This window comes from Microbacterium sp. Z10_103, assembly GCF_058310455.1.
In genome coordinates this window covers 3,150,200-3,261,900 of record NZ_JBZEGK010000001.1, presented here as the reverse complement: position 1 = coordinate 3,261,900, position 111,701 = coordinate 3,150,200, and the positions used below count along the sequence as shown (strand labels likewise).

The window sequence follows — 111,701 nt, the reverse complement described above, 5'->3', positions numbered from 1 at the left end:
GGGATGCGGCCACGGCGGGATTCATCGCCGCTGTCGCGGAGGGCGCCGACCTGGAGGCGGCGCTGGCCTGGGCGGCCGTCGCCGGCGCCGCAGCGGTCCTGCATCCGGTCGCGGGCGAGATCGACCTCGACCATCTTCCCGACCTGAGTGCGAGCGTGGGACTCCCGCCGCTCGCTCTGCTTCCTCGTCCGACCTCGGAACGGAGGGTTCCATGAGCGCCCGGACCGCCACCGACCTCGTCGCCGACGCCCGCGGCAGCGGCACAGGGATCGGCGCCTTCAATGTCGTGCTCCTGGAGCATGCGGAGGCCATCGCCGCCGGCGCGGAGCAGGCCGGCATGCCCGTGATCTTCCAGATCAGCCAGAACTGCGTCGCGTACCACGGTTCGCTGGCGCCGCTGGCGCTGGCCACCCTCAGCATCGCGCGCTCACTGTCGGTACCCGCCCTCGTTCACCTCGACCACGCCGACGATGCGGAACTGGTGCGCGAAGCCGTGGGCCTCGGCATCCAGAGCGTCATGTTCGACGCGTCGACCCTGCCGTACGAGGACAACGTCGCGGCCACCCGCGACGTGACCCGCTTCTGCCACGACCACGGCGTGCTCGTCGAAGCCGAGCTGGGCGAGGTCGGGGGCAAGGATGGCGTGCACGCTCCCGGTGTGCGCACCGATCCCGAAGACGCGGCTCGTTTCGTCGCTGCCACCGGGGTGGACTGGCTGGCCGTCGCCGTCGGCACTTCCCACGCGATGACCTCGCGCGAGGCTGCCGTCGACACCGCCCTGATCGAACGGACGGCGCGCTCGGTGCCGGTCCCGCTCGTCCTCCACGGGTCGTCGGGGCTCTCGGACGACGAGCTCCTCGGAGCCGTTCGGTCGGGCATGACGAAGATCAACATCTCCACGCACCTCAACGTCCTGTTCACCGACGCGGCACGGTCGGCCCTCGGCGCTGCGCCCGATCTCGTCGATCCACGCGCCTACATCGCCCCGGGGCGGGCGGCGGTGGCCTCGGAGATCGCCCGCATCCTGCAGCTCCTGGGCGCGGCATGACTGACGCGGCGGCGCTCCTGGGCCTGCCTCCCCTCCTCAGGCCGGCCGACGCCGGCGTCGTCGAGGAGTTCCGCAGGCTCATCGCGGCGGCACCTCCGCTGCCGGAGGCCATGGGCCTCCCGCAGATGCGAAGCGACGACATCCTCGGCGCGCTCGTCGCGGTGGTTCCCGATGCCCTCGCCCGCCACCGCCGGGAAGGGATCCCCGAGCGCATGACGCTCGCGAGCCTGCTCGACGTCGGCCGCAAGCACGCGCTGTACGGCGCGGACCGGGTTCTGCCCTGGCTCTTCAGCATCCTGCGGGGAGACGTCGTCGAGGTCGGCCGTCTCCAGATCGAGCGCACCGAGACCGAGCACGGGTTCGCACTCCACGTGCCGGAGACGGGGCCGCTCCTGCCGGGCGCCGTCGACGCGTCGCTGAAGGCGGCAGCCGAGCTCACCGGCGCGAGCCGATTCTGCTGCACCAGCTGGCTCCTGGATCCGGTCCTGCGGACGGAGCTCCCCGGCAGCAACATCGCCGCCTTCGCGAAGCGGTTCGACCTGGTCGCCGCGACCGCGCCCGCGCTCTCTGCCAGCGAGGCCGTCTGCAAGTTCGTCTTCCGTCGGCCGCTCCGGGATGTCCTCGATCCGGCCCTTGTCGTCCCGCGGTCGCGGCTGGAGGTCGTCGTCGCGTCGCGGCTCCGCGCCGGCGGCGGATGGACCGAGCCCACCGGAACCATCCCGGCCTGATTTTCCGCGCCCCGCGTCACCCGCCTCCAGCCCGGCGCCGGAGCGCGCGGCCCCCACGAGAAACGACATTCCGGCTGAGAAACCACGCGCTGCGTCGTTTTTCGTCCGGAACGTCGTTTCTCGGCGAGCGGGCGCGTCGGCCGGCGCGCAGGGACGCGCTTGACAAATACGCCGCGCGGCTCCATGGTTAGTTACTGAAGTAAGTAACCAAGCAACGGAGGGCACGTGATCGAAGAAGGCAGAGCGCTCTTCCTCCAGATCGCGGAGAGCGTCGAAGACTCCATCATCGATGGCAGCCTGCCCGAAGAGGGCCAGGCGCCGTCGACCAACGAGCTCGCCGCCTTCTACCGCATCAACCCCGCCACCGCCGGCAAAGGAGTGAACATGCTCGTCGACAAGGGCGTGCTGTACAAACGACGCGGCATCGGGATGTTCGTGGCGCCCGGCGCGCGCGACCTCCTGCTCGCCGAACGCCGCACCGCATTCGCCGACCGCTTCGTCGAGCCGCTGCTCCTCGAAGCGCGCAAGCTCGGGCTCGGACCCGATGACCTCACCGCTCTCATCCGCGACCGCGCCGCCGGTTCCGCGGACACCTCTAGTGAAAGGACAGCGTCATGACCGCCGTGATCGAGGTGAGCAACCTCACCAAGCGCTATCGCGACACCGTCGCCGTCAACGACGTGAGCTTCTCCATCGAGAAGGACAAGATCTACGGCTTGCTGGGCCGCAACGGCGCGGGCAAGACGACGGTCATGTCGATCCTGACCGCGCAGAACTTCGCCACCTCCGGCGACGTGCGCGTCTTCGGGGAGCATCCCTACGAGAATGCGCGCGTGCTGTCGCGCATGTGCTTCGTGCGTGAGGGTCAGAAGTACCCCGACGACGCGGTGCCGCGCCACGCCTTCCGCACCGCCCGCCTCTTCTTCCCGAACTGGGACCAAGACTTCGCCGAGCAGCTGATCGACGAGTTCCAGCTCCCGATGAAGACGCGCATCAAGAAGCTCTCCCGCGGGCAGCTGTCGGCCGTGGGCGTCATCATCGGGCTCGCCGCCCGCGCCGAAGTAACGTTCTTCGACGAGCCCTACTTGGGCCTGGACGCCGTCGCGCGCCAGATCTTCTACGACCGGCTCCTCGAGGACTACACCGAGCACCCGCGCACCGTGGTGCTTTCCAGCCACCTCATCGACGAGGTCTCCAATCTCATCGAGAAGGTCATCGTGATCGATCGCGGACGCATCGTCATGGACGACGACACGGATGCCGTGCGCGATCGCGCCGCCAACATCGTCGGCGACACCGCCGCGGTCGACGCCTTCGTCGCCGGACGGGAAGTCCTGCACCGTGAGGCGCTGGGACGAGTCTCGTCGGTGACGGTGCTCGGCGCCCTCACTGCAGCCGACCGCGAGCGGCTGGCTGCGGCGGGACTGGATGCCACGCCCGTCTCGCTGCAGCAGCTCATCGTCCGCGTCACGCAGAAGGAGGCATCCACCGGTGCCGCCGCATCCGCCACCGAGGAAGGAGCCCTCCGATGAACCGCACGCTGCGCGTCATCCAGATGCAACTGATGAACCGTCAGACCTTCATCTGGATCCCGCTGATCATCCTCGGCGGATCGCTGGTGATCACCCTCGCGATCTACGCGATCCTGCACTCCTCCGCCGGGGTGGAGGTCAACATGTACGGGGGCGGCGCCCAGGCTCCGCTGTGGTACTTCCTGGCCGTCGGCGTGTACTCGCTGACCCTCAGCTTCCCGTTCTCGCAGGCGATGAGCGTGACGCGGCGCGAGTTCTACCTCGGCACCCTGCTGACAGCGGCATTGACCGCTCTCATCATGGCGATCGTGTTCGTGCTCGGCGGTCTTCTCGAAGGGGTCACCGACGGCTGGGGCATGAACGGGTACTTCTTCCGCCTCGACTGGATCTGGGAGCAGGGGGCTCTGGCTGCGGGCCTGTTCTTCTTCGTGGTGGCGATGTTCTTCTTCGTCATCGGCTTCTGGGCGGCCACGATCTACAAGCGGTTCGGACCGATGGGCCTGACGATCGCGCTGGTGGGGGTCGGCGTGGTGCTCCTGGGCATCCTGTGGCTCATCGGGCAGGCACAGGCGTGGGCGGAGGTCTTCGGCTGGCTTGCCACGCAGGGTTCGCTGAACCTCACGCTCTGGATGCTGCTGCTCACCGCCGTGCTCGCGCTCAGCGCGTTCCCGATGTTCCGCCGCCTCGTCCCCTGACCGCATCCGCATCCGGAGCGCCGAGAAACCACATCCCGGGTGAGACATGACGCGTCGCGTCGTGTCTCACCCGGATCTTCGTTTCTCGCGGCGGATGCGGCGGCTCAGACGCTTCCGGCGGCGGCGGTGTGGTGGCGGATGACCTCGGCCACCACGAAGTTGAACCACTTCTCGGCGAACTCGGGGTCCAGGTCGGCCTCGCCCGCCAGGCGCTTGAGCCGAGCGATCTGCTGCTCCTCCCGCGCGGGATCGGACGCCGGCATCCCGTGCTGGGCCTTGAGCACCCCGACCTGCTTGGTGCAGCGGAACCGCTCGGCCAGCAGGAAGATGAGCGCGGCGTCGATATTGTCGATGCTCCCGCGCAGCCCAACGAGAACCTCGCGCGGATCGACAGAGGTCGGGAACGAATCGGTCATTGGCGTCCTCCCGCGTCCGACGATACCGGCTGAGGCAGACGCCGTTCCGCGGCCAACGGCCCTGCCCGCGGCGAATCGCCCCGCCTAAAGTGTGACCCATGACCGACGCGACCGAGGACGCTTCCGCTCCACCGCCCGCTGCACCGGCGGGCTCCCGCGTCGCGAAGCCCATCTGGGCCAACCTCGCCAGCCCGTTCGGCGCCGGGTTCTTCCTCACTCTGGGCGGCCTGGTGGCGCTCGTCCTGGGTCTCGCCGTCTCGCATCTGTCGACGGTTCTCATCTACGTCGTCTTCGCGCTGTTCGTCGCTCTCGGACTGGATCCGGTCGTCCGATTCCTCGGTCGGCACGGGCTGGCCCGCGGATGGTCCATCGCCGTCGTGTTCGCAGGATTCGCGGTGGTGCTGGCGGCCGTGCTGGGCCTCATCATCCCCACCGTCGCGCGCCAGATCAGCCAGTTCGTCAGCGACGTACCGTCCCTGGTCAGCGACTTCATGAAGAGCGACATCTACGCGTGGCTGGAGAACACGTTCGGCGAGAGCGTCAGCAACCTGCTCGGCGATGTGCAGAATTTCGTCACCGACCCCGCCAACATCGCCGCGATCGGTGGTGGCGTGCTGAAAGTCGGCGTCACCATCGCCACGGTCATCTCGGGGGTGATCATCGTCCTGGTTCTGAGCCTGTACTTCCTCGCGTCGCTGCCCTCCATCAAGACGTCGTTCGTGCGTCTGGTCCCCGCGCGCAACCGCAGCCGCGTTTCTGAAATGACCGACGAGATCACGAACTCGGTCGGGGGCTATCTCATGGGCATGGTCGTTCTGGCCTTCTGCAACGCCACGCTCGCCTTCCTCCTCTACTTACTCCTGGGACTGCCCTTCCCTGCGCTGATGGCCGTCGTCGCCTTCGGGTTGACCCTCATCCCGCTCGTGGGATCGGTCCTGTTCTGGATCATCGGCGGGCTCTTGGCGCTATTCAGCAACCCGACTGCGGCCCTCGTCTTCGCCATCGTGTACCTCATCTACATGCAGATCGAGGCATACGTGCTCACCCCGCGCGTCATGAACCGCGCGATCTCCGTCCCGGGGGCGCTCGTGGTCATCGGGGCGCTCGTCGGGGGGACGCTCCTCGGACTGCTCGGCGCGCTGGTCGCCATCCCCGTGACCGCTTCGATCCTGCTCATCATCAAGCAGGTCATCATCCCCCGACAGGACGCGAAGCTCTAGCCCCGCGCGGTCAGCGCGTCGGCAGGAGGCAGGTCGGGGCCGGAGCCGGGGTGCGGAAGCGCAGCGCTCCGGGCACTCCCGTGCGCAGGTCGAGGGAGAGCGACACGACGTCGTTCGAACTCTGCCCGGCCACGAGCAACGTGTCGCGCACCACGACGTGATGTCGCGGCCGCTGCACGCCTGATTCCACGAGCGCCACCGGCTCGAGCGCCTCGCCGGAACCGCGCACGCGGAGGACCCCGATCGTGTCGCTTCCGCGGATGCCGGCGTAGAGGAACTGGCCGTCGCGGGATGCGGCGAGCTCGGCGCCGGTGTCGCCGTCGAGTGCTCCGAGGGCGGCGGGCGCACCGCCCCGCACGTGCCACACGCCTTCCGCGTCGGGGGCGAGCACGAACACCTCGTGCGTGAACTCGGTCAGGACGTACAGGTGGCCGCTCGGATGCCACACCATATGGCGCGGCCCGCAACCCTGGGGCAGCGCGATCTGCTGCCCGCGGCGCAGGCCCGATCCCGCAGCGTGCCACACGCGCACGAGGTCGAAGCCCAGGTCGGTCGTCACCACGACCCCGCCGGGCAGGAACAGCGACTCATGGGCGCGTGAGGTCCGCGCTTCGTCACCGGCGTCACCCGCACCCGCACCCGCCATCGGCTCGGCCGGCTCTGCCCTCTCGGCGCGCTCCTCGTCGTAGTCCGGGAGGAGGTCTGCGTACTCCTCGCCCGCGGCTTCGCGCAGGGCCTGGGCGGCGGCCGCGAGGGCGGGGTCGCGCGCATCCTCCTCCGCCTCCGCAGCACCAGGACGGTAGGGGTCCAGCGCGGCGGGGGCGATGCGCGGGTCGGCCAGCGCGCCGTCAGCGCCGAGGGGCACCCGCACCACGCGTCCGTCGCCCCAGCAGCTCACCAGGAGGAAGCCGCCCTCGGGCGCCACCGCGACATGACATGGCGCGCTGCCGGCGGCGACGGGAGTGCCGAGCGGGGTCAGCCGGTCTTCGGAGACCCGGCGGAAAGCCTGGACCTGCCCGGCGCCCTCGAGCGTGGCGTAGACGACGTCGAGGGTGGGATGCGCCGTCACCCACGACGGCGAAGGGGCGGCGACGGCCGTACCGGTGAAGGCGAGAGGTCCGCCCGCCAAAGCGGAGTCCGCTTCGCCCGCCACCAGCATCCCGATGCCCTCACCGGGAGCGCCGTTGTGGTCCTCGCCGTACCCGCCGACCCAGAACCTCATCCGTCGACGAGGTCGTGTCGCACGATCACGGCGTCGCGGCCGGCGCCGACGCCGATGACCGAGATTCGCGTGCCGCTCATCTCCTCCAGCGCCAGGACATAATCCTGCGCCTCCAGCGGAAGCTCCTCGAACGTCCGCGCCGAGGAGATGTCGGCCTTCCAGCCCGGGAAGTACTCGTAGATCGGGGCGGCATGGTGGAACTCGGTCTGGTTCACCGGCATCTCGTCGAACCGCTCGCCGTCGATCTCATACGCCACGCACACCGGGATCCGGTCGAGACCCGTGAGGATGTCGAGCTTGGTGAGAACGAGGTCGGTGATGCCGTTGATGCGCGTCGCGTAGCGCGTGACGGGCGCGTCATACCAGCCCACGCGGCGGGGGCGGCCTGTGGTCGTGCCGAATTCGAAGCCGCGCGAACGCAGCCACTCGCCCGACTCGTCGAAGAGCTCCGTGGGGAACGGTCCGGAGCCCACCCGGGTCGTGTACGCCTTCACGATGCCGACGATGCGGTCCAGCCGGTTCGGACCGACCCCGGCTCCGGTCGCGGCGCCGCCCGCGGTCGCCGACGAGGAGGTGACGAACGGATACGTGCCGTGATCGACATCGAGCATCGTCGCCTGGCCGCCCTCGAACACGACGACGTCACCGGCATCCAGTGCGTCATTGAGCAGCAGCGACGTGTCGGCGACCATCGGACGGATCCGCTCGACGTACGACAGGAGGTCGTCGACGATCTCATCCACCGCGATCGCGCGGCGGTTGTAGACCTTCAGAAGCAGGTGGTTCTTCTGGTCGAGAGCGCCCTCGACCTTCTGGCGGAGGATGTTCTCGTCGAACAGGTCCTGGATGCGGATGCCGACGCGGTTGATCTTGTCGGCGTAGGCCGGGCCGATCCCACGCCCCGTCGTGCCGATCTGACGCTTGCCGAGGAATCGCTCGGTGACCTTGTCGAGCGTGCGGTGGTACTGCGTGATGATGTGCGCGTTCGCGCTGATCCGCAGCCGCGAGATATCGACACCTCGCGCGCTCAGCGCCTCGAGTTCGTTGAACAGCACCTCGAGATCGACCACCACGCCGTTACCGATGACGGGGATGACCCCGGGCGACAGGATGCCGGAGGGGAGCAGATGCAGCGCATACTTCTCGTCGCCGATGACGACGGTGTGGCCGGCATTGTTGCCGCCGTTGAACTTGACGACCCAGTCGGTGCGCTCACCCAGGAGATCGGTGGCTTTTCCCTTGCCTTCGTCCCCCCACTGGACTCCGATGATCACGATTGCGGGCATGTGCGCTCCTCGCGTGGATTCCGGCGGTACACCCCATCCTATCGAGGCCGCCCGACGCTCCCTCACCGCGATCGGTGCAGGTCGTGCGTGGATAGGGTGAGCGGCATGGATAGGGCGGCGACGGCGGCGACAGGGTGGATGCTCGCGCGCCTTCTGGTGGCCGCGGTGATCGCGGCGGCTGTCGTCGCGCAGGGGTTCTCCACGATCGGCTTCGCGATCGCCGATGGCCGGCACGTGCCGACCACGACGGCGAACTACTTCAGCTTCTTCACGATCCTCTCCAACATCGCCGCCGCCGTCGTGCTCGGATGGTCCGCCCTGTCGCGCCTCCCGCGGCAACGCCGGGAGGCGGTGGAGCCGCCCGTGCTGTCGGGAGCCTTCGTCTGCGTCACCACCTACCTCGTCATCACGGCGGTCGTCTACAACCTGTTGCTGCGGGCCATCTCGATCGGACCGGACTCGGTCCTGTGGGCCAACGAGGTGATGCATGTCTGGGCGCCGCTGTTCCTCGTCGCGGATCTCGTCGTCGGCACCGGGCACCGGCGCCCCCCGTGGCGGGCGGCCTTCGTCGCCGTGCTCTTCCCGATCGCGTGGATCGCGTACACACTGCTGCGCGCGCCGCTGATCACGGCGCCCACCTCGGGGACGCCGTACTGGTACCCCTACCCCTTCCTCGATCCCTACGGCAGCGGCGGGTGGCCGAGCGTGGGCGCGTACATCGTGGGGATCGCCGTGGGCATCATCGTCGTCGCGTTCGGGCTGGTCGCCGTCCTGCGGCTGCGCGTCAAGAAAGCGGTCGAGCCGACTCCCGCACGATGAGGTGGGAGGTGGTCCGTGGTTCGGCCTGCCCTTCAGCCCGCCCTACGAGCTCGTCCCTTCAGCCCGCCCGTCGAGCTCGTCCCTTCGGGCTCCTTCCCCCGCCGCGCGCCGTGGCTCCCGCGGCCTGCGCCGCAGCATCCCAGCGTCGGCCGACGCGAGGTGATCTGCCGGAGAGAGGACCGGATGCGGCGATCCCGCCCTCGCCTGGGCAGATCTCCTCGGCCGGGGCGAGGAGTTCGGTGGACGGGGGCGCGAGGCGGGGCGGTTCGTCGCGGACCAGGCAGGAAAACTAGGATTGGGCGTATGTCCAAAGTCCTCCAGACCCTGCCCGTCGGCGAGCGCGTCGGCATCGCCTTCTCGGGAGGACTCGACACCTCCGTCGCCGTGGCGTGGATGCGCGACAAAGGGGCGGTGCCCTGCACCTACACGGGCGACCTCGGCCAGTACGACGAGGACGACATCGCCTCGATCCCCGACCGCGCCCTGGAATACGGCGCCGAGCTCTCGCGCCTGGTCGACTGCAAGACGGCGCTCGTCGAGGAGGGCTTCGTCGCTCTCGCGTGCGGCGCCTTCCACATCCGCTCCGGCGGGCGCACCTACTTCAACACGACCCCGCTCGGACGCGCCGTCACCGGGACGCTGCTCGTTCGCGCCATGAAGGAGGACGGCGTCGACATCTGGGGCGACGGGTCCACCTACAAGGGCAACGACATCGAGCGGTTCTACCGCTACGGCCTTCTCGCCAACCCCGCGCTGCGCATCTACAAGCCGTGGCTGGATGCTGACTTCGTCACCGAGCTCGGTGGGCGCAAGGAAATGAGCGAGTGGCTCATCGCCCACGACTTCCCGTACCGCGACAGCGCCGAGAAGGCGTACTCGACCGACGCGAACATCTGGGGCGCGACGCACGAGGCCAAGACCCTCGAGCACCTCGACGTGTCGCTGGAGACCGTCGAACCCATCATGGGTGTGCGGTTCTGGGACCCCGAGGTCCAGATCGCCCCCGAGGATGTCACCGTCACCTTCGAGCGCGGCCGCCCGGTGGCACTCAACGGCGTCGGGTTCGACGACCCCGTCGCTCTCGTCCGCGAGGCGAACGCGATCGGCGGCCGGCACGGCCTGGGCATGAGCGACCAGATCGAGAACCGCATCATCGAGGCGAAGTCGCGCGGCGTCTACGAGGCCCCGGGCATGGCCCTCCTCTTCATCGCGTACGAGCGCCTCATCAACGGGATCCTCAACGAAGACACCCTCGCGACCTACCACGAGCAGGGCCGACGCCTGGGGCGCCTCATGTACGAGGGTCGGTGGCTCGACCCCCAGTCCCTCATGCTGCGCGAGTCCATCCAGACGTGGGTCGGATCCACCATCAGCGGCTCGGTCACGCTGCGCCTGCGCCGCGGCGAGGACTACACCATCCTCGACACCACCGCGCCGCACCTGTCCTACGGCCCGGAGAAGCTGTCGATGGAGCGCGTCGGAGACGCCGCGTTCGGTCCGACCGACCGTATCGGGCAGCTCACCATGCGGAACCTCGACATCGCCGACTCCCGCACGCGCTTGGAGCAGTACGCGGGCATGGGCCTCATCGGCGGACCGACCGGCGAACTCGTGGGCAGCGTCACCGCGGGCGAGGCCGACGAGATCACCGAGCCGGCGATGCGCCCGGATGCTGCGCGCGCCGCGCTGGCCGACGCGACCGACGCGGCCGGCGAGGCCGCGGCCTTCGACTCCGGGACCGACTGAGCCGCCGCATCCGGGTCACGAACCGCGCCCGGATCAGGAGATTCGGTGAGATCAGGAGCATCCGAGCGGAATGCTCCTGTCTCCGCCAAAACGCCTGATCTGACACGCGCATCACCCGGGACGCCGCATCCCGCGGGCACGGGCATCAACGACCCGCGCGGGCTCAGCCGCCGGAGGCGGGCGGGGTCTCCTGCTCGGACCGCAGTTCATCGACGTACAGGCTGGTGCGGTCGAGTGTCTCGTTGCGATAGGCCTGACGCCCCACCATGTGCGCCGACAGGGGCGCTGTCGCCAGCTGGAAAAGCACGACAGGCACGAGGAACGCCACCACGGGCCACGACCGCAGCGACAGCGCGATAGCCAGGCAGATGACCATGAGGCCGAGCACCTGGGGCTTGGTCGCCGCGTGCAGACGCGTGGGAACGTCGCGGAAGCGAAGGATGCCGATGGCGGCGATCAGGCACAGGAGCGCCCCGGCGAGGATGAGCACGAGGACGATGACATCGAGCCACGCATCCAGCGGGCCGGTCGTCGCCCCGGCGCCGAGAGCGGCGGGGGCGGAAAGGGCGGCGAACGTGGTCATCGGTCTGCGTTGTCCTTCCGCGCGACGAAGCGGGCGATGGACACGGATCCGAAGACCCCGACCGCGGCGATGATGAGCATGATGGGCAACGAGCGGGTGTGGTGGTTGATGGCCATCTCGGCCCCGAGAACGCACAGGACCTCCGTCAGGAGGACGTCCGACGCCACGGCCCGGTCCAGGATCGACGGCCCGATCACGATCCGCCACAGCGTGAGGATCGCGGCCACCGTGAAGAGGACGAAGATGGCGATGAGGAGAGGATTCATGCCCTCCCTCCTCTCGATGACGATCCGGCGGCCCTGCGCCCTCGCGGGGTGACCCCGACTTCGGCGAGTTGCGCCCGTGAACCCACCGCACGCACGATGCGTCGCTCGAACAGCAGGACGGTGGCGCGTTGCTTCGCCACGTCGTCATCCGAGCGCACCCCCAGGACGTGCAGATACAGGATGCGGCGGTGCCGGTCCGCTTCGACGATCAACGAGCCCGGGATGAGGGATGCCGTGACACCCACGTGCGTCATGATCAGGTCGTCGTTCGTACGCAGCGGCACCGCGATGATCGCCGTGCCCGGCTGGCGGCGGAAGTCCAATGCCTGCCCGGCCACGATGAGGGATCCTCGGACGACGTCGATCAAGAAGGTGACGACGAAGACCACGCCGTACCAGAGGTTCACCCGGCCGGAGAGCTGCACGGGGGGCAGCCGGAAGACGCGGGTGACCGCGATCGCGGCGATCAGGCCCGTGACGAAAGAGACCACGGTGAACTGGCCCCACAGCAGCATCCACAGGGCGATCAACCAGACGAAGAACGGCAGTTGCCGCCAGGTCGCGTGGAGCATGTGCTTCAGGGTGGGGCTCATTCCTCCACCCCCTGCTCGACCTGCACGACGCTGATCGGCTCCAGCAGCGTCTCCCCGATCCGGGCGCAGACGTCGTAGATCGGACCGGCGAAGACGGTCAGCGCCACGGTGACCACGACCATCCCCGCCGTCGCCGCGGTCATGATGCGCGGGGTCACCCGGCGCTCGGTCTGCACGCCCGCGGCGGGTGCTGAGCCCAGGTACTGGATGCGCGCCTCGGTCTCGGAGGAGTCCTCGTCCTCGCGCCAGAACGCCAGGTTCCACGCCCGCATGAGCGCGTACAGCGTGAGGAGCGACGTCACGATCCCGCCGACGATGAGCACGATCATGAGCGGCGTGCCCACCTCCGCGGCCGCGTCGAACAGGCCGTACTTGCCGATGAAGCCGGAGAAGGGCGGGAGACCCCCGAGGTTGATGGCAGGAATGAAATAGAGCACCGCGATCACCGGCGTCGCGCGCATCAGGCCCCGCACGCGCAGGATGGAGGTGCTGCCGGCGCGCCGCTCGATGAGACCGATGGCCAGGAACAGGGTCGTCTGCACCACGATGTGGTGCACGGTGTAGTAGATGGTCGCGCCGATCGCAGCGGGTGTGGCTATCGCCAGCCCGAAGACCATGTAGCCGATATGGCTGACCAGCGTGAACGACAGGATGCGTTTGAGTTCGGCCTGCGCGAGGGCGCCGAGGACCCCGACGATCATGGTCGCCAAGGCCACGATCAGCAGCAGCGTGTTCACGTCGCTGTCGCGGAAGATCTGCGTCTCGGTGCGGATCAGCGCGTAGACGCCGACTTTCGTCAGGAGACCCGCGAACACCGCCGTGACCGGCGCCGGCGCCGTCGGGTAGGAGTCGGGGAGCCAGAACGACAGCGGGAAGATCGCGGCCTTGATCCCGAAGGCCAGCAGGAGCATCAGGTGAAGAACGAGCTGGGTCTGCTGCGGCAACTCGCTCATCCGCTCGGAGAGCTGAGCCATGTTCACCGTTCCGAGCGCCCCGTAGATGGCGGCGATCGAGGCGAGGAAAAGGATGGACGACACCAGCGAGACGACGATGTAGACGACCCCGGTGCGGATGCGCGATTCGGTGCTCCCGAGCGTGATCAGCACGTACGACGCCACGAGCAGGATCTCGAATCCGACGTACAGGTTGAACAGGTCGCCGGCGATGAACGCTGTGAAGATGCCCGCCGACAGGATCAGATACGACGGATGGAAGATCGACACCGGGGTGTCGTCATCCCCGTCCTCCGCGCCCTGGCCGACCGAGAAGAGGAGGACGGCGAGCAGCACGAGGCTGGAGACGACGACGAGAAGGGCCGCCAGGCGGTCGACGTACAGCACGATCCCGAACGGGATCGGCCAGCCGCCGACCGAGACGGCCAGCGGCGCATCGGAGGCATCCACCATCACCAGCAGCACCATGGCGATGATGAGGGTCGATGTCAGGGTCGTGATCGAGACGGCCACCTGGGTTCTGCGGTGGCGGCCGGCGATCAAGGCCATCGCCGCCCCGAAGAGGGGGACGGTGACCAGCAGCGGGACGAGGGCGCTCATCGGTTCTCCCCGTCGTCGTCCTCGTGGGGGGGCTCCTCGTCATCCTTCGTCCGCCGATAGGGGCGGTCGGAGGGAGCATCGTCACGGATGGCGGCCAGGTCGTTGCTGTGCAGGAGCCGGATGGGCGAACTGGCCATTCCGACGAAGTCGGTGGTGGCGTCGTCGTCCTCGTCTTCGACCTCGACGTCCATGGCGTCTTCTTCGCTCGGGCGCACGCGGATCGCGACATCCTCTTCGTCGTCCTGCACCGTGTCGGCCTGACCCAGTTGCCAGGAACGGTAGATGAGCGCGAGGAGGAAGGCCGAGACGGCGAACGTGATCACGATGGCCGTGAGGGTCAGCGCCTGCGGGAGTGGATCGGACACCGCCTCGGAATCGTCGGCGCCCCCGGAGAAGGGGGCGCGCCCCGGGTCGCCCATCACGATGAGCAGCAGCAGGTTGGCCCCGTTTCCGAGCAGGAGGAACCCGATGAGCACGCGCGTGAGGCTGCGTTCGAGCATCGCGTAGACGCCGCACGCGAAGAGCACACCCATGATGATGATGAGGACGAGCGACACGGTCATCAGGCCAGCACCCCCCGCGCGCGCATCTCCTGGGTCTGGCGATCGACTTCGGCGCCGAGGCTCCGCAGCACGTCGAGAACCAGGCCGATCACCACCAGGTACACGCCGACATCGAAGATCGTCGAGGTGACGAACTCGAGGTGCCCGATCACGGGCAGCTCCGCCTCGAAGAAGGCGCTCGTCAGTGGCGCCTGGCCGAAGAAGAGCGGGATCACGGCGCACCCGACGGCCAGGCTCATCCCCGCACCGAGGATGCGTCCGGCGTCGGCGGGCGCGGCGGCCCCCAGTTCGTACCGGCCACCGGCGACGTACCGCATGACCAGGGCCATACCGGCGACGAGGCCGCCGGCGAACCCTCCTCCGGGAAGGTTGTGCCCCGCGAACAGCAGGTACAGCGACACGATGATGATCGAGTGGAAGAGGACCCGGACGATCACCTCGAGCACGATCGAGCGGTTCTCCGGTCGCACCTTCTGGCCACCCAGAAGCCACGTCTGGGGGCGGTGACTCGTGTCGTCGGTGCGCGGACGCGGACCTTCGTCGGTCTCGACGAGCGGAGACCGCGAGCGTGAGCGCAGTCGGGGCAGAGGTGAGGTGAACTCCGAGAGCGTGTCGGCGCGGTGCGTGACGAAGACGAGGGATGCGACGCCCGTGGCCGCGAGGATGAGCACCGACAGCTCGCCCATCGTGTCCCATCCGCGCAGATCCACCAGCGCGACATTGACCACGTTCCGGCCGTGCCCGATCTCATAGGCGAGGAGCGGCCACGAGTCGGAGATGGGCCGGTCGACGCGCGCGCTGGTGGCCACGATCGCGACGAGCGCCATGGTGGCGCCGACGGCGACGGCCAGCACGGCGCGCGCGATCGGCCACACCGACGCGTTGTGCTCCCCCATCCGGGCCGGGATGCGGCGGAGCACCAGCGCGAAGGCCACCAGAGTCACGGTCTCCACGAGCACCTGGGTGAGCGCGAGGTCGGGCGCCCCGCTCGTGGCGAACAGCACGACCATGCCGAACCCCGTCACCGAGACGAGGACCACGCCGCTGTAGCGCTTCCGCGCGTTGACGGCGAGGAGGCCTGCGGCGATCATCACCGGGGCGACCGCCAGCTGCACCGGCGTCTGCCAGGCGTCCAGCTCGGCGCGCCACACCGGAGAAGACAGCAGGGCGGTTCCTTCCGCGGCCACGAAGACGATGAAGATCGTGCCGACGTACACCGGCAGCGAGCCGCGCTGCGTGAGCGAGGTCGTGAACACCGCCAGGCGAGCCACACCGCGGAGCGTGACGTTGTAGACGTCCGTCGCGCTGAACGGAACGAGGCGTGCGGTCGCGAAGCGGCCTTTCCGCGCCGTGAGCAGGAAGACGACGATGCCGAGCGCGATGGTCGTCAGGGAGATCCACAGCGCAGGCTCGAACCCGTGCCACAGCGCCAGATGCGGCGCGTCCTCGGGCGTGGGCAGGCCCGGGCTCGCCGGCGGAGCGGTCTGCGCGTACGGCTGCAGCACAGCATCCATCCACGGCGTCGCGATGCCGGCTGCCACCGTGAGCGCCGAAAGGACGACCGGGGCCGCGAGGAAGCCCATCGGCGGGTCGGGCCACGCGGTCGGCTCCCGGCGGGCTCCGTCGGCGTCGCGCTTGGTCGCGAAGGCGCCCCAGAGGAACCGAAGCCCGTAGGCGGCGGTGAGCACCGAGCCGAGCGAGACCCCGAGCAGGGCGACCAGGCCCCACGCCTCGCCGTGCGCCGCCTCTTCGAGCAAGGCGGTGAGCGCACCCTCCTTGGCGACGAAGCCGATGGTGGGGATGACCCCGGCCATACAGGCGACCGCGATCGAGGAGAACACCGCGAGAACCGGCGCCTGGCGGCCGACCCCGCTCAGTTCGCCGATGTCGCGTGTGGACAGCTGACGGTCGATCACGCCGACGACGAGGAAGAGCGACGACTTGAACAGGGCGTGGGCGACGAGGAGCGCAAGGCCCGCGAGCGCGGCCTCCCGGGTGCCATATCCGAGCACGACAGTGAGGAATCCGAGCTGACTGACCGTTCCGAAGGCGAGGACGCGCTTGAGGTCGCTCTCGCGGAGGGCCTGCAGGCCCCCCAGCAGCATCGTGAACACCCCGAGGGAGATGACGATCGGGCGCCAGGGCGCAGCGAGGGCGAAGATCGGGGCCAGCCGCGCGATGAGGTAGATGCCGGCCTTCACCATGGCCGCCGCGTGCAGGTACGCACTCACCGGCGTGGGGGCGGCCATGGCGCCGGGCAGCCAGAAGTGGAACGGGAAGATCGCGGACTTGCTCAGCGCCCCGACGAGGAGGAGGACGAGGGATGCGTCGACGACGGCGCCGGTCGGGGCGATCTCGAGGATGCCGGAGAGACTCGTGGTGCCGGTCTCCACGACGAGCAGCACGACCCCGACGAGCATGACCAGGCCGCCGATGGTCGTGACGAGGAGCGCCTGGAGCGCCGCGCGCCGGCTGGCACCGCGGACGTGGTAGTACCCGATGAGCAGGTACGACAGGATGCTCGTGACCTCCCAGAACATCACGAGCAGCACGATGTCGTCGGTGAGGACGAGGCCGTACATGGCGCCGGCGAAGGCGAGCAGGACGGCGGAGAACTGACCGACACCCTCCGTCTTGCCACGGAAGTACCAGCGGCAGTAGAGCATCACGAGGGCTCCGACGCCCGTGACGATGAGCGCGAGCACCCAGCCGAGCGTGTCCATCCGCATCGAGATCTCGATGCCGAGGGCGGGGATCCAGTCGTATGTCTCGAACGGAATGTCGCCGTTCATCACCGCGGGCGTTGCCATCGCGGCGTGGACGAACGCGACGATCGGCAGCACGGCGGCCAGGTAGAACGCCCGCTCACCGATGCGTGCGACGAGCCACGGCAGAAGAAGCGGAACCAGACAGAACGCGCCGAGAAGTGGCAGCATTACGCCCTCCTCGGGGTCGAGGGCAGAAGCGCCCGGGTCTCTGGGGGTGTAACCCCCATCCTACGTGGCGCGACCCCGGCCAACCGCGGGGGGTCCGTTCAGCGAGCGCCGACGGGACCTGTGGTGTTGCCCTCGCGGAAGGTGCAGGTGAACAGCAGGGATGCGGCGTCCGAACCTTCGAGCATCGCCGCGACGGCGTCTCCCGCCGCCCGGCCCTTCTCCGCGGCGGGCTGGATCACGGTCGTCAGCTCATAGGGGGCGAGCCCGTCCACCACCACCCCGTCGAATCCGGTGACCGAGACGTCTTGCGGGACGCGCAGGCCCGCTTCCTCGGCGGCGCGGACGACACCTGCGGCGAGGAGGTCGCTCTGGGCGATCACCGCCGTGGGGCGCGTCGCCCGATCCGCGAACAGCACCCGGCCGGCGGCGAGGCCCTCGTCGATGAGGCTGGCGCCGGCGGCGTACGCCGGTGCGTCGGGATAGATGTCTCGTGCCCCGGCCAGACGGTCGGCGGCGACCTCGACCTGGATGTCGCCCTCGGCCGCCTCGTCGAGCCATCCCGGTCGCCGCTCCGCCCGCGTGGGAAGGGTGACGATCGCCACGTCGCGGTGCCCGAGGCCGGCGAGGTGGCTGGCCAGCTGGCGCTGTGCCTCGCGGTTGTCGAGCCGGATCTGGGGCACACCGGGCCCGCCGTCGCCTTCGATGACCACCACCGGAACGTTCCGCGCGCGCAGCACCTCGACCGACTCCCGCGTTCGTGCGTTGCAGCCGATGAGCACGGCAGCATCCAGGGGTGCGGTGAGAAGCGATGGCTCCGCGTCGCCGTCGCCCAGACCGCGCAGCAGGAGCAGCCCTGCGCCGGCCCGCGCCACGCCCTCGGTCAGCCCATCCATCTGCAGCGTCATCACCGGATCCGAGAAGACGGCGCCGAGCCTGCCATCGATGACCACGCCCACGATGCCCGATCGTCCGCGGCGGAGGGAGGCCGCGCGGGGGTCGGGGCCGGTGTAACCCAGGTGCGACGCGGCCTCGCGCACCCGCTGGCGCGTCGCATCCGACACCGGCGTCCGGCCGCTGAAGACCACGGATGCCGTGGACGGCGACACCCCCGCGAAGCGGGCGACGTCGGCGATAGTGGCTCGGCGAGCGCTCATGTCGCCGATCGTACCCGCTGCGCGCATCGAATCGATTCGTTACGCTGGTCGGATGAACGTCGAGCTCACCCGGACGCAGCTCCTGCGCTGGCGCACGGCCATCTTCGCCGTGTTCCTGGCGAGCGGGCTGAGCTTGGCGACCTGGGCATCCCGCGTGCCGGCGATCAAGTCCGCGCTCGGCGTCGACAACATCCAGATCGGATTCCTCCTCCTCGGGGGCGGCGTCGCCTCGATCATCGGCCTGTCGGTGGCCCCGGTCGTCCTTGCCCGGGCCGGCGCCCGCACGGGGATGCTGATCGCGCTGGTGCTCGTGGGTCTCGGCGTGGCGACGATCGGGGTGGGCACAGACGTCCTCTCGGCGTACGGCGTGGTGCTCCTGGGTCTGGCGATGTTCGGCTTCGGCAACGGTGCGGTGGACGTCATGATGAACGTCGAGGGCGCGGCGATCGAGAAGTACGGCGGGCGCACCCTCCTGCCGCTGTTCCATGCGTTCTTCAGTTTCGGCACCGTCATCGGTGCGGGCCTGGGCGTGGTGGCAGCGACCTTCGGCATCAACGTCGTGGTGCACACCGGCGTCATGGCCGCCGTCATCCTGCTCGTCGCCGTGGCGAGCGTCGCCAACGTGCCCGCGCTCGAGGCGACGATGGATGAGGGCGCGCAGGCGCGGCCGCCGTGGCGCGAGCGCCTCCATCTCGCCCTCAGCGCATGGCGGGAGCCGCGCACGTACGCGCTCGGTGTCATCATGCTGGGCATGGCCTTCGCGGAAGGGGCCGCGAACGACTGGCTGCCCTTGGCCGTCGTCGAGGATCACGGCGCCGACGAGGCGCTCGGTGCCGCCGTGCTCACCGTGTTCTCGGTGGCGATGACGGTCGTGCGGGTGATCGGCGGGCCGCTGGTCGACCGCTTCGGCCGCGTCGCGGTCCTGCGGACCCTGGCCTTCACCGCGGCCGCCGGACTCGTGCTCTTCATCTACGCCCCCAGCCTCCCGCTGGTCTTCGTCGGCGCGGCACTCTGGGGCGTCGGTGCCTCCCTCGGCTTCCCGCTCGGGATGTCCGCGGCCGCCGACGACCCCGCCCAGGCGGCGGCCCGGGTCAGCGCCGCCGCGACCATCGGCTACGTGGCGTTCTTGTGCGGTCCGCCCGTCCTCGGCTTCGTCAGCGAGCACATCGGGTTGCTCAACACGCTGCTCATCATCGTGGGACTCATCGTCCTGTCGGGCCTGTTCTCCAGCGCCGCTCGGCCGCTGGTGCCCGCATCCGCCCCACAGCCGGCCCGCCCCCGCGCCTGAACCCCCACCCCGCCGCGTACTCCCCTCCCGACGTGCGCCTCCCGACCCGCGGGCATTCGGCGGGGCCGACCCGGGGCGAATGGCGCGGGTCGGGGGGCACGAAGGGCGGGCTAGGCTCGTCGGGTGCGTCTCGTCATCGCCCGCTGCTCGGTCGACTACACCGGCCGTCTGAACGCGCACCTGCCCCTGGCCACCCGCCTCCTCGTACACAAGGGAGACGGCAGCCTCCTGGTGCACTCCGACGGCGGCTCGTACAAGCCGCTGAACTGGATGAGCCCGCCCTGCACACTCACCCCTGAGGACCCGGATGCTGCGGACCTCGAGGACGGCGTCATCGAACGCTGGCGCGTGACCCACGCGAAGTCCGGTGACGCGCTGGTCGTGCGCATCCACGAGGTTCTCCACGACTCCTCCCACGACCTCGGCGTCGATCCCGGGCTCATCAAGGACGGCGTCGAAGCAGACCTGCAGCGGCTGCTCGCCGAGCAGGTCGCTCTCGTCGGCGACGGCCTGACGCTCGTCCGCCGTGAGTACCCGACCGCGATCGGCCCGGTCGATCTGCTGCTGCGCAATCCCGACGGCGGCACGATCGCCGTGGAGATCAAACGCCGTGGCGATATCGACGGTGTCGAGCAGCTGACCCGCTACCTCGAGCTGCTCGGCCGTGACCCGCACCTGGCCCCCGTCACCGGGGTCTTCGCCGCGCAGGAGATCAAGCCTCAGGCCCGCGTCCTGGCCACCGATCGCGGCATCCGCTGCCTCACCCTCGACTATGACGAGATGAAGGGCATCCAATCCGGCGCCCCGCGCCTGTTCTGACCCCCGCCCGCATCCCGCGAACCGCGCGCCAGATAGCGTGGGAGCATGCCGCTGCGCTCACCCTGGTCGTGCATCCTCTGGGATGTGGACGGCACGATCGTCGATGCATCCGAGGGCATCCTCCGGCGCCTGACCATCACGCTCGAGCACTTCGGGATGCAGCCGCCCACGCGCGGCGAGCTGTCGCGGTGGATCGGACCGCCCATGTTCGAGTCGTTCCAGGCGAATCTCGGGATGAGCCCCGAGCAGGCCACCGAGGCCGTCGCCTTCTATCGCGGCCTCAACAAGGCGGAGGGGTACACCGCCAGCGCCAAACTCTTCCCCGGCATGGCCGAGCTCATCGCCGACCTCGGGGCGGCCGGTGTACCGCAGGCGACCGCGTCATCCAAGCCCGAGGTGCAGGTCGTCGCGCTCATGGAGCACTTCGAGCTCTCGCCGTTCTTGACCGCGATGGTCGGCGCGACCCCGGATGAGCGCACCCTGAGCGCCAAGGCCGACATCGTCGCCGAAGCCCTGCGCCGGCTCTCCGTCGCCGGTGCCGATATCGACCGCCCGGTCCTCATCGGCGATCGTCACCATGACGTGGAGGGCGGTATCGCCAACGATGTGCCGGTGATCTTCGTGCGGTGGGGGTTCAGCTGGCCGCACGAGGCCGATGGAGCGCAGGCCGCTGTCGACGACGCCGACGAGCTCCGCAAGCTTCTCCTCGTTCCCGACCCCGCCGAATAGCGGCACCGGATCGCCCGCCCGCCCTATCAATAAGGTGAGACGCATGGGGGACCAGCCGGCCAGGCCGCACCGATTCCGACATGTGGCGGGCCGGGTCCCCGCCACCCTCACTCTCGTCACGATCGTCCTCACCGTCGGGGTGGTGTGGCGGGGGCTCTGGTCGCCCTTCGAAGACACCCCGCTGTTCGCCTCCGTCGCCTATGGCCTTCCGGCGGTCGAGTCGGGTCGGTGGTGGACGCTGATCACCGGCATGTTCTTCGTCGATCGCCCGGCGACCTACCTCTTCACCCTCCTCACCTTCGCCGGGATGGCGTATCTGGAGTACCAGCGCGGGTCGCGTGTGGCCTTGAGCTACTTCGCCATCGGGCAACTCTTCGCCGTGCTCGCCGCGTCGCTCCTCCTCTGGCTGGGCACGATGCTCCCCTGGCCGTGGGCTCAGACAGAGGCCGCCGCGCTGGATGTCGGTCCCTCCGGCGGCACGATGGCGTGCCTCGCCGCGGCGGTGTCGTTGTTCGTGTCCCCCTGGCGGCTGCGCGCCTGGGTCGTCCTCGTGGCGTTCGTCTTCGTGGCGCTGCTCTTCGGGGGCACCATAGCCGATCTCGAGCACGTCCTTGCCGTCGCTCTCGTCCTCGGGACATCCCGCGCCCTGCGTCCGCAGCGCGTGAGCGTCCGCGAGCAGCGCTTGATCGCATCCGTGATGCTGATCGTCCTCGGCGTCATCCAGATCGTCACCCTCCTGGTGCCGACCACCGGGCCCTTCGGCCGCACCGCGCCCTCTCAGGCGCCCTGGGTCGGCGTCGTTCTCGACGCCCTCGTCATCCTTATCGTGGCCCGCGGGATGATGCGGGGCAGACGCTGGGCGTGGACCGTGAGCGTCGCGCTCACGGTGCTGAAGATGGTCGTGGGTGTCGGCCTCGTCGTGCTGGTCGCTCTTCTCGGGATCGCCGACGTCGAGTCCGCGGTCGATACCGACGTCAGCGTGTGGTTGGCCGGTTCGGTGCTGTGGGCGCTCACGTTCGGCTACCTCGTCCTGGCCCGAGCCGCGTTCCGCGGCCGCCGCAACGCCCGCATCGGCGAGGCGGCTCCACCGACCAGCGACGAGGTGAAGGACGAGATCCGCCGCTACGGCGGGGGCACGCTGTCGTGGATGGCGACCTGGGACCACAACGACTACTCCCGGGTGGGCGGCGGCATCGTCGCGTATCAGTGCCGAGCAGGCGTCGCGCTGGCTCTCGCGGACCCCATCGGCCCCGCCGCATCCCGCCCCGAAGTGATCGCGGAGTTCATCCGCAACAGCGAGCGTGCCGGCCTCGCGCCGTGCTTCTTCAGTGCGAGCGAAGCCACGCGGGCAGCGGTCCCCGCCGGCTGGCGGAGCCTCGTCGTCGCCGACGACACCATCGTCGACCTGCCGGGTCTCCAGTTCACCGGCAAGGCGTGGTCGGACGTGCGCACATCGCTGAACCGAGCCGCTCGGGAGGGCATGCGGTTCCGGATGACGCGTCTGCGCGACGAACCGTGGGGGATCCAGCAGCAACTGCGGGCGATCTCGGAGAGCTGGGTGGGGGACAAGGGGCTGCCGGAGATGGGTTTCACCCTCGGCACGCTCCACGAAGCGGCCGATCCCGAGGTGCGGCTTGCTCTCGCGATCTCGCCCGTCGGCGACGTCGACGGGTTCTTGTCGTGGCTGCCCGTGTACGGCGACGGCCGGGTGCGCGGGTGGACCCTCGACCTCATGCGGCGCCGGGACGGCGGTTTCGGCCCGGTGATGGAGTACCTCATCGCGTCATCCGCGACGTTCTTCGCCGCAGAGGGAGCGGAAGTGCTCTCCCTGTCGGGCGCTCCCCTCACCCACGAATACCCGCCCGGAGCCGGCGCCATCGCCGACCTCACACGGTGGGTGGCCGACGTGCTCGAGCCGGTCTACGGCTTCGCGTCACTGCACCGCTTCAAGCAGAAGTTCCATCCGCGCTACGAGACGATGTACCTGCTCTACCGCGACGAGAGCGACCTCACTCGCATCGGGGCGGCGCTCACTCGCGCGTTCCTGCCGACCGCCACGTTGCGGCAGTTCGCCGACGCCGGGCGCGAACTCGTGCGCGGCGAACACTGATGCATGGCGCCGCCTCCGCAGGGGCGGGCGCCATGGCGTCAGATGGGGCGGATGTTCTCCGCCTGCAGCCCCTTGGGGCCCTGTGCGATCTCGAATTCGACGCGCTGGTTCTCTTCGAGGGAGCGATAGCCCGCCGCCTCGATCGCCGAGTAGTGGGCGAAGACATCCGCGCCGCCCTCATCGGGCGCGATGAAGCCGAAGCCCTTCTCCGAGTTGAACCACTTGACCGTGCCCTGGGTACTCATTGCGTTGCCGTTCCTTCTTGCCGGCGCCCTGGTGCGCCGGTGGATTCCCACGGTAACGGTCGCAGGCTCCGGGCGCATCGGATGGTGACACAAACGTTGCACGGCGTCGCGTCGGCGCGATCGGGCCGTTAACCATACGACGCCCGGGCTGAGCCGAACGCTCAAAGCCCGGGCGTCGACGGATCCCCCCGGATAGGCCACGCAGAGCGTGACTGCGAACACTCTACTGACAACACCGCGTGCAGCGCGAGAGCGAGATGGAAAGTTCTGAGGCGATGTTGCCCTCATAGGGTGGCGGTGTGGGACACATCGAATTGCGCGACTTCGACGACGACGATCTCGACGCCGTGTTCGAGATGATGCGCGCCGCCGGATCGGCCGATCCGGCCGTGTTCACCGCATCCGACCCCGATGATCGGACCGCCTTCGATGAGTTGATGCAGCGCCAGCGCACCTCACCGGATGTCGCCGTCTGGGTCGTCACCGAGAACGGCGGTTTCGCCGGCATGGCCGCGGCCTTCTCGGTCGACGGCGAGCGGGAGGTGACGTATTCGATCGCCCGGCACGCGCAGGGACGGGGCGTGGGGACGGAAGCGCTGAAGCTGCTCGTGGCCCGCGAGGGGGAACGGCCGCTGTACGCCCGAGTCTCCGCCGACGCGCCGTCCCGCGCGGTCCTCGAGCGCATCGGATTCACCGAGGTGTCCCGTCCGAGGGCCGAGGCGTCAAGCGCCGGCTCCCGCGGCGCCGACCCCCGCTCCCGCGAGGTCGAGGCCCGCCTCTACGTGCTTCCCCCGACCCTGGAGTAGCCCGAGGCCCGTCCCGTTGTTCCGTGAGAAGCCATCTCCGCCACGAGACTGCGGCTCTCGTCCGCAGTCTCGTGGCGGAGATGAGGTCTCGCGGGAAGGAGGGGCGGTTGGGCCCGGGAAACGGAAAAGGGCCCCTCTCGGGACCCTTCCGTTTGGTGCGCGAGGGGGGACTTGAACCCCCACGCCCTTGCGGGCACTGGCACCTGAAGCCAGCGCGTCTACCTATTCCGCCACTCGCGCGAGGCGCAGAAACGTCCTGCGCTCTCAACTTCCCGACAATATCACGGCCACGCACGCGTCAAAGCGGCCCGTGCATGGCCGAGCCGAACTCAGGCTGGATCGACTTTGCGGGCGCCCCGCCAGCCGGTGAGGGCGGATCCTCCTGAGTTGGCGGGCGAAAGACGCGCGAAAAGCCGAGAGAGAGCGGCGTCCATAAGCTCCCCAGGCGTGCTGACTACGATGTACCCACCGGTTTGCCTGCCTGAAGGAGTCTCGTGGGGCTACTCGACAGTTTCGAGAAGGGTCTCGAACGCGCTGTCAACAGCGCGTTCGCGAAGACCTTCCGCAGCGGCATCCAGCCGGTGGAGATCGCGTCGGCGCTGCGCAGCGAGCTCGACAAGAAGGCTGCGGTGGTCAGCCGCGACCGCATCCTCGCGCCCAACACCTTCACGGTGCACCTCGCTCCGGCCGACGACGAGCGCATGCGATCGCTCGGTACGGCGCTCGACTCCGAGCTCGACACGCTCGTGCAGGCCCACGCCCGGACGCAGGGGTACTCCTTCGCCGGTCCCGTCGCCATCACGCTCGAGCGCGACGAGTCCCTGTCGACAGGCACGCTCCGGGTGGAGTCGAAGACCGCCGCGGGAACAGTTTCGTGGCGCGGCGTCGTCGACATCAACGGCTCCCGCCATCCGCTGGTCAAGTCCCGCACCGTCATCGGCCGCGGCAGCGACGCCGACATCACCCTCCCCGACTCGGGCACCAGCCGCCGCCATGTCGAGATCCTCTGGGACGGCGAGCGCGCGATGGTGCGCGACCTGGGCTCGACCAACGGCACGCAACTGAACGGCCAGAAGATCTCCGAAGCCCCCCTTCCGCCCGACTCGACGGTCACCATCGGGCGCACCGACATCGTCTTCCGGGTCGTCCCCCAGGCCGCGCCGGCCGCCTCCCGCCCCCGGGTTCCTGACGCCACGCGCGCGTTCGGCGTGAACGAGGGAGGGCCCAGGGCGTGAGCGAACTCACCCTTCTGCTGCTGCGCATCGGATTCCTGCTGCTGCTGTGGTTCTTCGTCTTCGCCGTGGTGTATTCGCTCCGCGCCGATCTGTTCGGCGTCAAGGTGCGCAAGCTCCCGGAGCCGGCCGCTGCTGCAGCCGCGCCCGTGCAGGCCGCCGGGCCGGCGGACGCGACGACCCCCGTGGGCCGACCCGCGCCTCCCCGGGTGAAGGATGCTGCGCCCGGAGGAAACGCCACGAAGAGCACGGTCTCGCGCATCGTCATCACGAGTGGTCCGAAGGCCGGTGTCGAGCTGCCCCTGGGTAATGAGCCGCTGACGATCGGCCGCTCCAGCGAGTCGGCGCTCGTCATCCGCGACGACTACACCTCGAGCCACCACGCACGACTCGTCCTGTGGGGCGACAAGTGGATGATCCAGGACCTGGACTCCACCAACGGCACCTATCACGACGGCATCCGCGTGGCCGCTCCCGTCCCGGTGAAGATCGGCGCCCCCATCAAGGTGGGCGCGACGACCTTCGAGCTGCGGAAGTAGTCCCCGGAACTCCATGGTCTTCCAGGGCTCGAGCGCCGCCATCTCGCACACCGGCAAGGTGCGCTCCAACAACCAGGATTCCGGTTACGCCGGGTCGAATCTCTTCGTGGTGGCCGACGGCATGGGCGGTCACGCCGGCGGAGACGTCGCATCCAGCCTCGCCATCTCCCAACTGGCGCTGCTGGACCAGCCCTTCACGTCGACCGCCGAGGCCGAACGGGCACTGCGCGACTCGATCACCGACGCCGCGACGGAGTTGATCGACACGGTGGGCCGCCGGCCGGAGCTCGCCGGCATGGGCACGACGGTCAGTGCGCTCGTCATGGTCGACGACTATGCCGTCATCGCGCATATCGGCGACTCGCGCATCTACCTCTACCGCGACGACGCGCTGACCCAGATCACCACCGACCACACCTTCGTGCAGCGCCTCGTCGACTCGGGGCGCATCACCCCGGAAGAGGCCCGGTACCACCCACGCCGCTCCGTGCTCATGCGCGTGCTCGGCGACATGGACCCCGACCCCGAGGTCGACACCTTCATCATGCCGACTCAGCCCGGTGACCGGTGGCTGCTGTGTTCGGACGGCCTGTCGGGCGTGCTGGATGACGAGCACACGGCGAAGGCACTCGGGGCGGGTCTCGCTCCCGGCCGCACCGCCGACATGCTGCTCAAGCAGGCGCTCGACGGCGGGGCGCCCGACAACGTCACGATCGTCATCGTCGACGTCGGCGGTCAGCATCCCCTCTTCCTCGGCACCCCCACGATCGTGGGGTCGGCATCGAACCCCGTGGGCGTCGAGGTGCCTGCGGCGCGGCCCGGTCGCAGCAGCTGGCTGCATCCGAACCGCCAGGCGGCGAACGAGCCGACGCACTTCGAGCCGGATGCCGAGTTCCTCGAGGAGCTCATCGAGGAAGACCGGCGTCGTGCCCGACGTCGCCGGGCGGGCTGGATCATCGGCTTCCTCCTGGTGCTCGCCGCCATCGCCGCGTCGCTCGCCGTCGCATACAACTGGACCCAGACGCGCTATTTCATCGGCGCCGACGACGACACTGTCGTGGTGTACCGCGGCATCCAGCAATCGCTCGGTCCGATCTCGCTGTCGTCCCCCCACGAAGACACCGGCATCGCCCTGGCCGACCTTCCCGACTTCGAGCGGGGGACGGTGGAGCGCACCATCAACGCCCGTTCCCTCTCCGACGCCGAGCTGATCGTGGATCGCCTGCGTGAGACAGCCGGATTGGAGGGACGATGACCTCCTCGACGCCGATCGCCCGTACGAGCGCACCCGCCGATGGCGTCAGCGCCGACACGGCGGTGATCCGGGCGCTCCGGCGCATCCGCGTGCCGCAGACCCAGCGCAACCGCGAGCTCGGGCTGCTGCTGTTCGCCCTCGTGATCAACGTCGGCGCCGTCGTGCTCGTGAACTTCGGAACCGGCCGCGCCCTCGACGCGCAGGTCTTCGTCTACGGCGGCCTCCCCCTCGCGCTCGCGCTCGTGCTCCACATCGTGCTGAGGCTGCGGGCGCGTGACGCCGACCCCTTCGTCCTCCCCATCGCCACGCTCCTGACGGGCATCGGCATCGCGGAGATCTATCGCATCGACATCGCGCGCAACCATCTCGGCTGGGATGCTTCCTCCACACGTCAGCTCGCCTGGTCGGCGATCGCCATCGGCGGTGCCATCCTCATCGTCGTCTTCCTGCGCAACTATCGCGTGCTCTTCCGGTACACCTACCTATTCGGCCTGGCCGGCGTGCTGCTCCTGCTCCTCCCGTTCGTCCCGGGCCTCGGCACCGATCAGAACGCCGACGTGTGGGTGTCGGTCGGCGGCCTCTTCCAGTTCCAGCCCGGTGAGCTGGCCAAGATCGCGCTGGCCATCTTCTTCGCCGGCTACCTGGTGCGCACCCGGGAGAGCCTCAGCTCGGTGGGGACGCGATTCCTGTGGATGACCTGGCCGCGCGCACGCGAACTCGGTCCGCTGCTGATCATCTGGCTGATCTCGCTCGGCATCATCGTGCTGCAGCGCGACCTCGGCACGGGGCTGCTGCTGTTCGGCATGTTCGTGGCGATGCTCTACGTCGCCACGGGTAAGACGAGCTGGGTGCTGATCGGTGTGCTGCTGGCGGCCGGCGGCGCCTTCCTCGCCTCTCGCGTGCTGCCTTATGTCGGGGCGCGGTTCAACAACTGGCTCGACGCGTTCAACCCGGAACTCATCAACGGCAGCAGCTATCAGCTCGTGCAGGGGATCTTCGGCCTCGCTCAGGGTGGACTGATCGGGACCGGACTCGGCCAGGGACGGCCCTACCTCACGCCGCTGTCGCAGAGCGACTACATCCTGCCCAGCCTCGGTGAGGAACTCGGACTCGTGGGCGTGTTCGCGATCCTCTGCCTTTACATGGTCTTCGCCAGCCGCGGCATCCGCATCGGACTGGCGGGGCAGGACGACTTCGGCAAGCTGCTCGCCACGGGGTTGTCGTTCACGATCGTGCTGCAGGTGTTCATCATGGTCGGCGGCGTCACGCGGCTGATCCCCCTCACCGGTCTGACGACGCCGTTCCTCACAGCCGGCGGCTCGTCCCTCATCTCGAACTGGCTCATCGTCGCGCTGCTGCTGCGCATCTCCGATGCGGTGCGCAGCCGACCCCGGGTGGTGATCGGTTAAATGACGAAAGAGTTACGACGTCTGAGCATCCTCATGCTCGTGATGTTCCTTGCGCTGTTCGGATCGACGAGCGTCATCCAGGTCGTACAGGCCGAGGAGCTGGCTCAGAACCCGGCCAACACACGCGCCCTCTACGACTCCTACGAGGTGCAGCGCGGCTCGATCATCGCGGGCGGCACGGCGATCGCCTCGTCCGTACCCTCGAACGACGTGTACAGCTGGCAGCGGACGTACGTGGATGCGGACATGTGGGCGCCGGTGACAGGCTTCATCAATCCCGTCCTCGGGTCTGCCACGGGCCTCGAGCAGGCCATGAACCAGGTGCTCAGCGGTACGGCCGGGTCGCAGTTCCTCTCCCGCCTGGATCGCATCGTCACCGGTCAGCCGCCGCGCGGGTCGAACGTGGAGATCACGCTGGACCCCGTCGTGCAGCGCGCCGCTTTCGACGCGCTCAGCGGCCTGGAGGGCGCCGTGATCGCGATCGAGCCGAGCACGGGACGCGTCCTCGCCATGGCGACGAGCCCCAGCTACGACACGAACGCCCTCGCCTCCCACGACACCGCAGCGGTCGAGGCGACCTACGACGCGCTGCTGGCCGATCCGAGCGATCCGCTGTTCAACCGGGCGATCGGCGGCGACTTGAACCCGCCGGGCTCGACGTTCAAGCTCGTCGTCGTATCCGCCGCTCTCGCTTCCGGCGAGTACACGCCCGACTCCATGTTGCCCAACCCGGCCATCTACCAGCTGCCGCAGTCATCGCGCACCGTGCGCAACGCCAGTGGCGGGACGTGCGGTCCGGGCGAGCAGGTCACGATCGCCGACGCGCTCCGCCTGAGCTGCAACATCCCGATGGCCGAGCTGGCGGTACAGCTGGGCGACGACGCCATCCGCGAGGAAGCCGAGAAGTACGGCTTCAACCGCGCGTTCGAACTGCCGCTGACCTCCACCGAGTCCGCCTACCCGAGCGATTTGGATGACGCGCAGACCGCGCTGACCGGATTCGGTCAGGGTCAGGTGACGGCGACTCCGCTGCAGATGGCCATGGTCTCCGCCGGCGTCGCGAACGGCGGTGTGGTGATGAACCCGCAGATGGTCGATTCCGTGATCGGTCCGGATCTGACCGTGCAGGAGACCTTCGACGGCACCGAGTTCGGCCAGGCGCTCGACGGTGATCTCGCGGCTCAGCTGTCGCGCATGATGGTCGCCAATGTCAGTGACGGCGCTGCCTCCGGTGCAAGAATAGGTGGGGTCGAGGTGGCCGGTAAGACGGGCACCGCGGAGAACGGCGACCGCCCGTACACGCTGTGGTTCACCGGCTTCGCTCCGGCGGATGATCCGCAGGTCGCCGTCGCGGTCGTCGTGGAAGCCGGCGGAGGGCAAGGACAGTCGGGAAGCGGTGACACCATCGCCTCTCCTATCGCGAAGAAGGTCATGGAGGCGGTGCTGAATAAATGAGACCGACACAGGGTGTGACCTTCGGTGGACGCTACGAGCTGGAGTCGCGGATCGCGATCGGCGGCATGGGCGAGGTGTGGGAAGCCACCGACCACGTCATCGGCCGGACCGTGGCGATCAAGATCCTCAAAGACGAGTACATGGGCGACCCGGGCTTCCTCGAGCGCTTCCGCGCCGAGGCCCGCCACGCTGCGCTCGTCAACCACGAGGGCATCGCCAGCGTGTTCGACTACGGCGAGGAGAACGGCAGCGCCTTCCTCGTGATGGAACTCGTGCCCGGTGAGGCGCTCTCCACGATTCTCGAGCGCGATGGCACCCTGTCCACGGACAAGACCCTCGACATCGTGGCGCAGACGGCGGCGGCCCTGCAGGCCGCACACGCGGCGGGTCTCGTGCACCGCGACATCAAGCCCGGGAACCTCCTCATCACGCCCGACGGACGGGTGAAGATCACCGACTTCGGCATCGCCCGCATCGCCGACCAGGTGCCGCTGACCGCGACCGGCCAGGTCATGGGGACGGTGCAATACCTTTCGCCCGAGCAGGCGTCCGGACACGCGGCATCCCCGGCGACCGACACGTACTCGCTGGGCATCGTGGCCTACGAGTCGCTCGCCGGCAAGCGCCCCTTCACGGGCGAGTCGCAGGTGGCGATCGCCATGGCGCAGATCAACGAGCAGCCGCCTCCTCTGCCGCCCACCGTGCCCGAGCCCGTGCAGCGGCTCGTCATGGCCATGATCGCGAAGAAGCCGGATGAGCGCCCCGCGTCATCCGCGGCCGTGTCACGCGCCGCCTCCGCGCTGCGCCGGGGCGACCTGTCCGCCGCGATCGCCGCCGTCCCGGCCATCGGCGGAGCCGCGGGGACCGATGAGGTCACCCAGCTTCTGACCGCGGGCGCCGACACCTCGGCCGCGACACGCTTGCTGCCGGCTCCGACGATGGTGGCCACTGCCGAGCACACGGAAGAGGATGCTCCGCCTGAGAAGCGCAAGCGCAGCCCATGGACCTGGCCGCTGGTCGCCCTCATCGGGCTCCTCGTGCTGGTGCTGGGCGGCACCCTGATCGCCTTCTTCGTCAACCAGGACCCGGCGCCGGCGCCGACGACCAGCTCCGCCACCCCCACCCGGCCCGCCACCACCCCCACCCCCGAACCGACGCCCGAGTCGACGACGGTGAACCTCGACGCCCTGGGCCTCGTCGGGATGAACTGCGACGCGGCGATCCAGGCCGCCACCGACGCCGGCCTCCGTCCGGCGCGTGCCAACGGCTCAGCGGCCCCCTCCGGCGAGCAGGTCGGCACTGTGGAGTCCACCGATCCGGCCCGCGGCAATCTCGAAGAAGGCGATGCCCTCACCGTCACGTGCTACGGCGAGCAGACTCCGATTCCCGCTCCGGGAAACGGGCCCACGGTCGAGCCGAATCCGGCCGAGGCGAACTCCACCGCGACGGTGTCGTGGGGCGCGTTCTCCTGCCCGAGCGGCACCGGCAGCCTCAGTGGATACACCGTCACGCTCACCGGCGCCCTCTTCACGGACGGCACGCAGCAGCGCAGCTTCGGTCCCGGAGAACAGTCCGCCGAGATCCAGGTGCCCGCAACCGGGAGCATCACCGCCCGGTACGTGGGGCTGTGCAGTGGGCAGGGGGGTCAGCGCGAGTCCGCGTCGTCTCCGACCTCGCAGGTCTCGATCGCCGCGGCGCCGGAGCCCACTTCGTCGCCGTCCCCATGACCACCTAAGCTGACCTTTTGATCCACCACCCGGGGAGTGCACCGTGACGACCGAGACACGCGTGCTGTCCGGCCGCTATCGCGTCGATGAACTCATCGGCCGAGGCGGCATGGCCAGCGTGTACCGCGGGTACGACGTCACCCTCGGCCGTCAGGTCGCCATCAAGGTGCTCCGCCGGGAACTGGCCGAGGATGCGGCGTTCCGCACGCGCTTCCGCCTCGAGGCCCAGTCGGCCTCGCGCATGGCCCACCCCGCCATCGTCCGGGTGTTCGACGCGGGAGAGGACACCGAGATCGGGTCGGACGGGGTACCCCACCCCGTGCCCTACATCGTGATGGAGCTCGTCCACGGCAGGCTGCTGAAGGACATCATCGCCGAGGGACCCGTACCGGAAGAAGACGCCCGGCGTTACGTCGACGGCATCCTCGAAGCTCTGGAGTTCTCCCACCGTGCCGGCGTCGTGCACCGCGACATCAAGCCGGGCAACGTGATGGTGACCGATGACGGTCAAGTGAAGGTGATGGACTTCGGTATCGCCCGCGCGGTCTCGGACTCCTCATCCACCGTCGCGGAGACCACCACGATCCTCGGAACCGCGGCCTACTTCTCTCCGGAGCAGGCCAAGGGCGAGCCGGTGGACGCCCGTGCCGACCTGTACTCCGCGGGGGTCGTCCTGTACGAGCTCCTCACCGGCCGGCAGCCCTTCCGTGGCGAATCGCCGGTGGCAGTGGCCTACCAGCATGTGAGCGAGGCTCCCATCGCGCCGTCGGAGATCACCGAGACGGTGCCGCGGGCGCTGGATGCGGTGGTGCTCCGAGCCCTCGCGAAGGATCCGTTCCAGCGGTTCCCGGATGCGGCGACCTTCCGAGCCGCACTCGAAGAGGCCGCCGACGGGAAGCAGCCCAGCAAACGGCAGCTGGGGGCGCTCACCAGCGAGCTGTACGGTCCGAACCCGCGCCACGCGGCCGAGACCGCACGATCGCTGCGGCAGTTGAGCACCGACACGACGATGCGCCGTACCCAGTCCGGGCCGCCGGTGGCATGGATCTGGTCGGGCGTGGCCCTGCTGGCCGTCCTGCTGGTCTCCGTGCTCATCTGGACGATGTCCATCCGTCCGAGCGCTGAGGTGCCCGGCAATGCCCGGATCGTGCCGGACGTCTCGGATGTCGCCTGGGAGCGCGCCGAGGAACTCCTTCTCGCCGAAGACCTCGTCCCCCTGCGTGTGGACGAGCCCAGCGAGGATGTCGCCACCGGAAACGTCATCCGCACCGACCCGGACGCGGGCATCTCGCTCGCGGGCGGCGCCGAAGTGACCGTCTACGTCTCCCGCGGCGAGGAGACCGCATCCGTTCCGACCCTGACGGGGCTGTCCGAAGAAGCGGCGCGTCAAGCCCTCACCGATGCCGGCCTCGTGGTGGGAGCGATCCGGCAGCGGAACGATCCGGCGGTGGCCGCAGGAACGGTGCTCGAGGTCGACCAGGCCGAGGGTGCTGCCGTACCGCTCGGGACTCCGGTGAACCTGGTGGTCTCCACCGGGCGCGTCGTGATCGTGGACTACACCGGTTACACGCTGGATGCGGCGACCCGCGAACTGCAGAGCCCCGAACTGCAGCTGAGCGTGACGTCGGAAGAGGATCCCTCGTGCCCGGCGGCGGCGACCCCCACCGTGGTGCGTCAGTCGATCGGCCCCGGCGAGGTTCCCATCCACTCCGAGATCCTGCTCACGGTCTGCTCGGGGACCTGACCGGACCGCGGGGGCCCAGCTGCCGCCCGCGCTCGTCGGCCCCGTCCATTCCGGCGGATGCCAGCCAGTTGCCCAGGAGTCGGTGACCGCCCTCGGTGAGGATGCTCTCGGGATGGAATTGCACCCCGACGATCGGGACGAAGCGGTGCGCGACCCCCATGATGACCCCCGATTCGGTCGTGGCGGTCACCGCCAGATCAGGGGGCAGAGACGCGGGAACGATCGCGAGCGAGTGGTAACGCGTGGCCACCAGCGGATGCGGCAACCCGGCGAACAGCCCGGTCCCGTCGTGCTCGACGGGCGAGGTCAGTCCGTGCATGAGTTCGGGAGCGTGGGCGACCGTCGCCCCGAACGCCACGCCGATCGCCTGATGACCGAGGCAGACTCCGAGCAGGGGCACTGCCGCATCCGCCGCCGCGCGGACGACGGCGATCGACGCGCCGGCGTGCTCCGGATCCCCCGGCCCCGGCGAGACCAGCACGGCGTCGGCGGACCGGACGACGGATGCGGCGTCCTCGGGGTCGATCGCGTCCGCTTCGACGAGCCCGACCTCGGCGCCCAGTTCGCGGACGTAGCCGGCGAGCGTGTGGACGAAACTGTCGTGGTTGTCCACGACCAGCACGCGGAACCCGGTCACTGGACGGTGACGTCCTGCGGGTTCACGAACTGGCTCACCCACGGGAAGACCCAGAAGAACAACCCGTAGACCACCGCAGCGGCGAGCACGAGGAGGATCACGACGCGCAGCCACCAGGGGCCGGGAAGCACATGCCACAACGCGCCGTACATCAGCTTGCCGCCTCGGTCAGAGCGGCGGGTGGGGCGCTGGCGCGTGGGGTGAATGACTCGAAGAGGCCGTAGCCGACGATCCGCTCGGTCATGGCGTACATCGGACTGCAACTGGTCAAGGTGATGTATCGCTCTCCGGCCGGCGCGTCAGGCTTGCGTGGGACATCCAGGAGCACGTCCACCGCGTTGGGCTTCACATACTCGAGCGTGCGGAACCGGTAGGTGTACCACCCCACCTCGGTCTCCACGACGATGGCATCCCCGACGCGCAAGTGGGCGATGCGGTTGAACGGCTTCCCGAATGTCGTCCGGTGCGCCGCGACGGCGAAGTTGCCGACCTCTCCCGGCATGGCGGCGTCGGGGTAATGGCCGATCCCAATGGGGTCGAGGGTCTTCGCGCGGCTCACCCCGCCGGCGATGGGCATCGCATAGTCGGCGCCGAAGCGTGGAATGCGCATGACCCCGAACTCTTGCGCGTCGGCCGGCTGGGGAAGGATCACCGGCTCCACCGCGACGGGTTCGGCGGGCGCTTCCGCCGAGGGCTCCGTGGAGGGTGTCACCGGCGTGTGCTGCTGCTCCCACTGCTCGGAGAGTTCCGATCCGGCCTGGTTCTTCTCCGCGGCGTAGATCACATCGCCGATCCACATCTGCCACGCGACGTAGAGGAGAACAACGACACCGACCGTGATGAGCAGTTCCCCGATCACGCCGACGACGGAGACACGACGTCGGGGGCGGCGGCGCGCGCGCCGAGTCGCCTCATCCTCCGTGGCCTCCACGCTGCGATCCTAAGGCTCCGGGCTATGGGGCGGCTGGCAGTTAGACTGTGGGTATGGCACGTTCTGGCAACGGCGAAGACCCGATCGTCGACCGCAGCGAGAGGGATGCTCCGCCCAACCCGGTGTGGTTCATGCCCGTGATGGTCGGTCTCATGGTGATCGGCCTCGTCTGGGTACTCGTCTTCTACCTCAGCAGCACGAATCTCCCCATCCCCGGGATCGGCGCGTGGAACCTGGCGATCGGTTTCGCCATCGCCTTCATCGGCTTCCTGATGACCACGCGGTGGCGATAATTACACGGGTGTGATTTGTCCCCATGTGTGGATAGACCTGTGGATAACTTCCCGTCGACCTACGCGTAGAGGATCGGGGGAAGAGCCAGGAACCCCGCGAGGACGACGCTGAGACCCACCATCAGGCCGATCTGCAGGGGGCGCTGCCGGCGGGCGCGCGTGCGGGCGTAAATGAAGCCGACCGCGGCGCCGACGATGAGCCCACCCAGGTGCGACTGCCACGAGATCTGGATGGCCGCGAGCGCGTTCGCGAACGACCCGGTTCCCGCCGCTGAGACGATCGCGAGGACGAACGGCAGCGCGAAGTTGACGGCGATGAGGATGGCGATCATCCGGATGTTGGCGCCGATGTGGCGCCCGATCACGAGCAGCGCGCCGAAGAGACCGAAGATCGCACCGGATGCTCCGACCACCGCCACGTTCGGCGCGAGCAACGCCACCGCGACCGATCCGCCGACGGCGCTGAGGACGTAGAGCAGCAGGAAGCGGACCCGCCCCAGCAGGGGCTCGAGGCTGCGCCCGATGAACCACAGCGCGAGCATGTTCAGACCGATGTGCCAGAACCCGTCGTGAACGAGCACGACGGTCAGGACGCGCCACGGCTGGAAGACGCCGCTGATCTGTGGATAGATTGCGGGCGCGTAGAACGACAGCAGGCTCTCCACGACGCGGCCGAAGCCGGGGATCAGGGTCACGACGAACACGAATGCCGTCACGGCGATGATCGAATACGTCACGAGGGGGCGGCCGTCGGAGACGGCACTCACGGCGGGGCGCGACCACCGACGCTCAGCCGTCCGCTGCGCCGGGGTGACGTTCGCACGCTGCTCTGCGAGGCACTCCGGGCAGATGACGCCGACGGCCGCCTGCGTCTGGCATTCCGCGCAGATCGTCCGCAGGCACCGCTGGCAGAGGACGAAGCTCTGCCGGTCGGGGTGCCGGTAACAGAAGTTGTCGCGGTTGCGGTGGAACTCGTCCGTGCTCACCCGCAGCGTCCGCCCGTCAGACCGGAACGACGTCGATCGAGGCGATGACCACGGGCTCGATCGGGCGGTCGCCGGCCGCCGTCGGTACCGCGGCGATCGCGTCCACGACGGCCCTCGAGGCGTCGTCGGCCACCTCACCGAAGATGGTGTGCTTGCCCTGCAGCCACGGCGTGGGGTCGGTGGTGATGAAGAACTGGGAGCCGTTGGTGCCCTCGAGCTGGCCGGTGATGGCGTTGCGGCGCGTGCCGGCGTTGGCCATGGCGAGCTTGTAGGGGGCGTTGAAGTCGAGCTCGGGGCTGATCTCGTCGTTGAAGTTGTAGCCCGGTCCTCCGACGCCCTGTCCGAGCGGGTCGCCGCCCTGGATCATGAACCCCGGGATGATGCGGTGGAAGATCACGTCGTTGTACAGCGGGCCTTCGCCGCGCTGACCGGTCGCAGGGTGGGTCCACTCCTGCGAGCCATCGGAGAGACCGATGAAGTTCTGGACCGTGCGAGGGGCCTGGTCACCGAACAGGTGGACGACGATGTCGCCGTGGTTGGTGTGGATGGTGGCGACAGCAGAGTGCGAAGGCATGAGTACATTCTCGCAGAGTTATCTGCAACCCCCTCCGTCGTGATCACGCTCGGTCTGGCAAGATGGTGGCATACGTCCCATCGACCGGGAGGGCATTACCGTGAGTCTCAGCCGCAAGCGCAAGAAAGAACTCCGCAAGCTTCAGGAACAGGCTTCCAAGCTCTGGGGGTCTCAGCAGGTGCTGCTGAGCGAGAGTGCGAACGTCGCCCGCGAGGCGGGTCGCCAGCTCGGCAAATTGGGCCGTGAGCAGGTGGTGCCGGCTGTCCAGCAGGGTTATGGCAAGGGCGTGGGCTTCTCGCGGCAGTTGCTGACCGACAAAGTCGTGCCCAGCGCCGGCGCTGTCGTCGGCTCTGCGCTGTCGGTGTGGGATGCGGCGAACGACACGCGTGAGCGCCTGGCGTCCGGTCGTGGTCTGGCGTTGCCGGATGCCAAGACCTACACGAAGAAGGCCGAGAAGTACGGCAAGCAGGCCACCAAGGCACTGTCGGCGAAGTTCGCCGAGCCGAAGCGCCCGGGCATCGGTGCGGGCGGCGTCATCGCCATCATCCTCGGCGTCGCTGCCGCTGCCGGCGTCGTGTACGCCGCGTGGCAGACGCTGCGCGCAGACGACGAGCTCTGGGTCGCGGACGACCCGCTGCGCGCACCCGACGCGTGAGCGAAGACCCCACCGCGCGGGTTCGTGCTGCAGCTGCAGAGCGCGACCTCGAGGTGGAGTTGGTGGAGCGCCCAGCGGCGTCGAGCCTCGCCGAGGCTGCGGCGCTTCTGGGACTGACGCCGGCCGACATCGTGAAGACCCTCGTCGTGAAGCGGTCGGACGATACGTATCTGTTCGCCCTGGTTCCGGGCGATCGGGCGATCTCGTGGCCCAAACTCCGCACCCTCGTAGGCGTCAACCGGCTGCAGTTGCCTGACCCCCAGCGTGCGCTGGCCGCCACGGGGTACGAGCGCGGAACCATTGTGCCGATCGGCAGCACCACTGACTGGCCGATCTTCGCGGACGAGCGCATCGTCGGGCGGCGGATCGGCCTGGGTGCGGGTGCCCACGGCTACAGCCTCTTCGTCGACGCCGACGATCTCATCGCCGCTTACGGCGCGACCGTCGGCGACATCACGGTCGACGCTCCGGCCTGAGTCAGGCGAGAAGACCGGCCATCCGCAGGCCGATGTCCACGAGCTTGACGCGGGCGAGCGCCCCGATCTCCGCGAGCGAGAACCACTCGGCCCGATCGGTGGATCCGCCGACCTCGTTGCGCAGGCTGCCACCCGTGAGGTGTGCGCGGTAAACGATCCGCAGTGCGTGCAGCGGCCCCGTTGCGTCGTCGCTCAGCCGATCCCCGGTAGGGATCACGCGGGAGTGGATTCCGAGCAGGTCGTCAAGGGCGACGGTGAATCCCGTCTCTTCCCGCACCTCGCGGCGGGCAGCGTGCTCGGGGTCCTCCCCGGGCTCGAGGCCCCCGCCGGGGAGCGTCCACGCGGCGTGGCGACCCTCGTTCCAGTGCGCGAGCAGGACGCGGCCGTCCGCATCCGCGACCACGGCGTAAGCGGCGACCCTCATGTCCATAAGGCGAAAGCCTAGGGCCGTGCGGCGTCGCCGAGCCACCTCACACGGCAGCGGGGACGGCCGCCGCCCGGAAGCGAGCGCCCGGGTGCGTCTCGGGCAGGCGGGTGTGCCCTTCACCGAACAGGTGCTCGCGAAGGGTGGTCCCGGGCAGCTCGTCCTTCAGCAGTCCGCGCCGCCGTAGCTCCGGCATCACGTGGCGGAAGAACAGCTCGTGCGATCCGTCGGCCTCCGGCTGAACCAGGAAACCGTCGGCGCCGGTCTCCTCGATCATCGCGACCGCCTGGTCGACTGCTTCCTCGGGCGTACCGAGGAACGGGGTGCCCATGACCCCGTTGGCACGGAACTCCTCCAGGACCTCCCGCACCGTCGGAGCGTCCGGCCCGAGGAAGCGCTCGATGTTGGTGCGACCGTTGTCGCTCTGCGCCGCGCCGGCCGGAATGGGCTTGTCGAGGTCGAGGGAGAGGAGGTCCACCCCCGTGAAGTATGCGTAGAGCGTCGCGGCGTGCTCGAGGGTGATCTGGTCGATCTGCGCCTGGTGCTGCGCGCGTGCGGCCTCGCGCGATTCGGCGACGCGGAACGTGCCGGCGATCAGGCACTTCACCGCGTCGCGCCCGCGCCCGTTCTCCTCGGCACGGCGTCGGATGTCGTCGATCTGGGCGGCGAGCGCCTTCGATTCGGCAGCGAGGAAGACCGCCTCAGCATACTTGGCCGCCAGCGCCCGCCCCGCCTCGGAGGCGCCCGCCTGGAACAGGGTCGGGGTGACCTGCGGGCTCGGCGGCGTGACGAGCACACCCTTCGCCGAGAAGTAGGGCCCGTCGTGGACGATCTCGTGCACCTTGTCGGGGTCGGCCCACGTGCCGCTCGCCCCGTCCATGATGAGCGCGTCGTCTTCCCAGCATCCCTCCCAGAACTTCAGCGAGAGCTCGACGTGGTCATCGGCGCGGGCGTAGCGCTCGGCATGCGGGATCAGCGGCTCCCCGAACAGGAGGGCGGATCCGGCCTGAGCGGAACCGGTCACGATGTTCCAGCCGATGCGACCTCGAGAAAGGTGGTCCAGGGTCCGGTACTGACGCGTGACGATCGGCGGCTTCTCCACGGTCGTCGACACCGTGGTCACCAGGCCCAACTTCTCCGTCACCGCCGCCATCGCCGACATCAGCATCTGCGAATCCACGCTCGAGAACTGCACGTTCTTCTCGATGGAGGTGGGGATGATGCCGCCGTGAAGTGTGGGATAGCCGTAGGAGTCGGCGAGGAAGAGGAAGTCGGCGCCTGCCTCCTCGCACGCCCGCGCAAGGTCGGTCCAGTAGCTGAGATCGGTGAAGTTCCGCTCGTGCTCACGGCCGGGGATGCGCCAGGTGCCGCGCACCCCTCCGCCTTGGAACATGCCGATGCTCAGCTTCTTGGTCACGGTTTCTCCTCTCGGGATGCGTATGGCGCGTCAGGCGAACGCGGCGACGGACCGGAACGCGGCGCCGGGGTGAGTGGCCGCAAGGTGCGGGTCGTCGGTACCGGACAGCCGCTCACGCAGCGTCATCGCGGGCGAATCGGTGCGCACGTGCCCACGCGAACGCAGCTCCGGCATGACGAGGTCGAGGAACGTGTCGAATCCGCCGGTGTGGTCGGGCTGCACGGCGAAACCATCGGCGCCGGTGGCGGCCAGAACCTCTTCCGCCTGGTCGACCACGGAGGCCGGGTCTCCGACCAGCGGAGCCCCCATGACGCTGTTCCGTTGGAACTCCTCCAGGATCTGCCGCACCGTGGGGGCGTTCGGACCGAGGAAGCGTTCGACGTTGGTCCGCCCGGTCTGGGTGTGCACGGCGGCGGGGTCCATCGGCTTGTCCGGGTCCATTGTGGACAGATCCAGACCCGTGAAGAACGCGTACGAGGCCGCGGCATCGTCGAGCGACACGGCGGCCCGCCGGCGCGCCTGGAGCTCGTGCGCCGCCTGGGTGGTCTCGGCGACGACGAACGTGCCGGCGACGATGAACTTGATCGCCATCGGATCGCGCCCGTATGCCTCCGCCCGACGACGGATGTCGGCGACCTGGGCGGCGAGGGCAGGCACCTCTGCCGCCAGGAACACGCCTTCGGCATACCGGGCCGCCAGGTCGCGACCGGGTTCTGATGCCCCGGCCTGGAAGAGGGTGGGCGTGCGCTGCGGCCCGGGCGGCACGTTCAAGATCCCCTTGGCGGAGAAGTGCGGCCCGGAATGCTCGATCTCGCGGACCTTCGACGGGTCGGCATAGATGCCCGCCGCCCGGTCCAGGACCACGGCGTCATCGTCCCAGCATCCCTCCCACAGCCGCAGCGACAGTTCGACGTGGTCGGCGGCGATCTCGTACCGCAGGTCGTGATCGGTGAGCGGAATGCCGAACAGGCGTGCCGACGCGTTCTGTCCTGCCCCCGTCACGACGTTCCATCCGATCCGGCCACGGGTGAGGTGGTCCAGGGTCGCCATCTTCCGGGCGACCATCGGCGGCATCTCCACGGTGGTGGACAGTGTCGTGACGAAACCCAGACGTTCGGTGACCGCGGCCATCGCGGGCAGGATGACGGTGGGGTCGGCCTTGGGGATCTGCACGCCGCTGCGGATGGCGGCGGCCGGGATCGCATCATTGACCACCGGGTACCCGTAGTCGTCGGCGAAGAAGATGAAGTCGACTCCGGCCTCTTCCAGGCGCCGCGCCATCGTCAGCCAGTGGTTCATGTCCAGGAAGTCCGGCGAGGTGTTCTCCGGCAGCTTCCACCCACCCATCAGTGCCGCGCACTGGAACATTCCGATCTTCCACGGCTCCGACATGAGCGCTCCCAACAGGTAGGTGAACCAACAGATGAACTGAACAGTTCACACCCTAGGGAGGGTTTGTTTCCCCCGTGTCACACGCAGAAGAAAGAGCGGTGACTGGTGTCAGCCCCGCTGGCGCGCGACGGCGACGACCTCGAGGCGGTCGATCATGCCACGTACTGCGAAGGAGTACGTCGCGGTCAGCTCCTCGGGGTCGGCGCCGGACAGGAGGAGGAGCTGGAGCCCGCGCCACAGCGCGACGACCTCCAGTCCAGCGAGCGTGCTCGCGTCCCCGTCGTAGCCTTCCGCCCGCATGATCGCGGCGACCTGATCCGACCACGTGGAGCCCTGACGGCCGAGGAAGACATCCCATTTTCCGGTCTCACGCATCGCGATGCCGAAGCGCTGGAAGTAGAGGCGGAGCCACGGGTGGTTCGCCGGATCGGAAAGGTCGCGCCATGCCTGAACGAGACGTGCCTCCAGGTCCCCGGGCCGCGCCAGCCGGTCGAAGAGGGCGTGCAGCCGCGGGAACTGCTCGAAAGCACACATCGACGCCTCGTCCAGCAGCTCCTGCTTCGAGCCGAAGTAGTAGAGGAGCATCCGGTTGTTCGAGCCGATCTTGCGGGCCAGCGCGCTGAGACTGAGGTCGATGACTCCCTCGCGGAGGATGAGGTCGACGGTCAGCCCCAACAGTCGATCTCGTTCCGAGGGCGCGTCCACGCGCCCCATCCTAGGGTGCCGCTTTCAGGACGGTGCCTCAGGTGTGGACGCGACCGAGGACCGGGTGATCGACACCGAGCCGGTCGCCCGGGCGCCCGGTGAGCCGCTCCCGGAGGGAGTTGCCGGGGCGCCCCTCCCGAACGCGTCCTCGCTCGGCAAGGATCGGCATGACGAGTCGCCCGAAGTCCTCCAGATCGTGCGGAGGGAAGACCGGCTCGATGAGGAACCCGTCCAGGCCGGTCTGCGCGGCCAGCGCCTCGATGCCGTCGGCGACCTGCGTCGGGTCGCCGGTGAGGCGGAACCCACGGGTTCCACGCCCGCGCAGTTCGTCGAGGATCTCCCGGACGGTGGGCGCATCCTCGCCGAGGAACCGCTCGATGTTGCTCGTCCCCATCTGCCCGACCGCCCCGCCCTCGTCGAGCACTTGCTGCAACGTCCGGTCGGGGTCGAGCGCGAGAAGGTCGATGCCGGTGTTCCCGGCGTAGAGGGTCGCCACCACGTCATCACTCTGCATCCCGTCGAACTGCGTCTCGAGCGCGCGGGCCTCCTCCTCCGTCTCGGCGACGAAGACCGTGAGCCCGGCCATGAGGAGGATCGACTCGGGCTCCCGCCCCGCCTCTGCCGTGAGACGACGGATGTCGGCGACCGCGGCAGCGGTACGCACCGGAGTGGTGCCCTGCACGAACACGCACTCCGCGTGGCCGGCGGCGAAGGCGCGTCCCGCCGGAGAGGTGCCGGCCTGGAAGAGCACGGGCGTCCGCTGCGGCGACGGCGGCGCGGCGAAGTACCCGCGGGTGCGGTAGTGCTCGCCCTCGAAGACGATGCGGTGCACGCCGTCCCGGCGGGCGAACAACCCGCTCTCACGATCGGCGACGAGAGCGTCGTCGTCCCAGCCCTCCTCCCACAGGCGCGAGGCGAGCTCGACGTACTCCGCCGCCATCGCGTACCGAGTGTCGTGCGGAACGATCGCGTCGTGGCCGAACACCTCGGCGACGGCGTTCTGCGAGGCACCCGTCACGATGTTCCAGCCGATGCGCCCGCCGGTGAGGTGGTCGAGTGTGGTGAACCGTCGGGCGAGGGCGGCGGGGTGGTCGACGCCGGTCGTCTGGGTGACGACGAAGCCCAGGCGGTCGGTGTGCTGGGCGAGCAGGGGGAGGATGTAGTCGGGGTCCAGCCCGGAGAAGTTGATTCCCTTGGCCACCGACACGTCCGACAGGTCGCCGTCGATCACCGGGTATCCGTACCCGCCGGCGAAGAAGAGGAAGTCGAAGCCGGCGTCCTCGACGACCCGTGCCATCCGGATCCAGTGCTGCGGGTCGAGGTAGTCGATGCTGTCGCTGAGCGGATGCGGCCAGCTGTACGTGCCACCCACCTGCGGGCCCATCACCTCGAAGACCCCGAAACGCAGGGTCTGACTCACCGCCTCCGCCGTCATGCGAGCCACGCGTCGATGCGAGCCTTGGCCGCCGCCTTCACCTCGGCGGATGCGCTCGTGGTTTCGATCGAGGTCCAGGCGCACGCGGCGAGCTGCTCGTCGGTCAGACCGAGGACGCTGCGGCACAGTTCGTACTCGGCAAGGATGTCGGGCCCGAAGATGATCGGGTCATCGGCGTTGATCGAGCACCGCACCCCCGCCTCCAGCAGGAGCGGCAGCGGGTGGCTCTGAATGTCGGCGACCACATCGAGGAGGTGGTTGGAGGTGGGGCACACGTCCAACGGGATGCCGCGCTCAGCGAGCGCGGCGACGAGGGCCGGGTCTTCGATCGCACGGACCCCGTGCTGCACGCGCGTCGCGTGGAGGACGTCGATCGCCTCCCACACCGATGGGGGTCCCACCAGCTCCCCGGCATGCGGCGTGGCGTGCAGCCCCGCGTCACGCCCGATCGCGAATGCGTCGGCGAAATCCGCGCACGGGAAGCCGCGCTCGTCTGCGGCGAGTCCGAGCGACACGACGCCGCGACCGGCCATCTGCGCGGCCGCTTCGGCGACGAGGATCGAACGGTCATAGCCGGCAGTGCGGTCGATGGTCGCCATGAGCCCGAAGGAGATACCGTAACGCTCCGCTGCCGTCTCGGCGAAGCCCGCCATGGCCTCCAGTGCCGCGACATCGGAGCCGTAGAGCGGTGCGTAGAAGGTGGAACCGACCCCGAGCTCGACATAGACCACCCCCTGCGCCGCCTGATCCTGGAAGATCTGGTCGATGAGGAGACCGAGATGCTCGGCATCGCTCATCACGGTCAGGAGCGTGCGATACACCGTCGAGAACTCGGTGAACCCCGAGAAGATCGTCGTCTCCGGCACCGGGACATTCATGCGCGCCGCCAGCTCGATGAGAGTCGCCGGGCGCATGGCCGCCTCCATATGCAGGTGGAGGTGCCCCTTGGGAAGGGCGAGCAGGTCGCGGGTCGCGCCGGTCTCGGTCGGGCTGTCGGCGGTCATGGTCATGGCGCGTGCTCCTTGTCGGGCTGTGGGGGAAGAGAGGTGGGGGGGGAAGAGAGGTGGGGGGGAAGAGGTGGGGGGGAAGAGGTGGGGGGGAAGAGGTGGGGGACGCGAGCGTCCCCCACCTCGGTTCACTCGAGACTGGCGAGGGCCGCCTCGAGGTAGCTCATGTCGATGTACTCCTCCGGGTCCGGGATGCCGACGAATCCGGCGGCCTCCAAAGCGGGGTACATGGTGTCGCGCATGAGCTCGGCGTCCATCCAGAACAGCGGGTCGCCGTACTCCCCGACGACGAGGGGCTGCTGCAGCTCGTTCTCCCTCGTCTGCTGGACCAGGTCAAGGCCCAGGTCGGCGCCGTACTTCTCGACGGCGAGCGTCGCCCCGACGGCCGGGTCGTCACCGTTCTCCTCCCAGCCCCGCACGGACGCGCGCAGGAACTTCTCCATGAGGTCGCCGTTCTCCTCGACGTACGCGGAGTCGCCGAAGACGATGTTGCCGTACAGCGGCATCCCGAAATCGGCATAGAGGCTGACGATGTAATCGTCCTTGGACAGGCCGTACTGCTCCTCGAGCATGATCGGCTGGTTCGTCGCATACGCGGTGTACGCCACCCCCTGACCCTCGACGAGGGGCGCGATGTCGAACCCGACGGGGATGAACTCGTAGTCCGGCTCGAGGCCGGCGAGGGCGAAGATGGCGTCGTAGCTGATCTGCGTGCCCTCCTGCCCGAGCACGGTCTGCCCGACGAGGTCTTCCGCCGTCCGCACGGGGTGGTCCGCGAGGGAGACGATGGCCCCGGGGCTCTCCTGGAAGAGGGCGCCGATCGCCGTCCAGTCGTTACCCGCCTCGAAGCTCATCAGCCACGACTGCGTACCGGGGACGATCCCGAGGTCGGCGTCGCCGGCCGCCACGGTGGCCATGGTGGTCGGGGCGTTGGGGCCGCCGCCGATCCACTCGATCTCCAGCCCCTCCTCCTCGTAGTAGCCCTTGTCGTCAGCGATCCAGAAGCCCGCCCACTCGACGTTGTTGATCCATCCCAACGAGACGCGGATCTTGGTGAGCTCCTCGCCGTCCTCGCTTGTCCCTGCGTCGGCCGCGCCGGCGCAGCCGGCAAGACCCAGCGAGGCGGTGAGGATGACTCCGACGACAGTTGCGCGTGCGCTCCGGCGTGTGGTGATGGGTGACATGGAACTCCTTTCAGGGTGAAACTCCGGCTGCTCTCGGGTGAGGCGAGCCGCGCATGTCGTCGCGCCCGGGCGAGCGCGGACGAGATGATCAGGTCACGCGGGCATCGACCCGGCGCTCCAGGACCCGCGCTGCGGCGAAGACGGTGACCGACACGATGGTGGCGACCACCGCCGTTCCCCACGCACGGTCCATCTCCATGTAGCTGCGTGCCTGGGAGAACAGGGCACCGAGCCCCTCGGTGCCCATCAGGAACTCGGCGAGCATGGCGGCGAGCACGGCGCTCGGGGCGGTGATCCGCACGGCGACCATGAGGCTGGGGAGGGCGTGCAGCAGCCCGAGCCGTCCGAGGAGCTGCATTTTGTTCGCGCCGAGCACGCGGAACAGGTCGCGCCCCGCATCCGGGATCGAGGCAAGACCCGACAGGGTGAACACGAACGCGGGGAAGAAGCAGATGAGGGCGGTCGAGGTGAGCACTGCCGGGTCGCCGTATCCGACGATGCGGGCGATGATCGGGATGATCGCGGTGATGGGTACGGATCGGATGATGAGCGCGGTCGGCGTGACGACGCCCGACAGGGCGGCCGACCACCACACGGCGATGGCGCCGAAGAACCCGATGGCCGTACCGCCGACGAGCCCTCCGAGTGACATCAGAAGCGTGTAGCCGGTCGAGGGGGCGTACGCGTCGAAGTGGCCCACGATGTCGGCGAGCACGCCCCAGGGTCGCGGGGCGACGGTGGAGGTGTAGCCGTTGAGCACGACCCACAGGTCCCACGCGATGAGAACGAGCGCGATCGGCCACAGGTGGAGGATGCCGACGCCCAGGGAGCGCAGCCGAGTCACGCGAACCTCCGGACGGCCAGGCGTTGCAGGTAGATGAAGACGAGGTACGCGGCAAGTGACATCACCGTCGCCGCGAGGGCGGCGGACCACAGCAGAGCCATCTGGAAGTTCTGCATGGCACTGACCAGCAGGAGGCCGAGACCCATGGGGGCGCCGAACCATTCACCGATCGTCGCGCCGAGGATGGCGGCGGGGGCCGCCAACGCGAGGCCGTCGAAGAACGCCGGTACGGCCCGGGGTACCTCCAAGCGCGCCAGTCGCTGCCAGCGGCTGGAACCGAACACGGTGAACACGTCCTGCTGTGCCGGAGGCACGTTGGCGAACGCCGACGTCATCGTCACGAACAGAACGAAACCGACGCTCAGCGCTGCGATCACCATCGGTGTGTCGTCGCGCCCGACGGTCGTGATGAGCAGCGGCGCGAGCGCGATCGTGGGCACGGCGTGAAGGATTGACGCGAAGCGATCGAAGCCGGGCCGGAGCACCGGGATCACCAGGGCGAGGGCCGCACCGAGCACTGCCACCGTCACGCCGAGAAGAAAGCCTTCGGCCGCGGCTGTGAGCGTGACGAGGCTGTTGCGCCAGAGCAGGCTGGCCCCGGCCGGAAGGCTGACGTACGCCAGCACGTCGGTCAGGGGCGGCCACGCCCGACCGAGCAGTCCGAACTGCCCGATCAGCTCTGCCCCCAGTACGAGGATGACCACGCCACTGACGGCGTAGAGCACCCTCCGCACGAGGGAAGGGGTCGTCGTCACGCGGCGGCTACGTTCGCGTCCAGCAGAGCGGTCAGCTCGTCCACGAGTTCGTGGAAGTGCGGGCTCCGAGTGGTCGCGGCGTCCCGGGGACGCGGGAAGTCGATGTTCTTCACTTCACGCACCTGGCCGGGGCGTCCCGTCATCACGAAGACACGATCGGCGAGGATCAGGGCCTCATCCACGTCGTGGGTCACGAGGATCGTGGTGATCTGCTCCTCGCCCCAGATGCGCGCCAGTTCGGCATTCATGCGGCGGCGGGTGACCGCATCCAGCGCGCCGAACGGCTCGTCGAGCAGGAGAAGGTCGGGGCTCAGCGCCAGGGCGCGGGCGATCGACACGCGCTGGCGCATGCCCCCGGACAGCTGCTTGGGTCGCGCCTTCTCGAAGCCGGAGAGGCCGACGAGCTCGATGAGGCCGTCCACGCGGGCGTCGTCGACGGGGCGTCCGGCCACCTTGTACGGCAGGGCGATGTTCGCGCGCACCGACGCCCAGGGCAGCAGGGCATGCTCTTGGAACGCGACGCCCAGTCGGTGCTGGCGGCTCAGCTGCTGCGGGTCGGCGCCGAAGATCTCCACCTCACCGCTGGTGGGGGTGTCCAGCCCTGCCGCGAGGCGCAGCACGGTGGATTTCCCGCATCCCGACGGACCGATGATCGCGACGAACTCGCCCTCGTGCACCTCGATGTCGATGGCGGCAAGAGCGTGGACCGTGCGCCGGTGGCCAAGGCGGAAGACCTTGTCCGCGGCGCGGATGGACACCGCCGTCCGCGGCGGGGTGCCCCCCGAAACCTCGACGCCTGCGGTGATCGCTGCAATGGACATCCGGGCTCCGTTTCGGTCGAGAGAACTCGTCCAAACCCCGGGTACGCGTGGAGCCTGAGAAGCGGGTCGATCCCGGGGATGTGAATCGATTAGTTCACAGCGTAGGCACGGCCTGTTTCGTCCGGGTGTCGCGCCGATGCGGCGTCTGTTACACGTGGGAAAACAAAACTGCGGCGCGGCGCAGCGCACGCCACGGTTGGTCGGACCCAGGTGACAGCTCTCCTGACCTAACGCGCCCGACCGTCGGCGAGGTCAGACGGAGCCAGCGCGTCGATCCGATCGGCTAGGGCACGCAGCCGGCGTCTGCCGTACGGGAACATGCTCCGGGCACCGTAGCGAGTCGGGATGGCCTCGAGCACGCTCCCGTCCGAGAACCACACGGCCAGTTGCGTGTCGAACAGGACGCCGCCAAGTACGTAGACCTCGGCGACGCCTGTGATATCGCCATGTGGCACGACTCGCGGCTCGCCCGCACCCCGGATCCAAATCTTGAGTGAGTCATCTCCGAGCCACAACCATCCACCACTGACACGGTGATCGGGCTGCGCTATGAGATTCTTCGGCCCCAGCTGTCTCGAGATCGCGGCGGCCGCTAACAGGAACACACTCCCGCCGTCTCGTTTCACCTGCGCTTCCGCGCCCTCCTTCAGCTCGCGGTATCGCAGGACAACCACCGAGAGAATGATCGCCACAATAACGAAGCCGAACGCGAGCCACACCCACTGCGGCGGCCCCGGGTCAGCGGCCCAGAGCGGCGCGAATGCGAGTCCACCCGACAGGAAGACGGCGATGAGCATCAGCCAGATGTCCAGAACTCCCATGAACCGGAACCCTGGAGGCAGGATCGACGCGGCGACTCTGACCGACTGGGGCATCATCTCTCCCAAAACATCGAGAACCGGAACCACATGGCCGGGACCTGCCACTGCATCACCTTGCCATCTCACCTGATGATGTCGGGAACGGCGGCGCACCCCGGCGCGGTCACGTCCAAGCAATTGCTCGCGATGAACGCCGATCAAGATCAGCAATACCCGGTGGACGCCGTCAGGACGAGGGAGAGCACCAACCCGAGACGGCCGCAAGCAGCCAGCGACGACGCTGCTCAATGGTGACCGGTGCGCTCATTCCAATGCGGCGGTATGAGGACCGATCGAAGCGGGGGCTGTCTGTTACGCAGAAAGCGGCTGGGCCGGGCAGAAGTGGTGGAGCCTAGCGGATTCGAACCGCTGACATCCTGCTTGCAAAGCAGGCGCTCTACCAACTGAGCTAAGGCCCCGGGGCTGAAAGTGGGGCTACCAGGACTTGAACCTGGGACCTCTTCATTATCAGTGAAGCGCTCTAACCGCCTGAGCTATAGCCCCGAAATGTGAACCGACGACGAGGTCGTCAACCTCGAAGACTTTACCGGATGAGCCGGTGAAATCCGAATCCGATCAGTTGGAGGTGAACCCGACCAGCAGTCCGCCGGTCACCTTCACCGCGAGGTTGTAGATTCCCGCCACGACCGCGCCGAGCACCGTCACCACGATGAGGTTCAGGATGGCGACGATCGCTGCGAACGCCATCACCTGCGGCAGCCCCACGAAGGCCTCCAGCGACACGCCGCCGTCGGAGAAGCTCGTGAAGAACTCGTCGACCCGGGCGATGAGACCCGTCGTCTGCACCACCATGAAGATCAGGAAGAACGACACGACCGTGACGACGGCCATGGCGACGGCCGCCAGGAACGAAAGCTTGACCGCCGACCAGAAGTCCACGTAGACCAGGCGCAGGCGTACTTGCTTGGCACCGGTCTTATGGGTCGACTTCTTGGCCAGCTTGTCGGCTACCGTGCTCATGCGTCAGTACTCTCCTCGGTGGTCTCGGGCGAGGCTTCGGATGCGGCCGCTTCGACGGCGCCATCCTCAGGTGCGGAGGGTTCCGGGGCCTCGGCCACTTCGGCCATGCTGCGCTCGCTGTTGCGAGCGATGGCGATGATCCGGTCGTCCTCTGCCGCCCGAGCGAACACCACTCCCATGGTGTCGCGGCCCTTAGCGGGCACCTCGGCCACGGCAGAGCGTACCACCTTGCCGCTGGCAAGAACCACAAGCACCTCGTCGTCGGCGGAGACCATGAGACCGCCCGCGAGATCCCCTCGATCATCGCTCAGACGTGCCACTTTGATGCCCAAGCCGCCACGACTCTGGCCGCGGTACTGGTCCACTGCCGTGCGCTTGGCGTACCCGCCCTCGGTCACGACGAACACGTACCCGTCCTCGTTGACGACGGACGCCGACAGCAGGCTGTCGTCGCCACGGAAGGACATACCCTTCACGCCCTCGGTCGCCCGCCCCATGGGGCGGAGGGAGTCGTCGGATGCGGTGAACCGCAGCGACATCCCGTGCCGGCTGATGAGCATGATGTCATCGCCGTCATCCACCAGCAGGGCGCTGACGAGTTCGTCGCCCTCGCGCAGCTTGATCGCGATGACCCCGCCCTGGCGGTTGGTGTCGTACTCGGACAGGCGCGTCTTCTTCACCAGGCCGCCACGGGTGGCGAGCGTCAGGTACGTCGCCACCTCGTAGTCGCGGATGTCGAGGATCTGGGCGATCTCCTCGTCCGGCTGCAACGCCAGGAGGTTCGCCACATGCTGACCCTTGGCATCGCGTCCGGCCTCGGGAACCTCGTATGCCTTGGCACGGTACACGCGGCCCTTGTTCGTGAAGAACAGCAGCCAGTGGTGGGTCGTGGTGACGAAGAAGTGCTCGACGACGTCATCCGCGCGCAGCTGCGCACCCTTCACACCTCGACCGCCGCGGTGCTGCGACCGGTAGTTGTCACTGCGGGTGCGCTTGATGTAGCCGTCGCGCGTGACGGTGACGACCATCTCCTCCTCGGGGATGAGGTCTTCCACGCTCATGTCACCGTCGTAGCCCGGAACGATCTCGGTGCGGCGGTCGTCGCCGAACTTGTCCACGATGACCGTGAGCTCATCGCGGATGATCCTGCGCTGGCGGACCGCGTCGCCGAGGATGTCGTTGTAGTCGGCGATCCGGGCCTCGAGCTCGTTCGCCTCGTCGATGATCTTCTGCCGCTCGAGCGCGGCGAGGCGGCGCAACTGCATGTCGAGGATGGCTTGAGCCTGCACATCGTCGACGTCGAGCAGCTGCTGCAGGCCGGCGTTCGCCTCCTGCACCGTCGGCGAGCGGCGGATGAGCGCGATGACCTCGTCGAGCGCATCCAGCGCCTTGAGGTAGCCGCGGAGGATGTGCATGCGCTCTTCGGCCTTGCGGAGGCGGTAGCGCGTCCGGCGGACGATGACCTCGACCTGGTGCTCGATCCACAGCGAGATGAAGCCATCGAGGGGAAGGGTGCGCGGCACGCCGTCGACGATGGCGAGCATGTTCGCGCCGAAGTTCTCCTGCAGCTGCGTGTGCTTGTACAGGTTGTTCAGCACGACCTTGGCGACGGCGTCCCGCTTGAGCACGATCACGAGGCGCTGACCGGTTCGTCCCGAGGACTCGTCGCGGATGTCGGCGATGCCGGTGATCTTGCCGTCACGGGCGAGGTCGCTGATCTTCACCGCCACGTTGTCGGGGTTGACCTGGTACGGCAACTCGGTGATGACCAGGCAGTTGCGACCCTGAACCTCTTCGACATTGACGACCGCGCGCATCGTGATCGACCCGCGACCGGTGCGGTAGGCGTCCTTGATACCGCGGGTGCCGAGGATCTGCGCGTGCGTGGGGAAGTCCGGCCCGGGGATGCGCTCCATCAGCGCCTCGAGCAGCTCTTCCCGCGAAGCATCCGGGTGGTCCAGCGCCCACACGGCTCCGGAGGAGACCTCGCGGAGATTGTGCGGGGGGATGTTGGTGGCCATACCCACCGCGATGCCGACCGACCCGTTGACCAGGAGGTTCGGGAATCGGGCCGGCAGGACGGTCGGCTCCTGCGTCTGCCCGTCGTAGTTGTCCTGGAAGTCGACGGTCTCCTCTTCGATGTCGCGCACCATTTCCAGCGCGAGCGGAGCCATCTTGGTCTCGGTGTACCGGGGGGCAGCGGCGCCCTGGTTGCCGGGGGAGCCGAAGTTTCCCTGCCCGAGCGCGAGGGGATAGCGCAGCGACCAGGGCTGCACGAGGCGCACGAGGGCGTCGTAGATCGGCGCGTCGCCGTGGGGGTGGTAGTGCCCCATGACCTCGCCGACGACACGGGCGCACTTGGAGAACGACTTGTCGGGACGGAAGCCGCCGTCGTACATGCCGTAGATCACGCGGCGGTGGACGGGCTTCAGACCGTCGCGCACGTCGGGCAGCGCTCGCCCGACGATGACGCTCATCGCGTAGTCGAGGTAACTGCGCTGCATCTCCAGCTGCAGGTCGACCTGGTCGATCTTGCCGTGCTCGTGGTAGGGCGCTGAGCCCGTCGAAGGGTCGGGGCGCTCGTCGTCAGCCATGTCTTCTTTCCATAGTCCGGTCGCTGGGACCTCGCGGTCCCTGAGCCTGTCGGAGGGATCGCTCAGATGTCGAGGAAACGCACGTCTTTGGCGTTGCGCTGAATGAACCCGCGGCGGGATTCGACGTCTTCGCCCATCAGGATGGAGAAGATCTCATCGGCCGAGGCCGCGTCATCGATCGTCACCTGCCGGAGCGTGCGGGTCTGCGGGTCCATCGTGGTCTCCCACAGTTCGTGGTCGTTCATCTCACCCAGACCCTTGTAGCGCTGGATGGCGTTGTCCTTCGGGATGCGCTTCCCCTCAGCCTGGCCGGCGATCAGCATCGCGTCACGTTCCCGGTCGCTGTAGGCGTACTCGTGGGCGGAGTTCGCCCACTTCAACCGATACAGCGGCGGCTGGGCGAGGTAGACGAAGCCCGCCTCGATGAGTCCGCGCATGTAGCGGAAGAGCAACGTCAGCAGCAGTGTCGTGATGTGCTGGCCATCCACATCGGCATCGGCCATGAGCACGATCTTGTGGTACCGCGCCTTCTGGATGTCGAAGTCTTCGCCGATGCCCGTGCCGAACGCCTGGATCATCGCCTGGACTTCCCGGTTGCCCAGTGCCCGATCCAGCCGTGCGCGCTCGACGTTGAGGATCTTTCCGCGCAGCGCCAGGATCGCCTGCGTGTGCGGGTCGCGCCCCTGCACCGCCGAGCCGCCGGCGGAGTCACCCTCGACGAGGAAGATCTCGCTGATCGAGGGGTCTTTGCTGGTGCAGTCCTTGAGCTTGTCGGGCATGGCCGCCGACTCGAACACGCTCTTACGCCGGGCGGTCTCACGGGCCTTGCGCGCCGCGAGGCGTGCGTTGGCCGCATCGATGGCCTTGCGGATGATGTTCTTCGCCTGCGCAGGATTGCGACCGAACCAGTCGCCGAGCTGATCGCCGACGACCTTCTGCACGAAAGCCTTCGCCTCGGTGTTACCGAGCTTGGTCTTGGTCTGGCCCTCGAACTGCGGCTCGGAGAGCTTCACCGAGATGACTGCCGTGAGGCCCTCGCGGACATCCTCACCGGTGAGGTTGTCGTCCTTCTCCTTCAGGAGGTTGTTGGCGCGCGCGTACCGGTTGACCAGCGTGGTCAGTGCCGCGCGGAAGCCTTCCTCGTGCGTGCCGCCCTCATGCGTGTTGATCGTGTTGGCGAAGGTGAAGACGTTCTCGGTGTAGCTCGTCGTCCACTGCATCGCCATCTCGAGCGCGATCTTGCGATCGGCGTCCTCGGTCTCGAAGTCGATGATCACGTCGTTGACGACATCGGAGCGACGGACCTTGTTGAGGTACTCGACGTAATCGACGAGACCCCGCTCGTAGAGGAAGGTGTCGTGCGGGTGGTGCGGGATCTCTTCGCCGGTTTCACCGGCTTCCACCGAGATCGCCTGCGGACGCTCGTCGAGCAGCTCGATACGCAGTCCCTTGTTGAGGAACGCCATCTGCTGGAACCGGGTGCGCAGGGTCTCGTAGTCGAAGTGGACCGTGTCGAAGATGGATTCGTCGGGCCAGAACGTGATCGTCGTTCCGGTGACGTCGCTGGGCTCGCCCTTCTCCAGCGGAGACTGCGGGACGCCGCCGTCGCGATAGGTCTGCCGCCAGACGAACCCTTGCCGGCGAACCTCCACATCGAGGCGCGATGACAGCGCGTTGACAACGGATGAGCCCACGCCGTGCAGGCCGCCCGAGACGGCGTAGCCACCGCCGCCGAACTTTCCTCCTGCGTGCAGGACCGTGAGGACGACCTCGACGGTCGACTTGCCTTCGGTGCGGTGCATGTCGACGGGGATGCCGCGGCCGTTGTCGACGACGCGTACCGCGCCGTCGGGGAGGATCGTCACGGTGATGGTGTCGCAATAGCCCGCGAGCGCCTCGTCGACGGAGTTGTCGACGATTTCGTAGACGAGGTGGTGGAGACCCCGCTCACCGGTGGAGCCGATGTACATGCCGGGGCGCTTACGCACCGCCTCCAGGCCTTCGAGAACCTGGATGTCGTCTGCCCCGTACCCGTTCGGAGAATTGTCGGATGAGGATGCGGCTTCTTCGGGAACGCTGTCGGGGTTCACGGACGTCATAGGTTTCGCGCGCTCCACATTGGTCGGAAGATGTTCTCCTAGTCTACCAAGCGGAGGCGCTCTCAGATGCGTGTACGCCCCTGTGGCGCGTTGGAATTCGTCGGGATACCGCTGAACATGGTTCAACCGTAGGTATCGCGTGGACCACGGCCTGGAATGGCTCTCGGACCCCATTTCCAGGAGGGAACGTCCGGCCCGATAAATCGGATTGCGTCGACACCCGCATCCGGGAAGCGCCGCATGATCTCGGAAAGCACCTGCGCGCGCATCAACTGGAGCTGTTTCGCCCACGCCGTGGAGTTGGCCTGGACCGTCAGCAACCCCGCATCCAGAGCGACGGGACGCGTATGACGTGCGGTCTCCTCACCGGCCACCTCCGCCCACGTGCGCGAGATGTCGGCGCGTGCGAGCTGCGGCTCCCACCCCGCGTCGCGCGTGAGGGAATCCACGACGTCACCGAGGCCGTGCGGGTCACGCCCGCCCATGAAGGGTTGGCTGTCGTCAGAGACGGAGCGGACCGTGCGACGCCGCCGGTACTTCGACGGCTCGAGCCCCCGGAGGCGCAGATAGGTCGCCAGGGTCTCGGGAACCTCCGGCCCCGCCGACGTGTCAGGCATCGATGTCTTCCAGGATGCGGCCGGCATCGACCCGCACGATGCGCGCACGAAGACCTGCGGGCACGTCTTCCTCTACGGCGGACGTGACGATCACCTGTTCGTATCCGGCGGTCAGTTCCGCGAGCCGTGCCCGCCGGCCCGCATCGAGCTCAGCGAATACGTCGTCGAGGATGAGAACCGGGTCGCCGAGCCGGGATTCCGCGCGCAGCAGTTCGGCTGAAGCCAACCGCAATGACAGCGCTACCGACCACGACTCCCCATGCGAGGCGTAGCCCTTCACCGGCAGCCCACGCACGCGCAGGATGAGGTCATCCCGATGCGGGCCCACCAGCGTGAGTCCGCGTTCCAGCTCGGCCGGACGCCGCGCGGCAAGCGCCGAGCGGAATTGCTCGGCGAGGGAACCGGCATCCGCCGCATCCACGGCCGCGGATTCGTCCTCTTCCGGGTCGGCGCCGCTGACCGACAACGCCCATTCCAGCCGCGGTTCGTGATCGGCGCCGGCAATCGCCGTATACGCGGTCGCGACCGGCTCGGCGAGGGCGGCGGCGAGGGCGACCCGCGCCTGGATCACCTCGGTGCCCAGCGCGACGAGCTTGTCGTCCCAGACATCGAGGGTGGAAAGCGCATCACCACGGATGCCCCGCGCCCGGGCGGATTTCAGCAGCGCCGTGCGCTGGCGCAGCACCCGGTCGTAGTCCGCCAGGACACCGGCGAGCCGGGGAGCGCGCTGAATGAGGAGCGCGTCGGCGAAGCGTCGGCGTGCCGACGGGTCGCCGCGGACGATCTGCAGATCTTCGGGCGCGAAAAGCACCACCTGTGCGTAGCGAGGGAGTTCCGCCGTCCGCACGGCGGCGCCGTTGACCCGCGCCTTATTGGCACCGGTGCGGTTCAGCTGCAGCTCGAGCAGCACCCGGCGATCGCCGTGCGCGAGCCGGGCGCGCACGATTGCGGCATCCGCGCCATCGCGCACCATCGGTGCATCCGCCGACACCCGGTGCGACCCGAGCGTCGCGAGATAGGCGACGGCCTCGACGAGATTCGTTTTTCCCTGGCCGTTGCTGCCGACGAAGACGTTGGGGCCGGGATGCAGCGACACGTCGGCGACCGCGTAATTACGGAAGTCGACGAGCCCGAGCTGCTCCACGATCATGCGACCACCCTAAGTCCGACCCGCGACGTCTTTCCTGTGGATGAGGAGCTGACACTTCGTCTCGCTCCGCTCGCTCAGTGTCCGGTGCGCGCGCCCTCAGTGTCCGGTGCGCGCTCGCTCCGTGTCGTGCGCGCTCGCTCCGTGTCGTGCGCGCTCGCTCCGTGTCGTGCGCGGACGCTCCTGGGTGCGGGTCAGCGGAGGAGGAGGTTGGGCTGCAACAGGTACTTGAATGTCTCTGCGCCACCCTTGTCGACCGAGGTCTGCGGGGTGATGAGCACGGGGCTGAGCTTGTTGGCGTTCTCACTCGAGGTGAACGTCACCCGCGTGAACTCGCTCTTGACAGCGCCGAGCGACTCGAGCAGGTATTGCGGGTTGAGTCCCAGAGTCACATCGTCGCCGAGCAGCGTCGCGTCGACCGACTCGGTCGCTCGCGCCTGTTCGGTGCCCGACGCATCCATCGACACGGTGTCTGTCGCGAAGGTGAAACGCAGCGGAGCGGAGCGATCCAGCACCAGCGACACACGCCGGACGGCCTCGGCCAGGTCGGCGGTATTGACCACCGCGTGGTGCTCCGTCTGCGCGGGAAAAAGCCGGCGGACCGGGGGGAAGTTGCCCTTGATGAGCAGCGACGTCACGGTCTTGTTGCCTGCGGTGAACGCGATGATCTCGCGGTCACCCGATCCGGAGAACGCGATGGCGATGTCGCCGCCGTGGGCGAAGGTCTTTCCGACCTCCTGCAGCGTGCGTGCCGGAACCAGGGCGGTGATGGGCTCGTCTCCTGCCGCCGAACCGCCGTCCCACGGAATCTCACGAAGGGCGACACGGTAGCGGTCGGTCGCGACCAGGCTGAGGGTGGTGCCCGTGACTTCGAGCTGCACACCGGTGAGAACCGGCGTGACATCGTCCCGAGACGCCGCGAAGGCGACCTGCGCGATGGCCGTGGCGAAGTCTTCGGCCGGAACGACGCCGGACTGCCCGCTCACCTCGGGGATCGCGGGGTACTCCTGTACCGGCATCGACGCCAGGGTGAAGCGCGCGGACCCACACGTGAGCAGGATGCCGCCGTCATCGTCGACCACGATCTGGATCGGCGCATTCGGCAAACGGCTGGCGATCTCGGACAGCAGGCGTCCGTGGACGAGAATCGTGCCGGGCTCGTCGACGGTGGCTTCGATGGTCGTGCGTGCGGATGCCTCGTAGTCGAATGCGGCCAGCGAGAGGCCGGCATCGGATGCCTCGATCAGCACACCGGCGAGGATCGGCTGCGGGTTCCGCTGCGGGAGGAGCTTGACGACGAACGACACGGCGTCGCTGAACACATCGCGATTGACGTGAAACTTCACGGGTGCTCCCTCGGCATCGGGTCTGGCGTACCCATGCTAGTGCCCGCGTCGCGTCCGCCTGGAAGCGCGCCCTCGGCGGGTAAAGGTGATCGGATCGAATTTCATGAAGGGATATCTCTTCATCTTGTTAACAGCTGTGGAAACTGTGGATAGATCCCGACACGCTAGTGGGCGAATGGGAACTACACGAGTGTGAGATGTGGGACGGGTGCCGTGAACAACAGGACAACTCGGTCCGGCGGGCCTTCGGCGTCGTCCGTGTTCCACAGGGGATCGTCGAGATTGCACATGAGGCATGGCGTGTCACGGACGTTATCCACAGGTTATCCACACTGTGCAGAACTGCATGATGAGGGCACCGCCGGCCTGTGTCAAGAAGGCGGCGGGGCCGGGCGAGTCGCCCCGAATCAGCGCGATCGGCCGAGCTGAGTGGTGATTTCGGAGACCTGGTTGTAGATCGAACGACGCTCTTTCATGAGGTCGCTGATCTTCTTGTAGGCGTACATCACCGTGGTGTGATCACGGTTTCCGAACAGCTGGCCGATCTTGGGGAGAGACAGGCTCGTGCGCTCACGGCACAGGTACATCGCGATCTGTCGAGCCGTGGCGACGGCCTGTGACCGGCTCGACCCGTAGAGGTCGTCGACGGAGAGCTTGAAGTACTGGGCGGTCGCACTGATGATGTCGGTCGGAGACACGACGTTCGCGTCATCCTGATCGATGATGTCGCGCAGCACCGTCTGGGCCAGCGACATGTCCAGGTTCGAGCGGTTGAGGCTCGCGAAGGCGGAGACGCGGATGAGGGCGCCCTCGAGTTCGCGGATGTTGGAGGACACGACACTCGCGATGTACTCGAGCACCTCGTCGGGAATCTGCAGGCGCTCGCTCTGCGCCTTCTTGCGGAGGATCGCGATGCGCGTCTCGAGGTCCGGCGCCTGCACGTCGGTGATGAGCCCCCACTCGAACCGGCTGCGCATGCGGTCTTCAAAGCCGGTGAGGAGTTTGGGCGCCACGTCGCTGGTGATCACGACCTGTTTGTCGTGGTCGTGCAGCGTGTTGAACGTGTGGAAGAACGCCTCCTGCGTCTCCGCGCGCCCCTGCAGGAACTGGATGTCGTCGATGAGCAGGATGTCGACGTCGCGATAGCGGGCCTGGAAGGCGGAACCGCGGTTGTTGACGATCGAGTTGATGAAGTCGTTGGTGAACTCTTCGCTCGAGACGTATCGCACGCGGATTCCCGCGTACATGCTCACGGCATAGTCGCCGATGGCATGCAGGAGGTGGGTCTTGCCGAGGCCCGAGTCGCCGTAGATGAACAGCGGGTTGTAGGCCTTCGCCGGTGCCTCGGCGACGGCGACCGCGGCGGCGTGCGAGAACCGGTTGGACTGGCCGATGACGAAGTTGTCGAACGTGTACTTGGGGTTCAGGCGTGTGTCGCTGCGGGATGCGGGCGACGCGGCCTCGCCGGCATCATCCGGCGCCGGTCGCGACACCTGGGTGGGTGCGGGGGCCGACTGGACCGAGATCGGTGCGGTCAGATGGGCATCGATGAGGTCGGGGTTCACCGCCACTCGGAAAGAAGTGGCCGGCTCGGGAGTATCCACCTTGCTGAGGGCCTCCATGAGCGGAAGTCGCAAGCGCTTGTTGATCTGGGCCGCGGTGAGGTCGTTCGGCACGTCGAGGTACAGCACACCGGCGTAGACCCCGCTCGGAACCACGAGGTTCAGGAAACCCTGCAGCTGTGGGGTGACGCGCTCGTCTTCGAGCAGACGTTCCAGCACAACGGGCCAGATGGGGACGTCCGAGACATCGTGCTGTGACATGGTCCCCCCGGGGGTGGTCGGTGCGCCGAATCGGCGGGATGCGAGGCGCCGAGCCTGTGGATAACTGACGCACACACGCTAGCCAGCGACCGTTCGGAGAGCAAACCCCACTGTAGATCCGGTCCGCGTGTCCGGGCCAGGGTAAACGCCCAGGTTGGGGATAATGTGCGCCTGCGGACGGCGGGTTTGAGTTATCTCCGGCTGCGACGTAGCCTTAGTCGGTTGACTTATGCCTTCACGGCAGTCCCCATCCGCATCGTCCCCGGTATGAGCTCTCGGGGAACACCACTTCCGGAGTGACCTCATGACCAAGCGTACGTTCCAGCCGAACAACCGTCGCCGCGCCAAGAAGCACGGCTTCCGTGCCCGCATGCGCACGCGCGCCGGCCGCGGCATCCTCTCTGCTCGCCGCGCCAAGGGGCGCACCGAGCTCTCCGCCTGACTCGCACCAGTGCTCGCCAGACCGAACCGGATCACCCGCGGATCGGATTACCAGGCCATCGTCCGGCGGGGCCAGCGGTGTGCGGGCGCGCACACGGTGACCTACGTGGGTAGCGTCGGTGATTCCACCGTCGCGCGGTTCGGTTTCATCGTGAGCCGGCAGGTGGGGTCTGCGGTCGTGCGCAATACCATCCGGCGCCGGCTGAAGGCTGTGTGCGCCGAGGCGCTACCGGGTCTCCGACCCGATGCCGACGTGGTGATCCGCGCGCTGCCCAGCGCAGCGACGGTCGATTTTTCCGTGCTGCGTGACGAGGTCGTCCGCTGCCTGGGACGCAAGGCGGCCGCGTGAGTACCTCGACCCTGCCGGTCGCGTTCGTCGGGCGCGGCCATCTCGCAGCATCCAACCTTCTGGAGTCGGTTCCGCTTCTACCTCGGAATGCCGGGCTCGCTCTTCTTCACGGCTACCGTGCAACGATCTCCCATGTATACGGCGATGTATGCAAGTACTATCCCTCCTGCTCGGCCTATGCGGTCGGGGCCGTCCAACAGCATGGACTGGTCAAGGGCAGCGCGCTGGCGGCCGCCCGACTCGCACGGTGCCACCCCTGGGCTCAGGGCGGCATCGACGATGTGAAGCCGCGCCGCGCTTTCCGTTACGAGCTCACCCCGCACGGTTTCGTCGTGCCCCCTGGAAAGGACTGAATCCGTGGGATTCGACCTCATTGGAACCATTCTCTGGCCGTTGAAATGGCTGGTCGAGCTCGTGCTCGTCGGGTGGCATGCGCTTTTCACCTTCATCGGGCTCCCGCCCGCGGATGGCATCACCTGGGTGCTGTCGATCATCGGCCTGGTGATCGTCCTGCGTTCGGCCCTCATCCCGCTGTTCGTCCGGCAGATCAAAAGCCAGCGAAAGATGATGGAAATAGCCCCTGAACTGCGGAAAGTTCAGGAGAAGTACCGCGGTAAGAAGGATCAGCTCTCGCGTGAGGCGATGAGCCGCGAGACGATGGCGCTGTATAAGAAGCACGGGACGACGCCCGTGTCCAGCTGCCTGCCGCTCCTCGTGCAGATGCCGATCTTCTTCGCTCTGTTCAGTGTGCTCAATGACGTCCAGAAGATCCGCAGGGACCCCGACTTCTCCGGAGTCGGGCTGCTGAACAATGACCTGACCCAAGAGTTCTACGACGCCAAACTCTTCGGAGTGGCTTCGCTCCACGAGACGCTCATCAACGCCTTCGAGACGAGCAACGGTGTGGCCATCGCCATCCTCGTCGTACTGGTCGTCTTGATGATCGCGTCGCAGTTCTTCACCCAGCTTCAGATCATCTCGAAGAACCTCTCCCCCGAGGCGAAGACCGGCCAGGCCTACCAGATGCAGAAGGTGATGCTCTACATCCTTCCGCTGGCCTTCATCTTCTCGGGCGTCTTCTTCCCGCTCGGCGTCGTCATCTACTGGTTCGTCAGCAACCTGTGGACGATGGTCCAGCAGTTCGTGGTCATCCGTGAAATGCCGACACCGGGATCGGATGCGGCGAAGGCACGCGAGGAGCGCCTCGCGCGCAAGGGGAAGGCCATCGATTCCAGCGGCAAGGTCATCTCGATGGAGAAGTACCAGGCCGAACAGCAGCGCCTCCTCGAAGAGGCGGAGCGCGCCCGGGCCGCCAGCCCCAAGCGGCAGCAGCCCGTGAGTAAGCAGCGTGCCAAGAAGCAGCAGGGTGGGGCCAAGAAGCCGGCGCCCGGCGGCGGTTCTGCCGGGCCGGATAACCCACGCTCCCCCGGTACCCCCGATTCCTCGCCCACCTCCTGACGTACCAAGGATTCTCATGACCTCTGACTCCACCGACGTCGCGCCCGCCTCCGATGCGGTCGTCACGGACGAACAGCTCGAGCAGGAAGGCGACATCGCCGCCGACTACCTCGAGGAACTCCTCGACATCGCCGACATCGACGGTGATCTTGCCCTGGATGTCCGCGGCGGCCGTGCGTATGTGTCCGTAGAGGCGGAGTCGTCCGGTTCGCTGGTCAAGCTGTCCGAGCCGGAGACGGTGCAGGCCCTTCAGGAACTCACGCGCCTCGCGGTGCAGAACCGCACAGGCCGCTTCTCGCGGCTCATCCTCGATGTCGGCGGCTCCCGCGACATGCGCCAGCGTGAGCTGGAGCAACTTGTCGACCGCGCTATGGAGCGCCTCGACGCAGGGGCCTCACAGGCCTCACTCCCGCCGATGTCCAGCTACGAGCGGAAGCTCGTCCACGACGTCGCTGCCGACCGTGGCCTCGTGTCCGAGTCTTACGGCGAGGGTGCCGACAGGCACACGGTCCTTCGGCGTGCGTGACATGTTTCACGTGAAACATCGATGACGGTCGTCGAACCAGAGCCCTCGGCGGCCGCGGCGATCTTCGGTGATTGGATCGACACGGCGCGCGCCTTCACGGACGCGTTAGCAGCCCATGGTGAGGAACGCGGCCTGATCGGGCCGTTGGAGCCGGCGCGGCTGTGGACGCGCCACATCCTGAACAGCGCGGTTGCCGCACCCCTGTTCTCCGGTCGCGTCGGTGATGTCGGGTCCGGCGCCGGCCTACCCGGCCTGGTGCTGGCGATCATGCGGCCCGACGTCTCTTGGGTTCTCATCGAACCGATGGAGCGACGGACGCAGTGGCTGTCGGAGCAGGTCGAGAACCTCGGTCTGGACAACGTCGAGGTGGTTCGGTCACGCAGTGAAGACTGGGGTGGTGCGGGGACGCTGGATGCGGTGACCGCGCGTGCCGTGAGTGCCCTCCGTACGCTGATTCCCTGGACCGCCCCGCTGGTGCGCGATGGCGGCGAGTTGATCCTCCTGAAGGGCGCAAACGCACCGGCAGAGATCGACGCTGCGCGTAAGCAGATCCGCGCACACCGCTTGTCGGACGTGCACATCGAGACACTCGGTGAAGGGCTCCTCGCCGAGCCGACCCGGGTGGTCCGCGCGCGCGTCCGCGCCTGATGTTTCACGTGAAACTCCACGCGCGCGTCGCGCCTGATGTTTCACGTGAAACATCGCAATGCTGGCCGGTTTGGCTTAGCGGTGCAGCGGTGCGCCGTTCTGGGTGTGGCCCTGGGTTTCGACGCCGGGCTTGGCGCCGGACCTAGGGTTGGGCTGGGGTGGCCTCCGCACTCGGTCTCACGCTTCCCTTGTCCGTCGGGCAAGACCGCGGGTCCACGCCGGGTGGAAACGGCTAGCTGACGCGCGCGCATGAGGTGGGTTGACCGTGGACCGGTAGCGTTCGTCGGTGGCGGGCCGATATCCGCCTCCCTCGCCGAACTCCGTGATTCGACGGGGGTTTCGAGGCCGCGTCGCGCCTGCCGAGGTCGCGCGCTCCGGAGCTGACGGGCATTCCCCCACCTCGTTGCGGGTCGGCTAAAGAAACTCCCGATACGCGAGCGTTCGCGGGCGCACGGGACGATGTTTCACGTGAAACATCGCGGGCCGCGCGCGGCTCGGCGGCGGGCGGAGGGCGCGGTCACAGGTAGACTGAACCGTCCGGAACCGAGTGCAAAGGGAGAGCGTTTCACGTGAAACAATCCGACGACTCCGGGTCCGGCGTCACGTTCGACTCCCCCATCGCCCGTGAGCTCGCGGATCTCTCCGCCCGCCGGCGGGCGCTGCAGGAGGTCACGGTCGAGTTGCCGACGACGACCCGGGTTTTCACGGTGTCGAATCAGAAGGGTGGCGTCGGTAAGACGACCACCGCAGTGAACCTCGCCGCTGCGCTGGCCGCCGTGGGAGCACGCGTCCTCGTGATCGACCTCGATCCGCAAGGAAATGCATCCACCGCCTTGGGTGTCCCCCACACGGCGGATACGCCCAGCGTCTACGACGTACTGATCGACGAGTTCCCCCTCGCCGACATCGTGCAGCAGAGCCCGGAGTCCGAGAACCTCTTCTGTGCACCGAGCACCATCCACCTCGCCGGCGCGGAGATAGAGCTTGTCTCCCAAGTGGCGCGCGAGCACCGCCTACGAACGGCGCTCGACGACTACCTGGCCGCGGAGAATCCGCGAATGGACTTCGTCATCATCGACTGCCCCCCGTCGCTGGGCTTGCTGACGATCAACGCGTTCACCGCCGCGCAGGAAGTCCTCATCCCCATCCAGTGCGAGTACTACGCGCTCGAGGGCCTCAGCCAGCTTCTCGGTAGTGTGCGGATGATCCAGCGCCATCTGAATACCGACCTTCACGTCTCGACCATCATGCTCACGATGTACGACGGGCGTACCCGCCTCGCGCAGCAGGTCGCGGAGGAAGTGCGCACGCACTTCCCCGACGAGGTCCTCCGCACGGTCATCCCACGCTCTGTGCGCGTGTCGGAGGCTCCGAGTTTCGGACAGACAGTGATCGCCTATGACGGGGCGTCGGCCGGAGCGGTGGCGTACCGCGAAGCGGCAGTCGAGATCATTGCACGTGGCAAGAAAGAGAAAGGCTCCTGATGGCGAAGAGGACTGGACTGGGACGCGGGATCGGCGCGCTCATCCCGACGGCGGAGCCGTCCGAGGCGCGGCCCGTGGATGTGTTCTTCCCGGGGGCATCGCAGGCAGCTGAGACGCCCGAGCCGGCGGCTCCCGGTGATCTCGTGGCGGTACCCGGGGCACGCCTCATCCAGGTCGACCCGCATGCCGTGGTCCCCAACCCGCGTCAGCCACGGTCGCATTTCGACTCGGACGACCTCGCTGAGCTCGTGCACAGCGTCCGCGAGTTCGGCGTGCTGCAGCCGATCGTGGTCAGGGATGTGGGGGAGGGGCGCTACGAGCTGATCATGGGCGAGCGCCGCACACGCGCTGCGCGTGAGGCGGGTCTCGAGACCATCCCGGCCGTCGTGCGCGATACCGCCGACGAGCACCTTCTGCGGGACGCGCTCCTGGAGAACCTTCACCGGTCGGAGTTGAACCCTCTGGAAGAGGCGTCGGCATATCAGCAGCTGCTGGAAGACTTCGGCATCACGCAGGAGGAGCTGGCTTCACGCATCGGACGCTCGCGACCGCAGATCAGCAACACCATCCGCCTGCTCCGATTGCCGCTCCCCGTGCAGCAGCGGGTCGCAGCCGGGGTCCTCAGCGCGGGTCATGCGCGTGCCATCCTGTCGCTCGAGGACGAGACGGCGATGCGCAAGCTTGCCGACAAGATCGTGAACGAAGACCTTTCGGTTCGCGCCGCTGAGGCGATTGCGAAGGGTGCTCACGCCGGCAACCGGCGGGGTCCCGCGCCCAAGGCAGGCGCGCGGCGTGGCCACCTCGAGGAGGTGGCGGAACGCCTGGGCGACCGCCTCAATACGCGCGTGCGAGTGTCCCTGTCCGCAAGAAAAGGCCAGGTCGTGATAGATTTTGCCACGATTGAGGACCTGAACCGCATCCTCTCTGAGCTCGGTGAAGACGGGTTCGGCGCCTGACCGATCGGTAACATACGGCGATCGGCATACGCTGATTCGCACCCCATGGAATGACGAGCAGGGACTTTCGTAGGGGTGGTCGGTCGTACGCTGGATATATGGCGACACACGACGACCAGCCCCGGAGGAGGGCCAGCCTGGAGTTGCTGCGCGCGGAGGCAGCCGACGAGCTTTCGGTGCTCGTGCACGAACGTCTTCTCGACGGCGAGGACCCGTGGGAGTTCATGGAAGACCTCCCGACCGTGGATGAGCTCGTCGTCCTGACGCTGCGCGCCGAGAACATCGCGGAGAACGGCGGCGTGCGGCCGAACCGCGCCCGTCACTACCGCGTCCTGCGCCAGATCGCCCTCGAATACCCAGCCCTCACGCGCGCTGTCTGGCGTCTGCTGGGCGACGAGGAGACGCACCGCCGCTGGGACGCCTCCGTGCGCCTGGATGCCTCCTAGGCCCTCGGGTCATGATGGATCGGGCACGCAAAAACCCCGCCGAGCCGGAGCTCGACGGGGTGTTTGCGTTCGGAGGTTCTCAGCCGATGTAGTCAGCCAGGTCCTTCTCGAGGGCGAACTTCGGCTTCGCGCCGATGATCGTCGTCTTGACCTCGCCGCCCTGGAACACCTTCATGGCCGGGATCGAAGTGATCTGATACTTCATCGCGAGGTCGGGGTTCTCGTCGACGTTGAGCTTGAGAACCGTGATCTTGTCAGGGTGGTCGGACTGGATCTCGTCGAGAATCGGCGACACCATCCGACACGGTCCGCACCATGCGGCCCAGAAGTCCACGAGGACGGGACCCTCCGCCTTCAGCACGTCCTGCTCGAAAGTGGCAGAGGTGGTGGCCTTTGCGCTCATTGTGATCTCCTTATCGGGAAAGAATGTCAGCCAAGACAACGCGCCGACGCTCGTGTTTGTTCCTCAGGCCGCCTGAGCGCCGGGCAGACCGTCGATCTGGTCTTCGGTCACCTCGGGCAGGCCGGCTTCGCCGCGGGCGGCCAGGAAGTGCTCGACGTCGAGCGCGGCCACCGTTCCGCTGCCGGCTGCGGTGATCGCCTGGCGGTAGGTCGGGTCGATGACATCCCCTGCGGCGAAGACCCCCGGGACGGAGGTCCGCGAGGAACGCCCATCCACCCAGATGGTGCCTTCGGGGGTCAGATCGAGCTTGCCGTGAACGAGGTGGGTGCGCGGGTCGTTACCGATCGCGACGAACAGCCCGTCCAGGGGCAACTCAACGGTCGAGCCGTCGACGGTTGACTGCAGCACGACGCCGTTGACCGCATCCTCACCCAGGATGTCTGCCACTTGGGCATTCCAGATGAACTCGATCTTCTCGTTCGCGAATGCGCGCTCCTGCATGATCTTCGACGCGCGCAGCGAGTCCTTGCGGTGGATGATGTAGACCTTCGAGGCGAACTTCGTCAGGAAGGTGGCCTCCTCCATCGCCGAGTCGCCGCCGCCGACGACGGCGATGGTGCGGTCCCGGAAGAAGAAGCCGTCACACGTGGCACACCACGACACCCCACGGCCGGACAGTCGCTCTTCGCCGGTGAGACCGAGCTTGCGGTACGCGGATCCGGTGGCGTAGATGACGGATGCGGCGGTGTGAACCGCGCCGCTCCCCAGCGTGACCGTCTTGACGTCACCGTCGAGGTCGAGGTCGACGACATCGTCGTAAACGACCTCGGCACCGAAGCGCTCGGCCTGCTCCTGCATCTTCGTCATGAGGTCGGGCCCCTGGATGCCCTCCGGGAAGCCCGGGAAGTTCTCCACGTCGGTGGTGTTCATGAGTTCGCCGCCGGCTTCGACCGAGCTTGCGACGACCAACGGCTCCAGGTTCGCTCGCGCGGCATAGATCGCCGCGGTGTAGCCGGCGGGGCCAGATCCGATGATGATGACGTGACGCACGTGCGTCGCCCCCTTCGTAGGTTCTCGGGTGTAAACCCATCGTAGCCCGGGGATATTCCACGGCCCGAGGCCTCAGCGGCGGGGCAGGAAACGGCGCAGCATCCCCACCGCCGGGGTCAGCTCCGGAGCGCGGAAAAGCGCCAGGATGCCGAGGTACACGACCAGCACGACGGAACCGATGACCGCGGCACCGAGGGCGCCCAGAAGCTTGTCGGCCGTCGTCCACCCCTCGTCTCCGCCGAGAAGCACCAGGACGCCCCACCCTGCTGCGGCCGCGGGGATCGCGGCCAGAGCGAAGCGCGCGAGAGAACTCATCCAACGCGCGACACCGATGCCCCCGAGGCGTCGGTGGAGGAGAAGCGTCGCGATGATCACCTGGACGGTGCTCGCCAGCGACTGTCCCAGGGCGATTCCCGCTGCGAGCTGCTCGACGGGAAGCGATTGTGCCCACAGCGCTGTGGCGACGACGAGAGCGCTCTGCAGCAGCGTGAACAGGAAGGGCGTGCGGGTGTCGTTGTAGGCGTAGAACGTGCGCTGGATCACGAACAGGACGGCCAGCGGCACCAGGCAGACGAGGAAGCACAGCAGAACGCCCGCGGCCCCCCGCGCCTCGTCGGCGCTGTCGGTGAAGATACGGGACGCGGGCACTGCGGCCACCGCGAGTGCGGCCGTGGCCGCGACGACGAACAGACCCAGCACGCGGATGCTGCTGACGATGTCGGCGCGCACATCGTCGTCCCGGCCGGCGGCGGCGTGGCCGCTCAGCCGGGTGAAGTAGGGGGTGCCGATGGAGATCACGATGATCGAGTACGGGAGCATGAACAGCAGCCATGCGTTCTGCGAGACCAGTACCCCCGGGTGGTCTTCGGCCGCGATGGAGAGAATCCGCGACTGCACCAGTCCGGCGAGCTGCCCCGCGACGACCATGAGGAACGTCCACCCCGCGAGCCGACCGATCTGCCCCAGCCCCACCCCGCGCCAGCGGAAGTCGGGTCGCACGTGAAGGCCGGTGCGGCGCCAGAAGGCGAACAGGATGGCGGCCTGGACGACGATGCCCGCAGTGGCGGTCCCGGCGAGGAGGGAGACCATCTCGGGGGTCCAGGAACTCAGGGCGGGCTCGGTGCCGAACAGCACGATGAAGGCCCCGAAGCCTGCGATCGACACCAGGTTGTTCACGATCGGTGCCCACGTGAACGGGCCGTACACACCGCGGGCGTTCAGTGACTCGCCGACGAGCGCGTACAGGCCGTAGAAGAGGATCTGGGGCAGGCACCAATACGCGAACGCCGCCGCCAGCGCCTGCTGCTGCGCGGAGAACTCCGGCGCGTACAGCGCGACCAGCCAGGGGGCGGCAAGGGTCGCCGCGGCGGTGACGGCGAGAAGCGCGACCGCCCCGAGTGTGAACAGCTTGGACACGAAGGCGCGGCCTCCGTCGTCGTGAGCGGCCGCGCGGACGATCTGCGGCACCACCACGGCACTGAGCAAACCTGTCGAGATGATCGCATAGATGTTGTTCGGTAGCTGATTCGCGATCGCGAACGCGTTCCCGCCCGCGGCGGTGGCGCCCACGGCGGAGACGAGGACGACGGAGCGGACGAACCCCGTCAGTCGGGAAACGATGGTGCCGGCGCCGATGAGGATGCTGGCGCGCCCGAGACCGCTCATTCCGCAGCCCCCGGCGGCCGCTCGTCCGTACGGACCTCGGGCGTCAACGCAGCATCCGCGTCTTCCGTGATCCGTGCGCGGCGGCGCCGCAGCACGGTGCGGACGATACCGAGTCCGACGAACAGCACCATGAGCGCGATGAGGACGACCAGGCCGATGGTCTCCCATTCGGCGCGCACCTCGACCTCGGCGCTCTGGACCGCGCCGACGGGAACGCCCGTGGGGCTGTACAGCTGCATCGTGACGGTCACCGTGCCGTTGCCGACACGGGCCTGCACCGGGACGGTCACGCGCGTGTTGCTGGCGGCGGATGCGGGCACCTCCGTCCGTTCGGCGACGATGAGCCGCGGGTCATCCGGCTGCGCCACGAGCACGACATTCACCGGATAGGGCAGGTCATTGCGGATCCACGGGCTGAAGTTCGCGTCGTAGCTGATGAGGTTCAACACGCTGGAGGGCAGGATCCCGACCGCGTCCAGCGTTGCGCTGGTCTGTTGGCGGTGCTCCGCGATGGCGGCGGAGGCGGCCACGGGGTCGTTCCGCCATCCCACTGCCAGCAGCTGAAGGATCTCGGCGCGCTGGGGTCCGGTCAGCAGCAACGCGTCGTCGAGGATCGTCGCAAAACTCGCGACCGCCGTCTCGTCGGCGAGGAGCTGCGTCACTTCCCCGACGCGGGCCGCATCCGCGGGGATCTCCGTGACGCTCACCTCGGTCGGCGACGCTGCGGCGAGCTCCGGCATCCCGAGCGTGCTCACCCCCGGGGCGAGGGATGCGGCGGTGATGGCCGTGCGCAGGCTCACGCGATCGCGGCCGACCCCGCGGTCCACCGTCACGAGGAGCGGCTGGCCGCCGCTCTCCCGGGCGGCGAAGGAGAGATACGCGGTCGCCTCCGTGAGGGGGGCGCCGCGCAGCGAAGTGTCGGGCTCGTCCGCGGCGTCGCGGAGCGCGGCGGAAACCTCGGAGTCGTAGACGAGCAGCTGCGCCGCGCCGGCTGTGGCGCGTGCGGCGGCGGTGCGGTTCTCCGATCCGGCGGATGTGGTGGCGGAGGGCACGAGGGTCAGGGAAGGTGCGCCCCCCACGGTCGTGGCACCCAGCGTTGCGACGACGTCGGCGCCGGCGCTGCCGGTCGCGGGCCAGAGCACCCCGGAATGAGCGTTCGCCCCGATCGCCGTGAGCTGCGCCAGGTCGGGGAGCGCCGGGGAGGAGGGATCGTCGGTGCCAGGTGTCGCGGTGGCACTCGGGGTCGCCGGTGTGACCACATCCTGCGCCGAGATGTACGAGGCGAGCGACGTGGGTTGCAGCGGAGCGGGAAGTCCCGCGTGTATCTGCGGGGCCAGGTCGGCATCGCCGAACTGCAACGCGAAGCGCGTCTGGGGCAGGGCTTCGAGCCGGGCCAGCCACTGCGCCGCGGTCGGTGGAGCGGCCGTTCCGAGGGCGCGGATGGCGGCCGGAAGCGCGGGGTCGACCGCGAGGATGGCGGCTGTCTCCTCCACCGCATCCAGTTGTGCGGTGAGTTCACCGTCGGATGCGGTGAGGCCCGCCAGTGCCTCGGCATCGAGAAGCCCGGCCGACCCGGGAGGAGCGGTGATCGGTACGACGACTCCGACCCTCGCTGTCACCGCGTCGTCGGGCACCACCACCACGCTCGTGGACACGAGGGTCGTGCCGCCGACGACAGCGGTCGCCCGTAGGGGGTAGACCCCGGGCGGGCGGGCGGCGAGGGCCGGATTGTCTGCGGCGACCACCACGCCCGAGGTCGAATCTGCGCCCGAGGGGACGGCGTCGATGGATGCCGTTCCCACCGGCGCGAGGGCGGCGGGGTCGTCGTCGGACAGCCACGCGCCCAGCGCGTCCCGGTCGGGGAGTGCAGCGGATCCCAGTTCGAGTGACACGTCGGTGACGGGAAGGGCGTCGGGCGTGCCGTTCTCGATGGTCGCCGATACCGACAACTGCTGCCCGGGACGCAGGATGCCGTTGCCGACCGGCGAGAGCGTGAGTTCCACCACCCCGCTGAGCGGCGGGCCCGTCGGAGAGGGGGAGGGCGAGGGCGTGCCGGTGGCAGCGGCGGACGCAGCTCCGGACAGGGCGAGGAGTGCCGCCAAGCCCGTCGCGAAGACGCGTCGCGTCCATCGGTGACGCGGCGCGCGGGCCGGGGCGGGAGATGTTGGGATCATGAGGCTCCGGCGCGGGCAGAGGGCGACCGCACCGCAGCGATTCTATGGGCGGTCCCTTCGAGGTCACCGTGCGCCCCGCGGAACGATTGAATGGACGGATGCTGCCGCACCCCGATTCCGCGCTCGCCGCGGCGCTCGCCATCGATCTGCGTGCCGCCGAGTACAGCTCGGAGGCACTGCGTTCTGCCTGGACGGCGGAGGGGGATGCCGCCATCGCCCGGGGCTTGCGGGGTCCGGCCCTCCGCGCCCTCGGCGACCGGCGTGATCCGCTCACCGTGCTCGCGCGCCTCCTCGGCCTGGGTGTGGCGCAGTCGGTGGCAGACGTGGATGCGGCGCTGCCGCAGACGCGCGCGGAGGGTCTCGCCGGGCTGGGACTGGCCGAGGTTCGGGGCGACACCGTCCACGCGGGCGCCATCGTGCGCCCGCAAGCCTTTTCCGACGACGCCGGAGAGGGGGAGTGGTGGATCGCGAGCGACCTGGATGAGGCGGCGCTCGGGGGCGCTCTGCCGGAGGATCACGTGCTCGGCGTGGGCGGAGCATCCCTCACGCTCGCCGGGCTGCAGATCGCGGGGCGCGCCCAGACGGGGGTGGATGTCGGCAGCGGATGCGGCATCCAGGCGCTGCGGATGCGGCGGAACGTTGCGCGGGTCATCGCGACCGACGTGTCCGCGCGTGCCCTGCGGTTCACCGAGCTCAACGCGCTTCTCAATCACGTCGACGGCATCGAGACCCGGCAGGGCAGCCTGTTCGAGCCGGTCGCCGGCGAGCAATTCGACCGCATCGCCACCAATCCGCCCTTCGTCATCACGCCCCGGGGCGCCGACGTGCCCGCATACGAGTACCGCGACGGCGGTCGCGTCGGGGACGGTCTTGTAGCGGAGGTCGTGCGCGGGGCGGGAGCGCACCTCACGCCGGGCGGCGTCGCGCAGCTGCTGGGCAATTGGGAGTACCGAGGGGACGAAGACGGCCTCGATCGGGTGCGGGGGTGGGTCGCCGCATCCGAGGTGCCGGTCGATGCGTGGGTGATCGAGCGGGAACGACTCGACCCGCTCGCGTACGCCGAGCTGTGGGTGCGCGACGGCGGCACCGTGCCGGGGTCTGCGGAGTTCGCCCAGCTGATCGACGCGTGGCTCGACGACTTCGACGCCCGCGGCGTGACCGAGATCGGGTTCGGGTACGTGTTGCTGCGGCGACCAGGGGCAGGCGCGCCTTCTCTCGCCCGCTACGAGCGCCTCGTGGGGGCGGTCGGGGCAGCCCCCGGCGCTCATCTGGCCGCCGCGCTCGCCGCTCACGACCGGCTGGCACACCTCGATGACGATGCCCTCGCCGCCTCCCGGTTCGCCGTGGCCCCCGACGTGACCGAAGCCCGCCACCACCGGCCCGGTGAGGAGGCGCCCACGGTCATCGAGCTGCGTCAGGGCGCCGGATTCGGCCGCGCCCTGTCGGTCGACTCGGCGCTCGCTGCGCTCGTGGGCGCGTGCGACGGCGACCTGACGCTCGGCGCGCTCGTGGACGCGATCGCCCAACTCCTCGAGGTCGACGCCGGTGCCCTCCGCGACGACCTGTACCCGCGGGTCAGGGAGCTGGTGTTCACCGGATTCCTCCGCTTCGCCGACGGCGCCTCGGAGGCGATCCCGGGCTCGGCGGATTCGACGGGTTGAGGCCCGGTTAGGCTCGACGCATGCTCAATATGGCCGAGGGTGTCGCGCGCCTGGACGCGCTGGCCGACTCCGCCGTCGTTGCCCGCCTTGGGCGCGCCTTCGCCGACGCCGGGCATGAACTGGCTGTGGTCGGGGGCCCGGTGCGCGACGCGCTCCTGGGCCGTGTCACGCATGACCTCGACTTCACCACCGACGCGCGTCCCGATGACATCCTCCGCATCATCACGCCGATCTCCTCGGCACGGTGGGACGTCGGCCGCGAGTTCGGCACCATCGGGGCGCGGATATCGGGCGAGCAGGTCGAGATCACCACGTATCGCGCCGACAGCTACGACGGGCTCACACGCAAGCCGACCGTCGCCTTCGGGAACACCCTCGAGGAGGATCTGTCGCGGCGCGACTTCACCGTCAACGCCATGGCGCTGCGGATACCGGGGAAGACGCTCGTCGACCCGGCCGGTGGCGTGGAGGATCTGATCGCGCGGCGCCTCCGCACGCCGATCGAACCCGCCGTGAGCTTCGGTGACGACCCCCTGCGGATGCTGCGCGCCGCTCGATTCGCGGCCCAGTTGGGGTTCGAGGTCGACCCCGAGACGCTGGCCGCGATGGCAGAACTCGGCGACACCCTGTCGATCGTCAGTGCCGAGCGGATTCAGTCGGAGCTGGTGCGGATGCTGACCACCGACGATCCGGTCCGCGGACTCCGGATCCTCGTCGACACCGGCCTCATGGAACGTTTCCTCCCCGAGGTGCCCGCGCTGCGCCTCGAGATCGACGAGCACCATCACCACAAGGACGTGTACGAGCACTCCCTGACCGTGCTGCGTCAAGCCATCGCACTCGAGAAGTCGCGGCATCCCGGTGCCGCCCCCGACGTTCCCCTGCGCTTGGCGGCGCTCCTCCACGACATCGGGAAGCCGGCGACGCGCCGGCTCGAGCCCGGCGGTGGAGTCACGTTCCACCACCACGACATCAAGGGCGCGCGGATGGTGCGCAAGCGCCTGCAGGCGCTCCGCCTCGACTCCGACACCATCGGGTCGGTCGCGAAGCTGATCGAGCTGCACCTGCGTTTCTTCGGTTACGCCGAAGGAACCTGGACCGATTCCGCCGTCCGCCGCTACGTGCGGGACGCCGGTGCCGAACTCGAGCGGCTGCACATCCTCACGCGCGCCGACGTGACCACCCGCAACAAGCGCAAGGCCGCGGGCTTGGCCGGGGCGTACGACGACCTCGAAGCGCGGATCGCCGCGCTGCGCGAGCAGGAGGAGCTCGACTCGGTGCGGCCCGACCTCGACGGCAACCGCATCCAGGAGGTCCTCGGCATCCGCCCAGGTCGCGAGGTCGGCGACGCCTACCGGTTCCTGCTCGACCTTCGGCTCGACGAGGGGCCGCTGGGCGAGGAGGAGGCCGAGCGCCGCCTCCGCGAATGGTGGGCCGCTCGCGCCTGACCCGCTGGGCGCCCGCGCCGCTCGCCGCGTCTGCGCCTGCCGCCGCTCGCCGCGCCCGCGCCGCCCGCCCCGCCGCGTCATCGTCGGATGATCGCACCTCGGTCGGAGGATAACGGCCAAATGCTCCGACATCGGCGCGATCCTCCGACGTCATGACGTGCCGGCAGACCGCGGCAGCGGTCGCGCTCCGGATGCACCGCGGGCCGGGCGGCGCGGCAGCAGGCAGAATGAAGCCACGTCTGCATCGACGCAGGCCGTCTCGCCAGGAAGGGGCGCTCCCGTGAGCATCGCGACCATCACCATCCTCAATCCGTCGGGCGAGGGGAACCTCCTGAACCCCGAGGTGCTCGCCGACCTGACTGAGCAGCTCCGCGCGGCCGACGCCGACCCGGAGGTGACCGGCATCATCCTCACCGGTGCCGGTGACGTGTTCTGCAGCGGGCTGGACATCCCTGCGATCCGGGCCGGCGGCGACCCGGTGGAATTCGCCACCGCGCTGGCCGCCCTGCTGAAGTACGTGCCGACCCTCGGCACCCCTGTCGTGGCGGCGGTCAACGGCGACGCCGTGGCATCCGGAGCCTCGATCGTCGCTGTCGCCGACTACGCCGTCGCGGCTCGGGGTGCGCTGATCGGGACGCGGGAGGTGTCGTTGGGGATCTGGCCGATGGTCGCGCAGGTGCCGCTCATCCAGCGGCTGGGCGCCCGTGCGGCGATGGAGAACGTCGGATCGGGAGAGCCGTTCACCGCCGAGCGCGCTCGGGAAATCGGCCTGATCAACGCTCTCGCGGAACCCGACCAGGTCGTCGCCGTCGCCGGGGAGTGGCTGGCGAAGGCCGCTCGGGCGGGCTCCATCGCCGCGATCGGGCGCCCCGCCTTCTACCGCTTCGCGGAGATGGGCTACGACGAGGCGCTGGATGCGTCGGTGCAGCTGTTCGCCGACATGAACCGCTGACCGCCCGGCCGCCCTTCGCGGATTCGGAGGATGTCGCCGGGGTCGGACGAGGTACGCCGGATGCCCCGGATCCGCGGACGATCTCAGAACCCGGCGCGCCGCGGGTGCCGTCCTCAGTTGCCGAGCGCCTCGATGATGCCCGTGAGCACGTACCAGCCGATCACCAGTCCGAAGACGATCACCGTTCCCCACGAGAATCCGCGCTTGAGGCGGCGACCCTCCGGGGCGACGCCCGGTGGAGGCGGCGTGAGCACCGGCATCGGGCCGTCGACGGCGCCGGGGATGCCGGAGGCCACCGCATCCGCTGCCGGTACCGCTGTGGTGACCAGACGTTCGTCGCGCCAGCGGGCCCACTGTGCGAGCTTGTCGAGCAGTGCTCCCACGACGGAGAACAGCCACGCCCACGTCGCGGGGTCGAGGGTGGAGAGATCGCGTTTGGCATACAGGAAGAGCCAGTCGTCGACGATCTCGACGTCGAGCGCGGCGGCGTTGTCGATGAAGCGGGCCATGATGTCGGGGGTGAACAGGTACAGCGCGTCGCGCTCGTAGTCCGCGGGGCAGTACAGCGAGAAGTACTTGTCGAAGTCGCCCTCGAGGCTGAGGCGCTGATCACGATCGAACGCGGCCGGGAGGTTGGAGGCGCCGAAGAGGCCGTTGTTTCCCACCGCGTCCAGGACGATGTGCGGCAGCGGCACGTCGAGCTTCACCGCGACATAGCCCCACTTGTGCGTTGTGCGGTTCTTCCCCGACCCCGTCGTGTACCGGTAGTTCGCGAACTCTACGAAACGGGGCTGCTCGCCGCGCACCAGGTCGCTGGCCTGGCGTGAGCTGCCGCGCTGGAAGATCATGCCGGGGAGCGCCGGTGCCGGAATCACCGGGGTGAAGGCCATGCCGTTCGCGCGCGCGAAGCGGTCCAGGCGGTACCACCGGACCGAGCTTCCGCCGCCGCGGACGAGGGAGACGATCAATACGGCCACCACGGCACCGACGAAGAGGAAGGGGAGGATCAGCGGAAAGCTGAAGCCGCCTCCGGAGGATGACATCAGGCTGAGCAAGGAGCCGAAGACCGTGCCGAACACCCCGAGCACGAACACGCCGACGACGCAGATGACGACGATCGCCGTCGCGCTGGATCCCGAGCCCTTCCCCTGCGCGCGGAGTTCGCGGACGTATGCCTTGGCGGTCGCCCGATCGACCGGCTCTGTGAGCGGCTGCGAGTTGAACGTGATCGGTGCAGGAGCGCTCATCGGTTCACCTCATCCGCGTCCCATGACAGGTCGGCGCCCTCGCGGACCGCATGCGCCTCGAGGGCGGGGTCCGTGCACAGTGCGCGGATGAGGTCGGGGCTCCCGCCGATGATGGTCGAGTCGTCATCCACCTCGGTGACGAGGATCCATGCGCGGTCGGCCGGCCAGATCAGGCTGGGTGACGCGGTCCAGTCCGGACTGTCCTCCGCCCAGGGCACGCGCGACGCCCATCCGGGGTCGACGAAGTCGGCGATCGAGCCGCGGAAGAGCACATGGTCGCGATTGGGGAGGCGCAGTCGTGGTCCGCGCGAGATCTCGTCCGAAAGCAGGCCGGGCTGCCACACGGGCTTTCGGAAGACGTTGTTGAACGGGTCATGGATGCTGCGCGCGAGCATCGCGCTGTGGCGGGCGAACAGCTCCGGGTCGTCGTCGCCACCGACCAGGGTCAGCGTCGCGCGCGCGGGCGCCTCGCCGAAGAATCCGAGCATGCCGCCCCACCCCTCCCAGACTGCGATGTACACATCCTCCGGGGTGCTGGTGTGGGCGGCGAGGTGGCGCGCGGTCGCACTCAGCTGCGCCGCATCCAGCCGTCCCGGTTGCGGCGCGGAGTACACGCGCCCGTCCGGGGCCTTGACCGCGTCCGCGTCCCGCGCGTGCGGGCCACCGCCTCCGCGCCGAACGATGCGGTTCCACTGAGCCGTGCCGTGCATCTCCGTGCCGAACGCCGCGGCCGCCGCCTCCCAGGTCACCGCGGTGTCGTCGGCGAGCCCCGGGTGGAAGAGGCGGGCATAGGCGGGGAAGCCTCGCGGGATGACGCCGTGCATCGTGGCGTCCCACGCAGGTCCGTCGTCCAGGCGCGCGCGTATCCAGTCGCCGGCGCTGACGTCTTCTGTCCACTCCATGCACGCCACGCTACCCACCGCCCCTCCGCGCGAGACACCACATTCCCCGCGAGACTCACCGCGTCGCGTGGTGTCTCGCCCGAAGTGTGGTTTCTCGCGGCCAAGCTGAGGGGTGCGGATGCAGCGGAGCTGGGCATCGGATACACTGTGAAGGTTGTCGGCGACGCCATTCGCGCGCACGCGGACGACATGCACACACCCTCCTGCTTCCGGGAAATGCCCGGCAGCCGTTCTAGTCCGAAGGAGGTGGGTTAGTGACGCACCAGTACGAACTCATGGTCATTTTCGATCCCGAGCTCGACGAGCGCCAGGTTGCACCCAACCTGGACAAGTTCCTCAAGGTCATCACGACCGACGGGGGCACCATCGACAACGTCGACATCTGGGGCCGCCGCCGTCTCGCGTACGAGATCCAGAAGAAGACCGAGGGCATCTACGCCGTCGTGAACTTCACGGCCACCAGCGAGGCGACGCAGGAGCTCGACCGTCAGCTCAAGCTGAACGAGCAGATCATGCGCACCAAGGTCCTTCGGGCCGAGGAAGCCATCGCTCTGGTCGCTTCGGAAGCGCTCCGCAAGGAGGCCAAGGCTGCCCGCAAGGCGGCGGCTGCCGAGACCCGGACGGCTAAGAAGGACGCCTGATGGCCGGCGAAACCGTCATCACCGTTGTGGGAAACCTCACGGCCGACCCCGAACTGCGTTACACGCAGAACGGGCTTCCGGTGGCGAACTTCACCATCGCATCTACTCCGCGCACGTTCGACCGTCAGGCGAACGAGTGGAAAGACGGCGAGGCGCTGTTCCTCCGGGCATCCGTGTGGCGCGACTTCGCCGAGCACGTGGCGGGTTCGCTCACCAAGGGCGCTCGGGTCATCGCGACCGGTCGCCTGAAGCAGCGCTCCTACCAGGATCGCGAAGGCCAGAACCGCACCTCGATCGAGCTGGAGGTCGATGAGATCGGCCCCTCGCTGCGTTACGCCACCGCTCAGGTGACGCGCGCGGCCAGCTCGGGCGCCGGCGGCGGCGGTGGCGGCGGTGGCGGAAGCCAGCCCCGTCAGCAGGTCACGGAGGAGCCGTGGTCCACGCCCGGCTCCGCCAGCGGAAGCGCCGCCGGCGCTGACGCGTGGTCCGCCCCCGGTAACTACGGAGACGACACCCCGTTCTGATTCACGCTGGATGCCGCGCTCGCTGAGCTGCAGCATCCGCGTTTCATACGAAAGAAGGAAACATGGCTGGAAAGGCCACCGGCGATCGCCGGAAGCCGCGGAAGGGTGGCAAGCCCACCGCTCCCGCGAAGCCGACCCGCGTCGGCGTCATCGACTACAAGGACATCCCCACCCTCCGCAAGTTCATCTCGGAGCGCGGAAAGATCCGCGCCCGTCGTATCACCGGTGTCTCGGTGCAGGAGCAGCGTCTCATCGCTCGCGCGATCAAGAACGCGCGTGAGATGGCGCTCCTGCCCTACGCCGGCGCCGGCCGCTAAGGGGCACCCGCATGGCAAAGCTGATTCTCACGAATGAGGTCGCCGGGCTCGGAAGCGCCGGCGACGTGATCGAGGTCAAGAACGGGTACGCCCGTAACTACCTCATCCCCCAGGGTTTCGCGGTGGCGTGGTCCCGTGGTGGCGAGAAGCAGGTCGCGTCCATTCGCGCGGCCCGCGAGTCTCGCGCCATCCACGACCACGAAGAGGCCGTGGCCCTGAAGAACACGCTCGAGTCCAACAAGGTCAAGCTCACAGTGAAGGCGGGCGCCGAAGGGCGTCTGTTCGGCTCTGTGAAGACCGGCGACGTGGCTGACGCGGTCAAGACCGCCGGATTCGGCGACCTGGACAAGCGCAAGATCCACATCACCTCGCCCATCAAGGCGGTCGGTGAGCACGAGGCGACGATTCGTCTCCGTGACGACGTCACCGCCGTGATCACCCTTCAGGTGGTTGCTGCGAAGTAACGGACGCACACCGGATGCCGCGGACCCCTCGGGGACCGCGGCATCCGTCGTTTCACGGCTGTGGATCCGGTGAGGAGGGTGCGCCCATGTGGACCCACCCTCCTCGCCCGGCTTACGCCACCCGACGCAGGCGGACGAACATCACCGCACCCCCGCCGAGGAGGAGCATTCCCATCAGCAGGCCCGCCAGTGCCGAGCCGCCACCGGTCTGAGCGAGCTCAGCGGAGGCCGTGGCACCGGCCGTGAGTCCACCGGCCGTGAGGCCAGCGGCCGTGAGGCCCGCGGGAGCGCCGATCACGCCGTCATCCGCGCCACCCGGGGTTCCGGGGGTTCCCGGAGCGGCGGGGGTGGTCGGAACGGTCGGTTCGGTCGGGTCGGTCGGGTCCGTCGGGTCCGTCGGGTCGGTCGGGCCGACCGGCGGGGCGGGAGGAACGACCGTGGTCGAACCGGCCGTGGTGCAGTCCCCCACGGCACAGACGGCGTTTCCGCCGACGGTCACGGGCAGCGTCACCGGCGCGACGATCTGGGTGCCCCCGGCGATGCTGTCGCTGCCGCCAGTGGTGGGGCCTGCCGAGTTGCCGGAACCGGCGTTCGGTGCGACCACGGTGGTGCCGTTTTCGGTGGTGGCGTCAGCGAGCACCGCGATGGCGTTGCCGCCGAGGGTGATCGGTGCGGTGATCGGTGCGACCACCTGGGTGCCCCCGGCGATGCTGTCGGCACCGTCGGTGGTGGGCCCATCCGAGGCACCCGATCCGGCGTTCGGTGCGACCAGGGTCGTGCTGTTTTCGGTGGTGGCGTCGCCGAGCACCGCGATGGCGTTGCCGCCGAGGGTGATGGGCAGTGTCACCGGCGCGACCACTTGGGTGCCGCCGGCGATGCTGTCCGCACCGTCGGTGGTGGGGGCCCCCGTTGCGCCGGAACCGGTGTTGGGTGCGACCTCGGTGGCGCTGTTCTCGGTGGTGGCGTCACCGAGCACCGAGATGGCGTTTCCGCCGAGGGTGATCGGTGCGGTGATCGGTGCGACGACCTGGGTGCCGCCGGCGATGCTGTCCGCACCGTCGGTGGTGGGGGCCCCCGTTGCGCCGGAACCGGCGTTCGGTGCGACCTCGGTGGCGCTGTTCTCGGTGGTGGCGTCACCGAGGACCGCGATGGCGTTGCCGCCGAGGGTGATGGGCAGTGTCACCGGTGCGACCACTTGGGTGCCGCCGGCGATGCTGTCCGCACCGTCGGTGGTGGGGCCTTCCGAGTTGCCGGAACCGGCGTTCGGTGCGACCACGGTGGTGCCGTTTTCGGTGGTGGCGTCACCGAGCACTGCGATGGCGTTGCCGCCGAGGGTGATCGGTGCGGTGATCGGTGCGACGACCTGGGTGCCGCCGGCGATGCTGTCGCTGCCGCCAGTGGTGGGCCCATCCGAGGCACCCGATCCGGTGTTGGGTGCGACCAGGGTCGTGCTGTTCTCGGTGGTGGCGTCGCCGAGCACCGAAATGGCGTTTCCGCCGAGGGTGATCGGTGCGGTGATCGGTGCGAGCACCTGGGTGCCCCCGGCGATGCTGTCCGCACCGTCGGTGGTCGGGGCCCCCGTTGCGCCGGAACCGGCGTTCGGTGCGACCACGGTGGTGCTGTTTTCGGTGGTGGCATCACCGAGCACCGAGATGGCGTTGCCGCCGAGGGTGATCGGTGCGGTGATGGGTGCGACGATCTGGGTGCCGCCGGCGATGCTGTCCGCACCGCCGGTGGTCGGGCTCCCCGTTGCGCCGGAAGGCGCCGCCGTGGTGGTGGTGGTCGCGTCCGCCGACTCAGCGTCCCCGAGGACGGAGATCGCGTTGCCCGATACCGTCACGGGCACGGTGAGGCCGATAAGGGCCTGCGTGCCGCCCAGGATGCTGTCATCACCCGAGGTCCGCGACGGTGGTGCGGCTACGACCGAAGGCGCCGCCGGGGCGATGGTCGCATCGGTGGACGTGCTGTCGCCAAGCACCGAGATCGCGGTGCGCGAAACGTTGACGGGAACGCCGACGTTCACGAGCGCCTGGGTGCCGGATGCAATGCCCTCCGACCCCGTGGTGATCGCCGCCGGCGCGGCAGCGGGAGCCGGAGCCGCTGTGGCGGCGGAGTCGGACGACGAGTCGCCGACGACGGAGATGGCGTTGCCGCTGACGGTCACCGGAATGTCGACCGAGACCAGGGCTTGTGTGCCCGACAGCACACCGCCGTCGCCGGATGTTTCGGCCGCGGATGCGACCCCTGCTCCGAGGACGGCGATGCCGCCCCCGACGAGCGCTCCGAGAAGCGCTTTCTTCATGAATCTACGCATGATGTACCCCTAAATGAGTGAGTTGGATGGTGCGCGCGAACGCGCGGGGACCGTCTGCCGCGCACAGGCGCGGCGCGATCACTCACTCAGTCAGGGGAGATGTCGGTGTCGTAGACCGGTGCGCCGGGAAGCGCATCGTTCACGTGCTGCTGCACCGAGGTAAGGAAAGGCGCGGCGCTGCGCGCGTCGGAGGGGCCGACGGCCAGAAGAAGACCGGTGCCGGCCGCACCGCCGGTGTTGATCGAGCCGGTAGCGCCGAGAAGTCCTGCGCTGGATGCCCCCGGTGTCTCCATTGGAACGGCCGACGTCAATACTGGGGCACTGCTCACCCAGCGCGCGGGCGAAGCCAGCGCACCGAAGGCGGAGCCCACGCCCGAAACCGCCGCATTCGGTGGCAGCGTGCCGGGGAGACCCGAGGGCGCCAGAAGAGGAGCCTCGGGAAGCGGCGCGCCGAGACCGGGCACCGTCACCTCGAGCGTGTCCGTGATCGGGGTGAGGCCCATCACCGGGAGCGTGGGGAGCAGGGGTGCCAGCGGGGCGGCGTGGCCGACGACAGCGGATACTGTGCTGTCCACGGCGGAAGCGATCCCGATGAGGTTCTGGTGGACGCGCGTTCGGTCGAGGAGGTCTGCCACGACCGGGACGCTCGATGTCACGCCGACGACGGGCTTCACGACAGCGGTGACGGCACCGGCGTCGGCGACCTCCGTCAGGGCCGTTGCGACGGTACCCACGGTGCTGGTTGCGACGTCGTTCACCGTTGCATTCGCGGCCTGAGTCGTCGTCTCCACCACCTGGGTGGCCGGCGGCACCACCTCGGCGACCGGCTGCGCGACGCGCGCGGGCGCCGGCGCGATAGCAGTGGCGACATGCGTGACGGCCTGATCGATAGCGGTGGTCGTCTGCTGCAGGGTCTGTCCGGCGCCGCCGTGGGTTTCGACCACGGTCCCGAGCAGTCCCGAACTCGGAGCGGAGGAGCCCTCCTGCGCGGACGCAGAGGAGGGGGACGCGAACAAGCACAGCACGCACCAGGCGATGCCGGCGAGCAGCGCAAGCAGCACGACGCGCGCCGGCTGAAGCCGACGGTGGTGGTATGCGATGTTCACGTATTCACCTCCTCGCGATGGCACGGGCGGTGAGCCCCTGGTGTGAAGATAGCGCTGAGGAAAGCCTGAGGGCAAGAGAACTTGACAGCGGGCGATACTTTCACTACCGGCTCGAAAGTTATCCCCCGGGTTGTACACAACCACCGGCATGTCGGACGCAACCTTCAACCCACGCTTCAATCACATCCGTGGAAAGAGCATGTGGACGAAAAAAGGGCCGGTCAAGCGGCGGTTCATATGGTCGAATGAAATAGTTATCCGCCGTTGTCCACAGGCGTTGTGCACAGGCGCGGCGGCGTTTCCCGCAGAGATTCCACATAGTTATCCACAGCCCGGTTTGCGCCTGCCAGGGGGCGTGCTTACCGTGGGTCCAGCCCACCAGGACAAACCGCTGAGGGTCGCGCCAGGGGCGTGTCGGGGGTCCGTGTTGCCATTAGGGCACGGGGTGACGCGCGCCGCCGACCGGTGATCGCAGCGGAGATTCGCCCTGTCTGAGCGGACCTTACCCGTACCCGACGGAATGGAGAGCGCGTGTCGATCGCCGACATCTCGGAAGAACGCCTCGGCGGACCCCGAAGGGCCGAACGCACCCCTCCGCACGACCTGCCTGCCGAGCAGAGCGCGCTGGGCGGCATGCTCCTCTCCAAGGACGCCGTGGCCGACGTCATCGAGACGCTGCGCGGCGCGGACTTCTACATCCCGAAGCACGAGCTGATCTTCGAGGCCATCCTGTCGTTGTACTCCCACGGGGAGCCCACCGACGTCGTCGCCGTCACGGACGAGCTGATCAAGACCGGTGAGCTCCAGCGGGCCGGCGGGGCGGACTACCTCCACACGCTGACATCCATCGTCCCGACGGCGGCGAACGCGGGGTATTACGCGTCGATCGTCGCTGAGCGTGCGCTTCTTCGCCGACTCGTCGAAGCCGGAACGCGCATCGTGCAGATGGGCTACTCGGGTCAGGGAGACGCGCTCGACCTCGTCAACAACGCGCAGGCCGAGATCTACAACGTCTCCGGCGCGGAGACCGCGGAGGATTACGTCCCCCTCACCACAGCGGTGGATGCTGCCGTCAATGAGATCGAGGCCGCTCGCGGCCGTGACGGCCAGATGACCGGCATCCCCACCGGCTTCTCCGGGATGGACCAGCTCACCAACGGCCTGCACCCCGGGCAGATGATCATCATCGCCGCGCGCCCCGCCATGGGTAAGTCGACGCTGGCGCTCGACTTCGCCCGCGCCGCGGCGATCAAGCACAACATGCCGACGATCTTCTTCTCGCTCGAAATGGGTCGCAGCGAGATCGCGATGCGCCTCCTCAGCGCGGAGGGCGCCATCCCCCTGCAGAGCATGCGTAAGGGCACTCTGGACTCACGCGATTGGACGACGATCGCCGCCACCCGCGGGCGGATCAACGATGCGCCTCTCTACATCGACGACAGTCCCAACATGACGCTCGTCGAGATCCGCGCGAAGTGCCGTCGGCTCAAGCAGCGCGAGGGGCTCAAGATGGTCGTCATCGACTACCTGCAGCTCATGACGAGCGGTAAGCGGGTCGAGTCGCGACAGCAGGAGGTCAGCGAGTTCTCCCGTGCGCTGAAGCTCCTCGCTAAGGAGCTGCAGTGCCCGGTGATCGCGCTGTCGCAGCTGAACCGTGGTCCCGAGCAGCGCGCCGACAAGAAGCCGGCGCTGTCCGACCTGCGTGAGTCGGGCTCGATCGAACAGGACGCCGACATGGTGGTGTTGCTGCACCGCGAGGCCGCGTACGAGAAGGACAGCCCGCGTGCGGGTGAGGCCGACCTCATCGTGGCGAAGCACCGAAACGGCCCGACCGACACGATCACGGTGGCTTTCCAGGGTCACTACTCTCGCTTCACCGACATGGCGCCCGCGATGTGATCACTCGCCCGCGCGCGTAAGCGCTCGGTATGGGCGTTCCCGGACCGCAACTCCTCGTTGCCGTACCCGAGCACCACCGCTTTCCGCCGCACGAGCGGACGCCCGTGGCCGCGCTCGAGAATGAGCAGTGGATTGCGGGGAACGGCGCTCCCGGAGATCCGCAACTCGGAGCGTGGCCCACCCTGCCACGCCGAGAGGCTGGAGGGCGTTCTCGCCGTCGAACACCACGTCAGACCTCCGCGGCGGGCTCCAGGCTGCGCCAGATGTCGAAGGCCACCGATGCCGCGCGGTCCGCATCCCCCGCTTCGATGAGATCGATGAGCTGCTCATGTCGATCGACCGAACCAGAGCCGTCGGCGCCGAAGCGCAGCCGCTCCGCGCGGCGCACCAGCGGCTCGAATTGTTCCAGCACCGCTTCCGCGGCCTGATTGCCGAGCGCGGCGATCGGAACCCGGTGGAGCTCTTCGTCCGCATCCAGCGCCCCGGTGACATCCCCTGAGGCCACGGCAGCGGCGAACCGGCGGTTCGCGCCCCGCATGCGCGCGATCTCCGCCTCGCTGAGGCGGCCGGTCACCTCCCGGACCGCCAGCTCGTGCATGGCGGCGACCACATCTCTCGCGTCGCGCACCATCGGAGCGTCGATGGCGCTGACGGTCGTGGAACGACCCGGGAGGGCGACGACCAGCCCACTCGCGGCAAGGCGGAGCAGAGCCTCGCGCACCGGCGTCCGGCTCACCCCGAGCCATCCCGCGAGCTCGGCGTCCTTGAGCTGCTCTCCCGGCGCAAACGTCCCATCCACGAGAGCGTCCCGCAGCCGTCGGTAGACGTCATCGCGCAGGAGCGTGCGGTCGACGGCAGGGGTGTCGCGCGGAATCGGCATACAACATATTGCACACACGTCGCGCCCGTCGCCGAATTTCCCGCAGGGCCTTGCCGATGAATACGATATGCAATATATTGCACATCGGACCGATGATCACCGGTCTGACGATGACCCGTCCGGCGAGGGCCGGTACGGCAGGGAGAGGAGAACGACGTGAGCACGATCGACGCCCAGGCGGGGGTCCTTTCAGAGAACACGGAAGATCAGGGGGTCAAGAACGTCGTGCTGGTGCACGGGGCGTTCGCCGATGGGTCGGGATGGCGCGGCGTCTACGAGAACCTGACGGCGCGCGGATACACGGTCACGGTCGTGCAGAACCCACTCACGTCGCTGGAAGACGACGTCGCGGCGACCACGCGGGTTCTCAGTCGGCAAGACGGACCCACCATTCTGGTCGGGCACTCCTGGGGTGGCACCGTCATCACCGAGGCGGGCGTGCACCCGAACGTCGCCGGGCTGGTCTACGTCTCCGCCTTGGCGCCCGACGCCGGCCAGACGACGGGTCAGCAGTACGAGGGGTTCGCCCCCACGCCGGACTTCGTCATCGACGTGGCGGACGACGGGTACGGATTCCTCAACCACGAGAAGTTCAAGGCCGGGTTCGCGGCGGACGCCAGTGATGAGGATGCCGCGTTCCTCCGTGACTCGCAGATCCCGATCAACATGTCGGTCTTCGGCGCGGCGGTGACGAACGCGGCCTGGCGGGACAAGCCCACCTGGGCGGTCATCGCCACGGACGACAAGTCCTTCGACCCGGCGATGCTGGAGCACATGGCGACGAGGAGCGGCGCGAAGATCACCCGGGTCGCCGCCAGTCATGATGTGTTCATCACCCAGGCCGGGGTCGTCTCCGACACCATCGACGAGGCCGCGAAGGCCGCCTTGCGCGTCGGTCGCTGAGCGCAGTCCGCTTCCCGCCGGGGCCGGTTCGCACCTGTGAGGCGAGCCGGCCCCACTGGGGTTCGAGCGAGCCGGCCCGGCGTTCCCGCCGCCTCTGCCGACCCGCGCTTCGCGCCCTTGCCTTGTGCGTGCAGTGTGCCTGCACATACTCTGCTGACACTGTACGGACGCCATGGTGGCCCCGTCTGAGTTCGACGGGGGTCGGCATGGGTCACAACGACGTGGCAGAGGGAGCTTCCGAGCAGGCGGCCGAGGAGGCGCTCGCCGCGTCCCGATCAGTTCGAGACGCGGGAACGGTGATCCTCGAGCCGACCTGGACGCTGGTACACCGCGACGGCAAACTCGAGCTGGTCCGCGATCGAAGCATCGTCATTCGGGACGGGCGAATCGCCGACATCGTGGAGGGTCGCATCCCCGGCAACGACGTGCGCATCGACATGACGGGGCAGCTGCTCATCCCCGGCATGATCTCCGCACACACGCATGTCGCGCTCGGTTCGCCGACCCGTGGGCTCATCGAGGGGGGCCGGTCGTACGGTCAGCCCGCCGTGCTGCTCGAGGGGGTTTCGGGTGACGACCTGGATGCGGTCACCGCGTACAACCTCGCCGAGATCCTCCGCGGCGGATGCACGACGCAGCTCGAGCAGTCGCTCTCCCTGGCTCACGCCGAATCGTACGTCCGGGTGGCCCGCAATTGGGGAGTGCGCGGTTACGCGTCGGGGATGCTCCCCACGTTCTCTCAGATGCTGCCGATCTGGTTCGCACCGGACGACTCGACGATCGTGGAATCCGCCCCCGGGACGATCCATGAGATCGACGCCTATCTGACGTGGGCCCGGTCGGTGAAGGGCGCCGAAGGGGGACGCATCCAACCGATGATCGCGCCGCACGGTCCAGAGACGGCGACACCCGAGACGCTTGATGCGGTCCTCGCTGCGGCGCGAGAGCTGGGGACCGGCATCCACACGCATCTCGCGACGCTGTCGGCCGATTCGGCGCGCATCGAGCGGATGTGGGGCAAAGGCCCGGTGCGATGGGTGGAAGACACGGCTGGTACGACGTGCCCTTCTTCGGGGCGCACATGGGCGGGTGGGACGCGGCAACCGACGCGCCGTTCCTCGCTCAGAAGGCCTTGTTCACCTACGTGCACTGTCCCTCCGGTGCGGGCGCGGGATCGGGCGAGGGGCGGCAGCCGTTCATCGAGGCGCTCGGATCGGGCATCAACGTCGCCGTCGGACTGGACTCACACTCGAACGACATGCTGGAGAACGCGAAGCTTGCGGTGCTCTATGGCCGGTTGCGCTACGACATCATCCACGAGACGAGCCCGGTACCGGTGAAGCGTCCCACGGTGTGGGACATGATCGAGTCGGTCACGACCAATCCCGCACGAGGGCTCGGGCGGACCGACATCGGCCGCATCGAGGTGGGTGCCCTGGCGGATCTGACGTCCATAGACGTGAGCGGCTTCCTCGTGGGAGCGGGCGAAGCCGGTCCGGAACCCCTGAACAACCTGCTCTACGCGAGTGGACCGATGGTACGGAATGTGATGACCGAAGGCGTGCTGCAGGTCAGCGACGGGCACCTCGTCGTCGACGACGAAACCCGCATCATCCGGCGCGGCGCGGAGGTCGTGAGGCAACTGTGGGCCGACCTCGAGACGGACGGCTGGTTCACGCCGACTCCTCGTTGAGGGTGCCTCAGTCCGGTGGTGAAGCGGCTGGTCGGGCGTACTCGTCCAGCCGACGCAGCGGCGGCTGTGCGCCCGAACGCGTGACGGCGTCCGCCCCGACGGCGCAGGCGGCGCGCAGCGCCGTCTCCGCATCCCAACCCGCGTGCAATGCGACCGTGAGGGCCGCACAGAAGGCGTCCCCGGCCCCGACCGAGCTGACGGCGGTCACGCGGGGTGCAGGAACGCGCACGATCTCCGTCCCGTCGCGAAGGAGCGCCGCGCCCGCTGATCCGTAGGTCACCGCGACGAGCCTCGCGTCGGCCAGCTCCGGCAGCGCCTCGTATTCGCGCTCGTTGACGATGAACAGATCGGCGCGCGCCACGAGCTCGGCGGGCAGGGGATGCGCCGGCGCGGCGTTCACCGCGAGATACCCGGGCACCGCACCCAGCGCCGTGACCACGGCGAGCGGAATCTCGAGCTGCGTGAGCACGGCCTCATCCGCGGAGAAGGATCCTCCGTCCAGTGTGACCTCGGAGTTCGCGCCGGGATGCACGACGATCTGGTTCTCGCCCGACTCATCGACGGTGATCAGCGCCGTGCCGGTCGGGGCGTCGCCCAGCCAGACCGAGCCCACATCGACCCCGGCGTCGCGCAGGTTCGCCAGCGCGGCCAGGCCGTCGGAGTCATCGCCCACCGCACTGACCATGCGCACCCGGGCGCCGAGCCGCGACGCCGCTACCGCCTGATTGGCGCCCTTCCCCCCGAAGTCTCGCCGCAACGAGGCCGCCAGCACGGTCTCACCCGGCTGGGGAAGGCGGGTGACGGTCGTCGTCACATCGACGTTGATGCTGCCCACCACACAGAGGGCGCCGAGGGAAGAGGTCATCCGTCCATTCCACCACCACGGCAGTGGTGGCGAAGACGTCGCGAAAAAAGCGTTTTCTCACACCACCGCGTGAGGTGCGAAAGTAGAGACGCCATGACCTCTCCGACTCAGACCCTCGCCGACATCCAGATCCGCGATCCGTTCCTGCTGACGGTTCCCGGGGAGGGTGCGTACTACCTCTTCGGCTCCACGGACCCAGACATCTGGAATCCGCCGGCGACGGGATTCGACTGCTACCGCAGCACCGACCTGGAGTCGTGGGAGGGGCCGATCGAGGCCTTCCGCCCGCCTGCCGGATTCTGGTCGGATCGCAACTACTGGGCGCCCGAAGTGCACCGCTACGCCGGGCGGTTCTTCATGTTCGCCACCTTCACAGCCGAAGGCGTGCGCCGGGGGACGCAGATCCTCGTCGCGGAGCGCCCCGAGGGCCCGTATGCGCTGTGGAGCGATGGCCCGGTCACCCCGCGCGAGTGGGAATGCCTCGACGGCACGCTGCACGTCGACGATGCCGGCGTCCCGTGGATCGTCTTCTGCCACGAATGGGAACAGGTGTGGGACGGGGAGGTCGTGGCACAGCCCCTGTCGGCCGACCTGAGGGAGACCATCGGCGACCCGCTCGTCCTGTTCCGCGCCTCCAGCGCCGCGTGGGCGCGGCCGATCACGCATCGGCGGGTGCCCCCGGAGGTGTCGGCGTTCGTGACCGACGGCCCCTTTCTGCACCGCATGGATGACGGCGGATTGATCATGCTCTGGTCGAGCTTCGGCGACTCCGGGTACGCCATGGGGATCGCGCGGTCGGCCAGCGGCGCCATCGACGGTCCCTGGGAGCAGGAACCTGAGCCCATCTGGGCGGCGGACGGCGGCCACGGGATGATCGGGCGCACCCTCCACGGCGAACTGCTGCTGACACTGCATCAGCCCAACGACACCCCGAACGAACGCACCGTGCTCCGCCGGCTGAGTCAGGAGAACGGAACGGTCCGGCTCGCGCAGGACGCCTGACGCCCCGGCGGTTTCACGTGCAACGCCGCTCCGTCAGGGATGACCGACGCGAGCCGGGCGGAACGTCCTGCGGTACGCGCCCGGCGTCACCCCGACCACCTGGCCGAACTGCGTGCGGAAGCTGCTCGGCGAGGCGAAGCCGACCTGTGCGGCGATCCGCTCGACCGTGTGGTCCGTGGTCTCCAGCAGCTCTTGCGCGTGACGGATCCGGACGCCGGACAGCCACTGGATGGGGCTCTGCCCGACCTCGGCGTCGAATCGGCGGGTGAGGGTGCGGATGCTGCTGCCCGCGGTCTGTGCGATCTCGGCGAGTGTCAGCGGCCGGTACGCATTCTCCTCGATCCACCCCAGGACGCGTTCGAGCGTCGCGGTCTGCGACGTCGGACGGTTGCGGAGGATGTATTGCGCCTGCCCCCCGGTGCGTTGCAGCGGCGCGACCGCGAGGCGGGCAGCATCCGCGGCCACCGCGACGCCGTAGTCGGCCTCGACGATGTGCAGACAGAGGTCGAGCCCGGCCGAGGCACCGGCCGAGGTCAGCACGGAGCCGTTGTCGGTGTAGAGGACATCGGCGTCGACCCGCGCACCCGGATAACGACGCGCGAGCTCGGCGGCGGCAAGCCAATGAGTCGTGACGTCGCGCCCCTCGAGCAGGCCGGCCTCCCCGAGGCTGAACGCTCCGACGCAGATGGATGCGACGCGGGAGCCCCGCTCGACGGCGGAGCGGAGCGCGTCCAGGACGGCCGGGGGAGTGGCGTGGTGGGGGTCGTTGCGCCCGGGTACCGCCACCACGTCGGCGCGTTCCAGGGCATCCAACCCCGCGTCGACGGAGAGGCGCATCGGTCCCGCGGTCACCGTCGACGTCGGACCGGCGACGACGATCCGGTAGCCAGGGCGGCCGTCGGGAAGGCGCACCCGCCCGAAGACTTCGATGGGCGTGGCCAGATCGAAGGCGATCGCATCCTCGAGGGCGAGCACGGCGACGGTGTGCATGGCCCTGATGATAAGGGTGGGCGGCAGCGTGATGCCCGAGAACCGTTGGCCAGAATCCGGCCAATCGTGACCAGAAGGTCACTGGGGTCATGCCGCAGGTGTCACGGAGCATGGGCACATGCCCTTCCCACGCTTCCAATTCGTCCTGTTCGATGGCTTCGACCCTCTCGATGTGATCGCCCCCTACGAGGTCCTGACGGCGGGCCGCGATGCGCTCGGCGGCGGCATCGAACTGGAGTTCGTCACCGCCGAGGGGCCACGCGTGGTGCGGTCGGGCACACCCGGCATCGCCCTCGCTGCGACCGGGACGCTGGATCCCGACATCCCGGGATTCGTTCTCGTTCCCGGGGCCTCCGGGCCCGTGGACGGCGACCCCGATGAGGGCATCGAGACCGTCCCGGTGCTGCTGGCGCGTTTTGCGGCGAGCGATGCCGCCGGGCTCCTGGCCCGATGCCTCGCGGCGGCCGACATCACCGTGGCCCCGGTCTGCGGCGGATCGCTCGCCATGGCGATGGCCGGCCTCCTGGAGGGACGCACCGCCACGACGCACGTGCTCGGCATCGACCTGCTCGATGCCTCGGGGGTTCACGCGGTGCGCGCCCGCGTGGTGGACGATGGCGACCTGGTCAGCGCCGGCGGCGTGACCTCGGGGCTCGATCTCGGGCTGTACCTGCTCGAGCGCGAGTTCGGCCCGCAGATCGCGCGATCGGTCGAGGTGCTGTTCGAGTACGAGCGCCGCGGCACCACGTGGAAGAGCACCGGCGCCATCCCGGTCGCGGCGGCGTGAGGGGGCACCGACCATGAGCGCTCTTTCCGGCAGCTGGCGGCTGCGCATGGCCACTCCCATCGGCACGATCGAGGCCGACTACACCTTCACCGAGACCCTCGACGGCTTCACCGGCACCGCCACCGGTGCCGGTGAGCAGGTCGTCCTGGAGAACGTGGCCGTCTCGAAGGCACCCGACGGCGAGCACGTGACGTGGACGCAGCGGATCACGCGACCGCTCCGCCTCAACCTCTCCTACGACGTCACGATCGACGGGGACACCCTGTCGGGCTCCTCTCAGGCCGGCCGCCTTCCCCGCACACGGGTCACGGGTCAGCGGTCAGCCGGTTGACCCCGGGCAAGGGCAACGGTAGGCACGACCTAGACTGGAGGCATCCTTCTTCCGCCTCCCCGGGACGTGTCGTGACCGTTTCACCATCCGCCCGCGCCTTCGAGGTGCGGCATCTGCAGATCGCCCGCGCGCTGTTCGCCGCGCTGGCGGCGGTCATGGTGACGTTCTCGCCGGACCATTCCGCCGCCGTCGGCCTGTCGGTGTTCAGCGGCTTCGCGATCGCGACCGGACTGGTGTTCGCGCTGGCGGCATGGATGGTGTATCCCGCCGGCCGACGCGGACCGGCGATCCTCATGGCGGTGCTGAACCTCGCCTCGGGCATGGTCGCGGGCATCGGCCCCTGGCGCACCACCGAGCTGCTGTTCGCCGTCCTCATCGCGTGGGCGGTGGCCACCGGAGTGACCGAGATCGTCGTCGGCGCCCGTGCGCGGCGGCGGAACGAGGGAGCAGCATCCGGCCGCGATTCCCTCACCGTCGGCATCCTCACGGCGGCGCTCGCCGCAGCCGTCGCCTTCGTCCCCACGCGATACGCGCTCGAGTACTACATCGAAGAAGCCGGCCAGTCCTTCACCCTGACCGGAACGATCATCGCGGTGGGGATCTTCGGTGGGTACGCCGCGATCGTCGCGGTGTACCTCGGCATCGCAGGTTTCTCTCCGCGCCGCGAGCCCGTCGCGGCCGCCTCATCCGAGGAGGTCGGCGCATGACCGACAAGCCCACCCGCCGCGACCTCATGCGGCCGGTCCAGCTGCTGGGCCTCGCCTTCATCTCCGCGCTCTTCGCCGGCATCGTCACAGTCGTCAGCATGGGCGTCTTCCAGGGCGGGCCGGACGGTAAGACCGAGCGTGCCCTCGTCCTCGGGGCGATCGTGGCCGGCATCACGTTCATCGCGGTGCTCGTCATCGTGGCCCTGCTTCTGCTGGCCGTCGATCCGGCCCAGGTCGGCAAGACCCTCGATCGTCCGCTGCTTCTGCCTCCCGAGGATGCTCCGCAGTCTCCGAGCGACGATCCGAAGGATCGCGACGGCGGCACCCCTCCCGCACCCTGACCCGCCCGGGCCGGCGTCGGCGAGGCCGGCGTCAGAGCTGGTCGACGACCGTGGAGGCCAGACCCGTGTAGGTGGCGGGAGTGAGGGCGAGGAGTCGCGCCTTCGCGGTGTCGCCGATATCCAGCCCGCGGACGAAATCCGCCAGCTCGGGGGCTCCGACGCGGCGACCGCGCGTGAGGTCCTTCAGCAGGGCGTACGGGTCGGCGATCGACGATCGGCCCGCCGCGATCTCCGCGCGGACCACGGTCTGGATGGCTTCGGCCAGCACTTCCCAGTTCGCGTCGAGGTCGGCGTCGAGCACGCCCGGGGCCAGGGAGATCTCGCGGAGACCGCGCGCCAGGTTGTCCAGGGCCAGCAGGGAGTGGCCGAACGCGACGCCGATGTTGCGCTGGGTCGTCGAGTCGGTCAAATCGCGCTGCATCCGCGAGGTCACGAGCGTCGAGGCGAGCGTGCCGAGCAGCCCTCCGGAGATCTCGAGGTTCGCTTCGGCGTTCTCGAAGCGGATCGGGTTGATCTTGTGGGGCATCGTCGACGAGCCGGTGGCGCCGGCAACGGGGATCTGGCTGAAGTAGCCGAGCGAGATGTAGGTCCACATGTCGGTGGCGAGGTTGTGCAGGATACCGCCGGCGTGGCGCACCCGGTCATACAGCTCCACTTGCCAATCGTGCGACTCGATCTGGGTGGTCACCGGGTTGAATCCGAGCCCCAGTGACTCGATGAACGCGCGGGACACACCCGGCCAGTCCACGTCGGGATCGGCCGCGAGATGGGCCGACCACGTGCCGGTCGCCCCGGAGAACTTCGCGAGATACTCGGATGCGGCGACCTGGCCGGCGACGCGGCGCAGACGCCACGCGAAGACGCCGATCTCCTTGCCCATCGTGGTGGGCGTCGCCGGCTGACCGTGCGTGCGGGACAGCATGGCGGCGTCGCGGTGTTCGCGGGCCAGCGCGGCGAGGGCATCCGTCACCGCCTCCAGCTGAGGGAGCCAGACGCGCGTCACGGCGCGCTGCACGGTGAGGGCGTAGGCCGCGGAGTTGACGTCTTCGCTGGTCAACGCGAAGTGCGTGAGTTCGGCGATGGCGTCCAGGCCCAGGGTCGCGAGGCGATCGCGCACGAGGTACTCGACCGCTTTGACGTCGTGGCGGGTGATCGCCTCCCGCTCGGCGAGCCAGTCGATCTCCGCCGCCCCGAACTCGAGGTACAGCGCGCGGAGGCGTCCCTTGTCGTCGTCGCCCAGGGGGTGCGTGCCGAACAGCGAGCGGTCGGTGAGCGCGATCAGCCACTCCACCTCGACCTCGACCCGGGCGCGGTTGAGCCCCGCCTCGGAGAGATAGTCGGCCAGCGGCGCGACGGCCGCGCGGTACCGGCCGTCCAGGGGGCTGAGCGGCTGCGGAGGAAGAGAGGTCACGGGTCTCCCGTTTCGGGTCGCGGTCGGAGCGTCAGACCGCGGAGCGGATCGCGGGCTCGAGCTGGCGGAACAGCGCCCGGCTCGCGCCCTCGATCATACCGAGCACGTCGTCGAACATCGCCGGTGAGCCGTAGTACGGGTCGGGCACGTCGAGAGACTTGGCCGAGGAGTCGAACGACATCAAGAGGGCGATCTTGTCGGCGTCGCCTTCACTGCGCGCCCACCCGCGCAGCACTCGTTCGTGGCTGTGGTCCAGGGCCACGACGAGGTCGCTGGCATCGAAGTCGGCGGCCGTGAACTGACGGGCCCGGTGACGCGCGCCGTCATAGCCGCGTCGGGTGAGCGCCTCGAGGGTGCGCGTGTCGGCCCGCTCGCCGACGTGCCAATCGCCGGTACCCGCCGAGGAGGAGGCCACGTGTCTTCCCAGCCCGGAAGAATCCACGAACCATCGGAACACGATGTCCGCCATCGGCGACCGGCAGATATTGCCGCTGCAGACGAAGACGACGCGGAACGGCTCTGTCGCGCGCGCAGTCATCCCCACATTCTGTCGTGACCGACCGCTCCTGCACAGGCCCGGTTCTTCCCGCGTCCCTCACCGATCCCCGGGAGAGCCCGCGGTCGCGCCGCGCGGAGCGGCACGCTGGACGCGTGACGATCCCGATTCTCGCCCCTCCCGCCCTTCTCCCGGCCTCGACGCTGGCGAGCCTCGAGATCGTCGGCGACGTCCTTCAGACCGTGCGGGCGGTGCAGGATCGCGTCGACGCCCTCGTTCTGCGGTCGGCCCGTCTCCAGGACGCGGTGCGCTGGCAGGCGCCGTCGGCTCGTGCGTTCGGAAGCCGCGCCGAGGAGATCGAACGGGTGCTGTGCGTCGCGCAAGCCCAGATCGAAGGGGCTCTGGACGGGCTGGCCGCCACGCGGGCGCGCATCATCGTCGGAGCGCCGATGCCGTGAGCGAACTCACCATCCTCGCCGGAGGGGTCATCGAGGTCGACACCGAAAGCCTGCGGGAGGCGGCCTCGCGTCTGCGATCGCTCTCGGAGCAGACGGATGACGCGATCCATGTCCTCCGGGGCGCGCCCGAGAGGCTCGCGGGCGTCGCGGGCCAGCCGCCGGCAGAAGAGCTCTACACGGTCGGCGTCGTCCTCGCCGACGCCGCCGAGCTGGCCGCCGACCTCGCGGCGGCGGTGGACCAGGCGGCCGATCTGTACGAGGCGGTCGAGATGCTCGCCCAGCGCGCCGCGGCCCGAGCGGCCGGCGACGACGCCGCCGTCGCGCGATGGGATGAGCGGATCGCCGCCGCCCGCCCCGACGACCCCGATCTCTGGCTGGAGGCGCAGGAACTCCTCGCGAAGGGCCCGGAGCGGGGTGACCTTTCGTCTCAGGCGTGGCTCGGGTCGCTGGGAGCCGGACCGTTCGTCGGGTCGCTCGTGCCGGTCCTCCTTTCGACCCTCGGGGCCGGCGTCGACGCGCTCCGGCTCGGGCCGGTGGGCACCCGCGAGCGGCTCCGCGGGGCAGGCGATCCGGTGGCGATCCGACGGATGGCGTCGGCGCCCTCTCTGCCGCCCGCGACGCTCGCCGCGGCAGCCGCGCGCATCCCCGGGGGTGAAGACGCCCGTGTGCGTGTCGAGCGCTACACGATGCCCGGGGGCGCGCGGCAGTTCACCGTCTATGTCGCCGGAACGCAGTCTGTGGCCGGTGCCGATCCGTTCGATCTGCGCTCCAACGTGCAGCTCTACGGCGGGGAGCGCTCCGCCTCGTACCGGGCCGCCCTCGCCGCCCTCGAAGACGCCGGTGCCGAGCCGGGCGACGTGGTGCACGTGTTCGGTTACTCCCAGGGAGCGATGGTCGGCGAGCGCCTCGCTCTCGAGGGGCCGTATGAGACGCGAACGCTGGTGTCGTTCGGCGCGCCCATCCAGGCGGACGTGGGGTCGGGAACTCTGGCGGTCACGATCCGGCACACTGACGATCCCGTGGCCGCGCTGCAGGGCGGCGGGCACCCGGTCACGGTGGGAGCGCCGGGAAGTTTCATCGTCGAGCGCACTGCCGACGCCCCGGCAGGATGGCACGACCTCACCGCCCCCGCACATGAGATGACCGCCTACGCCGAAACCGCGGCGCTCCTGGATGCGTCGGACGACCCCCGTGCCGCGGGCCTGCACGCGGTGTTCCGCGACCTGGGCGAGGCCGAACGAGGGGTGGGGGGCGATTACGCGGCGGAGCGGGTCAGTCTTTCCGGCTCGGGCGGAACAGAGCGCCGAGGATCGCGTTGATGACGGTGATGATGAGGGCGGCCAGCACGCCCCACCAGAAGTGCTCGACCCGCAGGCCGAAGTCCCACAGCGTCGTGATCCATGCCGTCAGCCACAGCAGGAACCCGTTGATCACCAGCGAGATGAGCCCGAGCGTGAGGATGTACAGCGGGAAGGCGAGCACCTTCAGCACGGTGCCGATGATGCCGTTCACCACGGCGAAGATCGCGCCCACCAGCAAGGCGGTCAGTGCCACTTGCAGCCACTCGCCCGGAGGGAAGGCCACGAGGCGCACCTGCAGCACCGTGATGAGTGAGACCACCCAGATCGCGAAGGCGTTGATGAGAACGCGGACGATGAAACGCACGGGGCCACTATGCCAGAGCCGTCGGCACGTGTGCAGTGGCCCGCGGCTAGGCTCGACGGGTGACCGCCGACGATGACGCGCCCATCCTCCCCCGCATCCGACCGGAGATCGCCTCGCTTCCGGTGTACCGGCAGGGACGACAGGCCGGCGCCGACGCCTTCAAGCTCTCGAGCAACGAGAACCCCTTCGACCCGCTTCCCGGCGTACTGGAGGCCGTGGCCGGCGCCGGCGAGCTCAACCGTTATCCGGACGCCTCGGCAACGGTTCTGCGAGAGCGGCTCGCCGCGCGATTCGGCGTCTCCGTCGACGGCGTGCATGTGGGAGCGGGGAGCGTGTCGATCATCGCGCAGCTGATCCTCGCCGCCGCCGGACCCGGCGACGAGGTCATCTATGCGTGGCGTTCCTTCGAGGCGTACCCGACCCTGGTGAACGTCGCCGGGGCCACGGCGGTCGAGGTGCCCCTCACCGACGATGCCCGCCATGACCTGCCCGCGATGGCCGCAGCGGTGACCGAGCGCACGCGGGTCATTCTCGTGTGCAGCCCCAACAACCCGACCGGCCCGATCGTCACCCAGAACGAGTTCGCGGCCTTCCTCGACGCCGTGCCGGCCGACGTGATGATCATCCTCGACGAGGCGTACGCCGAGTTCGTCACCGACCCGGACGCGGTGGACGGGTTGCGGGTGCTCGGTCTTCTCGGGCGGCCGAACGTGGTGGCGCTGCGCACCTTCTCCAAGGCGTACGGGCTGGCCGCCCTCCGCATCGGGTACGCGATCGGGCACCCGCGGGTGCTGGATGCGGCGCGCGCGACCATGATCCCCCTCTCGGTCACCGCTCAGGCCCAGGTCGCTGCGCTTGCGTGCCTCGACCACGAAGCCGCCCTGCTGGAGCGCGTGGGCGTGATCAGCGAGCGCCGCGACCGCCTCGCGGCAGGGCTGCGCGACGCGGGATGGAGCGTGCCGCAGGCGCAAGGCAATTTCGTGTGGCTTCCCGCCGGTGCGCACACCGACGAGTTCGCCGCCGCCTTCGCGGACGAAGGGTTGATCGTCCGCCCGTTCGCCGGGGACGGCCTTCGCGTGTCGGTCGGCGAGGAAGAGTCTGTCGAGAAGGTCCTACGGATTGCTGCATCCGTTGTCCGGACCCTCCCGGAAGGCCACGCGGGCCGCGGGTTAGCGTGGGAACTGTGACAGGGCCCGAAATGACCGGAACGCTCGACGACCCGGCACTGGTGCGCGTGCTCGCCGCCGATGGGACGCTTGCGCCGACCCCGGCCGCGGAGCCGTATCGCGAGCTCATCGATGCGCTCACCGACGCCGAACTCGAGCAGTTCTATCGCGACATGATCTCCATCCGCGCGTTCGACCGTCAGGCGACCAACCTGCAGCGGCAGGGGCAGCTCGCCCTGTGGCCGCCGAGCTGGGGCCAGGAAGCCGCGCAGGTCGGGTCGGTGCGCGCGGCCCGTGCGCAGGATCATCTGTTCCCCTCGTACCGTGAGCACGTCGTCGCCCAGGTGCGCGGCGTGGATCCGCTGCACATCCTGCGGCTGATGCGCGGTCTCACCCACGGCGGCTGGAATCCGTTCGATCCGGCGAACGGCAACACCCACCTCTACACCCTCGTGCTCGGGGCGCAGACCCTGCACGCGACCGGGCTGGCGATGGGGCTGGTCTTCGACGGTAAGTGCGGCACCGGCGACGTGGAGCGCGACGAAGCCGTCATCGTGTACTACGGCGACGGCGCATCCAGCCAGGGTGACGTGCACGAATCGATGGTCTACGCGGCCAGCTTCCGTGCCCCCGAGGTCTTCTTCCTGCAGAACAACCAGTGGGCGATCTCGGTTCCGGTCGCGACCCAGTCGCGCTCGCCGCTTTACCGGCGCAGCGAGGGTTACGGCATCCCGAGCGTGCAGGTCGACGGCAATGACGTGCTCGCCAGCTACGCCGTCACGAAGGTCGCCCTCGACGAGGCCCGCGGCGGGGATGGCCCGCGCGCCATCGAGGCGATGACCTACCGCATGGGGGCGCACACGACCAGCGACGACCCCACCAAGTACCGCACCTCCGATGAGGAGCAGTCCTGGATCGGCCGCGACCCGATCGCGCGGATGCGGGCGTTCCTGCAGTCCCGCGGCGCCTCGGAGGCGTTCTTCGACGAGGCGGATGCGGAGGGGCAGGCGCTCGCCGACGACATCCGTACCCGCACGACGAACGCGGCGACGACCCTCGACCCCGAGCAGATCTTCGCGAACGTGTACTCCGAGCCGCATCCGCTCGTCGAGGAGGAGCGCCGGTGGCTCGCCGCGTACGAGGCCTCGTTCGAGGGAGGCGCGTCATGAGCACCGAGATGCCGCTGGGCAAGGCCCTGGGCGCGGGGCTCCGCCGCGCGCTCGAGGAGGACGACCGCGTCCTCCTCATGGGCGAGGACATCGGTCCGCTGGGCGGGGTGTTCCGGATCACCGAGGGGCTGCAGGCCGACTTCGGCCCGCAGCGCGTCATCGACACGCCGCTGGCCGAGTCGGGCATCGTGGGCACCGCGATCGGTCTGGCCATGGGCGGATTCCGACCTGTGTGCGAGATCCAGTTCGACGGATTCGTCTTCCCCGGGTTCGACCAGATCACCTCTCAGCTGGCGAAGATCACGTACCGCCACGAAGGGGCCCTGCAGATGCCCGTGGTCATCCGCATCCCCTACGGCGGTCACATCGGCGCGATCGAGCATCACCAGGAGAGCCCCGAGGCGTACTTCACGCACACACCCGGCCTGCGCGTGGTGAGTCCGTCCACCTCGAACGACGCGTACTGGATGATCCAGGCCGCCATCGCATCGCCCGACCCGGTGATCTTCCTCGAGCCCAAGAGCAAGTACTGGCAGAAGGGCGAGGTCGACACGACCGCACCGGCCCTGCCGTTGCACGCCAGCCGCGTGGTCCGCCGAGGCACCGACATCACCCTCGTCGGCCACGGCGCGATGGTCACGACCCTGCTGCAGGCCGCCGCTCTCGCCGAGGGGGAGGGCACGAGCTGCGAGGTCATCGACCTCCGCTCGCTGTCACCGGTGGACTACGGGCCGATCCTCGACTCCGTGCGGCGCACGGGCCGCATGGTCTACGCGCAGGAGGCGCCCGGGTTCACGAGCCTCGGGAGCGAGGTCGCGGCCACGGTCGCGGAGCGCGCCTTCTACTCCCTGGAGGCCCCGGTTCTGCGGGTGTCGGCCTTCGACACCCCCTTCCCCCCGGCAAAACTCGAGGCGACGTACCTGCCCGACGCCGACCGCATCCTCGAGGCCGTCGATCGCGCCCTCGCCTACTGACCCGTCCCGAAAGGACACTCGGATGAGCACCCAGACCTTCCTCCTCCCGGACGTCGGTGAAGGCCTCACCGAGGCCGAGATCGTCTCGTGGCGGGTCGCTCCGGGCGACACCGTCGCCGTCAACGACGTGCTGGTGGAGATCGAGACGGCCAAGTCGCTGGTCGAGTTGCCGTCGCCCTTCGAGGGATCCGTCGGCGAGCTGCTGGCTGCCGAGGGCGACACGGTGAATGTCGGGGCACCGATCATCACGATCACGGCCGCCGACGCCGGTGGGTCCGCCGCGCCGGCCGTGGTCCCCGCATCCACAGACCCGGGCGGCGCCGTGCTGGTCGGTTACGGCACCGGGGGCCAGGTGCAGTCGCGCCGTCGTCGGACTGCCGAGCGCCCGGTCGCCGCATCCGTCGGGGTGGTGGCCAAACCCCCGATCCGCAAGCTCGCGCGTGACCTCGGTGTCGACCTCACGGACGTCACTCCGAGTGGCGCGGCGGGCGAGGTCACGCGGGAGGACGTGCTGAAGCAGGCGTCGCAGGCGAGCGTCTTCCGCAACATCGAGACTCCCGAGTGGGGGGATGTGCGCGAGGAGACGATCCCCGTCGGCGGCCCGGCTCCGGCGGCTGCGTCCGCTCCGGCTGCGCCGGCCGCACCGGCCGCGGCTCCTGCTCCGGCCGCTGCATCCGCCGGCACCGACGCTCGCGAGGAGTCGATCCCGGTGCGAGGAGTGCGCAAGGCGGTGGCCACCGGGCTGGTCCGCACCGCCTACTCCGCCCCACACGTGTCGGTGTGGACCGACGTGGACGCCACGCGGACGATGGAACTGGTCAAGCGGCTCAAGGCGTCCCCGGACTTCGCGGACGTCAAGGTCTCACCCTTGCTGATCATGGCGCGGGCGGTGATCTGGGCGGTCCGTCGCACGCCGATGGTGAACGCGGCGTGGATCGACACCGAAGACGGGGCGCAGATCCGGCTGCACCACTACGTCAACCTCGGTATCGCGGCGGCCACGCCGCGCGGCCTTCTGGTTCCGAACATCAAAGACGCGCAGGAGCTCAGCCTGCGCGATCTCGCCCGCGCCCTGCAGAAGCTCACCGTGACCGCGCGCGAGGGTAAGTCCACTCCCGCCGATCAGCAGGGCGGCACCATCACGATCACCAACATCGGTGTGTTCGGGATGGATGCGGGGACCCCGATCATCAACGGGGGTGAGGCCGGGATCGTCGCGCTCGGCACGATCCGGCAGAAGCCGTGGGTCGTCGATGGCGAGGTGCGCCCGCGGTGGGTCACCACGGTGGCGGGCTCGTTCGATCACCGCGTGATCGACGGGGACGAGATGAGCCGCTTCATCGCCGACGTCGCGTCGATCCTGGAGGAACCCGCCCTCCTCCTCGACTGACACGCCTGCTCCTCGACTGACACGCTGCTTTCTCCTCGACTGACGCTGCTTTCTCCTCGACTGACACGCTGCTTTCTCCTCGGCTGACACGCTGCTCTCCCGCGCGAGAACGACCGGTTGCGGGCCGGTACGGCGACGGCGAGGATGGGTCGGGTTCCGGCAGCACGACGAAGGAGTCGACGCGATGACGAAGTACCTGATCTCGTTCCCCAGTGGCGCCATGGACCTCTCCGGCGTCGATCTGCAGACGGTGGCGGACGAAGCCCACGCTGTGGTGCAGGAGGCGAAGGACGCCGGAGTCTGGGTGTTCGGCGGCGGCATCGACGAGAGCATCCCGCCTGTCATGGTCGGCGGGGACGGCACCGTGACCGAGGGCACCTATCCGCAGACGGCGCGCCTGGAAGGCGGCTACACCGTGCTCGAAGTGCCCTCCCGAGAGGCGGCGCTGGAGTGGGCCGCGAAGTTCGCCGTGGCCTGCCGGTGCGCGCAAGAGGTGCGCGCCTTCGGGGACGACGCGGCCAGTTGACGCTCGGTCACCGTGGCGCGGCGGGCGCCGGGTCTCTCACCTGCGGCCGCGGCATCTGCCCCGGTGACGGGTGAGAACGATTATCAATAGCCGCTAAGGTAGGCGCATGACGCGTTTCCGCTCGGCTTCCGCTCTGCTCGCGGCCTCCGCCTTCGTTCTCGCGGGATGTGCCGGCAACGCGGCGGGGGCCGACAGTGATGATGGGACCGTCCAGGTCGTCGCATCCACCAATGTGTACGGGCAGATCGCCGAGGCGATCGGCGGGGATGCCGTCGAGGTGACCTCGATCGTGACCGCGGCGTCGCAGGATCCGCACTCGTTCGAACCCAGTGCGCGCGATCAGCTCGCCGTCAGCCGCGCCGAGCTCATCCTGGAGAACGGCGGCGGCTACGACGGCTTCATCGATGCCCTGATCGAGTCCTCCGGCACGGATGCGGCGGTCCTCACCGCCGCCGAATACTCCCACGACTGGCCGGGCAACGGCGGACACGACGACACCGATGCGGCGCCCGGGCACGACCACAGCGACCATGAGCACGTCGAAGGATTCAACGAGCACGTCTGGTACGACCCGCGCACCATGGCGCACTTCGCCGAGGCGATCGCCGCCGAACTCACCGAGTTCGCTCCGGACAGCGCCGCAGACATCGCCGCGCAGCTGGAGGAGTTCTCGGCCGGCGTGACAGGGCTCGAGGACGCCCTCGCCGAGATCGCGGCCGTAGACGCCGGTGCACCGGTGTTCGTCACCGAGCCGGTTCCGCTCTACCTGGCCGCCGCCGCCGGGCTGGAGAACGTCACTCCCGAGGCCTTCACGGAAGCCGTGGAGGAGGGTCAGGATGTCCCGCCCGCCACGCTCCTCGAAGCGCTCGACCTCCTGGAAACGGGGGAGGTGCGCGCTGTCATCGCCAACGCCCAGACCGGGGGAGCGGAGACCGACGAGGTGCTGCGGGAGGCGGAGAGCGCGGACATCCCCGTCGTCGAGTTCGCGGAGACGCTCCCGGAGGGTCAGACTTACCTTTCGTGGATGGACGAGAACGTCGCGGCGCTGGCCGCCGCGCTGGGTCGGTGACATCCGCACGCCCGCTCGAGATCCACGGGGCCGCCCTCCGGCGGAACGGCCGGACGCTGTGGAGCGGCCTCGACCTCGACGTGGAGCCGGGCGAGCTCATCGCCGTGCTCGGGCCGAGCGGTTCGGGAAAGACGACGCTCCTCCGCGCCATCCTGGGCCTCGAGAAGCTCAGCGCCGGCAGCATCCGTGCCCTGGGAACCGAGGTGCACCGGCGAGGAAATCGCGGAATCGGCTATATCCCCCAGCAACGTCCGCTTCCGGCTGAGACGGCTCTGCGGGGGCGTGACCTCGTCGCCCTGGGTGTCGATGGGCACAGGTTCGGCCTGCCCATCCCGCGCCGCGGCGACCGCGCACGGATCGACGCGCTCGTGAGCGAAGTCGGGGCGGAGGGCTTCGCCGACCGGCCCGTCGGAGTGCTGTCCGGGGGGGAGCAGCAGCGACTGCGCGTGGGGCAGGCGCTCGCCGACGAGCCGCGCCTGCTGTTGTGCGACGAGCCGCTGACGAGTCTCGACCTCGCCAACCAGCAGGCCGTCGTCCGGCTGATCGACCGCCATCGCCGCGACACCGGCGCGGCCGTCCTCCTCGTCACCCACGACATCAACCCGGTGCTCGGGAAGGTCGACCGCATCCTGTACATCGCCGGGGGACGGTTCATGCTCGGCCGCCCCGACGACGTGCTGAACTCGCGCGTGCTCACCGAGCTCTACGGCGCGCCCGTCTACGTGCTCCGCGCGGGAGATCGCCTCATCGTCGTGGGTGCCCCCGACGCCGAAGAGTCGCACCATCACCATGAGGGCGAGCACTGATGGGGGCGGATGCGTGGGACGCCCTGTTCGGCGGGCTGCCCGACTACGGCGCCATCCTCGCGCTGGTGTCGAACTCGGTGATCGCGGGGGCGGTTCTCGGGCTCGTGGGCGGGCTCATCGGCGTCTTCGTCATGCAGCGCGACATGGCTTTCGCCGTGCACGGGATCAGCGAGCTGTCGTTCACGGGCGCCGCCGCCGCCCTCCTCCTGGGGTTCGACGTCGTCACCGGCTCGATCATCGGATCGCTGGTGGCGGCGGGGATCATCGGATGGCTCGGCGCCCGCGCCCGCGACCGCAATTCGATCATCGGCGTCCTCATGCCCTTCGGCCTGGGGCTCGGCATCCTGTTCCTGTCCCTCTACGACGGGCGCAGCGCGAACCGGTTCAGCCTGCTCACCGGGCAGATCGTCTCGGTGCAGAGCGGGCAGCTCGGCTGGCTGATCGCGATCTCCACCATCGTGCTCATCGCGCTCGTGATGATCTGGCGGCCGCTCCGCTTCGACTCGCTCGACCCCCAATCCGCTGCGGCGCGGGGAGTGCCCACCACGGCGGTGTCGCTCGCGTTCATGCTGCTGCTCGGTCTCGTCGTCGCGGTGGCGGTCCACATCATCGGGGCGCTGCTGGTCATGGCGCTGCTGGTCACACCCGCCGCCGCCGCCATGCGGGTGGCCTCGAGCCCCGTGGTCGTTCCCGTGCTCGCCGCTGTCTTCGGGTTCGTCTCGGCGGTCGGCGGCATTCTCCTCGCCGTGGCCGGAACTCTTCCGGTGAGCCCCTACATCACCACGATCTCGTTCGTGATCTACCTCGTCTGCCGCGTGATCGGCAGTCGCCGCGGGCGCGTGGCGCGCACGGCCTGACGCAGCCGCCGCATCCGCTCCGGGCTTCTGCCCCGCCTCGCCCCGCTTCATCCCCGCCCGCCTGCGGGTCGGGCACCCGGGTCGCGTGGAGGCCGCGCGGGTAGGATTCCGGGCATGATCCAGCGCAACACGTGGCAGCGCGAACGCGTCCGCGAGGCGCTCGCCGACGCCAGGGGATTCGTCAGCGCCCAGTCGCTGCACGCTGCCCTGCGCCATGAGGACACCGGGATCGGGCTGGCCACGGTCTATCGCACCCTGGCGGGGATGGCCGCGCAGGGCGAGGCCGACTCGCTCCAGAGCCCCGAGGGGGAGAACCTCTTTCGCGCCTGCACGTCGACCGGGCACCACCATCACCTGATCTGCCGATCGTGCGGCCTCACGGTCGAGATCGAGGCCTCCGACGTCGAGCAGTGGGCGCGGAGCACCGCATCCCAGCACGGATTCAGCGACGCCGAGCACGTCGTCGACATCTTCGGCCGATGCGCGTCGTGTGCGCAGACGGCTCGCGAGAAGGCGTGACGCAGACCCGCTCGCAGCCCGCCCGGCAGCGCTCACCCTCCCGCCCGACGCCGTGGCTCCTCGCCGGCGCCGCGGCGGTCCTGGCGCTGTTCGCGATCGATGCGTTCGCCCCAGCCCTGTTCGCCGAGGCCCTTCCCACGCGGGCGCAGGACGGGCTGACCCTCGCGCTGAGCGTGCTCGTCGAGTCGCTCCCGTTCGTGGTGCTCGGCGTCGTGCTGTCCGTGGTCGTGCAGGTGTGGGTGCCGCCTGGTGCGATCGAACGGTGGATGCCGCGGCGCGCCTGGGCGCGGCGGGCGGTGCTCTCGCTCCTCGGCATGCTGGTGCCGGTGTGTGAGTGCGGTAATGTCCCCTTCGCGCGCGGCCTGATGATGCGCGGGTTCTCGGTCTCCGAGACGCTCACGTTCCTGGTGGCCGCCCCGATCGTGAACCCGATCGTGATCCTCACAACGCATGCCGCGTTCGGATGGAGCGACGGCATCCTGATCGCCCGCCTGGTGGGCGGCTACCTCGTCGCCAATCTCCTCGGCTGGCTCTACAGCCGCCACCCCGATCCCGACGCGCTGCTGACGGACCGGTTCCGTCAGGCCTGCGAAGTCGGGCAGGGATCCGGATCCGGGGGCGTCGGCGACAGGAGACGACGGAGCCTCGCGCAGTTCGTCGTTGAACTGCGCGCCGTGATGCCGGCACTGGTGATCGGTTCGGCTCTGGCCGGAGCGGTGCAGGTGCTCGTCCCTCGCGCCACGCTCCTGGCGATCGGGTCTGATCCCGCTCTGTCCATCGCCACGATGATCGTGCTCGCGATGGTGGTCTCGATCTGCTCGAACGTCGATGCGTTCTTCGCGCTCTCCTTCGCCTCGGCGTTCACTCCCGGGTCGCTCGTGGCGTTCCTGCTCGTCGGGCCGCTCGTCGACGTGAAGATGCTCGCGCTGCTGCGGACGACCTTCACCACGCGCGTGCTGATCGGGATGACGGCGATCGTCGTCGCCGCAGCCTTCGCCCTGGGAGCGGTGGTGAACCTCCTTGCGTGAGTCCGTGCGTCGATCACTCACCACCCGCTGGCTGGGTGTGGGCCTGTCGGCGAGCCTCGCCGTCGTCACGATCGGGCTCGCCGCTACGGGCCGACTGGCCCTCTACGTCAACCCCGATTCGGCCTGGTTCACCGTCGGTATGGCGATCGTGGTGCTGGCCGGCGCCGTGGCGAGTTTCGCGTTGCCCCTCGGCGATGAGGCCGAGCACGGCCACGATCACGGTGCGGATGCTGCGCCCGGGAGCCATCCCCACCCCGGGCGCCCATCCGGGATGGCGACCGCTGCGTCGGCGACCGGCGGCATCCTCGCTTCCGGCATCGTCCTGACGATGGTGGCCACCCCTCCCGCGTCGCTCTCGGCGGAGTTGGCGATGTCACGTGATGTCGACACCGCCCCCCTGTTCGCCGGTAACGACGTGGTCACCCTCGCGGCCTCCGGCGACACCTCGCGGTTCGGCGTCGGCGAGTGGGCCGGCGTGTTCGCGTCGGCGACCAACCCCGACGGATTCGACGGCGATCCGGTGACCCTCACCGGATTCGTCACTCCCGGCGGCGACGGCGATTTCGCGCTCAGCAGGCTCGTGATCACGCACTGCGTCATCGACGCGCAGTCGGCCAGCCTGCCGGTGTCCTCCTCCGCCCGCGCGCCGGAGACCGGCCAGTGGGTGACGATCTCCGGCACGATCCGCTCAGACGCCGACGGTGCGCTGCGGGTGCAGGCAGACGAGATCACCGCGATCGACGAACCCCGGGACCCGTATGAGTACTGATTCGCGGCGGTCCCGTTCGCGGCGGCGGCGCGGCCGCGGCTTCCGGCTCGCCTTCGCCGCCGTCCTCGGCGCACTCGTTCTGGTCGCGGGGGTCGGTGCCGCCGTGAGCGTCGCGCAGGGTCCGCGCCTCACCGACGTGCAGGCGGATCCCGGGGCCGCCGTGGAGGCGTCAGGGTCGCGCGTCATCCTCACCACGACCCAGTCACTGCGGGAGGTGGACGCGGCGCAGGTGGAGGTCGACCCCGTCACCCCCTTCACCGTCGACACGTCCGGCCGCAGCATCGGCGTGCGGTTCACGCATCCGCTCGCCGATGACACCCGGTACACCGTTCGCGTCCGCGATGTCCGTGGCCTCGGGGCCGGACCCGCCGCCACGCTGGAGAGCACGTTCCGCACGCCGCCGCTCGAGCTCTACCTCCTGCAGCGCGAATCGGGGGAGGGCGCCGACACGATTTACCGCACCGATCTTTCGGGCGACGCCGCATCCGCGGTCTTCTCGCATCCGCACATCGAGGACTACCGTGCGACGGCAACGCAGCTGGTGGTGTCCGCGATGGAGGACGATACTGCGGTGCTCCTCGTCGTCGATCCCGCCACCGGCGCCGACCGCGCTCTGCCGCTGCCGGGGAACGGGTTCGTCTCCGCGCTGCAGTCCGCCGACCGCGGGGACCGTATCGGGTACACCTACTCCGACGCCTCCCTGAGCGCCGAAAGCGGCCGGGAGAGCGTTCTGTTCACGGCATCCCTCGCCGATGCCGCCGCTGATGAGTCGCCGGAGGAGGTGGCTCTGCCCGGCGACGATGTCCGTGTCGCGGACTGGCGGTTCGTGCCCGACACCGACCGCATCCTCGCCCTCACCTTCGACGGGCGGCTGCTGCTGGCCGGACCCGACGGGTCGGATGCGGCGCCGCTGGGGTCGGCGTTGGCGATCGAGGGGATCGCCCGCGGCTCCACGCAGGCGATCGTGGAACGGAACGAGGGGATGGCGGTGCTGGACCTCAGCGACGGCAGCGAGACGCCGTTGGCCGCCGCCACCGACGACATCGGGCTTTTCGGCACGGTCACACCGGTGCCCGGTGACCGCGCGGGGACGATCCGCGCCGCCGCCGCGATCAGCGACGCCGGCGCGCTGGTGTCGAACTCGGTGGTGCACGTGAGCGCCGATGGAACGGTGTCGCCGCTCCTGACGCTGGATCGCGCCGATGCGCTGGTGCAGACCTGCGTGTCGCCCAGCGGTCGCTACGCCGCTGTGGTCCTTGCTCCAGACGCGGCCGAGAACGCGTACGACCGCTACCGGCTTCCGCTGCCCGAACGCCTCGAGACGCGCGTGATCGAGATCCGTACCGCTGACGAGGCCGCGGGGCTCGGCGGATACGGCCCGTCGTGGTGTCAGGCGCCGCCGTCATGAGCACGCACCGTCCCGCCACGCGGGCCGATCTCCTCGGTCTCCCGCTCGAGGTCGCTCCGCGCCTTCTCGGCGGGCTGCTGCGAACCCGCATCGGCGACGACACCGTCGTCGTGCGCCTCACCGAAGTCGAGGCCTACCACGGTCTCGGAACGGGCGAGATCGGCGACCCCGGCTCCCACGCCCGCGGTGGACCGACGCGCCGCAACGCCACCATGTGGGGCGAGCCGGGGCACCTCTACGTGTATCTCAGCCACGGCATCCACTCGTGTGTGAACGTCGTGTCCGGCCCGGAGGGCGTGGCCGGCGGAATCCTGCTGCGCGGGGGCGAGATCGTTCAGGGCGAGGATGCCGCGACCCGGCGCCGCCTCGAGAGGCGCGGGGTGGTGCGCTCGCCGCGCGACCTCGCCCGCGGCCCGGGACGCCTCGGCGACGCCATCGGCCTCCGCCATCCCGTGCACGACGGGATCGACGCCGTCACCGGGGCCGAGCAGGCCGGCGCGACCGCCCGCTTGGAACTGCCGACGGAACTCCCCTCGGAGATCGCCACGGGGCCGCGCGTGGGCGTGGCCGGGGTGGCCGGAACGGCCGCGTTCCCGTGGCGCTTCTGGATCGCGGGAGACCCGACGGTGTCGCCCTTCCGGTGGGGCCGCGGCGCCGAGGAGGCAGCGCGCTCGGCCGGCACACCGCCCGTGCTAGACTGACCCCTTGTCCGCGCGCACTCCAGCGCGTGGTTCGTGCTTCGTCTCGTTTGCTCGCTCAGCGACCGGCGGCTTCTGCCCCCGAGTTCCGGTGCGTTCGCCGCGGGATGGGGTGCAGACAAGGGATCTTGGGTGGGGCCGTCCGGCTTCACGGTACAGAAGGAGACATCACCATGGCAGCAGTGTGCCAGGTGACTGGAGCGGTTCCCGGCTTCGGTCACAGCATCTCGCACTCGCACCGCCGGACGAAGCGCCGCTTCGACCCGAACGTGCAGAAGAAGACCTACTTCGTTCCGTCGATGGGTCGCAACATCAAGCTCAACGTGTCCGCCAAGGGCATGAAGGTCATTGACGCACGGGGCATCGAGTCCGTCGTGAAGGACCTCGTCGCGAAGGGTGTGAAGCTCTAATGGCGAAGAAGGCTCAGGACGTTCGTCCGATCATCAAGCTGCGCTCGACCGCCGGCACGGGATACACCTACGTGACGCGCAAGAACCGCCGCAACAACCCCGACCGCATCGTGCTGAAAAAGTACGACCCTGTCGTGCGCAAGCACGTCGACTTCCGAGAGGAGCGCTGATCTCATGGCCAAGAAGAGCAAGATCGCGCGCAACGAGCAGCGCAAGGTTGTCGTGGAGCGCTACGCCGCAAAGCGCGCCGAACTGAAGAAGGCGCTCGTCGACCCGACGTCTACCGACGAGCAGCGCGAGGCCGCCCGTGTCGGCCTGCAGAAGCTGCCCCGCAACGCTTCGCCCGTGCGCGTCCGCGGCCGCGACGCCATCGACGGTCGCCCCCGCGGCAACCTGTCGAAGTTCGGCATCTCGCGTGTGCGCTTCCGCGACATGGCGCACCGGGGCGAGCTGCCCGGCGTGACCAAGTCGAGCTGGTAAGGCTCCGACAAGCAGCTGCCACAGCATCCGCGAAAGGGCGGGGGTTCTCCGGAACTCCCGCCCTTTCCGCATCCGGCGCGCCTGAGCCGAGGAGATTCAGCCCGAGCGAGGACCCCTCGGGCTGAATCCGTCCTCGCTCCGGCCGTTCGCCTCGTCTCGGGCGAGGATCCCGGCGTCAGCGCCGGGCGCGATGGAGCCCCTGACCCACCGCGCGGAGAACGAGATCCAGGACCGTCGACCACTGACCGACCACTTGCGTATAGGTGACGCGGATGACCCCAGAAGGCGGAGCCGGGCGTCATGCTCGACATCCGCCGCGCGCTGCGCCCCGACGTGGTGCCCGCCGTCGATCTGCAGCACCAGACGTTCCCCGATGAGGAGATCCACGCGATGTCCGGCGATCCACACCTGCGACACCAGCGGGAGACGCAGGAAACGTAAGCGCACCACGACGAAGGTCTCCAGGCCCGAATCGCGGTAGGCGCTGGCCTCACTGAGCAGCTTCCGGGCGCCCGCGCTCAGGTCGTAGCCGGCGAGGGCGAGAGGATCCGCGAGCTCGAGACGGAAAGCCGAGTCCCAGATGGCCAGCGCGCGCTCGTGGGGCTGACACGCCGCGACCAGAGCGAGTACGTTCTCGATGGGATCCTCGAGGCGATCCGGATGCCGGGGCACCAGCGGGCGGTGACGGTGAACGGTCGCCCGGGCGACCGAGACCGCCCCCGCGTGAGCCGGCGCCGCCACGTGAGTCCGGCCGTCGGACAGCGTCCAGCTTCCCGATCGCTCGGCTTGCGTGACACAGGTCAGGAGGACGCCGTCGCGGGCCGCGCTGACGAGAAAAGGGTCCGCGTCCGGGAGCGCGACCCACACCCTCCTCAGCCGGATGAGTCGCCCGTCCGCCGTGGCGCGGGCGATCTCGTGCTTGGAGGTCCCCGCGCGATCAGCGTCGCGCTGCGCCACCCCTCCGGCGGCACGGACGGCTTCGACGGCGTGGATGGTCTTCAGCATGAGCTCATCATTCGGTCCCGCTTCCCCCTGCATGGATGGGTGCGGTCGTTCGGTGGAAAGCGCTGCGCGGAGCGCCCCTGGGGAGGGTGAGCGAAGTCCTCG

115 protein-coding genes, 3 tRNA genes and 1 pseudogene (1 of these 119 cut by a window edge) are annotated in these 111,701 nt (G+C 68.9%); 67 read left to right on the top strand and 52 right to left on the bottom strand.

The annotated features are described in order from the left end of the window. The 6 genes from AC4FS2_RS15840 to AC4FS2_RS15815 form a co-directional block, all read left to right on the top strand. Positions 1-215 carry the 3' portion of a 1-phosphofructokinase family hexose kinase gene (locus tag AC4FS2_RS15840; protein ID WP_491155233.1) on the top strand. It extends 742 nt beyond the left edge of the window, so only the last 215 of its 957 coding nucleotides appear in the window; the start codon falls outside the window, past its left edge; it ends in the stop codon at positions 213-215. Beyond that, positions 212-1,048 (top strand): class II fructose-bisphosphate aldolase, encoded by an 837-nt coding sequence (locus tag AC4FS2_RS15835; protein WP_491155234.1) that lies wholly within the window; start codon positions 212-214, stop codon positions 1,046-1,048. Before AC4FS2_RS15840 ends, AC4FS2_RS15835 begins: the two co-directional genes overlap by 4 nt. Continuing rightward, complete coding sequence (locus AC4FS2_RS15830; protein ID WP_491155236.1) at positions 1,045-1,776, top strand: acyltransferase domain-containing protein; 732 nt, start codon at positions 1,045-1,047, stop codon at positions 1,774-1,776. Before AC4FS2_RS15835 ends, AC4FS2_RS15830 begins: the two co-directional genes overlap by 4 nt. A 225-nt stretch (positions 1,777-2,001) precedes the next feature. Then, on the top strand, positions 2,002-2,394 hold the full coding sequence (locus tag AC4FS2_RS15825; protein WP_491155238.1) for a GntR family transcriptional regulator: 393 nt from the start codon (positions 2,002-2,004) through the stop codon (positions 2,392-2,394). Then, on the top strand, positions 2,391-3,308 hold the full coding sequence (locus tag AC4FS2_RS15820) for an ABC transporter ATP-binding protein (protein WP_491155239.1): 918 nt from the start codon (positions 2,391-2,393) through the stop codon (positions 3,306-3,308). Before AC4FS2_RS15825 ends, AC4FS2_RS15820 begins: the two co-directional genes overlap by 4 nt. Further along, complete coding sequence (locus AC4FS2_RS15815) at positions 3,305-4,003, top strand: hypothetical protein (protein WP_491155241.1); 699 nt, start codon at positions 3,305-3,307, stop codon at positions 4,001-4,003. Before AC4FS2_RS15820 ends, AC4FS2_RS15815 begins: the two co-directional genes overlap by 4 nt. Before the next feature lie 104 nt (positions 4,004-4,107). Here AC4FS2_RS15815 and AC4FS2_RS15810 read toward each other — a convergent pair whose 3' ends face one another. Further along, positions 4,108-4,419 (bottom strand): chorismate mutase, encoded by a 312-nt coding sequence (locus AC4FS2_RS15810; protein WP_491155243.1) that lies wholly within the window; start codon positions 4,417-4,419, stop codon positions 4,108-4,110. A gap of 98 nt (positions 4,420-4,517) precedes the next feature. On the opposite strand from AC4FS2_RS15810, the gene AC4FS2_RS15805 reads away from it, so the two are divergent. Beyond that, a complete protein-coding gene (locus tag AC4FS2_RS15805) occupies positions 4,518-5,639 on the top strand; it encodes an AI-2E family transporter (protein WP_491155244.1) in 1,122 nt (373 codons plus the stop codon). Between the two features lie 10 nt (positions 5,640-5,649). On the opposite strand, the gene AC4FS2_RS15800 is transcribed toward AC4FS2_RS15805, so the two are convergent. Together AC4FS2_RS15800 and AC4FS2_RS15795 are read right to left on the bottom strand one after the other, a co-directional pair. Beyond that, positions 5,650-6,861 carry a lactonase family protein gene (locus AC4FS2_RS15800; RefSeq protein WP_491155246.1) on the bottom strand — a complete coding sequence of 404 codons (1,212 nt, stop codon included), beginning with the start codon at positions 6,859-6,861 and terminating at the stop codon, positions 5,650-5,652. Next, on the bottom strand, positions 6,858-8,147 hold the full coding sequence (locus tag AC4FS2_RS15795) for an adenylosuccinate synthase (RefSeq protein ID WP_491155248.1): 1,290 nt from the start codon (positions 8,145-8,147) through the stop codon (positions 6,858-6,860). Before AC4FS2_RS15795 ends, AC4FS2_RS15800 begins: the two co-directional genes overlap by 4 nt. 105 nt (positions 8,148-8,252) lie before the next feature. On the opposite strand from AC4FS2_RS15795, the gene AC4FS2_RS15790 reads away from it, so the two are divergent. Further along, entirely contained in the window at positions 8,253-8,966 is a 714-nt protein-coding gene (locus AC4FS2_RS15790; protein ID WP_491155249.1) for a Pr6Pr family membrane protein, read from the top strand. 303 nt (positions 8,967-9,269) lie between these two features. Next, positions 9,270-10,712, top strand: a complete 1,443-nt coding sequence (gene argG, locus AC4FS2_RS15785; RefSeq protein ID WP_491155251.1) for an argininosuccinate synthase — start codon at positions 9,270-9,272, stop codon at positions 10,710-10,712. A 163-nt stretch (positions 10,713-10,875) separates the two neighbouring features. On the opposite strand, the gene mnhG is transcribed toward argG, so the two are convergent. From mnhG to AC4FS2_RS15750, 7 genes are all read right to left on the bottom strand, one after another. Continuing rightward, positions 10,876-11,295 (bottom strand): monovalent cation/H(+) antiporter subunit G, encoded by a 420-nt coding sequence (gene mnhG / locus AC4FS2_RS15780; RefSeq protein ID WP_491155253.1) that lies wholly within the window; start codon positions 11,293-11,295, stop codon positions 10,876-10,878. Then, positions 11,292-11,561: an MrpF/PhaF family protein gene (locus tag AC4FS2_RS15775; RefSeq protein WP_491155255.1), complete on the bottom strand. Its 270-nt coding sequence runs from the start codon at positions 11,559-11,561 to the stop codon at positions 11,292-11,294. The genes mnhG and AC4FS2_RS15775 overlap by 4 nt, the downstream gene beginning before the upstream one ends. Further along, entirely contained in the window at positions 11,558-12,154 is a 597-nt protein-coding gene (locus AC4FS2_RS15770; RefSeq protein ID WP_491155256.1) for a Na+/H+ antiporter subunit E, read from the bottom strand. Before AC4FS2_RS15770 ends, AC4FS2_RS15775 begins: the two co-directional genes overlap by 4 nt. After that, entirely contained in the window at positions 12,151-13,707 is a 1,557-nt protein-coding gene (locus AC4FS2_RS15765) for a Na+/H+ antiporter subunit D (protein ID WP_491155257.1), read from the bottom strand. Before AC4FS2_RS15765 ends, AC4FS2_RS15770 begins: the two co-directional genes overlap by 4 nt. Further along, positions 13,704-14,270: a Na(+)/H(+) antiporter subunit C gene (locus AC4FS2_RS15760; protein ID WP_491155259.1), complete on the bottom strand. Its 567-nt coding sequence runs from the start codon at positions 14,268-14,270 to the stop codon at positions 13,704-13,706. Before AC4FS2_RS15760 ends, AC4FS2_RS15765 begins: the two co-directional genes overlap by 4 nt. Next, positions 14,270-17,206, bottom strand: a complete 2,937-nt coding sequence (locus AC4FS2_RS15755; RefSeq protein WP_491155260.1) for a Na+/H+ antiporter subunit A — start codon at positions 17,204-17,206, stop codon at positions 14,270-14,272. Before AC4FS2_RS15755 ends, AC4FS2_RS15760 begins: the two co-directional genes overlap by 1 nt. A 98-nt stretch (positions 17,207-17,304) precedes the next feature. Continuing rightward, positions 17,305-18,360, bottom strand: a complete 1,056-nt coding sequence (locus AC4FS2_RS15750) for a LacI family DNA-binding transcriptional regulator (protein WP_491155261.1) — start codon at positions 18,358-18,360, stop codon at positions 17,305-17,307. A gap of 52 nt (positions 18,361-18,412) precedes the next feature. On the opposite strand from AC4FS2_RS15750, the gene AC4FS2_RS15745 reads away from it, so the two are divergent. The 4 genes from AC4FS2_RS15745 to AC4FS2_RS15730 all read left to right on the top strand — a co-directional run bounded on the left by AC4FS2_RS15745 (position 18,413) and on the right by AC4FS2_RS15730 (position 23,306). Further along, positions 18,413-19,648 (top strand): MFS transporter, encoded by a 1,236-nt coding sequence (locus AC4FS2_RS15745; protein WP_491155263.1) that lies wholly within the window; start codon positions 18,413-18,415, stop codon positions 19,646-19,648. A gap of 123 nt (positions 19,649-19,771) precedes the next feature. Further along, a complete protein-coding gene (nucS, locus tag AC4FS2_RS15740; RefSeq protein ID WP_491155265.1) occupies positions 19,772-20,467 on the top strand; it encodes an endonuclease NucS in 696 nt (231 codons plus the stop codon). A 45-nt stretch (positions 20,468-20,512) separates the two neighbouring features. Then, the gene (locus AC4FS2_RS15735) at positions 20,513-21,196 is read left to right on the top strand and encodes an HAD hydrolase-like protein (protein WP_491155266.1); all 684 of its coding nucleotides are present in this window, start codon (positions 20,513-20,515) and stop codon (positions 21,194-21,196) included. A gap of 43 nt (positions 21,197-21,239) precedes the next feature. Continuing rightward, a complete protein-coding gene (locus tag AC4FS2_RS15730; protein ID WP_491155268.1) occupies positions 21,240-23,306 on the top strand; it encodes a phosphatidylglycerol lysyltransferase domain-containing protein in 2,067 nt (688 codons plus the stop codon). Positions 23,307-23,344: 38 nt separating this feature from the next. Here the strand turns inward: AC4FS2_RS15730 and AC4FS2_RS15725 are convergent, their stop codons facing one another. Continuing rightward, positions 23,345-23,551, bottom strand: a complete 207-nt coding sequence (locus AC4FS2_RS15725) for a cold-shock protein (RefSeq protein WP_491155270.1) — start codon at positions 23,549-23,551, stop codon at positions 23,345-23,347. Positions 23,552-23,850: 299 nt separating this feature from the next. Between AC4FS2_RS15725 and AC4FS2_RS15720 the strand changes: the two genes are divergently transcribed. Next, positions 23,851-24,357, top strand: coding sequence for a GNAT family N-acetyltransferase (locus AC4FS2_RS15720; RefSeq protein WP_491155272.1), 507 nt, complete (start codon positions 23,851-23,853; stop codon positions 24,355-24,357). Positions 24,358-24,510: 153 nt separating this feature from the next. On the opposite strand, the gene AC4FS2_RS15715 is transcribed toward AC4FS2_RS15720, so the two are convergent. After that, positions 24,511-24,597 (bottom strand) — tRNA-Leu (locus AC4FS2_RS15715). Between the two features lie 254 nt (positions 24,598-24,851). Between AC4FS2_RS15715 and AC4FS2_RS15710 the strand changes: the two genes are divergently transcribed. The 7 genes from AC4FS2_RS15710 to pknB are packed head-to-tail and all read left to right on the top strand — an operon-like array spanning position 24,852 to position 33,718. Then, on the top strand, positions 24,852-25,592 hold the full coding sequence (locus AC4FS2_RS15710) for an FHA domain-containing protein (RefSeq protein ID WP_491155273.1): 741 nt from the start codon (positions 24,852-24,854) through the stop codon (positions 25,590-25,592). Next, positions 25,589-26,128, top strand: coding sequence for an FHA domain-containing protein FhaB/FipA (locus AC4FS2_RS15705; RefSeq protein ID WP_491155276.1), 540 nt, complete (start codon positions 25,589-25,591; stop codon positions 26,126-26,128). Before AC4FS2_RS15710 ends, AC4FS2_RS15705 begins: the two co-directional genes overlap by 4 nt. Positions 26,129-26,141: 13 nt before the next feature. Then, on the top strand, positions 26,142-27,383 hold the full coding sequence (locus AC4FS2_RS15700) for a PP2C family protein-serine/threonine phosphatase (protein WP_491155278.1): 1,242 nt from the start codon (positions 26,142-26,144) through the stop codon (positions 27,381-27,383). After that, a complete protein-coding gene (locus AC4FS2_RS15695) occupies positions 27,380-28,792 on the top strand; it encodes an FtsW/RodA/SpoVE family cell cycle protein (protein ID WP_491155280.1) in 1,413 nt (470 codons plus the stop codon). The genes AC4FS2_RS15700 and AC4FS2_RS15695 overlap by 4 nt, the downstream gene beginning before the upstream one ends. Next, positions 28,793-30,247: a peptidoglycan D,D-transpeptidase FtsI family protein gene (locus AC4FS2_RS15690; protein ID WP_491155281.1), complete on the top strand. Its 1,455-nt coding sequence runs from the start codon at positions 28,793-28,795 to the stop codon at positions 30,245-30,247. Further along, the gene (locus tag AC4FS2_RS15685) at positions 30,244-31,974 is read left to right on the top strand and encodes a serine/threonine protein kinase (protein WP_491155283.1); all 1,731 of its coding nucleotides are present in this window, start codon (positions 30,244-30,246) and stop codon (positions 31,972-31,974) included. Before AC4FS2_RS15690 ends, AC4FS2_RS15685 begins: the two co-directional genes overlap by 4 nt. Before the next feature lie 43 nt (positions 31,975-32,017). Beyond that, positions 32,018-33,718 (top strand): Stk1 family PASTA domain-containing Ser/Thr kinase, encoded by a 1,701-nt coding sequence (pknB, locus tag AC4FS2_RS15680; RefSeq protein ID WP_491155285.1) that lies wholly within the window; start codon positions 32,018-32,020, stop codon positions 33,716-33,718. Here the strand turns inward: pknB and AC4FS2_RS15675 are convergent. Genes AC4FS2_RS15675 through AC4FS2_RS15665 form a run of 3 tightly spaced genes read right to left on the bottom strand, consistent with a single transcriptional unit; the run spans position 33,696 to position 35,286 of the window. Next, a complete protein-coding gene (locus AC4FS2_RS15675; RefSeq protein ID WP_491155287.1) occupies positions 33,696-34,355 on the bottom strand; it encodes an anthranilate synthase component II in 660 nt (219 codons plus the stop codon). The two genes, pknB and AC4FS2_RS15675, sit on opposite strands and share 23 nt — an antisense overlap. Continuing rightward, the gene (locus AC4FS2_RS15670; RefSeq protein WP_491155288.1) at positions 34,352-34,507 is read right to left on the bottom strand and encodes a hypothetical protein; all 156 of its coding nucleotides are present in this window, start codon (positions 34,505-34,507) and stop codon (positions 34,352-34,354) included. Before AC4FS2_RS15670 ends, AC4FS2_RS15675 begins: the two co-directional genes overlap by 4 nt. Beyond that, positions 34,507-35,286 (bottom strand): class E sortase, encoded by a 780-nt coding sequence (locus tag AC4FS2_RS15665; RefSeq protein WP_491155290.1) that lies wholly within the window; start codon positions 35,284-35,286, stop codon positions 34,507-34,509. Before AC4FS2_RS15665 ends, AC4FS2_RS15670 begins: the two co-directional genes overlap by 1 nt. A 53-nt stretch (positions 35,287-35,339) precedes the next feature. On the opposite strand from AC4FS2_RS15665, the gene AC4FS2_RS15660 reads away from it, so the two are divergent. After that, complete coding sequence (locus AC4FS2_RS15660) at positions 35,340-35,579, top strand: cell division protein CrgA (protein WP_491155291.1); 240 nt, start codon at positions 35,340-35,342, stop codon at positions 35,577-35,579. A gap of 59 nt (positions 35,580-35,638) precedes the next feature. Here AC4FS2_RS15660 and AC4FS2_RS15655 read toward each other — a convergent pair whose 3' ends face one another. After that, complete coding sequence (locus AC4FS2_RS15655; RefSeq protein ID WP_491155293.1) at positions 35,639-36,565, bottom strand: rhomboid family intramembrane serine protease; 927 nt, start codon at positions 36,563-36,565, stop codon at positions 35,639-35,641. Between the two features lie 16 nt (positions 36,566-36,581). Next, positions 36,582-37,139 (bottom strand): peptidylprolyl isomerase, encoded by a 558-nt coding sequence (locus AC4FS2_RS15650; RefSeq protein WP_491155295.1) that lies wholly within the window; start codon positions 37,137-37,139, stop codon positions 36,582-36,584. Positions 37,140-37,239: 100 nt separating this feature from the next. Here AC4FS2_RS15650 and AC4FS2_RS15645 point away from each other — a divergent pair, with 100 nt between their 5' ends. Both AC4FS2_RS15645 and AC4FS2_RS15640 read left to right on the top strand, forming a co-directional pair. Next, entirely contained in the window at positions 37,240-37,794 is a 555-nt protein-coding gene (locus tag AC4FS2_RS15645; protein ID WP_491155297.1) for a DNA helicase, read from the top strand. Beyond that, positions 37,791-38,270 carry an aminoacyl-tRNA deacylase gene (locus AC4FS2_RS15640; RefSeq protein ID WP_491155298.1) on the top strand — a complete coding sequence of 160 codons (480 nt, stop codon included), beginning with the start codon at positions 37,791-37,793 and terminating at the stop codon, positions 38,268-38,270. The genes AC4FS2_RS15645 and AC4FS2_RS15640 overlap by 4 nt, the downstream gene beginning before the upstream one ends. Position 38,271: 1 nt before the next feature. Here the strand turns inward: AC4FS2_RS15640 and AC4FS2_RS15635 are convergent, their stop codons facing one another. The 20 genes from AC4FS2_RS15635 to dnaA all read right to left on the bottom strand — a co-directional run bounded on the left by AC4FS2_RS15635 (position 38,272) and on the right by dnaA (position 59,721). Further along, positions 38,272-38,700, bottom strand: coding sequence for an NUDIX hydrolase (locus AC4FS2_RS15635; RefSeq protein WP_491155300.1), 429 nt, complete (start codon positions 38,698-38,700; stop codon positions 38,272-38,274). A 40-nt stretch (positions 38,701-38,740) separates the two neighbouring features. Further along, the gene (locus AC4FS2_RS15630; RefSeq protein WP_491155302.1) at positions 38,741-40,111 is read right to left on the bottom strand and encodes an NtaA/DmoA family FMN-dependent monooxygenase; all 1,371 of its coding nucleotides are present in this window, start codon (positions 40,109-40,111) and stop codon (positions 38,741-38,743) included. Positions 40,112-40,141: 30 nt separating this feature from the next. Next, positions 40,142-41,503, bottom strand: a complete 1,362-nt coding sequence (locus AC4FS2_RS15625) for an NtaA/DmoA family FMN-dependent monooxygenase (RefSeq protein WP_491155303.1) — start codon at positions 41,501-41,503, stop codon at positions 40,142-40,144. Between the two features lie 108 nt (positions 41,504-41,611). Then, complete coding sequence (locus AC4FS2_RS15620; protein WP_491155305.1) at positions 41,612-42,208, bottom strand: TetR/AcrR family transcriptional regulator; 597 nt, start codon at positions 42,206-42,208, stop codon at positions 41,612-41,614. A gap of 37 nt (positions 42,209-42,245) precedes the next feature. Then, positions 42,246-43,643 carry an NtaA/DmoA family FMN-dependent monooxygenase gene (locus AC4FS2_RS15615; RefSeq protein ID WP_491155723.1) on the bottom strand — a complete coding sequence of 466 codons (1,398 nt, stop codon included), beginning with the start codon at positions 43,641-43,643 and terminating at the stop codon, positions 42,246-42,248. Beyond that, positions 43,640-44,653 carry an adenosine deaminase gene (gene add, locus AC4FS2_RS15610; RefSeq protein WP_491155307.1) on the bottom strand — a complete coding sequence of 338 codons (1,014 nt, stop codon included), beginning with the start codon at positions 44,651-44,653 and terminating at the stop codon, positions 43,640-43,642. Before add ends, AC4FS2_RS15615 begins: the two co-directional genes overlap by 4 nt. Before the next feature lie 125 nt (positions 44,654-44,778). Next, on the bottom strand, positions 44,779-45,834 hold the full coding sequence (locus tag AC4FS2_RS15605) for an ABC transporter substrate-binding protein (RefSeq protein WP_491155309.1): 1,056 nt from the start codon (positions 45,832-45,834) through the stop codon (positions 44,779-44,781). Between the two features lie 88 nt (positions 45,835-45,922). Further along, complete coding sequence (locus AC4FS2_RS15600; protein ID WP_491155310.1) at positions 45,923-46,678, bottom strand: ABC transporter permease; 756 nt, start codon at positions 46,676-46,678, stop codon at positions 45,923-45,925. Next, positions 46,675-47,433 (bottom strand): ABC transporter permease, encoded by a 759-nt coding sequence (locus AC4FS2_RS15595; RefSeq protein ID WP_491155312.1) that lies wholly within the window; start codon positions 47,431-47,433, stop codon positions 46,675-46,677. The genes AC4FS2_RS15600 and AC4FS2_RS15595 overlap by 4 nt, the downstream gene beginning before the upstream one ends. Further along, positions 47,430-48,254: an ABC transporter ATP-binding protein gene (locus AC4FS2_RS15590; RefSeq protein ID WP_491155314.1), complete on the bottom strand. Its 825-nt coding sequence runs from the start codon at positions 48,252-48,254 to the stop codon at positions 47,430-47,432. Before AC4FS2_RS15590 ends, AC4FS2_RS15595 begins: the two co-directional genes overlap by 4 nt. A gap of 227 nt (positions 48,255-48,481) precedes the next feature. After that, positions 48,482-49,285, bottom strand: a complete 804-nt coding sequence (locus AC4FS2_RS15585; protein WP_491155315.1) for a hypothetical protein — start codon at positions 49,283-49,285, stop codon at positions 48,482-48,484. Between the two features lie 172 nt (positions 49,286-49,457). Beyond that, positions 49,458-49,533, bottom strand: a tRNA-Ala gene (locus AC4FS2_RS15580). An 11-nt stretch (positions 49,534-49,544) separates the two neighbouring features. Further along, a tRNA-Ile gene (locus tag AC4FS2_RS15575) sits at positions 49,545-49,618 on the bottom strand. 72 nt (positions 49,619-49,690) lie between these two features. After that, on the bottom strand, positions 49,691-50,095 hold the full coding sequence (locus AC4FS2_RS15570; protein WP_491155317.1) for a DUF3566 domain-containing protein: 405 nt from the start codon (positions 50,093-50,095) through the stop codon (positions 49,691-49,693). Continuing rightward, positions 50,092-52,689, bottom strand: coding sequence for a DNA gyrase subunit A (gyrA, locus tag AC4FS2_RS15565; RefSeq protein ID WP_491155319.1), 2,598 nt, complete (start codon positions 52,687-52,689; stop codon positions 50,092-50,094). Before gyrA ends, AC4FS2_RS15570 begins: the two co-directional genes overlap by 4 nt. Before the next feature lie 62 nt (positions 52,690-52,751). Then, the gene (gyrB, locus tag AC4FS2_RS15560) at positions 52,752-54,788 is read right to left on the bottom strand and encodes a DNA topoisomerase (ATP-hydrolyzing) subunit B (protein WP_491155321.1); all 2,037 of its coding nucleotides are present in this window, start codon (positions 54,786-54,788) and stop codon (positions 52,752-52,754) included. A 122-nt stretch (positions 54,789-54,910) separates the two neighbouring features. Next, a complete protein-coding gene (locus AC4FS2_RS15555; RefSeq protein WP_491155322.1) occupies positions 54,911-55,405 on the bottom strand; it encodes a DciA family protein in 495 nt (164 codons plus the stop codon). Further along, positions 55,398-56,555, bottom strand: coding sequence for a DNA replication/repair protein RecF (gene recF / locus AC4FS2_RS15550; protein ID WP_491155324.1), 1,158 nt, complete (start codon positions 56,553-56,555; stop codon positions 55,398-55,400). The genes AC4FS2_RS15555 and recF overlap by 8 nt, the downstream gene beginning before the upstream one ends. Positions 56,556-56,746: 191 nt before the next feature. Then, positions 56,747-57,898: a DNA polymerase III subunit beta gene (gene dnaN / locus AC4FS2_RS15545; RefSeq protein WP_491155326.1), complete on the bottom strand. Its 1,152-nt coding sequence runs from the start codon at positions 57,896-57,898 to the stop codon at positions 56,747-56,749. 407 nt (positions 57,899-58,305) lie between these two features. Continuing rightward, positions 58,306-59,721: a chromosomal replication initiator protein DnaA gene (gene dnaA, locus AC4FS2_RS15540; protein ID WP_491155327.1), complete on the bottom strand. Its 1,416-nt coding sequence runs from the start codon at positions 59,719-59,721 to the stop codon at positions 58,306-58,308. Between the two features lie 304 nt (positions 59,722-60,025). Between dnaA and rpmH the strand changes: the two genes are divergently transcribed. From rpmH to AC4FS2_RS15495, 9 genes are all read left to right on the top strand, one after another. After that, positions 60,026-60,163, top strand: a complete 138-nt coding sequence (gene rpmH / locus AC4FS2_RS15535; RefSeq protein ID WP_033105593.1) for a 50S ribosomal protein L34 — start codon at positions 60,026-60,028, stop codon at positions 60,161-60,163. A gap of 9 nt (positions 60,164-60,172) precedes the next feature. Further along, positions 60,173-60,511, top strand: a complete 339-nt coding sequence (gene rnpA, locus AC4FS2_RS15530) for a ribonuclease P protein component (RefSeq protein ID WP_491155329.1) — start codon at positions 60,173-60,175, stop codon at positions 60,509-60,511. After that, entirely contained in the window at positions 60,508-60,864 is a 357-nt protein-coding gene (gene yidD / locus AC4FS2_RS15525) for a membrane protein insertion efficiency factor YidD (RefSeq protein ID WP_491155330.1), read from the top strand. The genes rnpA and yidD overlap by 4 nt, the downstream gene beginning before the upstream one ends. Before the next feature lie 4 nt (positions 60,865-60,868). Next, positions 60,869-61,969 (top strand): membrane protein insertase YidC, encoded by a 1,101-nt coding sequence (yidC, locus tag AC4FS2_RS15520; protein WP_491155332.1) that lies wholly within the window; start codon positions 60,869-60,871, stop codon positions 61,967-61,969. A gap of 16 nt (positions 61,970-61,985) precedes the next feature. Beyond that, positions 61,986-62,495, top strand: coding sequence for a Jag family protein (locus tag AC4FS2_RS15515; RefSeq protein WP_491155334.1), 510 nt, complete (start codon positions 61,986-61,988; stop codon positions 62,493-62,495). Positions 62,496-62,516: 21 nt separating this feature from the next. Continuing rightward, positions 62,517-63,143 (top strand): 16S rRNA (guanine(527)-N(7))-methyltransferase RsmG, encoded by a 627-nt coding sequence (gene rsmG, locus AC4FS2_RS15510; protein ID WP_491177635.1) that lies wholly within the window; start codon positions 62,517-62,519, stop codon positions 63,141-63,143. 569 nt (positions 63,144-63,712) lie between these two features. Beyond that, positions 63,713-64,627 (top strand): ParA family protein, encoded by a 915-nt coding sequence (locus tag AC4FS2_RS15505; RefSeq protein ID WP_491155337.1) that lies wholly within the window; start codon positions 63,713-63,715, stop codon positions 64,625-64,627. Continuing rightward, on the top strand, positions 64,627-65,583 hold the full coding sequence (locus tag AC4FS2_RS15500) for a ParB/RepB/Spo0J family partition protein (RefSeq protein ID WP_491155339.1): 957 nt from the start codon (positions 64,627-64,629) through the stop codon (positions 65,581-65,583). Before AC4FS2_RS15505 ends, AC4FS2_RS15500 begins: the two co-directional genes overlap by 1 nt. Before the next feature lie 98 nt (positions 65,584-65,681). Beyond that, positions 65,682-66,029: a tryptophan synthase subunit alpha gene (locus AC4FS2_RS15495; RefSeq protein WP_491155341.1), complete on the top strand. Its 348-nt coding sequence runs from the start codon at positions 65,682-65,684 to the stop codon at positions 66,027-66,029. A gap of 79 nt (positions 66,030-66,108) precedes the next feature. On the opposite strand, the gene trxA is transcribed toward AC4FS2_RS15495, so the two are convergent. The 4 genes from trxA to AC4FS2_RS15475 all read right to left on the bottom strand — a co-directional run bounded on the left by trxA (position 66,109) and on the right by AC4FS2_RS15475 (position 71,321). Further along, on the bottom strand, positions 66,109-66,432 hold the full coding sequence (trxA, locus tag AC4FS2_RS15490) for a thioredoxin (RefSeq protein ID WP_491155342.1): 324 nt from the start codon (positions 66,430-66,432) through the stop codon (positions 66,109-66,111). A gap of 63 nt (positions 66,433-66,495) precedes the next feature. Next, entirely contained in the window at positions 66,496-67,482 is a 987-nt protein-coding gene (gene trxB / locus AC4FS2_RS15485) for a thioredoxin-disulfide reductase (RefSeq protein WP_491155344.1), read from the bottom strand. A 72-nt stretch (positions 67,483-67,554) separates the two neighbouring features. Then, a complete protein-coding gene (gene murJ, locus AC4FS2_RS15480; protein WP_491155345.1) occupies positions 67,555-69,147 on the bottom strand; it encodes a murein biosynthesis integral membrane protein MurJ in 1,593 nt (530 codons plus the stop codon). Further along, complete coding sequence (locus tag AC4FS2_RS15475) at positions 69,144-71,321, bottom strand: DUF6049 family protein (protein WP_491155347.1); 2,178 nt, start codon at positions 71,319-71,321, stop codon at positions 69,144-69,146. Before AC4FS2_RS15475 ends, murJ begins: the two co-directional genes overlap by 4 nt. Before the next feature lie 98 nt (positions 71,322-71,419). On the opposite strand from AC4FS2_RS15475, the gene AC4FS2_RS15470 reads away from it, so the two are divergent. The 3 genes from AC4FS2_RS15470 (at position 71,420) to AC4FS2_RS15460 (ending at position 75,382) form a co-directional block, all read left to right on the top strand. Then, positions 71,420-72,982: a DUF7059 domain-containing protein gene (locus tag AC4FS2_RS15470; protein ID WP_491155349.1), complete on the top strand. Its 1,563-nt coding sequence runs from the start codon at positions 71,420-71,422 to the stop codon at positions 72,980-72,982. Between the two features lie 20 nt (positions 72,983-73,002). Next, positions 73,003-74,430, top strand: a complete 1,428-nt coding sequence (locus AC4FS2_RS15465; RefSeq protein ID WP_491155350.1) for a CCA tRNA nucleotidyltransferase — start codon at positions 73,003-73,005, stop codon at positions 74,428-74,430. Between the two features lie 280 nt (positions 74,431-74,710). Next, positions 74,711-75,382 carry an enoyl-CoA hydratase/isomerase family protein gene (locus tag AC4FS2_RS15460; RefSeq protein ID WP_491155352.1) on the top strand — a complete coding sequence of 224 codons (672 nt, stop codon included), beginning with the start codon at positions 74,711-74,713 and terminating at the stop codon, positions 75,380-75,382. Positions 75,383-75,495: 113 nt separating this feature from the next. On the opposite strand, the gene AC4FS2_RS15455 is transcribed toward AC4FS2_RS15460, so the two are convergent. Both AC4FS2_RS15455 and AC4FS2_RS15450 read right to left on the bottom strand, forming a co-directional pair. Continuing rightward, positions 75,496-76,629, bottom strand: a complete 1,134-nt coding sequence (locus AC4FS2_RS15455; RefSeq protein ID WP_491155354.1) for a hypothetical protein — start codon at positions 76,627-76,629, stop codon at positions 75,496-75,498. Next, positions 76,626-77,531, bottom strand: coding sequence for a hypothetical protein (locus AC4FS2_RS15450; protein ID WP_491155355.1), 906 nt, complete (start codon positions 77,529-77,531; stop codon positions 76,626-76,628). Before AC4FS2_RS15450 ends, AC4FS2_RS15455 begins: the two co-directional genes overlap by 4 nt. Positions 77,532-77,785: 254 nt before the next feature. Between AC4FS2_RS15450 and rpsF the strand changes: the two genes are divergently transcribed. From rpsF to rplI, 4 genes are all read left to right on the top strand, one after another. After that, on the top strand, positions 77,786-78,172 hold the full coding sequence (gene rpsF, locus AC4FS2_RS15445) for a 30S ribosomal protein S6 (protein ID WP_491155356.1): 387 nt from the start codon (positions 77,786-77,788) through the stop codon (positions 78,170-78,172). Continuing rightward, positions 78,172-78,696 carry a single-stranded DNA-binding protein gene (locus AC4FS2_RS15440; protein WP_491177633.1) on the top strand — a complete coding sequence of 175 codons (525 nt, stop codon included), beginning with the start codon at positions 78,172-78,174 and terminating at the stop codon, positions 78,694-78,696. The genes rpsF and AC4FS2_RS15440 overlap by 1 nt, the downstream gene beginning before the upstream one ends. 62 nt (positions 78,697-78,758) lie before the next feature. Beyond that, the gene (rpsR, locus tag AC4FS2_RS15435; protein ID WP_491155359.1) at positions 78,759-79,013 is read left to right on the top strand and encodes a 30S ribosomal protein S18; all 255 of its coding nucleotides are present in this window, start codon (positions 78,759-78,761) and stop codon (positions 79,011-79,013) included. An 11-nt stretch (positions 79,014-79,024) separates the two neighbouring features. Beyond that, the gene (gene rplI / locus AC4FS2_RS15430; protein WP_491155361.1) at positions 79,025-79,477 is read left to right on the top strand and encodes a 50S ribosomal protein L9; all 453 of its coding nucleotides are present in this window, start codon (positions 79,025-79,027) and stop codon (positions 79,475-79,477) included. 112 nt (positions 79,478-79,589) lie between these two features. Here rplI and AC4FS2_RS15425 read toward each other — a convergent pair whose 3' ends face one another. Together AC4FS2_RS15425 and AC4FS2_RS15420 are read right to left on the bottom strand one after the other, a co-directional pair. Further along, entirely contained in the window at positions 79,590-81,791 is a 2,202-nt protein-coding gene (locus AC4FS2_RS15425; RefSeq protein ID WP_491155362.1) for a beta strand repeat-containing protein, read from the bottom strand. Between the two features lie 86 nt (positions 81,792-81,877). Then, positions 81,878-82,897 (bottom strand): hypothetical protein, encoded by a 1,020-nt coding sequence (locus tag AC4FS2_RS15420; RefSeq protein ID WP_491155364.1) that lies wholly within the window; start codon positions 82,895-82,897, stop codon positions 81,878-81,880. 531 nt (positions 82,898-83,428) lie between these two features. On the opposite strand from AC4FS2_RS15420, the gene dnaB reads away from it, so the two are divergent. Continuing rightward, positions 83,429-84,796: a replicative DNA helicase gene (gene dnaB, locus AC4FS2_RS15415; protein WP_491155366.1), complete on the top strand. Its 1,368-nt coding sequence runs from the start codon at positions 83,429-83,431 to the stop codon at positions 84,794-84,796. 229 nt (positions 84,797-85,025) lie between these two features. On the opposite strand, the gene AC4FS2_RS15410 is transcribed toward dnaB, so the two are convergent. After that, on the bottom strand, positions 85,026-85,676 hold the full coding sequence (locus AC4FS2_RS15410; RefSeq protein WP_491155368.1) for a GntR family transcriptional regulator: 651 nt from the start codon (positions 85,674-85,676) through the stop codon (positions 85,026-85,028). A 156-nt stretch (positions 85,677-85,832) separates the two neighbouring features. Between AC4FS2_RS15410 and AC4FS2_RS15405 the strand changes: the two genes are divergently transcribed. From AC4FS2_RS15405 to AC4FS2_RS15395, 3 genes and pseudogenes are all read left to right on the top strand, one after another. Next, complete coding sequence (locus tag AC4FS2_RS15405) at positions 85,833-86,579, top strand: alpha/beta fold hydrolase (protein ID WP_491155370.1); 747 nt, start codon at positions 85,833-85,835, stop codon at positions 86,577-86,579. Between the two features lie 206 nt (positions 86,580-86,785). Then, positions 86,786-87,523: pseudogene (locus tag AC4FS2_RS15400) on the top strand (amidohydrolase family protein); the annotation flags it as partial. An 89-nt stretch (positions 87,524-87,612) separates the two neighbouring features. Continuing rightward, positions 87,613-88,272, top strand: a complete 660-nt coding sequence (locus AC4FS2_RS15395; RefSeq protein ID WP_491177631.1) for an amidohydrolase family protein — start codon at positions 87,613-87,615, stop codon at positions 88,270-88,272. A 7-nt stretch (positions 88,273-88,279) separates the two neighbouring features. Here AC4FS2_RS15395 and AC4FS2_RS15390 read toward each other — a convergent pair whose 3' ends face one another. After that, complete coding sequence (locus tag AC4FS2_RS15390; RefSeq protein WP_491155374.1) at positions 88,280-89,137, bottom strand: ribokinase; 858 nt, start codon at positions 89,135-89,137, stop codon at positions 88,280-88,282. A gap of 93 nt (positions 89,138-89,230) precedes the next feature. On the opposite strand from AC4FS2_RS15390, the gene AC4FS2_RS15385 reads away from it, so the two are divergent. Next, on the top strand, positions 89,231-90,139 hold the full coding sequence (locus AC4FS2_RS15385) for a glycoside hydrolase family 43 protein (RefSeq protein ID WP_491155376.1): 909 nt from the start codon (positions 89,231-89,233) through the stop codon (positions 90,137-90,139). 33 nt (positions 90,140-90,172) lie between these two features. Here the strand turns inward: AC4FS2_RS15385 and AC4FS2_RS15380 are convergent, their stop codons facing one another. After that, the gene (locus tag AC4FS2_RS15380; RefSeq protein WP_491155378.1) at positions 90,173-91,129 is read right to left on the bottom strand and encodes a GlxA family transcriptional regulator; all 957 of its coding nucleotides are present in this window, start codon (positions 91,127-91,129) and stop codon (positions 90,173-90,175) included. Between the two features lie 118 nt (positions 91,130-91,247). Here AC4FS2_RS15380 and AC4FS2_RS15375 point away from each other — a divergent pair, with 118 nt between their 5' ends. From AC4FS2_RS15375 to AC4FS2_RS15360, 4 genes are all read left to right on the top strand, one after another. After that, positions 91,248-91,916: a DJ-1/PfpI family protein gene (locus AC4FS2_RS15375; RefSeq protein WP_491155380.1), complete on the top strand. Its 669-nt coding sequence runs from the start codon at positions 91,248-91,250 to the stop codon at positions 91,914-91,916. A gap of 13 nt (positions 91,917-91,929) precedes the next feature. Beyond that, positions 91,930-92,247, top strand: a complete 318-nt coding sequence (locus AC4FS2_RS15370) for a hypothetical protein (protein WP_491155383.1) — start codon at positions 91,930-91,932, stop codon at positions 92,245-92,247. A 71-nt stretch (positions 92,248-92,318) separates the two neighbouring features. Beyond that, on the top strand, positions 92,319-92,954 hold the full coding sequence (locus tag AC4FS2_RS15365; RefSeq protein WP_491155385.1) for an acyl-CoA synthetase: 636 nt from the start codon (positions 92,319-92,321) through the stop codon (positions 92,952-92,954). Continuing rightward, entirely contained in the window at positions 92,951-93,295 is a 345-nt protein-coding gene (locus AC4FS2_RS15360; protein WP_491155387.1) for an amino acid transporter, read from the top strand. The genes AC4FS2_RS15365 and AC4FS2_RS15360 overlap by 4 nt, the downstream gene beginning before the upstream one ends. A gap of 31 nt (positions 93,296-93,326) precedes the next feature. On the opposite strand, the gene purB is transcribed toward AC4FS2_RS15360, so the two are convergent. Continuing rightward, positions 93,327-94,706 carry an adenylosuccinate lyase gene (gene purB / locus AC4FS2_RS15355; protein ID WP_491155389.1) on the bottom strand — a complete coding sequence of 460 codons (1,380 nt, stop codon included), beginning with the start codon at positions 94,704-94,706 and terminating at the stop codon, positions 93,327-93,329. A 31-nt stretch (positions 94,707-94,737) separates the two neighbouring features. After that, a complete protein-coding gene (locus tag AC4FS2_RS15350; protein WP_491155391.1) occupies positions 94,738-95,244 on the bottom strand; it encodes a low molecular weight protein-tyrosine-phosphatase in 507 nt (168 codons plus the stop codon). 113 nt (positions 95,245-95,357) lie between these two features. Here AC4FS2_RS15350 and AC4FS2_RS15345 point away from each other — a divergent pair, with 113 nt between their 5' ends. After that, a complete protein-coding gene (locus tag AC4FS2_RS15345) occupies positions 95,358-95,660 on the top strand; it encodes a hypothetical protein (protein ID WP_491155392.1) in 303 nt (100 codons plus the stop codon). Next, positions 95,657-96,979 carry a hypothetical protein gene (locus tag AC4FS2_RS15340; protein WP_491155394.1) on the top strand — a complete coding sequence of 441 codons (1,323 nt, stop codon included), beginning with the start codon at positions 95,657-95,659 and terminating at the stop codon, positions 96,977-96,979. The genes AC4FS2_RS15345 and AC4FS2_RS15340 overlap by 4 nt, the downstream gene beginning before the upstream one ends. Here the strand turns inward: AC4FS2_RS15340 and AC4FS2_RS15335 are convergent. Then, positions 96,933-97,325 carry a phage holin family protein gene (locus tag AC4FS2_RS15335; RefSeq protein WP_491155396.1) on the bottom strand — a complete coding sequence of 131 codons (393 nt, stop codon included), beginning with the start codon at positions 97,323-97,325 and terminating at the stop codon, positions 96,933-96,935. The genes AC4FS2_RS15340 and AC4FS2_RS15335 overlap by 47 nt on opposite strands. A 59-nt stretch (positions 97,326-97,384) precedes the next feature. On the opposite strand from AC4FS2_RS15335, the gene AC4FS2_RS15330 reads away from it, so the two are divergent. The 16 genes from AC4FS2_RS15330 (at position 97,385) to rpsN (ending at position 110,594) form a co-directional block, all read left to right on the top strand. Next, positions 97,385-98,512: a histidinol-phosphate transaminase gene (locus AC4FS2_RS15330; protein ID WP_491155398.1), complete on the top strand. Its 1,128-nt coding sequence runs from the start codon at positions 97,385-97,387 to the stop codon at positions 98,510-98,512. Between the two features lie 11 nt (positions 98,513-98,523). After that, on the top strand, positions 98,524-99,660 hold the full coding sequence (locus AC4FS2_RS15325) for a thiamine pyrophosphate-dependent enzyme (protein WP_491155724.1): 1,137 nt from the start codon (positions 98,524-98,526) through the stop codon (positions 99,658-99,660). Beyond that, the gene (locus tag AC4FS2_RS15320; protein ID WP_491155400.1) at positions 99,657-100,634 is read left to right on the top strand and encodes an alpha-ketoacid dehydrogenase subunit beta; all 978 of its coding nucleotides are present in this window, start codon (positions 99,657-99,659) and stop codon (positions 100,632-100,634) included. The genes AC4FS2_RS15325 and AC4FS2_RS15320 overlap by 4 nt, the downstream gene beginning before the upstream one ends. A 22-nt stretch (positions 100,635-100,656) precedes the next feature. Then, positions 100,657-102,024 (top strand): dihydrolipoamide acetyltransferase family protein, encoded by a 1,368-nt coding sequence (locus AC4FS2_RS15315; RefSeq protein WP_491155401.1) that lies wholly within the window; start codon positions 100,657-100,659, stop codon positions 102,022-102,024. A 184-nt stretch (positions 102,025-102,208) separates the two neighbouring features. Then, positions 102,209-102,550, top strand: coding sequence for a YciI family protein (locus tag AC4FS2_RS15310; protein ID WP_491155404.1), 342 nt, complete (start codon positions 102,209-102,211; stop codon positions 102,548-102,550). A gap of 106 nt (positions 102,551-102,656) precedes the next feature. Next, on the top strand, positions 102,657-103,619 hold the full coding sequence (locus tag AC4FS2_RS15305; RefSeq protein ID WP_491155406.1) for a metal ABC transporter solute-binding protein, Zn/Mn family: 963 nt from the start codon (positions 102,657-102,659) through the stop codon (positions 103,617-103,619). After that, on the top strand, positions 103,616-104,425 hold the full coding sequence (locus AC4FS2_RS15300; protein WP_491155408.1) for a metal ABC transporter ATP-binding protein: 810 nt from the start codon (positions 103,616-103,618) through the stop codon (positions 104,423-104,425). Before AC4FS2_RS15305 ends, AC4FS2_RS15300 begins: the two co-directional genes overlap by 4 nt. Beyond that, a complete protein-coding gene (locus AC4FS2_RS15295; RefSeq protein ID WP_491155410.1) occupies positions 104,425-105,282 on the top strand; it encodes a metal ABC transporter permease in 858 nt (285 codons plus the stop codon). The genes AC4FS2_RS15300 and AC4FS2_RS15295 overlap by 1 nt, the downstream gene beginning before the upstream one ends. A 114-nt stretch (positions 105,283-105,396) precedes the next feature. After that, positions 105,397-105,801, top strand: a complete 405-nt coding sequence (locus AC4FS2_RS15290; protein WP_491155412.1) for a Fur family transcriptional regulator — start codon at positions 105,397-105,399, stop codon at positions 105,799-105,801. Then, entirely contained in the window at positions 105,762-106,829 is a 1,068-nt protein-coding gene (locus AC4FS2_RS15285) for a permease (RefSeq protein WP_491155414.1), read from the top strand. Before AC4FS2_RS15290 ends, AC4FS2_RS15285 begins: the two co-directional genes overlap by 40 nt. 4 nt (positions 106,830-106,833) lie before the next feature. Further along, positions 106,834-107,598 (top strand): TIGR03943 family putative permease subunit, encoded by a 765-nt coding sequence (locus tag AC4FS2_RS15280; protein WP_491155416.1) that lies wholly within the window; start codon positions 106,834-106,836, stop codon positions 107,596-107,598. Continuing rightward, the gene (locus AC4FS2_RS15275) at positions 107,588-109,006 is read left to right on the top strand and encodes a hypothetical protein (RefSeq protein ID WP_491155418.1); all 1,419 of its coding nucleotides are present in this window, start codon (positions 107,588-107,590) and stop codon (positions 109,004-109,006) included. The genes AC4FS2_RS15280 and AC4FS2_RS15275 overlap by 11 nt, the downstream gene beginning before the upstream one ends. After that, entirely contained in the window at positions 109,003-109,707 is a 705-nt protein-coding gene (locus tag AC4FS2_RS15270; RefSeq protein WP_491155420.1) for a DNA-3-methyladenine glycosylase, read from the top strand. The genes AC4FS2_RS15275 and AC4FS2_RS15270 overlap by 4 nt, the downstream gene beginning before the upstream one ends. Before the next feature lie 170 nt (positions 109,708-109,877). Further along, the gene (gene rpmB, locus AC4FS2_RS15265) at positions 109,878-110,114 is read left to right on the top strand and encodes a 50S ribosomal protein L28 (RefSeq protein WP_491155422.1); all 237 of its coding nucleotides are present in this window, start codon (positions 109,878-109,880) and stop codon (positions 110,112-110,114) included. Further along, on the top strand, positions 110,114-110,284 hold the full coding sequence (gene rpmG, locus AC4FS2_RS15260; protein WP_013584775.1) for a 50S ribosomal protein L33: 171 nt from the start codon (positions 110,114-110,116) through the stop codon (positions 110,282-110,284). Before rpmB ends, rpmG begins: the two co-directional genes overlap by 1 nt. A 4-nt stretch (positions 110,285-110,288) precedes the next feature. Then, positions 110,289-110,594, top strand: coding sequence for a 30S ribosomal protein S14 (gene rpsN / locus AC4FS2_RS15255; protein WP_491155425.1), 306 nt, complete (start codon positions 110,289-110,291; stop codon positions 110,592-110,594). A 96-nt stretch (positions 110,595-110,690) separates the two neighbouring features. Here rpsN and AC4FS2_RS15250 read toward each other — a convergent pair whose 3' ends face one another. Next, positions 110,691-111,599 carry a DNA/RNA helicase gene (locus AC4FS2_RS15250; RefSeq protein ID WP_491155427.1) on the bottom strand — a complete coding sequence of 303 codons (909 nt, stop codon included), beginning with the start codon at positions 111,597-111,599 and terminating at the stop codon, positions 110,691-110,693. Between the last annotated feature and the right edge of the window lie 102 nt (positions 111,600-111,701).

Bases quoted from the DNA above. Each gene is read 5' to 3' on its own strand.
- AC4FS2_RS15660 (WP_491155291.1), top strand. From the start codon at position 35,340: ATGGCACGTTCTGGCAACGGCGAAGACCCGATCGTCGACCGCAGCGAG.
- AC4FS2_RS15765 (WP_491155257.1), bottom strand. From the start codon at position 13,707: ATGAGCGCCCTCGTCCCGCTGCTGGTCACCGTCCCCCTCTTCGGGGCG.
- AC4FS2_RS15285 (WP_491155414.1), top strand. From the start codon at position 105,762: ATGCGCGTCGTGTGCGCAGACGGCTCGCGAGAAGGCGTGACGCAGACC.
- AC4FS2_RS15465 (WP_491155350.1), top strand. From the start codon at position 73,003: ATGCTCAATATGGCCGAGGGTGTCGCGCGCCTGGACGCGCTGGCCGAC.
- AC4FS2_RS15395 (WP_491177631.1), top strand. From the start codon at position 87,613: ATGGGTGGAAGACACGGCTGGTACGACGTGCCCTTCTTCGGGGCGCAC.
- AC4FS2_RS15455 (WP_491155354.1), bottom strand. From the start codon at position 76,629: ATGAGCGCTCCTGCACCGATCACGTTCAACTCGCAGCCGCTCACAGAG.
- rsmG (WP_491177635.1), top strand. From the start codon at position 62,517: ATGACGGTCGTCGAACCAGAGCCCTCGGCGGCCGCGGCGATCTTCGGT.
- AC4FS2_RS15670 (WP_491155288.1), bottom strand. From the start codon at position 34,507: ATGTACGGCGCGTTGTGGCATGTGCTTCCCGGCCCCTGGTGGCTGCGC.
- AC4FS2_RS15605 (WP_491155309.1), bottom strand. From the start codon at position 45,834: ATGTCACCCATCACCACACGCCGGAGCGCACGCGCAACTGTCGTCGGA.
- AC4FS2_RS15370 (WP_491155383.1), top strand. From the start codon at position 91,930: ATGAGCGCTCTTTCCGGCAGCTGGCGGCTGCGCATGGCCACTCCCATC.
- AC4FS2_RS15375 (WP_491155380.1), top strand. From the start codon at position 91,248: ATGCCCTTCCCACGCTTCCAATTCGTCCTGTTCGATGGCTTCGACCCT.
- trxA (WP_491155342.1), bottom strand. From the start codon at position 66,432: ATGAGCGCAAAGGCCACCACCTCTGCCACTTTCGAGCAGGACGTGCTG.
- AC4FS2_RS15380 (WP_491155378.1), bottom strand. From the start codon at position 91,129: ATGCACACCGTCGCCGTGCTCGCCCTCGAGGATGCGATCGCCTTCGAT.
- AC4FS2_RS15275 (WP_491155418.1), top strand. From the start codon at position 107,588: ATGAGTACTGATTCGCGGCGGTCCCGTTCGCGGCGGCGGCGCGGCCGC.
- rpmG (WP_013584775.1), top strand. From the start codon at position 110,114: ATGGCGAAGAAGGCTCAGGACGTTCGTCCGATCATCAAGCTGCGCTCG.
- AC4FS2_RS15795 (WP_491155248.1), bottom strand. From the start codon at position 8,147: ATGCCCGCAATCGTGATCATCGGAGTCCAGTGGGGGGACGAAGGCAAG.
- AC4FS2_RS15495 (WP_491155341.1), top strand. From the start codon at position 65,682: ATGGCGACACACGACGACCAGCCCCGGAGGAGGGCCAGCCTGGAGTTG.
- AC4FS2_RS15790 (WP_491155249.1), top strand. From the start codon at position 8,253: ATGGATAGGGCGGCGACGGCGGCGACAGGGTGGATGCTCGCGCGCCTT.
- AC4FS2_RS15690 (WP_491155281.1), top strand. From the start codon at position 28,793: ATGACGAAAGAGTTACGACGTCTGAGCATCCTCATGCTCGTGATGTTC.
- AC4FS2_RS15390 (WP_491155374.1), bottom strand. From the start codon at position 89,137: ATGACCTCTTCCCTCGGCGCCCTCTGTGTGGTGGGCAGCATCAACGTC.
- AC4FS2_RS15270 (WP_491155420.1), top strand. From the start codon at position 109,003: ATGAGCACGCACCGTCCCGCCACGCGGGCCGATCTCCTCGGTCTCCCG.
- AC4FS2_RS15805 (WP_491155244.1), top strand. From the start codon at position 4,518: ATGACCGACGCGACCGAGGACGCTTCCGCTCCACCGCCCGCTGCACCG.
- AC4FS2_RS15815 (WP_491155241.1), top strand. From the start codon at position 3,305: ATGAACCGCACGCTGCGCGTCATCCAGATGCAACTGATGAACCGTCAG.
- AC4FS2_RS15735 (WP_491155266.1), top strand. From the start codon at position 20,513: ATGCCGCTGCGCTCACCCTGGTCGTGCATCCTCTGGGATGTGGACGGC.
- AC4FS2_RS15290 (WP_491155412.1), top strand. From the start codon at position 105,397: ATGATCCAGCGCAACACGTGGCAGCGCGAACGCGTCCGCGAGGCGCTC.
- AC4FS2_RS15250 (WP_491155427.1), bottom strand. From the start codon at position 111,599: ATGCTGAAGACCATCCACGCCGTCGAAGCCGTCCGTGCCGCCGGAGGG.
- AC4FS2_RS15360 (WP_491155387.1), top strand. From the start codon at position 92,951: ATGACCGACAAGCCCACCCGCCGCGACCTCATGCGGCCGGTCCAGCTG.
- gyrA (WP_491155319.1), bottom strand. From the start codon at position 52,689: ATGGCTGACGACGAGCGCCCCGACCCTTCGACGGGCTCAGCGCCCTAC.
- AC4FS2_RS15305 (WP_491155406.1), top strand. From the start codon at position 102,657: ATGACGCGTTTCCGCTCGGCTTCCGCTCTGCTCGCGGCCTCCGCCTTC.
- AC4FS2_RS15800 (WP_491155246.1), bottom strand. From the start codon at position 6,861: ATGAGGTTCTGGGTCGGCGGGTACGGCGAGGACCACAACGGCGCTCCC.
- AC4FS2_RS15555 (WP_491155322.1), bottom strand. From the start codon at position 55,405: ATGCCTGACACGTCGGCGGGGCCGGAGGTTCCCGAGACCCTGGCGACC.
- AC4FS2_RS15570 (WP_491155317.1), bottom strand. From the start codon at position 50,095: ATGAGCACGGTAGCCGACAAGCTGGCCAAGAAGTCGACCCATAAGACC.
- rpsR (WP_491155359.1), top strand. From the start codon at position 78,759: ATGGCTGGAAAGGCCACCGGCGATCGCCGGAAGCCGCGGAAGGGTGGC.
- AC4FS2_RS15745 (WP_491155263.1), top strand. From the start codon at position 18,413: ATGAACGTCGAGCTCACCCGGACGCAGCTCCTGCGCTGGCGCACGGCC.
- gyrB (WP_491155321.1), bottom strand. From the start codon at position 54,788: ATGACGTCCGTGAACCCCGACAGCGTTCCCGAAGAAGCCGCATCCTCA.
- AC4FS2_RS15385 (WP_491155376.1), top strand. From the start codon at position 89,231: ATGACCTCTCCGACTCAGACCCTCGCCGACATCCAGATCCGCGATCCG.
- recF (WP_491155324.1), bottom strand. From the start codon at position 56,555: ATGATCGTGGAGCAGCTCGGGCTCGTCGACTTCCGTAATTACGCGGTC.
- AC4FS2_RS15650 (WP_491155295.1), bottom strand. From the start codon at position 37,139: ATGCCTTCGCACTCTGCTGTCGCCACCATCCACACCAACCACGGCGAC.
- AC4FS2_RS15760 (WP_491155259.1), bottom strand. From the start codon at position 14,270: ATGACCGTGTCGCTCGTCCTCATCATCATCATGGGTGTGCTCTTCGCG.
- AC4FS2_RS15755 (WP_491155260.1), bottom strand. From the start codon at position 17,206: ATGCTGCCACTTCTCGGCGCGTTCTGTCTGGTTCCGCTTCTTCTGCCG.
- AC4FS2_RS15725 (WP_491155270.1), bottom strand. From the start codon at position 23,551: ATGAGTACCCAGGGCACGGTCAAGTGGTTCAACTCGGAGAAGGGCTTC.
- AC4FS2_RS15750 (WP_491155261.1), bottom strand. From the start codon at position 18,360: ATGAGCGCTCGCCGAGCCACTATCGCCGACGTCGCCCGCTTCGCGGGG.
- AC4FS2_RS15325 (WP_491155724.1), top strand. From the start codon at position 98,524: ATGACCGGAACGCTCGACGACCCGGCACTGGTGCGCGTGCTCGCCGCC.
- AC4FS2_RS15350 (WP_491155391.1), bottom strand. From the start codon at position 95,244: ATGACTGCGCGCGCGACAGAGCCGTTCCGCGTCGTCTTCGTCTGCAGC.
- rpmH (WP_033105593.1), top strand. From the start codon at position 60,026: ATGACCAAGCGTACGTTCCAGCCGAACAACCGTCGCCGCGCCAAGAAG.
- dnaA (WP_491155327.1), bottom strand. From the start codon at position 59,721: ATGTCACAGCACGATGTCTCGGACGTCCCCATCTGGCCCGTTGTGCTG.
- mnhG (WP_491155253.1), bottom strand. From the start codon at position 11,295: ATGACCACGTTCGCCGCCCTTTCCGCCCCCGCCGCTCTCGGCGCCGGG.
- AC4FS2_RS15425 (WP_491155362.1), bottom strand. From the start codon at position 81,791: ATGCGTAGATTCATGAAGAAAGCGCTTCTCGGAGCGCTCGTCGGGGGC.
- AC4FS2_RS15685 (WP_491155283.1), top strand. From the start codon at position 30,244: ATGAGACCGACACAGGGTGTGACCTTCGGTGGACGCTACGAGCTGGAG.
- AC4FS2_RS15320 (WP_491155400.1), top strand. From the start codon at position 99,657: ATGAGCACCGAGATGCCGCTGGGCAAGGCCCTGGGCGCGGGGCTCCGC.
- AC4FS2_RS15700 (WP_491155278.1), top strand. From the start codon at position 26,142: ATGGTCTTCCAGGGCTCGAGCGCCGCCATCTCGCACACCGGCAAGGTG.
- AC4FS2_RS15440 (WP_491177633.1), top strand. From the start codon at position 78,172: ATGGCCGGCGAAACCGTCATCACCGTTGTGGGAAACCTCACGGCCGAC.
- AC4FS2_RS15820 (WP_491155239.1), top strand. From the start codon at position 2,391: ATGACCGCCGTGATCGAGGTGAGCAACCTCACCAAGCGCTATCGCGAC.
- AC4FS2_RS15475 (WP_491155347.1), bottom strand. From the start codon at position 71,321: ATGATCCCAACATCTCCCGCCCCGGCCCGCGCGCCGCGTCACCGATGG.
- AC4FS2_RS15695 (WP_491155280.1), top strand. From the start codon at position 27,380: ATGACCTCCTCGACGCCGATCGCCCGTACGAGCGCACCCGCCGATGGC.
- AC4FS2_RS15635 (WP_491155300.1), bottom strand. From the start codon at position 38,700: ATGGACATGAGGGTCGCCGCTTACGCCGTGGTCGCGGATGCGGACGGC.
- argG (WP_491155251.1), top strand. From the start codon at position 9,270: ATGTCCAAAGTCCTCCAGACCCTGCCCGTCGGCGAGCGCGTCGGCATC.
- AC4FS2_RS15770 (WP_491155256.1), bottom strand. From the start codon at position 12,154: ATGAGCCCCACCCTGAAGCACATGCTCCACGCGACCTGGCGGCAACTG.
- AC4FS2_RS15775 (WP_491155255.1), bottom strand. From the start codon at position 11,561: ATGAATCCTCTCCTCATCGCCATCTTCGTCCTCTTCACGGTGGCCGCG.
- rpmB (WP_491155422.1), top strand. From the start codon at position 109,878: ATGGCAGCAGTGTGCCAGGTGACTGGAGCGGTTCCCGGCTTCGGTCAC.
- AC4FS2_RS15410 (WP_491155368.1), bottom strand. From the start codon at position 85,676: ATGCCGATTCCGCGCGACACCCCTGCCGTCGACCGCACGCTCCTGCGC.
- AC4FS2_RS15315 (WP_491155401.1), top strand. From the start codon at position 100,657: ATGAGCACCCAGACCTTCCTCCTCCCGGACGTCGGTGAAGGCCTCACC.
- AC4FS2_RS15295 (WP_491155410.1), top strand. From the start codon at position 104,425: ATGGGGGCGGATGCGTGGGACGCCCTGTTCGGCGGGCTGCCCGACTAC.
- add (WP_491155307.1), bottom strand. From the start codon at position 44,653: ATGACCATGACCGCCGACAGCCCGACCGAGACCGGCGCGACCCGCGAC.
- rplI (WP_491155361.1), top strand. From the start codon at position 79,025: ATGGCAAAGCTGATTCTCACGAATGAGGTCGCCGGGCTCGGAAGCGCC.
- murJ (WP_491155345.1), bottom strand. From the start codon at position 69,147: ATGAGCGGTCTCGGGCGCGCCAGCATCCTCATCGGCGCCGGCACCATC.
- AC4FS2_RS15730 (WP_491155268.1), top strand. From the start codon at position 21,240: ATGGGGGACCAGCCGGCCAGGCCGCACCGATTCCGACATGTGGCGGGC.
- AC4FS2_RS15500 (WP_491155339.1), top strand. From the start codon at position 64,627: ATGGCGAAGAGGACTGGACTGGGACGCGGGATCGGCGCGCTCATCCCG.
- AC4FS2_RS15515 (WP_491155334.1), top strand. From the start codon at position 61,986: ATGACCTCTGACTCCACCGACGTCGCGCCCGCCTCCGATGCGGTCGTC.
- rpsN (WP_491155425.1), top strand. From the start codon at position 110,289: ATGGCCAAGAAGAGCAAGATCGCGCGCAACGAGCAGCGCAAGGTTGTC.
- AC4FS2_RS15615 (WP_491155723.1), bottom strand. From the start codon at position 43,643: ATGACGGCGGAGGCGGTGAGTCAGACCCTGCGTTTCGGGGTCTTCGAG.
- AC4FS2_RS15810 (WP_491155243.1), bottom strand. From the start codon at position 4,419: ATGACCGATTCGTTCCCGACCTCTGTCGATCCGCGCGAGGTTCTCGTT.
- AC4FS2_RS15830 (WP_491155236.1), top strand. From the start codon at position 1,045: ATGACTGACGCGGCGGCGCTCCTGGGCCTGCCTCCCCTCCTCAGGCCG.
- AC4FS2_RS15450 (WP_491155355.1), bottom strand. From the start codon at position 77,531: ATGGAGTGGACAGAAGACGTCAGCGCCGGCGACTGGATACGCGCGCGC.
- AC4FS2_RS15625 (WP_491155303.1), bottom strand. From the start codon at position 41,503: ATGTCGGAGCCGTGGAAGATCGGAATGTTCCAGTGCGCGGCACTGATG.
- AC4FS2_RS15835 (WP_491155234.1), top strand. From the start codon at position 212: ATGAGCGCCCGGACCGCCACCGACCTCGTCGCCGACGCCCGCGGCAGC.
- AC4FS2_RS15310 (WP_491155404.1), top strand. From the start codon at position 102,209: ATGACGAAGTACCTGATCTCGTTCCCCAGTGGCGCCATGGACCTCTCC.
- AC4FS2_RS15590 (WP_491155314.1), bottom strand. From the start codon at position 48,254: ATGTCCATTGCAGCGATCACCGCAGGCGTCGAGGTTTCGGGGGGCACC.
- AC4FS2_RS15470 (WP_491155349.1), top strand. From the start codon at position 71,420: ATGCTGCCGCACCCCGATTCCGCGCTCGCCGCGGCGCTCGCCATCGAT.